The organism is Streptomyces sp. NPDC045026 (assembly GCF_056432625.1).
In genome coordinates this window covers 111,205-226,547 of the sequence record NZ_JBWKIS010000012.1, presented here as the reverse complement: position 1 = coordinate 226,547, position 115,343 = coordinate 111,205, and the positions used below count along the sequence as shown (strand labels likewise).

At 70.5% G+C, this 115,343-nt stretch carries 88 protein-coding genes, 1 tRNA gene and 1 other RNA gene (2 of these 90 only partly in view); 64 read left to right on the top strand and 26 right to left on the bottom strand.

Annotated features, from left to right (window positions below; all coding sequences use genetic code 11):
* Positions 1-176, bottom strand: partial view of a GNAT family N-acetyltransferase gene (locus AC07EJ_RS25640; protein WP_389490773.1) — the beginning only. It extends 397 nt beyond the left edge of the window; only the first 176 of its 573 coding nucleotides appear in the window; the start codon lies at positions 174-176; the stop codon falls past the left edge of the window.
* 243 nt (positions 177-419) lie between these two features.
* Here AC07EJ_RS25640 and secA point away from each other — a divergent pair, with 243 nt between their 5' ends.
* Positions 420-3,224 carry a preprotein translocase subunit SecA gene (gene secA, locus AC07EJ_RS25635; RefSeq protein WP_389490771.1) on the top strand — a complete coding sequence of 935 codons (2,805 nt, stop codon included), beginning with the start codon at positions 420-422 and terminating at the stop codon, positions 3,222-3,224.
* Between the two features lie 219 nt (positions 3,225-3,443).
* Here secA and AC07EJ_RS25630 read toward each other — a convergent pair whose 3' ends face one another.
* The gene (locus tag AC07EJ_RS25630; protein ID WP_389490768.1) at positions 3,444-3,941 is read right to left on the bottom strand and encodes an Rv3235 family protein; all 498 of its coding nucleotides are present in this window, start codon (positions 3,939-3,941) and stop codon (positions 3,444-3,446) included.
* A 289-nt stretch (positions 3,942-4,230) separates the two neighbouring features.
* On the opposite strand from AC07EJ_RS25630, the gene AC07EJ_RS25625 reads away from it, so the two are divergent.
* From AC07EJ_RS25625 to AC07EJ_RS25615, 3 genes are all read left to right on the top strand, one after another.
* Positions 4,231-4,746: a DUF6912 family protein gene (locus tag AC07EJ_RS25625; RefSeq protein WP_389490766.1), complete on the top strand. Its 516-nt coding sequence runs from the start codon at positions 4,231-4,233 to the stop codon at positions 4,744-4,746.
* 46 nt (positions 4,747-4,792) lie between these two features.
* Positions 4,793-5,467, top strand: a complete 675-nt coding sequence (locus AC07EJ_RS25620) for an HAD family hydrolase (protein WP_389490763.1) — start codon at positions 4,793-4,795, stop codon at positions 5,465-5,467.
* A 102-nt stretch (positions 5,468-5,569) separates the two neighbouring features.
* Positions 5,570-5,932 carry a hypothetical protein gene (locus AC07EJ_RS25615; protein ID WP_478884994.1) on the top strand — a complete coding sequence of 121 codons (363 nt, stop codon included), beginning with the start codon at positions 5,570-5,572 and terminating at the stop codon, positions 5,930-5,932.
* A 296-nt stretch (positions 5,933-6,228) separates the two neighbouring features.
* Here the strand turns inward: AC07EJ_RS25615 and AC07EJ_RS25610 are convergent, their stop codons facing one another.
* Entirely contained in the window at positions 6,229-6,795 is a 567-nt protein-coding gene (locus AC07EJ_RS25610) for a DJ-1/PfpI family protein (RefSeq protein WP_116512662.1), read from the bottom strand.
* A gap of 479 nt (positions 6,796-7,274) precedes the next feature.
* Between AC07EJ_RS25610 and AC07EJ_RS25605 the strand changes: the two genes are divergently transcribed.
* The 5 genes from AC07EJ_RS25605 (at position 7,275) to AC07EJ_RS25585 (ending at position 16,334) form a co-directional block, all read left to right on the top strand.
* A complete protein-coding gene (locus AC07EJ_RS25605) occupies positions 7,275-12,206 on the top strand; it encodes an NAD-glutamate dehydrogenase (protein WP_478884993.1) in 4,932 nt (1,643 codons plus the stop codon).
* A gap of 268 nt (positions 12,207-12,474) precedes the next feature.
* Positions 12,475-13,578, top strand: a complete 1,104-nt coding sequence (gene manB / locus AC07EJ_RS25600) for a mannose-1-phosphate guanylyltransferase (protein WP_478884992.1) — start codon at positions 12,475-12,477, stop codon at positions 13,576-13,578.
* Between the two features lie 86 nt (positions 13,579-13,664).
* Positions 13,665-14,369 (top strand): polyprenol monophosphomannose synthase, encoded by a 705-nt coding sequence (locus AC07EJ_RS25595; RefSeq protein ID WP_389491497.1) that lies wholly within the window; start codon positions 13,665-13,667, stop codon positions 14,367-14,369.
* Entirely contained in the window at positions 14,366-14,836 is a 471-nt protein-coding gene (locus tag AC07EJ_RS25590) for a GtrA family protein (RefSeq protein WP_389491464.1), read from the top strand. Before AC07EJ_RS25595 ends, AC07EJ_RS25590 begins: the two co-directional genes overlap by 4 nt.
* Positions 14,820-16,334 (top strand): hypothetical protein, encoded by a 1,515-nt coding sequence (locus AC07EJ_RS25585; RefSeq protein ID WP_478884991.1) that lies wholly within the window; start codon positions 14,820-14,822, stop codon positions 16,332-16,334. Before AC07EJ_RS25590 ends, AC07EJ_RS25585 begins: the two co-directional genes overlap by 17 nt.
* A gap of 66 nt (positions 16,335-16,400) precedes the next feature.
* Here AC07EJ_RS25585 and AC07EJ_RS25580 read toward each other — a convergent pair whose 3' ends face one another.
* The 4 genes from AC07EJ_RS25580 to AC07EJ_RS25565 all read right to left on the bottom strand — a co-directional run bounded on the left by AC07EJ_RS25580 (position 16,401) and on the right by AC07EJ_RS25565 (position 22,131).
* Positions 16,401-18,092 carry a glycosyltransferase family 2 protein gene (locus tag AC07EJ_RS25580; protein WP_393582230.1) on the bottom strand — a complete coding sequence of 564 codons (1,692 nt, stop codon included), beginning with the start codon at positions 18,090-18,092 and terminating at the stop codon, positions 16,401-16,403.
* Complete coding sequence (locus AC07EJ_RS25575; RefSeq protein ID WP_389491473.1) at positions 18,089-20,299, bottom strand: bifunctional glycosyltransferase/CDP-glycerol:glycerophosphate glycerophosphotransferase; 2,211 nt, start codon at positions 20,297-20,299, stop codon at positions 18,089-18,091. The genes AC07EJ_RS25580 and AC07EJ_RS25575 overlap by 4 nt, the downstream gene beginning before the upstream one ends.
* An 85-nt stretch (positions 20,300-20,384) precedes the next feature.
* The gene (locus AC07EJ_RS25570) at positions 20,385-21,221 is read right to left on the bottom strand and encodes an ABC transporter ATP-binding protein (RefSeq protein WP_389491476.1); all 837 of its coding nucleotides are present in this window, start codon (positions 21,219-21,221) and stop codon (positions 20,385-20,387) included.
* A complete protein-coding gene (locus tag AC07EJ_RS25565; protein ID WP_389491479.1) occupies positions 21,214-22,131 on the bottom strand; it encodes an ABC transporter permease in 918 nt (305 codons plus the stop codon). Before AC07EJ_RS25565 ends, AC07EJ_RS25570 begins: the two co-directional genes overlap by 8 nt.
* 122 nt (positions 22,132-22,253) lie before the next feature.
* Between AC07EJ_RS25565 and AC07EJ_RS25560 the strand changes: the two genes are divergently transcribed.
* Entirely contained in the window at positions 22,254-22,913 is a 660-nt protein-coding gene (locus tag AC07EJ_RS25560; RefSeq protein ID WP_389491482.1) for a TetR/AcrR family transcriptional regulator, read from the top strand.
* 131 nt (positions 22,914-23,044) lie between these two features.
* Here AC07EJ_RS25560 and galE read toward each other — a convergent pair whose 3' ends face one another.
* The 4 genes from galE to AC07EJ_RS25540 all read right to left on the bottom strand — a co-directional run bounded on the left by galE (position 23,045) and on the right by AC07EJ_RS25540 (position 27,685).
* Positions 23,045-24,025, bottom strand: coding sequence for a UDP-glucose 4-epimerase GalE (gene galE / locus AC07EJ_RS25555; protein ID WP_478884990.1), 981 nt, complete (start codon positions 24,023-24,025; stop codon positions 23,045-23,047).
* A gap of 74 nt (positions 24,026-24,099) precedes the next feature.
* The gene (locus tag AC07EJ_RS25550; protein WP_478884989.1) at positions 24,100-25,713 is read right to left on the bottom strand and encodes a glycosyltransferase family 2 protein; all 1,614 of its coding nucleotides are present in this window, start codon (positions 25,711-25,713) and stop codon (positions 24,100-24,102) included.
* Positions 25,714-25,761: 48 nt separating this feature from the next.
* Positions 25,762-27,003 carry a glycosyltransferase 87 family protein gene (locus tag AC07EJ_RS25545; protein ID WP_389491489.1) on the bottom strand — a complete coding sequence of 414 codons (1,242 nt, stop codon included), beginning with the start codon at positions 27,001-27,003 and terminating at the stop codon, positions 25,762-25,764.
* 178 nt (positions 27,004-27,181) lie between these two features.
* Positions 27,182-27,685: a MarR family winged helix-turn-helix transcriptional regulator gene (locus AC07EJ_RS25540; RefSeq protein ID WP_389491492.1), complete on the bottom strand. Its 504-nt coding sequence runs from the start codon at positions 27,683-27,685 to the stop codon at positions 27,182-27,184.
* Between the two features lie 116 nt (positions 27,686-27,801).
* On the opposite strand from AC07EJ_RS25540, the gene AC07EJ_RS25535 reads away from it, so the two are divergent.
* From AC07EJ_RS25535 to AC07EJ_RS25495, 9 genes are all read left to right on the top strand, one after another.
* Complete coding sequence (locus AC07EJ_RS25535) at positions 27,802-28,215, top strand: organic hydroperoxide resistance protein (RefSeq protein ID WP_393582226.1); 414 nt, start codon at positions 27,802-27,804, stop codon at positions 28,213-28,215.
* A 194-nt stretch (positions 28,216-28,409) separates the two neighbouring features.
* A complete protein-coding gene (locus AC07EJ_RS25530; protein ID WP_389489195.1) occupies positions 28,410-30,011 on the top strand; it encodes a glycosyltransferase family 39 protein in 1,602 nt (533 codons plus the stop codon).
* The gene (locus AC07EJ_RS25525) at positions 30,008-31,801 is read left to right on the top strand and encodes a hypothetical protein (RefSeq protein ID WP_393582225.1); all 1,794 of its coding nucleotides are present in this window, start codon (positions 30,008-30,010) and stop codon (positions 31,799-31,801) included. The genes AC07EJ_RS25530 and AC07EJ_RS25525 overlap by 4 nt, the downstream gene beginning before the upstream one ends.
* Positions 31,798-32,937: an acyltransferase family protein gene (locus tag AC07EJ_RS25520; RefSeq protein WP_389489191.1), complete on the top strand. Its 1,140-nt coding sequence runs from the start codon at positions 31,798-31,800 to the stop codon at positions 32,935-32,937. Before AC07EJ_RS25525 ends, AC07EJ_RS25520 begins: the two co-directional genes overlap by 4 nt.
* A 64-nt stretch (positions 32,938-33,001) precedes the next feature.
* Positions 33,002-33,748 (top strand): methyltransferase domain-containing protein, encoded by a 747-nt coding sequence (locus AC07EJ_RS25515; protein WP_478884988.1) that lies wholly within the window; start codon positions 33,002-33,004, stop codon positions 33,746-33,748.
* Between the two features lie 33 nt (positions 33,749-33,781).
* On the top strand, positions 33,782-34,618 hold the full coding sequence (locus AC07EJ_RS25510) for a TylF/MycF/NovP-related O-methyltransferase (protein ID WP_389489187.1): 837 nt from the start codon (positions 33,782-33,784) through the stop codon (positions 34,616-34,618).
* A gap of 217 nt (positions 34,619-34,835) precedes the next feature.
* On the top strand, positions 34,836-38,345 hold the full coding sequence (locus AC07EJ_RS25505) for a CDP-glycerol glycerophosphotransferase family protein (protein WP_478884987.1): 3,510 nt from the start codon (positions 34,836-34,838) through the stop codon (positions 38,343-38,345).
* Positions 38,342-41,098 carry a bifunctional glycosyltransferase/CDP-glycerol:glycerophosphate glycerophosphotransferase gene (locus AC07EJ_RS25500; RefSeq protein WP_478884986.1) on the top strand — a complete coding sequence of 919 codons (2,757 nt, stop codon included), beginning with the start codon at positions 38,342-38,344 and terminating at the stop codon, positions 41,096-41,098. Before AC07EJ_RS25505 ends, AC07EJ_RS25500 begins: the two co-directional genes overlap by 4 nt.
* A gap of 2 nt (positions 41,099-41,100) precedes the next feature.
* Positions 41,101-42,273 (top strand): glycosyltransferase, encoded by a 1,173-nt coding sequence (locus AC07EJ_RS25495; protein WP_389489180.1) that lies wholly within the window; start codon positions 41,101-41,103, stop codon positions 42,271-42,273.
* A gap of 24 nt (positions 42,274-42,297) precedes the next feature.
* Here AC07EJ_RS25495 and AC07EJ_RS25490 read toward each other — a convergent pair whose 3' ends face one another.
* The 5 genes from AC07EJ_RS25490 to AC07EJ_RS25470 form a co-directional block, all read right to left on the bottom strand.
* A complete protein-coding gene (locus AC07EJ_RS25490; protein WP_478884985.1) occupies positions 42,298-44,523 on the bottom strand; it encodes a bifunctional glycosyltransferase/CDP-glycerol:glycerophosphate glycerophosphotransferase in 2,226 nt (741 codons plus the stop codon).
* A 150-nt stretch (positions 44,524-44,673) separates the two neighbouring features.
* Positions 44,674-45,555, bottom strand: coding sequence for a carbohydrate ABC transporter permease (locus tag AC07EJ_RS25485; RefSeq protein WP_478884984.1), 882 nt, complete (start codon positions 45,553-45,555; stop codon positions 44,674-44,676).
* Positions 45,552-46,910: a carbohydrate ABC transporter permease gene (locus AC07EJ_RS25480; RefSeq protein WP_389489173.1), complete on the bottom strand. Its 1,359-nt coding sequence runs from the start codon at positions 46,908-46,910 to the stop codon at positions 45,552-45,554. The genes AC07EJ_RS25485 and AC07EJ_RS25480 overlap by 4 nt, the downstream gene beginning before the upstream one ends.
* A gap of 9 nt (positions 46,911-46,919) precedes the next feature.
* Positions 46,920-48,323: an ABC transporter substrate-binding protein gene (locus AC07EJ_RS25475; protein ID WP_389489171.1), complete on the bottom strand. Its 1,404-nt coding sequence runs from the start codon at positions 48,321-48,323 to the stop codon at positions 46,920-46,922.
* 211 nt (positions 48,324-48,534) lie between these two features.
* Positions 48,535-51,885 carry an FHA domain-containing protein gene (locus AC07EJ_RS25470; protein WP_478884983.1) on the bottom strand — a complete coding sequence of 1,117 codons (3,351 nt, stop codon included), beginning with the start codon at positions 51,883-51,885 and terminating at the stop codon, positions 48,535-48,537.
* Positions 51,886-52,297: 412 nt separating this feature from the next.
* Here AC07EJ_RS25470 and AC07EJ_RS25465 point away from each other — a divergent pair, with 412 nt between their 5' ends.
* The 4 genes from AC07EJ_RS25465 to AC07EJ_RS25450 all read left to right on the top strand — a co-directional run bounded on the left by AC07EJ_RS25465 (position 52,298) and on the right by AC07EJ_RS25450 (position 57,522).
* A complete protein-coding gene (locus AC07EJ_RS25465; RefSeq protein ID WP_478884982.1) occupies positions 52,298-53,965 on the top strand; it encodes a serine/threonine-protein kinase in 1,668 nt (555 codons plus the stop codon).
* A 172-nt stretch (positions 53,966-54,137) separates the two neighbouring features.
* The gene (locus tag AC07EJ_RS25460) at positions 54,138-55,373 is read left to right on the top strand and encodes a serine/threonine-protein kinase (protein ID WP_389489165.1); all 1,236 of its coding nucleotides are present in this window, start codon (positions 54,138-54,140) and stop codon (positions 55,371-55,373) included.
* Positions 55,374-55,496: 123 nt separating this feature from the next.
* Positions 55,497-56,603, top strand: a complete 1,107-nt coding sequence (prfB, locus tag AC07EJ_RS25455; protein WP_362906330.1) for a peptide chain release factor 2 — start codon at positions 55,497-55,499, stop codon at positions 56,601-56,603.
* 289 nt (positions 56,604-56,892) lie between these two features.
* Entirely contained in the window at positions 56,893-57,522 is a 630-nt protein-coding gene (locus AC07EJ_RS25450; protein ID WP_389489162.1) for an LPXTG cell wall anchor domain-containing protein, read from the top strand.
* 128 nt (positions 57,523-57,650) lie between these two features.
* Here the strand turns inward: AC07EJ_RS25450 and AC07EJ_RS25445 are convergent, their stop codons facing one another.
* Positions 57,651-57,842 carry a hypothetical protein gene (locus AC07EJ_RS25445; protein ID WP_389489160.1) on the bottom strand — a complete coding sequence of 64 codons (192 nt, stop codon included), beginning with the start codon at positions 57,840-57,842 and terminating at the stop codon, positions 57,651-57,653.
* Positions 57,843-58,133: 291 nt separating this feature from the next.
* On the opposite strand from AC07EJ_RS25445, the gene ftsE reads away from it, so the two are divergent.
* The 7 genes from ftsE to dacB all read left to right on the top strand — a co-directional run bounded on the left by ftsE (position 58,134) and on the right by dacB (position 64,847).
* On the top strand, positions 58,134-58,823 hold the full coding sequence (gene ftsE, locus AC07EJ_RS25440) for a cell division ATP-binding protein FtsE (protein ID WP_116512695.1): 690 nt from the start codon (positions 58,134-58,136) through the stop codon (positions 58,821-58,823).
* 44 nt (positions 58,824-58,867) lie between these two features.
* On the top strand, positions 58,868-59,785 hold the full coding sequence (ftsX, locus tag AC07EJ_RS25435) for a permease-like cell division protein FtsX (protein ID WP_389489157.1): 918 nt from the start codon (positions 58,868-58,870) through the stop codon (positions 59,783-59,785).
* A 78-nt stretch (positions 59,786-59,863) separates the two neighbouring features.
* Positions 59,864-61,018 carry a S41 family peptidase gene (locus AC07EJ_RS25430; RefSeq protein ID WP_389489155.1) on the top strand — a complete coding sequence of 385 codons (1,155 nt, stop codon included), beginning with the start codon at positions 59,864-59,866 and terminating at the stop codon, positions 61,016-61,018.
* Positions 61,019-61,048: 30 nt separating this feature from the next.
* Positions 61,049-61,588, top strand: a complete 540-nt coding sequence (gene smpB, locus AC07EJ_RS25425; protein WP_362906320.1) for an SsrA-binding protein SmpB — start codon at positions 61,049-61,051, stop codon at positions 61,586-61,588.
* Between the two features lie 106 nt (positions 61,589-61,694).
* Positions 61,695-62,082: a transfer-messenger RNA gene (ssrA, locus tag AC07EJ_RS25420) on the top strand.
* Positions 62,083-62,186: 104 nt separating this feature from the next.
* Positions 62,187-63,182 (top strand): extracellular catalytic domain type 1 short-chain-length polyhydroxyalkanoate depolymerase, encoded by a 996-nt coding sequence (locus tag AC07EJ_RS25415; protein WP_478884981.1) that lies wholly within the window; start codon positions 62,187-62,189, stop codon positions 63,180-63,182.
* Positions 63,183-63,227: 45 nt separating this feature from the next.
* Positions 63,228-64,847, top strand: coding sequence for a D-alanyl-D-alanine carboxypeptidase/D-alanyl-D-alanine endopeptidase (gene dacB, locus AC07EJ_RS25410; RefSeq protein WP_478884980.1), 1,620 nt, complete (start codon positions 63,228-63,230; stop codon positions 64,845-64,847).
* A 5-nt stretch (positions 64,848-64,852) separates the two neighbouring features.
* Here dacB and AC07EJ_RS25405 read toward each other — a convergent pair whose 3' ends face one another.
* Entirely contained in the window at positions 64,853-66,100 is a 1,248-nt protein-coding gene (locus AC07EJ_RS25405) for an MFS transporter (RefSeq protein WP_389489147.1), read from the bottom strand.
* A 182-nt stretch (positions 66,101-66,282) separates the two neighbouring features.
* Between AC07EJ_RS25405 and AC07EJ_RS25400 the strand changes: the two genes are divergently transcribed.
* The 13 genes from AC07EJ_RS25400 to AC07EJ_RS25340 all read left to right on the top strand — a co-directional run bounded on the left by AC07EJ_RS25400 (position 66,283) and on the right by AC07EJ_RS25340 (position 82,682).
* Positions 66,283-67,287, top strand: a complete 1,005-nt coding sequence (locus tag AC07EJ_RS25400) for a LysR family transcriptional regulator (RefSeq protein ID WP_389489144.1) — start codon at positions 66,283-66,285, stop codon at positions 67,285-67,287.
* 245 nt (positions 67,288-67,532) lie between these two features.
* On the top strand, positions 67,533-68,222 hold the full coding sequence (locus tag AC07EJ_RS25395; RefSeq protein ID WP_389489142.1) for a hypothetical protein: 690 nt from the start codon (positions 67,533-67,535) through the stop codon (positions 68,220-68,222).
* Positions 68,223-70,415 carry a bifunctional polysaccharide deacetylase/glycosyltransferase family 2 protein gene (locus AC07EJ_RS25390; RefSeq protein WP_478884979.1) on the top strand — a complete coding sequence of 731 codons (2,193 nt, stop codon included), beginning with the start codon at positions 68,223-68,225 and terminating at the stop codon, positions 70,413-70,415.
* Positions 70,412-71,707, top strand: a complete 1,296-nt coding sequence (locus tag AC07EJ_RS25385; protein WP_389489137.1) for an acyltransferase family protein — start codon at positions 70,412-70,414, stop codon at positions 71,705-71,707. Before AC07EJ_RS25390 ends, AC07EJ_RS25385 begins: the two co-directional genes overlap by 4 nt.
* 85 nt (positions 71,708-71,792) lie before the next feature.
* The gene (locus AC07EJ_RS25380; protein ID WP_478884978.1) at positions 71,793-72,791 is read left to right on the top strand and encodes a hypothetical protein; all 999 of its coding nucleotides are present in this window, start codon (positions 71,793-71,795) and stop codon (positions 72,789-72,791) included.
* A gap of 164 nt (positions 72,792-72,955) precedes the next feature.
* Positions 72,956-74,308 carry a nitrate/nitrite transporter gene (locus AC07EJ_RS25375; RefSeq protein WP_389489131.1) on the top strand — a complete coding sequence of 451 codons (1,353 nt, stop codon included), beginning with the start codon at positions 72,956-72,958 and terminating at the stop codon, positions 74,306-74,308.
* A 97-nt stretch (positions 74,309-74,405) separates the two neighbouring features.
* Entirely contained in the window at positions 74,406-75,566 is a 1,161-nt protein-coding gene (locus AC07EJ_RS25370; RefSeq protein WP_389489129.1) for a uroporphyrinogen-III synthase, read from the top strand.
* A 93-nt stretch (positions 75,567-75,659) separates the two neighbouring features.
* A complete protein-coding gene (locus AC07EJ_RS25365) occupies positions 75,660-76,271 on the top strand; it encodes a CGNR zinc finger domain-containing protein (RefSeq protein ID WP_478884977.1) in 612 nt (203 codons plus the stop codon).
* Positions 76,272-76,439: 168 nt separating this feature from the next.
* Positions 76,440-77,015 carry a sigma-70 family RNA polymerase sigma factor gene (locus tag AC07EJ_RS25360; protein ID WP_100593923.1) on the top strand — a complete coding sequence of 192 codons (576 nt, stop codon included), beginning with the start codon at positions 76,440-76,442 and terminating at the stop codon, positions 77,013-77,015.
* A complete protein-coding gene (locus tag AC07EJ_RS25355) occupies positions 77,012-77,812 on the top strand; it encodes an anti-sigma factor family protein (RefSeq protein ID WP_389489125.1) in 801 nt (266 codons plus the stop codon). The genes AC07EJ_RS25360 and AC07EJ_RS25355 overlap by 4 nt, the downstream gene beginning before the upstream one ends.
* A gap of 81 nt (positions 77,813-77,893) precedes the next feature.
* Positions 77,894-80,293 carry a HelD family protein gene (locus AC07EJ_RS25350; RefSeq protein ID WP_478884976.1) on the top strand — a complete coding sequence of 800 codons (2,400 nt, stop codon included), beginning with the start codon at positions 77,894-77,896 and terminating at the stop codon, positions 80,291-80,293.
* A 376-nt stretch (positions 80,294-80,669) separates the two neighbouring features.
* Entirely contained in the window at positions 80,670-82,103 is a 1,434-nt protein-coding gene (locus AC07EJ_RS25345; RefSeq protein ID WP_389489121.1) for an NAD-dependent malic enzyme, read from the top strand.
* Positions 82,104-82,400: 297 nt separating this feature from the next.
* On the top strand, positions 82,401-82,682 hold the full coding sequence (locus AC07EJ_RS25340) for an HU family DNA-binding protein (protein ID WP_030680681.1): 282 nt from the start codon (positions 82,401-82,403) through the stop codon (positions 82,680-82,682).
* Positions 82,683-82,772: 90 nt separating this feature from the next.
* Here AC07EJ_RS25340 and murA read toward each other — a convergent pair whose 3' ends face one another.
* Positions 82,773-84,113 carry a UDP-N-acetylglucosamine 1-carboxyvinyltransferase gene (gene murA / locus AC07EJ_RS25335; RefSeq protein ID WP_100593927.1) on the bottom strand — a complete coding sequence of 447 codons (1,341 nt, stop codon included), beginning with the start codon at positions 84,111-84,113 and terminating at the stop codon, positions 82,773-82,775.
* Positions 84,114-84,438: 325 nt separating this feature from the next.
* Between murA and AC07EJ_RS25330 the strand changes: the two genes are divergently transcribed.
* The 13 genes from AC07EJ_RS25330 to AC07EJ_RS25270 all read left to right on the top strand — a co-directional run bounded on the left by AC07EJ_RS25330 (position 84,439) and on the right by AC07EJ_RS25270 (position 100,724).
* Positions 84,439-84,999 carry a YqgE/AlgH family protein gene (locus AC07EJ_RS25330; protein WP_389488074.1) on the top strand — a complete coding sequence of 187 codons (561 nt, stop codon included), beginning with the start codon at positions 84,439-84,441 and terminating at the stop codon, positions 84,997-84,999.
* A gap of 100 nt (positions 85,000-85,099) precedes the next feature.
* Positions 85,100-85,384: a DUF3039 domain-containing protein gene (locus AC07EJ_RS25325; protein ID WP_362906294.1), complete on the top strand. Its 285-nt coding sequence runs from the start codon at positions 85,100-85,102 to the stop codon at positions 85,382-85,384.
* 256 nt (positions 85,385-85,640) lie between these two features.
* The gene (locus tag AC07EJ_RS25320) at positions 85,641-86,933 is read left to right on the top strand and encodes an extracellular solute-binding protein (RefSeq protein WP_478884975.1); all 1,293 of its coding nucleotides are present in this window, start codon (positions 85,641-85,643) and stop codon (positions 86,931-86,933) included.
* Positions 86,934-86,937: 4 nt separating this feature from the next.
* The gene (locus tag AC07EJ_RS25315; protein ID WP_389488079.1) at positions 86,938-87,840 is read left to right on the top strand and encodes a carbohydrate ABC transporter permease; all 903 of its coding nucleotides are present in this window, start codon (positions 86,938-86,940) and stop codon (positions 87,838-87,840) included.
* Positions 87,841-87,872: 32 nt separating this feature from the next.
* The gene (locus AC07EJ_RS25310; RefSeq protein ID WP_389488176.1) at positions 87,873-88,730 is read left to right on the top strand and encodes a carbohydrate ABC transporter permease; all 858 of its coding nucleotides are present in this window, start codon (positions 87,873-87,875) and stop codon (positions 88,728-88,730) included.
* Between the two features lie 5 nt (positions 88,731-88,735).
* Positions 88,736-90,394: a beta-N-acetylhexosaminidase gene (locus AC07EJ_RS25305; RefSeq protein ID WP_478884974.1), complete on the top strand. Its 1,659-nt coding sequence runs from the start codon at positions 88,736-88,738 to the stop codon at positions 90,392-90,394.
* Positions 90,395-90,711: 317 nt separating this feature from the next.
* Entirely contained in the window at positions 90,712-91,596 is an 885-nt protein-coding gene (locus AC07EJ_RS25300; protein WP_389488083.1) for an FAD binding domain-containing protein, read from the top strand.
* The gene (locus AC07EJ_RS25295) at positions 91,593-93,353 is read left to right on the top strand and encodes a (2Fe-2S)-binding protein (RefSeq protein WP_478884973.1); all 1,761 of its coding nucleotides are present in this window, start codon (positions 91,593-91,595) and stop codon (positions 93,351-93,353) included. The genes AC07EJ_RS25300 and AC07EJ_RS25295 overlap by 4 nt, the downstream gene beginning before the upstream one ends.
* A complete protein-coding gene (locus tag AC07EJ_RS25290) occupies positions 93,350-95,677 on the top strand; it encodes a xanthine dehydrogenase family protein molybdopterin-binding subunit (RefSeq protein ID WP_393582203.1) in 2,328 nt (775 codons plus the stop codon). The genes AC07EJ_RS25295 and AC07EJ_RS25290 overlap by 4 nt, the downstream gene beginning before the upstream one ends.
* A 254-nt stretch (positions 95,678-95,931) precedes the next feature.
* The gene (locus tag AC07EJ_RS25285) at positions 95,932-96,480 is read left to right on the top strand and encodes a hypothetical protein (RefSeq protein ID WP_393582202.1); all 549 of its coding nucleotides are present in this window, start codon (positions 95,932-95,934) and stop codon (positions 96,478-96,480) included.
* A gap of 53 nt (positions 96,481-96,533) precedes the next feature.
* Positions 96,534-98,132: a DNA polymerase III subunit gamma/tau domain-containing protein gene (locus AC07EJ_RS25280; protein WP_478884972.1), complete on the top strand. Its 1,599-nt coding sequence runs from the start codon at positions 96,534-96,536 to the stop codon at positions 98,130-98,132.
* Positions 98,133-98,136: 4 nt separating this feature from the next.
* A complete protein-coding gene (gene mycP, locus AC07EJ_RS25275) occupies positions 98,137-99,498 on the top strand; it encodes a type VII secretion-associated serine protease mycosin (protein ID WP_393582200.1) in 1,362 nt (453 codons plus the stop codon).
* Positions 99,499-100,064: 566 nt separating this feature from the next.
* Positions 100,065-100,724, top strand: coding sequence for a hypothetical protein (locus AC07EJ_RS25270; RefSeq protein ID WP_393582199.1), 660 nt, complete (start codon positions 100,065-100,067; stop codon positions 100,722-100,724).
* Here AC07EJ_RS25270 and AC07EJ_RS25265 read toward each other — a convergent pair.
* Complete coding sequence (locus tag AC07EJ_RS25265) at positions 100,696-101,058, bottom strand: hypothetical protein (RefSeq protein ID WP_393582198.1); 363 nt, start codon at positions 101,056-101,058, stop codon at positions 100,696-100,698. The genes AC07EJ_RS25270 and AC07EJ_RS25265 overlap by 29 nt on opposite strands.
* A gap of 449 nt (positions 101,059-101,507) precedes the next feature.
* On the opposite strand from AC07EJ_RS25265, the gene AC07EJ_RS25260 reads away from it, so the two are divergent.
* The 4 genes from AC07EJ_RS25260 (at position 101,508) to AC07EJ_RS25245 (ending at position 105,202) form a co-directional block, all read left to right on the top strand.
* A complete protein-coding gene (locus AC07EJ_RS25260) occupies positions 101,508-101,693 on the top strand; it encodes a hypothetical protein (RefSeq protein ID WP_393582197.1) in 186 nt (61 codons plus the stop codon).
* 72 nt (positions 101,694-101,765) lie between these two features.
* Entirely contained in the window at positions 101,766-102,236 is a 471-nt protein-coding gene (locus AC07EJ_RS25255; protein WP_393582196.1) for a hypothetical protein, read from the top strand.
* Positions 102,237-102,262: 26 nt separating this feature from the next.
* Positions 102,263-104,518, top strand: a complete 2,256-nt coding sequence (locus AC07EJ_RS25250) for a hypothetical protein (protein WP_478884971.1) — start codon at positions 102,263-102,265, stop codon at positions 104,516-104,518.
* Positions 104,519-105,202 carry a hypothetical protein gene (locus AC07EJ_RS25245; protein ID WP_393582194.1) on the top strand — a complete coding sequence of 228 codons (684 nt, stop codon included), beginning with the start codon at positions 104,519-104,521 and terminating at the stop codon, positions 105,200-105,202.
* Positions 105,203-106,865: 1,663 nt separating this feature from the next.
* Here AC07EJ_RS25245 and AC07EJ_RS25240 read toward each other — a convergent pair.
* Positions 106,866-107,270 (bottom strand): ATP-binding protein, encoded by a 405-nt coding sequence (locus tag AC07EJ_RS25240; protein WP_393582193.1) that lies wholly within the window; start codon positions 107,268-107,270, stop codon positions 106,866-106,868.
* Positions 107,271-107,394: 124 nt separating this feature from the next.
* Here AC07EJ_RS25240 and AC07EJ_RS25235 point away from each other — a divergent pair, with 124 nt between their 5' ends.
* Together AC07EJ_RS25235 and AC07EJ_RS25230 are read left to right on the top strand one after the other, a co-directional pair.
* On the top strand, positions 107,395-108,270 hold the full coding sequence (locus AC07EJ_RS25235) for a helix-turn-helix domain-containing protein (RefSeq protein ID WP_393582192.1): 876 nt from the start codon (positions 107,395-107,397) through the stop codon (positions 108,268-108,270).
* On the top strand, positions 108,267-108,467 hold the full coding sequence (locus tag AC07EJ_RS25230; protein WP_393582191.1) for a DUF397 domain-containing protein: 201 nt from the start codon (positions 108,267-108,269) through the stop codon (positions 108,465-108,467). The genes AC07EJ_RS25235 and AC07EJ_RS25230 overlap by 4 nt, the downstream gene beginning before the upstream one ends.
* 70 nt (positions 108,468-108,537) lie before the next feature.
* Here AC07EJ_RS25230 and AC07EJ_RS25225 read toward each other — a convergent pair whose 3' ends face one another.
* Positions 108,538-108,744, bottom strand: coding sequence for a hypothetical protein (locus tag AC07EJ_RS25225; protein ID WP_478884970.1), 207 nt, complete (start codon positions 108,742-108,744; stop codon positions 108,538-108,540).
* Between the two features lie 315 nt (positions 108,745-109,059).
* On the opposite strand from AC07EJ_RS25225, the gene AC07EJ_RS25220 reads away from it, so the two are divergent.
* Entirely contained in the window at positions 109,060-109,767 is a 708-nt protein-coding gene (locus tag AC07EJ_RS25220) for a TetR/AcrR family transcriptional regulator C-terminal ligand-binding domain-containing protein (protein ID WP_478884969.1), read from the top strand.
* A 669-nt stretch (positions 109,768-110,436) separates the two neighbouring features.
* On the opposite strand, the gene AC07EJ_RS25215 is transcribed toward AC07EJ_RS25220, so the two are convergent.
* The 4 genes from AC07EJ_RS25215 to AC07EJ_RS25200 all read right to left on the bottom strand — a co-directional run bounded on the left by AC07EJ_RS25215 (position 110,437) and on the right by AC07EJ_RS25200 (position 113,896).
* Positions 110,437-110,979, bottom strand: a complete 543-nt coding sequence (locus AC07EJ_RS25215) for a hypothetical protein (protein WP_393582188.1) — start codon at positions 110,977-110,979, stop codon at positions 110,437-110,439.
* Positions 110,976-113,045 (bottom strand): hypothetical protein, encoded by a 2,070-nt coding sequence (locus AC07EJ_RS25210; protein WP_478884968.1) that lies wholly within the window; start codon positions 113,043-113,045, stop codon positions 110,976-110,978. Before AC07EJ_RS25210 ends, AC07EJ_RS25215 begins: the two co-directional genes overlap by 4 nt.
* A 162-nt stretch (positions 113,046-113,207) precedes the next feature.
* A complete protein-coding gene (locus tag AC07EJ_RS25205; protein ID WP_478884967.1) occupies positions 113,208-113,564 on the bottom strand; it encodes a hypothetical protein in 357 nt (118 codons plus the stop codon).
* A gap of 260 nt (positions 113,565-113,824) precedes the next feature.
* A tRNA-Cys gene (locus AC07EJ_RS25200) sits at positions 113,825-113,896 on the bottom strand.
* Between the two features lie 191 nt (positions 113,897-114,087).
* Here AC07EJ_RS25200 and AC07EJ_RS25195 point away from each other — a divergent pair.
* A protein-coding gene (locus tag AC07EJ_RS25195; RefSeq protein ID WP_478884966.1) for an MFS transporter crosses the window boundary here: on the top strand, positions 114,088-115,343 show its 5' portion. Its footprint extends 268 nt past the window's final position; only the first 1,256 of its 1,524 coding nucleotides appear in the window; it begins with the start codon at positions 114,088-114,090; the stop codon falls past the right edge of the window.

Below are 115,343 nucleotides of genomic sequence, written 5' to 3'. Positions count from 1 at the left end.
CCGTCCGGGACCATGCGGCCGACGAAGTGCTCGGCGTCCACGCGTGCGTAGGGCGATGGGACCGTGGTCCAGCGCTGGATGTCGGGGTCCTGGGCCGCGAGATACACCTCGTCGGTGTCCTCGGCGGTGAACGTGCGCAGCTGCAGGCGGTCGGTGGTGAGTACGACGGGTTCCATCGGCTGATTCTGCTGGGAGGGCGACAATGACGCCAGCAGAATTCGCGGAGTGAGGGCGCTGTTACCTTTCGCAGTCGGGGTGTACAGCTTCGTGCGGCACCTTGAGCGGTCCTCGTGCGTTGTCCTTGTGGCTGTGGTTACGGCAGACCTCCCGGTGCGCCGGGGTCCTCGCATACGATGGCCGTTGCTTTATACCGTCACACCCGACCGTGCCAGGCCCGACCGGCAAGGAGACCAACCCCCGTGTCCGTCCTCTCGAAGATCATGCGTGCAGGCGAAGGTAAGATCCTGCGCAAGCTGCACCGCATCGCGGACCAGGTCAACTCCATCGAAGAGGATTTCGTCAGCCTCTCCGACGCCGAGCTGCGGGCCCTCACCGACGAGTACAAGGAGAGGTTCGCCGACGGCGAGAGCCTCGACGACCTGCTCCCCGAGGCCTTCGCCACCGTCCGCGAGGCGGCCAGGCGCGTGCTCGGCCAGCGTCCCTACGATGTGCAGCTGATGGGCGGCGCCGCCCTCCACCTCGGCTACGTGGCCGAGATGAAGACCGGTGAGGGCAAGACCCTCGTCGGCACGCTCCCGACGTACTTGAACGCGCTGTCCGGCAAGGGCGTCCACCTGATCACGGTGAACGACTACCTGGCCGAGCGCGACTCCGAGATGATGGGCCGCGTTCACAAGTTCCTCGGCCTGGACGTGGGCTGCATCCTGGCGAACATGACGCCGGCGCAGCGCCGCGAGCAGTACGCCTGCGACATCACGTACGGCACGAACAACGAGTTCGGCTTCGACTACCTCCGCGACAACATGGCGTGGTCCCAGGACGAGCTCGTCCAGCGCGGCCACAACTTCGCGGTGGTCGACGAGGTCGACTCGATCCTCGTCGACGAGGCCCGTACGCCGCTGATCATCTCCGGCCCCGCCGACCAGGCCACGAAGTGGTACGGCGACTTCGCGAAGCTGGTCACCCGCCTGAAGAAGGGCGAGGCCGGTAACCCGCTGAAGGGCATCGAGGAGACCGGCGACTACGAGGTCGACGAGAAGAAGCGCACCGTCGCCATCCACGAGCCCGGCGTCGCCAAGGTCGAGGACTGGCTGGGCATCGACAACCTCTACGAGTCGGTGAACACCCCGCTCGTCGGTTACCTGAACAACGCCATCAAGGCGAAGGAACTGTTCAAGAAGGACAAGGACTACGTCGTCATCGACGGCGAAGTCATGATCGTCGACGAGCACACCGGCCGTATCCTCGCCGGCCGCCGTTACAACGAGGGCATGCACCAGGCGATCGAGGCGAAGGAAGGGGTGGACATCAAGGACGAGAACCAGACGCTCGCCACGATCACCCTGCAGAACTTCTTCCGTCTCTACGACAAGCTCTCCGGCATGACCGGTACGGCCATGACCGAGGCGGCCGAGTTCCACCAGATCTACAAGCTGGGCGTCGTCCCGATCCCGACGAACAAGCCGATGGTCCGCAAGGACCAGGCCGACCTGATCTACCGCACCGAGGTCGCGAAGTTCGACGCGGTCGTCGACGACATCGCCGAGAAGCACGAGCACGGCCAGCCGATCCTCGTCGGTACGACCTCCGTCGAGAAGTCCGAGTACCTCTCGCAGCAGCTGTCCAAGCGCGGTGTGCAGCACGAGGTGCTGAACGCGAAGCAGCACGACCGTGAGGCGACGATCGTCGCTCAGGCCGGCCGTAAGGGCGCCGTCACGGTCGCCACGAACATGGCGGGTCGAGGCACCGACATCAAGCTCGGCGGCAACCCGGACGACCTCGCCGAGGCGGAGCTGCGTCAGCGCGGCCTCGACCCGGTCGAGCACGTCGAGGAGTGGGCGGCCGCGCTGCCGGCCGCTCTGGAGCGGGCCGAGCTGGCGGTGAAGGCCGAGTTCGAGGAGGTCAAGGAGCTCGGCGGGCTCTACGTCCTCGGCACGGAGCGGCACGAGTCGCGCCGTATCGACAACCAGCTGCGCGGCCGTTCCGGCCGTCAGGGAGACCCGGGCGAGTCCCGCTTCTACCTGTCGCTCGGTGACGATCTGATGCGCCTGTTCAAGGCTCAGATGGTCGAGCGCGTCATGTCGATGGCGAACGTCCCGGACGATGTGCCGATCGAGAACAAGATGGTCACGCGCGCCATCGCGTCGGCGCAGTCGCAGGTCGAGCAGCAGAACTTCGAGACCCGGAAGAACGTCCTCAAGTACGACGAGGTCCTCAACCGGCAGCGTGAGGTCATCTACGGCGAGCGGCGCCGGGTCCTGGAGGGCGAGGACCTGCACGAGCAGATCCAGCACTTCATGGACGACACGATCGACGAGTACATCGGCGCCGAGACCGCCGAGGGCTTCGCCGAGGAGTGGGACCTGGACCGGCTGTGGGGCGCCTTCAAGCAGCTCTACCCGGTGAAGGTTACCGTCGACGAGCTGGAGGAGGCCGCGGGTGACCGCGCGGGTCTGACGGCCGAGTTCATCGGCGAGTCCGTGAAGGACGACATCCACGCGCAGTACGCGACGCGTGAGGAGCAGCTCGGCTCCGAGATCATGCGTGAGCTGGAGCGCCGCGTGGTCCTCTCCGTCCTGGACCGCAAGTGGCGTGAGCACCTCTACGAGATGGACTATCTCCAGGAGGGCATCGGCCTGCGCGCCATGGCGCAGAAGGACCCGCTGGTCGAGTACCAGCGCGAGGGCTTCGACATGTTCACCGCCATGATGGAGGGCATCAAGGAGGAGTCCGTCGGCTACCTGTTCAACCTGGAGGTCCAGGTCGAGCAGCAGGTTGAGGAGGTCCCGGTGCAGGACGCGGTGCCGTCCCTCGACAAGCAGGACGCGGTGCCGGCCGGTGTCGGCCGTCCCGAGATCCGCGCCAAGGGTCTCGACGCCCCGCAGCGTCCGGACCGCCTGCACTTCCAGGCGCCGAACGCCGAGGGCGGCGTGGACGAGATCGACTACGTGACGGAGGACGGCCCGGCGCGCTCCGAGGCCGACGGCCTCACGCGCGCGGAGCGTCGTAAGCAGCAGAAGGGCGGGCGTCGCCGCAAGAAGTAGTGCGCGGCGCGCTCTGACAGAGCGTGAGTGAAGGGGCCGGACATCATCGGGTGTCCGGCCTCTTCGTGTCCGGCCTCTTCGTGTCCGGCCTCTTCGTGTCAGGCTCCTTTGTGTCCGGCCCCTTCCGTCGTGCCGGGCGTCAGCCGGTCCTGTCGGGCTTCACCGGTCCTGTGGCGCGTCACCGGTCCTGTCGGGCGTCACCGACCGGTCTCGTCGGCGTCACCGGTCCTGTCGTGTGAGCGCGGGGCTGCCGCCCATTTCGAGGGCCGTGCAGAGCCAGCGGTGGTCGTCGCCCTGGTGTAGGCGGAAGGCGAGGGCGTGCAGCCGGGGGCCCGCGCTGATCCGGGCGAAGACTTCGTAGACGCCGGGTTGGGGCTGGTAGTGGCCGATGCCGCGGACGACGGGCTGCCGTCCCCGGTCGCTGAGGGGCTGGTTCTCGGCGAGCCGGATCAGGGCGTCGTAGAGGGATCCGGCGAAGTGGCGGGACGCCCAGTGGACGGGGCGCTGGCCGCTGAGCATCAGCAGGAGGCGCTCGGTGAACAGCTCGGCGGGGTGCGGTGGCAGCTGGGGCGGGACGCGCACGGGCCGTGCGCCGGGGCGCCTCGTGTCGTGCCTGCCGGGCGGGCGGCCGCCGGGCGGGCGGGTCGTCCTGGGGCGGCGCCGCGGCTGGTCCATCACCTTGCGCAGCGGCGGCTCATGGGCGGTGGGCTCGTGCATGTCTGGGTCCCCGTTCGGCTTCCGACCGATGGATACCGGTCGGTAACTTCGCTTGGGGATCTTGTACGTGGGCCGCGGCGCCGGCCACAAGTCCGACGGGGCCCGGCGAGTGGGCTCGGAAAGATCACCTATCCGGGTGGCGGGACCGCGGACGAGGCGTGTGCGGACAGGGCTCGGCAGGGTGACGGAGCGGTCCGGTGTGGACGTCTGGACAGGGGGTGACCGGCACCCCGAAGGGGGACTCCCGCACGTATCCTGAAGGCCCTCTCGCCGACGAAAGTGGCCAGCCATGCGCGTGTACGTCCCCCTGTCCCTGCCCCGTCTCGCCGAGGCGCACAAGGCGGGCGAACTGGGACCCGGACCGCTCACCGCGTACGCCGTGACGCCCGCGCTGCGCGAGTGGTACGTCTCCGACGACATCGAGGAGCTGGAGTACGCGGCCCTCAACCGCGCGGCCGTGGCGTCGCTGCGGCTGATCGCCGGGGAGCCGGACGCGCCCCGCAAGCGGGTCGTGGTCGCGCTCGACGTGCCGGACGGCGCCGCCGTGGCCGACCCGGACCGCGGGCTCGACCCGGGAGCGCTCGGCGAGGTGCGGATCGCGGACGCGGTCCCGCTGGCCAAGGCGGCGGCGGTGCACGTCGACTCGGCCGACGCCGAGAAGGACGTGACGGCGGCGGCCGCGGTGCTCGGGGCGGCGGACCAGGGCGACGACGACGCGCAGTTCGTCGTCGACGGCGCCGAGGACCACGAGCTCCTCTGGTTCGCGACGCAGGAGATCCCGAACCTGCTGGGCCTGAGCGGCTGACCTGCGCGAACGCACGATTGTCGGTCCCTGCGGGTACGTTCTTGGCATGGGGAAGCATGCAGCCGGAGCACACATCGTCTGGGACTGGAACGGGACGTTGTTCCACGACAACGACGCCGTCATCAGCGCGACGAACGCCGCCTTCGAGGAGATCGGACTCGAGCCGATCACCCTGGAGCGGTACAGAGAGCTGTACTGCGTGCCGATTCCCCGCTTCTACCAGCGGCTGATGGGGCGGCTGCCCACCGAGGCCGAGTGGGAGCGCATGGACGTCGCCTTCCAGCGGCACTACACGCTCCACCGCACCGCCTGCGGGCTCGCCGACGGCGCGGAGCTGCTGCTGGCCGGCTGGGGCTCCGCGGGCCGCAGCCAGTCGATCCTCAGCATGTACGGGCATGACGAACTCGTCCCGCTGGTACGGGAGTTCGGCATCGAGTCGCACTTCCTGCGGATCGACGGGCGCACCGGCCCCTCCGGCGGCAGCAAGGCCGAGTACATGGTCCGCCACCTCGGCGCGCTGGCCGGTTCGGGCGTGGCGCCGGGGCGCACGGTGGTCATCGGGGACGCGGCCGACGACGCGGTGGCGGCCCTGCGCGCGGGCGCCCAGGCCGTGCTCTACACCGGCGGATCGCACAGCAGAGCCAGCCTCGAAGGCGTGGGGGCGCCGATCGTGGACAGCCTCGCCGAGGCGGTGGGGCTGGCGGAACGCCTGGCGGAGTGAGCGAATGCGCTCACGCTCCACTGCCGGCTACGCACGCTGTGGTGGGGTCGTCGACGAACCGGAAGGCGCATATCCGGGCGAGCGGGGCGGGGGCGCGGCACCATGGGATTCGGCTTCGAGTGGAGGCGCGGGGGACAACTCCCGGCCGACGTCACGACATTCGCCGGCCGGGCGGATGAACTGGCGCAGGTGCGGGGGCGTTCGGGCAGGCGCGGCTCGTCACACTCGTGGGCCCCCGGCGGGGTCGGCTGGAGCCGTACGGCGCTGCGCGCCGCGGCCGGGCTCGGGGAGCAATTCCCCGACGGCATCTGGCTGGTGGAGCTCTCCGCGCTGCGCGACCCCGAGCTGATCCCGGCGACACTCGCCGCGGTTCTCGAACTGCCCGAGCAGGCGGTGGAGCACATCCTGGCCAAGCTGGGGGTTGCGTCCCGCACGGAGATCGCGGCGGTCGCGGGAAAGCCGTAGCCCGCACCCCAGTCCCGGCCCCTCTCCGACCAGTACCGGCGCCGCCGGTAGGTATACCGATCAAGGTCCGGGCGCCGAAATGCGTATACGGCTCCGCGCCGATACCGATGCCCGGGGCCTCCTCCGCACGTCAGGCTGGGGGTGTGCCGTTCCCCGGGTGGTCGGGCGCGGCGGAGCGCCGGGCGGCAATCTGGTCAACTCCCTCGGCTGTCGTGGCAGCGGGGCTCCGTCGTGCGGCCCAGGAGCGCCATGCGTGGTGGCTGCCCTCGTCGGCGGGGCAGCCGCCCATCATCGCCTCAGGTCACCGGCGCCTTCGCCCGCAGCACCGTGAGGAACTCCCGCATCCACCCCGAGTGGTCCGGCCAGGCACGGGACGACACCAGCGTCCCGTCGACCACCACTTCCGCGTCGCGGAAGGCGGCGCCCGCCGCCTGCATGTCGGGCTCCAGCGCCGGATAGGCCGTGACGTTGCGCCCGCGCAGCCCGTCGACCGCCGCCGTGAGCAGCGGACCGTGGCAGATCTGGGCCACGGGCTTGTCGGCGTCGAAAAAAGACTTCAGGATCTTGCGCAGTTCCGGGTCGTTGCGCAGATACTCGGGGGCGCGGCCGCCCGGGATCACGACAGCGACGTACTGTTCCGGCTCGACCTCGGCGAACGCGAGATCGGCGGGCCAGGTGTAGCCGGGCTTCTCCGTGTACGTGTCGAACCCCGGCTCGAAGTCGTGGACGACGAACTGCAGCTTCTTGCGCTCCGGGGCCGCGATGTGGACGTCGTAGCCCTCCTCGCGCAGGCGCTGATAGGGGTACAGGACTTCCAGTGACTCGGCGGCGTCGCCGGTCACCAGGAGGATCTTGGGTGCCATGGCTGTGCGCTCCCCTCGGAGCCTTCGGACCGGGGTGTCTCTCCCTCAACGTGGACCCGGCCGGACGGTTAGGCAACCCCCCGAGGCATCCATCCGTGTCGCTGTCCCTGTGCAGAGTGTCAAAGTTCGACTGCTGTATTTGTACACATACGGCTCATGACGACTCCCGGGGGAGGGGAGATAGCCTTGTCCCGTGATCAGCGCGATATCTCGCGGGGGCATCGTCGCCCCCTGCCCGCGCCGGGAGCACACGGAGATCTACATCCGTGCCCGGTGCTCCGCTGACCATTCCCTCCGGGACGGAACATGGATGCCGTCCGGACTCCGGGCAGGAAATACGCCAAAAATGGCGGATAACCGCCCGCTCATCTCTCATCCCGGCATACCGTCGACATCGACCGGAGACCCCGCGTCGTGGCGTTGTGCCGCATCACTTTCTTCAACGTCACGCAACGGCGCGCGACAGGAGCCAGAGGACAATGCAGACCAAGCTGGACGAAGCCAAGGCCGAGCTGCTCGCACGGGCCGCCCGGGTAGCTGAGAACAGCCCGGCTGGGGGCCAACTCCCGGCCGGGACGAATGGCGAGGGGGCTCCGGACCAGGAGTCCGTGCTCGCGTTCCTCCAGCGCTACTACCTGCACACCGCTCCCGAGGACCTGGCCGACCGTGACCCGGTCGACGTCTTCGGAGCAGCCGTCTCCCACTACCGGCTCGCGGAGGTCCGCCCGCAGGGCACCGCGAACGTCAGAGTCCACACGCCGACCGTCGAGGAGAACGGCTGGACCTGCAGCCACTCCGTCGTCGAGGTCGTCACCGACGACATGCCGTTCCTGGTCGACTCGGTCACCAACGAGCTGTCCCGCCAGGGCCGCGGCATCCACGTCGTGATCCACCCGCAGGTCACCGTGCGCCGCGACCTGACCGGCAAGCTCCTGGAGGTCCTGCCCGCAGGCACCGCCGCCGACGGCCACGACACGCTCACCGAGTCGTGGATCCACGTGGAGACCGACCGGGAGACCGGCCGCGCCGACCTGAAGCAGATCACCTCCGACCTGCTGCGTGTCCTGTCCGACGTCCGTGAGGCCGTCGAGGACTGGGAGAAGATGCGGGACTCGGCGCTGCGCATCGCCGACGACCTGCCCAGCGAGCCCACCGCCGACGACCTGCGCACCCAGGACGTCGAGGAGGCCCGGGAGCTGCTGCGCTGGCTGTCCGCCGACCACTTCACGTTCCTCGGCTATCGCGAGTACGAGCTGCGCGAGGACGACTCGCTGTCGGCGGTCCCCGGCACCGGACTCGGCATCCTGCGCTCCGACCCGCAGCACGGCGGCGACGACCACCACCCGGTGAGCCCGTCCTTCAGCCGGCTGCCCGCCGACGCGCGCGCCAAGGCCCGCGAGCACAAGATCCTCGTGCTGACCAAGGCCAACAGCCGCGCCACCGTGCACCGCCCGTCGTACCTCGACTACGTCGGCGTGAAGAAGTTCGACGCCGAGGGCAACGTCATCGGCGAGCGCCGCTTCCTCGGCCTCTTCTCGAGCGCCGCGTACACGGAGAGCGTCCGGCGTGTCCCGGTCGTGCGCCGCAAGGTGCAGGAAGTGCTGCGGGGCGCCGGATTCTCGCCCAACAGCCACGACGGCCGCGACCTGCTCCAGATCCTGGAGACGTACCCGCGCGACGAGCTGTTCCAGACCCCGGCCGACGAGCTGCGCGCCATCGTCACCAGCGTCCTCTACCTCCAGGAGCGCCGCCGGCTGCGGCTCTACCTGCGCCAGGACGAGTACGGCCGCTACTACTCGGCCCTCGTCTACCTGCCGCGCGACCGCTACACCACCGGTGTCCGGCTGCGGATCATCGACATCCTCAAGGAAGAGCTCAACGGCACCAGCGTCGACTTCACGGCCTGGAACACCGAGTCGATCCTGTCCCGGCTGCACTTCGTCATCCGCGTCGAGCCGGGCACCGAGCTGCCCGTGCTGACCGAGGCCGACACCGAGCGCATCGAGGCGCGGCTCGTCGACGCCGCCCGCTCCTGGGCCGACGGCTTCGGCGAGGCGCTGAACGCGGAGTGCGGCGAGGAGCGCGCGGCCGAGCTGGGCCGCCGCTACTCCGGCGCCTTCCCCGAGGGCTACAAGGCCGACCACTCGCCGCGCGCGGCGGTCGCCGACCTGGTCCACCTCGAGGCGCTCAAGCGCGGCGAGACGGACTTCGCGCTCTCGCTGTACGAGCCGGTGGGCGCGGCCCCCGGCGAGCGCCGCTTCAAGATCTACCGCACCGGTGCCCCGGTCTCCCTGTCGTCCGTCCTGCCGGTCCTCAACCGGCTCGGCGTCGAGGTCATCGACGAGCGCCCCTACGAGCTGCGCTGCTCGGACCGCACCACCGCGTGGATCTACGACTTCGGTCTGCGCCTGCCGAAGTCGCCGGGCGGCAACGGCGACTACCTCGGTGACGACGGCCGCGAGCGCTTCCAGGAGGCCTTCACGGCGACCTGGACCGGTGCCGCCGAGAACGACGGCTTCAACTCCCTCGTCCTGAGCGCCGGTCTGAACTGGCGGCAGGCGATGGTGCTGCGCGCGTACGCCAAGTACCTGCGCCAGGCCGGTGCGACGTTCAGCCAGGACTACATGGAGGACACCCTCCGTAACAACGTCCACACCACCCGCCTCCTGGTGAGCCTCTTCGAGGCGCGCATGTCGCCGGAGCGCCAGCGGGCCGGGACCGAGCTGATCGACGGGCTCCTGGAGGAGCTCGACGGCGCGCTCGACCAGGTCGCGAGCCTGGACGAGGACCGGATCCTGCGGTCCTTCCTGACCGTCATCAAGGCGACGCTGCGGACGAACTTCTTCCAGAAGTCCGACGACGGCAAGCCGCACGCGTACGTCTCCATGAAGTTCGACCCGCAGGCCATCCCCGACCTGCCGGCGCCGCGCCCCGCCTACGAGATCTGGGTGTACTCGCCGCGTGTCGAGGGCGTGCACCTGCGCTTCGGCAAGGTCGCGCGCGGTGGTCTGCGCTGGTCCGACCGGCGCGAGGACTTCCGTACCGAGGTCCTCGGCCTGGTCAAGGCGCAGATGGTGAAGAACACCGTCATCGTGCCGGTCGGCGCCAAGGGCGGCTTCGTCGCGAAGAACCTGCCGGACCCCGGCGTCGACCGTGACGCGTGGCTGGCCGAGGGTGTCGCGTCGTACAAGACCTTCATCTCGGCGCTGCTCGACATCACCGACAACCTGGTGGCCGGCGAGGTCGTGCCCCCGGCGGACGTCGTGCGGCACGACGAGGACGACACGTACCTCGTGGTCGCGGCCGACAAGGGCACGGCGACGTTCTCCGACATCGCCAACGCGGTCGCCGAGTCGTACAACTTCTGGCTCGGTGACGCCTTCGCGTCCGGCGGTTCGGCGGGCTACGACCACAAGGGCATGGGCATCACCGCCCGCGGCGCCTGGGAGTCCGTGAAGCGGCACTTCCGGGAGCTGGGCACCGACACCCAGACCGAGGACTTCACGGTCGTCGGCGTCGGCGACATGTCCGGTGACGTGTTCGGCAACGGCATGCTGCTGTCCGAGCACATCCGCCTGGTCGCCGCGTTCGACCACCGGCACATCTTCATCGACCCGCGGCCCGACGCGGCCACCTCGTACGCCGAGCGCCGCCGGCTGTTCGACCTGCCGCGCTCCTCGTGGGCCGACTACAACAAGGAGCTGATCTCCGCGGGCGGCGGGATCTTCCCGCGCTCCGCCAAGGCGATCCAGCTCAACGCGCACATCCGCGAGGCTCTCGGCATCGAGTCGGGCGCCGCGAAGATGACGCCGGCCGACCTGATGAAGGCGATCCTGCACGCCCCGGTCGACCTGTTGTGGAACGGCGGCATCGGCACGTACGTGAAGTCGTCCGCCGAGTCGAACGCGGACGTCGGCGACAAGGCCAACGACGCGATCCGCGTGAACGGCCAGGACGTGCGGGCCAAGGTGATCGGCGAGGGCGGCAACCTCGGCGCGACCCAGCTCGGCCGTATCGAGTTCGCGCGCAGCGGCGGCAAGGTCAACACCGACGCCATCGACAACAGCGCGGGCGTGGACACCTCCGACCACGAGGTGAACATCAAGATCCTGCTCAACACGCTCGTCACCGACGGCGACATGACCGTCAAGCAGCGCAACAAGCTGCTCGCCGAGATGACCGACGAGGTCGGCGCGCTGGTGCTGCGCAACAACTACGCGCAGAACACGGCCCTGGCCAACGCGGGCGCCCAGGCGCCCGACCTGCTCCACGCCCACCAGCGCTTCATGCGCCGGCTGGTGCGCGACGGGAACCTCGACCGGGCCCTGGAGTTCCTGCCCGCAGACCGGCAGATCAAGGAACTGCTGAACTCCGGTCGCGGGCTCAGCCAGCCCGAGCTGGCCGTCCTCCTCGCGTACACGAAGATCACGGCCGCGCACGAGCTGATCCAGACGTCGCTGCCGGACGACCCGTACCTGCGGACGCTCCTGCACGCCTACTTCCCGCAGGCGCTGCGCGAGCGGTTCTCCGAAGCGGTCGACGGGCACGCGCTGCGCCGCGAGATCATCACCACGGTGCTGGTCAACGACACGGTGAACACCGGCGGTTCGACGTTCCTGCACCGGCTGCGCGAGGAGACCGGGGCGTCGCTGGAGGAGATTGTGCGGGCGCAGCTCGCCGCGCGGGAGATCTTCGGCCTCGGCGAGGTCTGGGACGCGGTCGAGTCGCTCGACAATGTCGTCGCCGCGGACGTCCAGACCCGGATCAGGCTGCACTCGCGCCGCCTGGTCGAGCGCGGTACGCGCTGGCTGCTCAACAACCGGCCGCAGCCGCTCCAGCTCGCCGAGACCATCGACTTCTTCCGCGAGGGCGTCGCCGAGGTGTGGTCGGCCATGCCGAAGATGCTGCGCGGCGCGGACGCCGAGTGGTACCAGTCGATCCTGGACGAGCTGACCGCCACGGGCGTGCCGGAGGAGCTGGCCCAGCGGGTCGCCGGGTTCTCCTCGGCCTTCCCGACGCTCGACATCGTGGCGATCGCCGACCGCACCGGCAAGGACCCCCTGGCCGTCGCCGAGGTGTACTACGACCTCGCGGACCGGCTGTCCATCACCCAGCTGATGGACCGGATCATCGAGCTGCCGCGGGCCGACCGCTGGCAGTCGATGGCCCGTGCCTCGATCCGCGAGGACCTGTACGCGGCGCACGCGGCTCTGACGGCCGATGTGCTGTCCGTCGGGAACGGCGTGTCGACGCCGGAGCAGCGTTTCGACGCGTGGCAGGAGAAGAACGCGCCGATCCTGGGCCGGGCGAGGGCGACCCTGGAGGAGATCCAGGGCTCGGACGCCTTCGACCTGGCGAACCTGTCGGTCGCGATGCGCACGATGAGGACGCTGCTGCGCACGCACTCGTAGGGTCCGCGTCATCGAACGGGGGCGCCCCGCACCGGAACTCCGGTGCGGGGCGCCCCCGTTTCACCGCCCGGACTCTTTCCGTTCTCTTCCCTTTCTCCGGTCGGCCTCTTGACCGGGTCTGGCCTGATGGACCGCGCGCCCAATCGGTTGTTCCTTCAGGCGCGTCGGCTCCACGAGGTTCGTCATGAGCCGTCAATTCGGGCATTACGTCTAAAGTGGACCTGATTGTCAGATCGGCGGCACGGAGCGGAGAGGTCGGGAAGGGTCCATGACGGAAGCGATTCTGCTGGTCGGCGGGCTGGGCACCCGGCTGCGGCCGCTCACGGTCAACACCCCCAAGCCCATGGTGCCCGCGGCCGGAGTCCCCTTCCTGGCCCATCAGATCGCGCGGCTCGCCGCCGCGGGCGTGCGCCACATCGTCCTCGCCACCTGCTACCTCGCCGACGTCTTCGAGCCGTACTTCGGCGACGGATCGGCGTTCGGGGTCCACCTCGAGTACGCCGTCGAGTACGAGCCGCTGGGGACCGCAGGCGCGATCCGGCACGCGGCAGTCCGCCTGATCTCCGCTCCCGAGGAACCCGTCCTCGTCTGCAACGGCGACATCCTCACCGGCCTCGACATCCGCGCCCTCATCGACCGGCACCGCGAGCGCGAAGCCGACGTCACCCTCCACCTCGCCCGCGTCGACGACCCCCGGCCCTTCGGGCTCGTCCCGACCGACGCCGACGGCAGCGTGCTGGCCTTCACCGAGAAGCCGCAGACGCCCGAGGAGATCGTCACGGACCAGATCAACGCGGGCTCCTACGTGTTCCGCAGGTCCGTCATCGACACCATCCCCGCCTGGCGGACCGTCTCCGTCGAGCGCGAGACGTTCCCCGACCTGCTCGCCGCGGGCGCCTATGTGCACGGCCTGGTCGAGGACTCCTACTGGCTCGACCTCGGCCGGCCCGAAGCCTTCGTGCAGGCCTCCGCCGACCTCGTGCGCGGGGTCATCCACTCACCCGCCGTGCCCGGTGTGCGCGGCGACTCCCTCGTACTGCCCGGCGCCAAGGTCGCCGCCGACGCCTGGCTCGCCGACGGGACCGTCGTCGGGGCGGGCGCTCGGGTAGGTTCAGGGGCCGTCGTCCACGGTTCCGTGCTGCACGAGGGCGTGACCGTGGGCGCCGGTGCCTATGTCAGGAAGAGCCTGGTTGGCGCCGGTGCGCGGATCGGGCGGCGCTCCGTCCTGCACGGCAGCGTCATCGGTGACGGCGCCTGGGTCGGCGCCCACAACGAACTGCGGAACGGAACCCGGGTGTGGTGCGGCGCCGTACTGCCCGACCGGGCCGTCCGCTTCTCCTCGCTCGCCGGAGAAGGGCTGACCGAACAGTGAACGCGAACTCCCCCGACCTCGGGGCCACCCCTGCCGCCGCCAGGCCACTGCCCGACGACTGGGCCCGCACCCCCCTCACCGTCGTCATGCCGACGTACAACGAGGCGGGCAGTCTGCCCGGCATGGCCGACGCCCTCATGGCGCTCCCGCTCCCGGGCCTGCGCCTCCTCGTCGTCGACGACTCCAGCCCCGACGGCACCGGCGACATCGCCGAGCAGTACGCCGAACGGCACGGGCACGACCGGATGAGCGTCCTGCACCGCGCCGGGAAGGAGGGCCTCGGCCGGGCGTACGCGGCCGGCATGGCGCGGGCCGTCGCCGACGGCGCGCGCTACGTCCTCCAGATGGACGCCGACGGCAGCCACCCCGCCGACAAGGTCCCCGCCCTCCTCGGCACCGCCCTGGCCACCGGCGCCGGCGTCACCATCGGAAGCCGCTACGTCCAGGGCGGCACGCTGTCCGAGGCGTGGGGCGTGCACCGCAGGCTCCTGTCCCGCTGGGCCAACGCCTACGCGGGCACCATCCTCGGCACCCGCGTCCGCGACATCACCGGCGGCTTCAACCTGTGGCGCGAGGACGCCCTGCGCGCCATCGACCTGGCGTCCGTGGACAGCGCGGGCTACAGCTTCCAGGTCGAGATGAAGTTCCGCGCGGTGCGCCGCGGCTTCGGCGTCATGGAGGTCCCGATCCACTTCGAGGACCGCACGGTCGGCGAGTCCAAGATGAACCTGATGGTGCAGCTCGAATCGGTCGGCATGCCGTGGAAGTTGCGGGCGAGGGCGCGCCGATGACGGTCCAGACCGCGGCGCGTGAGGCGCCGCCCGTCGTCGTTCCCGTCCGGGCGCGCGTGCGCCGCCTGTCCATGGAGGTCGCCAAGTTCGGTGTCGTCGGCGGCAGCGGCGTCGCCGTCAACTTCCTCGTCTTCAACCTCCTGCTGCACGGCATCGGCCGGGCCCCCATGACCGCGACGGTCCTGGCCAGCTGCGTCGCCATGGCCACCAACTACCTGGGCTTCCGCTTCTTCGCCTACCGGGACCGCGCCTCGCGCACCCGCCGCCAGATCGCGCTGTTCTTCGGCTTCAGCGCGCTCGGTGTCCTCATGGAGAGCGTCCTGTTCTACGCCGGATACAACGGCGCCTCGATGACCGGACCCCTCGCGTCGAACGTCGCCAAGGCGCTGTCCATCGTCCTGGCCTCGGCGTTCCGCTTCCTCGTCTACCGGACGTGGGTCTTCCAGCACGATGCGCGCCGCGAGTAGCGCGGCCCTCAGGGCCGCCGCCCCGCTGGTCCTCCTGCTGCTCCTCGCCCTGCTCGTGGCGGTCGCGATCCGGCTGCCCTGGGCGGGCGACCTGGGCATCCACGCGGCCACCGTCGAGCGCCTGCGCCACGATCTCCTCGACCCGGGCAACCCGCTGGTCGACGAGAAGACACCGAGCCCGTACTACTCGCCGTGGACGGTGTTCCTCGGCGTCCTCGCCGACGTCACCGGCCTCGGCACCTTCACCGTCCTGCGCATCGCCGCGCTGATCTCGCTGGCTCTGCTCGTGACCGGCGTGTGGCGGTTCACCGGCACCTTCACCGGCACGTCCCTGGGCCGCACCCGGCGCACGGCGGTCACCGTGCTCGTCCTCCTGTGCCTGCTCCTCCTGTGGGGCACGAGCCCGTTCAACTGGAGCGGGTTCCTCGGCCTCAACTCCCTTGCCCTGACCGTCTCCTACCCCAGCACGTTCGCGCTCGGGGTGTCGTTCCACTTCTGGGCGCTGCTGCGCGGGGCGCTCGCACGCGGCTCGGGCCTGCCCGCGTTCCTCGCCCTCGGCCTGCTCTGGTCCGTGATCCTGCTGAGCCATCAGTTCACCGGCGTCGTCGCGTCGTTCGGCGCCCTGGCGATGATGGCCGGGGCGCGGCCCTGGCCCGCACGCGCGGTGTGGACACGGCTCGCGGCCGGGCTCGCCCTCGGCGCGGTGGTGCTCGCCGCGTGGCCGTACTACTCGTTCTTCTCGCTCTTCCAGGCGCAGGGCCTGGAGGAGATCCACCGCGCCCTGTACGGGAATCTGCTCGGCCGGTACTGGCTCCTGCTGCCCGGCGTGTTCGCCCTCGCCCTGCGCCTGCGCAGGGATCGCCGCGATCCGCTGGTGGTCTTCTTCGCGCTCGGGGTGCTGATGTTCGCGGCGGGCGGGGTGAGCGGCCACTACTCGTGGGGCAGGGTCCTGCCGGCCGCCGTGATCCCCACGCAGGTCGCGGCGGGCCTCGAAGTGTTCGGGCAGGGGCGCAGGGCGGTACGTACGGCGTTCGGGGCGGTGCTCGGCGCGGCGCTCCTCGCGGGAGCGTGGACCCAGTCGGGCGTGCTCGGCTACGTCCTGCCGCGCGAGTTCCTGCCCCCGCCGATCGCCGACCGCTACCACCCGCCGTGGCGCGGCTACCAGTGGGTGACGCCCTGGGCGAAGTACGGGGACGTGGTCCTCGCCACGATGTTCCCGGCGCGGCAGATCCCCGGGTACGGGCCCTACACCGTCGCCCCCGGCTACCCGGACTTCTTCCTGCCCGACGAGGACGCCCGCGCCCGTGCCGTGGACAGCTACTTCGCACCCGGCACCACGCGGGCTCAGCGCCTCGACGTCCTGCGCCGCTACGAGGTGCGCTGGATCGTGAGCCACCGCGACGACGCCGGCCTCGCCGCCACCGACCCGGCACTGCACAAGGTCACGACGGGCCCGGGAGGCCAGACCCTGTACGAGGTCGTCGGCGACCGGGGCTAGGGCCTCTCGTTCGGATCAGGCCGGGCTCGCGGGGGCCGGCGCGGCCTGTGCGGCCTGGTTCAAGGGTTACCGCAGCGCGCTCTTCACCAGCCGTACCGCGTTCCCTACCCGCCCGTCCGACGCCGTGGCCAGCCTGCGCGCCACCGGGTGCGTCACCAGGGCCGTGAGCCCCGCCGGCTGCCAGCGAATCTGGAGGCGGCCCGCGCCCCGGCCCTCCGGCTCCAGCGTCACCCGGTGCGGGGCGGCGCCCGAGTGGTAGCCGACGCGGGCGGTGAGCGCGGGGAAGTCCAGCGGCGCGAGCAGGATCGAAGTGTTGCGCAGCCCGTGGTCCTGGAGCTGGAGCATCGGATGCCGTACGCCGTCGAAGCCGTGCAACGGGAGCGGGGCCGCCGCCAGGTCGAGTCGCACCCGGCCCTCGAAGACGCCGGGCCGCACCGGGTCGAGCCGCAGCCGCGTCGTCATACGGCGCCGCCCCGGAGCCACGAGCAGGGTCGCGACCTGCGGGCCGACGGCGAGGCGCAGACCGGGGTCGTACGTGCGGACCGACAGGTCGACGGCAGCGCCGGGGCCGCGCTCGATCCGCGTGATCTCGTGGCGGAAGTGGGCGCCGGGGAACGGGCGCGAGTACAACTCCTGGTCGGACAGGTCGAGTTCGGCGCGCGCCTCGGCCGAATAGGGGACCATGGATCCCCAGTAGACGGCACCGGACGCGGCCAGGGCCGTCTCGCGCGGGCCCACCACGTGGCCGAGCCCGCGTGCGGCGAGCCGGGCGTCGGCGAGGCGGCCGTCGCGCACCAGCTGCAGGACGACCCGCTCCGGGCGCGGCAGCCGGGCGTACGCGTTCGGGGACAGCCCCACCAGATACGGATTCATGATCTCGGCGAACCCGGCCAGCCACGCGTCGTCCCGGTGGGGCAGGTCGCCCGCGTACATGCGGAAGTCGTGCTTGAGGAACTTGTAGTCCTTGTCCTCGCGCACCCCGGTGTGGCCGCCCGCCGTGAGGAACTCGTCGATGAGTTCCTGGACGTGGACGCGGTCGCGGACGTTGCTGAGCTTGTGCCGCTGGTTCGAGATCGACGCGGCGTCCGCGTCGACGAACGGCGCGATGTACCAGCGGTAGACCGGCTCGGGGATGACCGTGAAGGACTTCGCCAGGCAGTACGCCTGCGCCGAGAACAGCTGGTCCTCGTAGTGGATGCCCTCGGGGAAGCGGAGCTGGGTGCGGTCGAGGAACTCCCGCTTGTACATCTTGCTCGTCGACAAGTGCTCGAAGAACAGGCCGGGTTCGGCGTCGATCCCGTCGACCGTGCGGCGCTCCGCGACCAGGTGCGGCATCCACGTCGAGGTGCGGCCCGTGTCGACGCGGACCCGTTCGACCGCGCCCATCGCGAAGTCGATCTCCCGGTCCCGGTGCGCCGCGAGCAACAACTCCACCGAGTCCGGCGGGAGTTCGTCGTCGCTGTCGAGGAACATCAGATACGGGGCGCGGGCGATGTCGAGCGCGCGGTTGCGGGGCGCGCTGCACCCGCCGCTGTTGGCGGGCAGCCGCAGGTAGCGCACCCGCGGGTCCGCTGCGGCGAGGCGGCGGGCCACCTCGGGGGTGGCGTCCGTCGAGTGGTCGTCGCTGATGACGACCTCGATGTTGCCGTGCGTCTGGTCCAGGACCGAGGCAACCGCGCGCGGCAGCCGCCCGGCGTCGTTGTAGACGATGACGGTGACCGTGACGTCGGGTGCGATCGTCCTCGTGGGCGTGGTCATCGGCGGGCCGCCTCCTCGGGGCTGGGCGCGGGGGTGCGTTCGTCGACGGGGATCACCGGGGGCAGCGACGCCTCGTGCTCGCCGAGGAAGACGCGGCGCACGACCCGCTCGGCGGCGTGGCCGTCGTCGAACTCGCAGAACCGGCGGCGGAACGCGGCCCGCGCCTTCGCCGACGCCTCGTCGCGCCACGCGCCCGAGGTGAAGGTCTCCGTCAGCTCCTCCTGCGTACGGGCGACGGGCCCGGGTGCCTCGGCGATCAGGTCGAAGTAGACCCCGCGGGTCTTCGCGTACATCTCCCAGTCGTCCGCGTAGATCACGATCGGGCGGTCCAGGCCGGCGTAGTCGAACATGATCGACGAGTAGTCCGTGACGAGGGCGTCCGCGGCGAGGCAGAGGTCCTCGACCGGGTCGTACGTGGACACGTCGATGACCCGGCCGCTGCGGCGCAGGTCCGTGAGCGGCGAGGCCGCCGCGCCGTAGAAGTAGTGGCCGCGCACGAGGAGGACGGTGTCGTCGCCCAGGCGTTCGGCGAGCGCGGCGAGGTCGAGGCGAGGGGTCCAGGAGGCCTCGTAGTCGCGGTGCGTCGGCGCGTACAGGAGGGCCCGCCGGCCCGGCGCGATGCCGAGGCGCTCGCGGACGGCGCGGATGTCGGCGGCCGTGGCGCGGTAGAAGACGTCGTTGCGCGGATAGCCGTACTCCAGCGGGACGCAGTGCGTGGGGTAGGCGCGGTCCCACGTCCGTGTGGAGTGGCTGTTCGACGAGATGCTGTAGTCCCACTTGTCGACGCGGGCGAGGAGCTGGCGGAAGTTGAGGCCCTTGGACGCGGCGGGGTACTCCATCTGGTCGAGGCCCATGCGCTTGAGAGGCGTGCCGTGGTGGGTCATGACGTGGACGGCTTCGGGGCGCTTGACCACGCCGTTGGGGAAGTTGACGTTGTTGACGAAGTACGTGGCGCGGGCCATGACCTCCCAGTAGCGGCGGGAGCCGGGCACGACGTGGTCGGTGCCGGGCGGCAGGAGCGGCACGTCGGCCGACCGGACCACCCACACCTGATGGATGCGCGGGGCGAGTTCGGCGAGTTTCGCGGCGATCGCGGCCGGGTTGCAGGAGACCCCGCGGTCCCAGTAGGAGGAGAACACGGCCAGGTCGGGGTCCACGGGCCGGCGCAGCTCCCGCTGGTAGCGGTGGGCGCGGACCTTTGCGCCGACCCGCCGCTTGCGCTCCCTGACCGCGGACTTCAGGTCGCGGCGCTTGTGGTTGACGCTCTGGAAGGCGCGGTACCGGGAGTACGCGTCCTCTTCGAGCAGGCGGCGCCGGATGCCTTCGAGCCCCGCGGGCCTGCGGTAGCCCTCCGGGCGCCATGCGACGGCCGCGCGGGAGGCCCGGCGGAAGAACTCGCGGCCCACCGGCTCCGGCATCGCGGCGCGGGCCACGATCCGCATGCACTCGGTCGCCATCACGTCGTAGAGGACCGCGCGGGGACCGGTCGGCGTGCCGTGGTCGGCCATCAGGCGCTGGAGGTCCTCGTAGCGGCCGACGGTCGCGTAGTGCTCCTCCTCGGTGAGCGGCGGCAGGCTCGCGGGGCGCAGCCTGCGCTCGTCGAGGACCACCTGCTGCAGAGCCGTGACGCGGTCGGCGAGGACGAGGGCGGCGCGGGCCGCGAACCCCTCGTCGGTGGCGGCCAGCTGGTCGCGGTGCTCCTGCCAGAACGCGGCGCGCAGGGCGCGGTTGCCGAGCAGCGGGGTGACCCTCAGCAGGTCGGGGCAGTCCGCGAGAGCCAGGTCGCGCCCGCCCGCCCTGGCGAGCGGACGGGCGTCGGGACCCGGGACGCCGGAGGTGTTCCAGGTCGAGCGGACATGGTCGGCCAGGACCACGTCCACGCGGTCCGCGCCGTCCGGGAGGGCCGCGATCCGTTCCTGCAGCGCCCGCAGCGCGCCGGGGGGCACGCGGTCCTTGGCGTGTACGAACAGCAGCCACGCGCCGGAGGCCCGTTCGCCGCCGGCCGCGCGGGCGTCCTCGTCGGAGGTGGCGCGCGGCAGGGCCAGAACGGTGACGCGGCCCGGCACGTCGGCGGTCGGCGCCGGGTCGTCCACGGCGGCGACGACCAGCTCCGCCCCCTCGGGCAGCTGGCCGTTCACGCTGTCCAGGCAGTCTGCGAGATGCCCCTGCACGTCCTGGCCGTACACGATGACGCTGAGTTCCTGCACGGTCGCCGTCCCTTCTTCTCCTGGCGCACCATAGTGTCACCAATCGGATAAAAGGGATAAAGGGAGCGGGCCGCCCGCACCGGCCTCAGGCGGAAACGGCGACCTTGGCCTTCTTCGGATCCGCCTTGGCGTCGTTCGGATTGGTGAACGCCTCGTACGCCTTGAGGACCTCGTCCGTCGGCCCGTCCATGCGCAGCTCGCCGCGTTCCAGCCACAGGACCCGGTCGCAGGTGTCGCGGATCGACTTGTTGTTGTGGCTGACGAGGAAGACCGTGCCGGCCTCCTTGCGCAGCTCGCGGATGCGGGACTCGGAGCGCTTCTGGAAGGACCGGTCGCCGGTGGCCAGGGCCTCGTCGATCAGCAGTACGTCATGGTCCTTGGCGGCGGCGATCGAGAACCGGAGCCGGGCTGCCATGCCGGAGGAGTACGTCCGCATGGGCAGCGTGATGAAGTCGCCCTTCTCGTTGATGCCGGAGAAGCCGACGATGTCGTCGTAGCGCTCGCGGACCTCCTCGCGGCTCATGCCCATGGCGAGGCCGCCGAGATGGACGTTGCGCTCGCCCGTGAGGTCGTTCATCAGCGCCGCGTTCACGCCGAGCAGGGACGGCTGGCCATGCGTGAAGATCCGGCCGTTCTCCGTCGGCAGCAGGCCCGCGACCGCCTTGAGCAGCGTCGACTTGCCCGACCCGTTCGTGCCGATCAGGCCGATCGCCTCGCCCTTGTAGGCGGTGAACGACACCTTCTTCACCGCGTGCACCTTGCGCACGCCGGCCCGCGCCTCGGCCTTCTTCCGGCCCCCGATGATGCGGCCGAGCGCGGCGGTCGCGGTGCCGCGGCCCGCTCGGGTGCCGTTCACGCGGTACACGATGTCGACGTCGTCGACGATGACGGTGGGGATCCGCTCCCCGGAGGTGTCAGCCACGGCCGTACGTCTCCTCTGCCTTCCAGAAGTAGATGAACCCGCCCACGCCCGCGACCAGCGCCCACCCGGTCGCGATCGCCCACACGTGGGGCGGCAGCTGGCTGTGGTGGAAGCTGTCGATCAGGGCGAAGCGCATCAGGTCGATGTAGACGGCGGCCGGGTTCGCGGACAGCAGTACGTGCACGACGTGCGGCAGGTGCTGGTTCTTGAGCACCTTGTCGATGCTCCACATCACGCCGGACGTGTACATCCACGTACGCAGCAGGAACGGCATCAGCTGCGCGATGTCCGGCGTCCGCGCGCCCATCCTCGCCATCACGAGGGCCACGCCGGTGTTGAACACGAACTGCAGCAGCAGGGCCGGCAGGACCAGGAACCACGAGAGGGCCGGCGGAACGCCGAAGCAGAGCAGGATCACCACGAGCGCGCACATCGAGAACAGCAGCTGCTGGAGCTGCTGGAGCGCGAACGACACCGGCAGCGCGGCGCGGGGGAAGTGCAGCGCCCGTACGAGACCGAGGTTGCCGGAGATCGCGCGGGTGCCCGCCATGATCGAGCTCTGCGTGAACGTCCACACGAACACGCCCGTGACCAGGAACGGCACATAGTCCGGCACGTTGTGCTTCGTGTTCATCAGCACGCCGAAGATGAAGTAGTAGACCGCCGCGTTCAGGAGCGGGGTCGCCACCTGCCACACCTGGCCGAGCTTCGCCTGGCTGTACTGCGCGGTGAGCTTGGCCGTCGCGAACGCGGTGATGAAGTGGCGCCGCTGCCAGAGCTGGCCCACGTACGCCGAGAGGGTCGGGCGCGCGCCGCTGACCGAGAGGCCGTACCGCGCGGCGAGGACCGCGGGATCCTCCGCCGGCGCGGTGGCCGTCGGCGGGGGAGGTGTGTCGAGTGCCTGACTCACATCCGCTGCTTTCGCTCAAGGGGTCGGAGACGTCGGAACGGGTCCGTATCGTCGTGACGTGAGCGTAGGGCGTCCCGACGTCGGAACGCAACCGTTTCGTCGTGCCGCCCTATGCTGTACGGATGACCAACGCCGACTCCTCCCCCGAGCTCTCGGCTTCGCTCGAGCAGGGGGGACCCCCATCGCCGACGCCACGTCGAAGAGCCCCCGCAGGCGCAGCAGTCCTCCGTGAGGATGTGACGGAAGCCATCCGCTCCGCCGTCTTTGAAGAGCTCGCCGCCGTGGGCTACGCCCGTATGTCCATCGAGGGGATCGCGCGCCGCGCGGGCGTCGGCAAGACAGCCGTCTACCGCCGCTGGCGCTCCAAACTGCACCTGGTCCTGGACCTGGTCTCCGCCATAGCGGTCCAGGGCCTGCCGGCCCCGGACACGGGTTCCCTGGAGGGCGACCTGCGCCTTCTCTACGAGGTCACATCACGCGCCCTGAAGCACCCGGTCGCGGGCCAGATCATCCCCGACCTCCAGGCCGAGGCGGCCCGCAACCCGGAAATCGCGGAGGCCATGCAGAAGGCGCTGCGCGAAGGCCAGCACGGGGTGGCGAACGGCATCGTGCGCAGCGCCGCCGCGCGCGGGGAGGTCAGGGCGGACCTCGACGAGGACCTCGCCCTCGACCTGATCTCGGGCCCGCTGTACTGGCGCGCCGTGGTGGTGCGGACGCCGCTGCCCAAGGGGTACCTGGGGAAACTGGCTTCGGCTACGGCGGCGGGGTTGAGGGCGTTGTAGCCGTGGCGGGGGCCATCGGGGTTCGTTCTGGCGCAGATCTGCCAATGGTCCCCGGCCGGGACGGTACCGATTCCGGACCGGTCGACCGCCCGGGGGAGCCGCTCCCGCGTCGGCCCGAGCCGAACGGGGACTCACCTCACGGCGGTCCCGTGGACCTGGACCCAGCCCTGCCACGCCGACTCGACCATGTCGCGTACGTCGCGCTTCGCCGTCCAGCCGAGTTCCGTCGCGATGCGGTCCGCGGAGGCGACGACGCGGGCCGGGTCGCCGGGACGGCGCGGGGTGACGACCGGGTCGGTGCCGTGGCCCGTCGTCGCGTTGATCAGGTCGACCAGCTCCAGGACCGAGACGCCTTCGCCGCGGCCGATGTTGAGGGTGAGGTCGGTGCCGGGAGCCGCGCCCGAGAGGCGGCGGGCGGCGGCCACGTGGGCCTCGGCGAGGTCGGCGACGTGGATGTAGTCGCGTACGCAGGTCCCGTCCGGTGTCGGGTAGTCCGCGCCGAAGATCCGCGGGGCCTCGCCGGCGGTGAGCTTCTCGAAGACCATCGGTACGACGTTGAAGACGCCGGTGTCGGCCAGTTCGGGGGTGGCCGCGCCCGCCACGTTGAAGTAGCGCAGGGATGCCGTGGCGAGGCCGTGCGCCCGGCCCGCCGCGCGGACCAGCCACTCGCCGGCGAGTTTCGTCTCGCCGTACGGGCTCATCGGCAGGCACGGGGTGTCCTCGGTGACCAGGTCGACGTCGGGCATGCCGTACACCGCGGCGGACGAGGAGAAGACGAAGGACGGGACCCCGCCCGCGGTGACCGCAGACAGGAGGACGCGCAGGCCCTCGACGTTCTCGCGGTAGTAGTGCAGCGGCAGCTCCACCGACTCGCCGACCTGCTTCTTCGCGGCGAGGTGGACGACGCCGGTGACGCCGTGCTCGGCGATGGCGCGGGCCACGGCTTCCTCGTCCAGGGTCGAGGCGACGACCAGGGGCACGCCGTCCGGGACGCGTTCGGCGACGCCGGTGGACAGGTCGTCGTAGACCACGGTCCGCTCGCCCGCTTCTTGCATGGCGCGGACGACGTGCGCCCCGATGTATCCGGCACCGCCGGTGATCAGCCAGGTCATGTCGGTCCAGGGTCCCCTCGGTCGAGTCGGTGCGTGTCGTGCGTGTGCGGTCGGCGGGAATTTGAAGACAGGCCCTAGTGAAGCAGGCGGCTGAGGCGACCGCGTGCCACCGCCACGGCTCCGCGTACGCCCGGCGCGAGGCGCACGGCGAGGGCGCCGGAGTGCGTCGCGTACGGATGCGCGAGCAGGATGCCGTGGCGCAGGCTCGGCAGGGCGGTGCGGCGCAGGAGGCCGGGGCCGGTGACGGCGTGGGCGCTCGCGTCGCGGCCCGTGCCGTCCGCGAAGTTCACATGGAGGCGCAGGTCCCAGGTGCCGGTGGCGAGCGCCGACAGGTCGAGGGACGCCCCGGCCTCCCAGGTCCCGGCGTCGGACCCGGGCACGAAGGTCACCGTGCGGCGCCGGGCGGGGCGGTGGCGCAGGCGGTCGGTGACCTCGATGTCGACGGTGGTGGGGCCCGCCTCGGCGACGCGCCCGTACAGGTCGTACAGGCGCAGCCGCAGCCGTGAACCACGCGCGCGTGGCCGCAGTTCCGCCTCTATGGCGATGGGGAGCAGCTCCATGGGGCGTACGAGGAGGTGTTCCAGGGTCACCTGGGGGAGGTCGTCGGACCAGATGGGCATGCCGTCCGCGGCGCGTGCGTAGGGCGGGCGCAGGCGGGCGGGGCGGGCCGCGACCTCCTTGAGGCGGGGCAGGTCGCGCGGGTGGCCGGAGGCGAGGATCACGCGCGCGACGACGCGGCCGGGGGCGGGCGCCGCGTCGATGTCGGCGGTGTCGAACGTGGCGAGGTAGGCGCGGGTGCGGTCCCACCACTCGGCGCGGTACTCGGGGCTGCGCAGGTCGAGCTCGCGGGCGTACATGCGCAGGCTGTGGTCGAGGAACCGGGTGCGGGCGGCGCGCGCCAGGCGCTTGTGCGAGGCGGTCATGAGGATGTCGGCGGACTGGCGGTGGGCCTCGATGCGGGCGGTCCAGTTGTCGAGTCCGGCCCGGTCCAGGGAGAGCGACAGGCGCTCGGCGTCGCGGCGGACGTGCCAGACGTAGACCGTGTCGGGGACGAGCGCGATGCGCGGTCCGGCGGCGAGCACGCGCGCGGTGAAGACGAAGTCCTCGTAGACGAAGTGGCCGTCGGGGAAGCGGATCCCGTGCTCGCGGAGGAAGTCCGTGCGGTAGAGCTTGTTGACGCAGAGGGTGTCGTGGACGATGCGGGGGCGGCGCTCCGGGTGGGGGATCACGGCGGCCTCGGCGTACAGGTCGGGCTGCCACGGGATGTCGCGGCCCGAGGGGAGCTCGCGGCGCACGCACAGACCGGCGGCGACCTCGGTGCCGTGCGCGAGAGCCGCGCCGAGCAGGGCGTCGACGGCGCCGGGCGGCAGCACGTCGTCGCTGTCCAGAAACATGACGAACGGCGCCGACGCGCTGTCGACGCCGTCGTTGCGCGGGGTGCCGCAGCCGCCGCTGTTCGTGGCGCGGCGCACCACCTTCAGGCGTGGCTCGGCGTTGGCCGTGCGCTGGAGCAGCTCGCCGCTGCCGTCCGTCGAGCAGTCGTCGACGGCGATCACCTCGCGGACGGCGGGGCCCTGCGCGAGGGCGGAGCGTACGGCGTCGGTGACCCGTGCGGCGTCGTTGTAGCCGATGACGACGACGGAAACCTGTGACTGCTGGGGCTTGGGCTGGGGCTGCGCTGCTTCCACAGAAGGAAATCCTAGGCCTTTGCGTCAATTGTCCGGAAAGTAAATTTCCTACGCCTTCGTTCCCTTCCAGAGGGAGCGGTACGAGAGGACGGCCCCGGTCAGGAGCAGGCCGTTGCGCGCCAGCATTAGCAGCGAGCCCGTCCATGTGGCGGCCTCGACGTCGCGGTACAGGACCGGGTACGCGAGTGCGCTCAGGCCGGCCGCCACCACGACGAGTACGGCGACGGGGCGCTGGGTGGTGCGGCGCGAGGTGAGGCAGACCGCGGCGAGCCCGAGCAGCCAGATCAGGTACTGCGGGCTGATCACGCGGCTGGTGACGGTGAAGAGCAGGACGGCGCAGAGGGCCGCGTCGAACGGTGTCGCGGGGCTCCAGCTCTGCGCCCGCAGCCGCCAGAGCATCAGCAGCGCCGCCGCGACGGCGGTGAGCACCAGGGACGCGGCGGCCACCACGTCCACGTACGGGCCGACGTACTCCATCGCCCCGAACCGGAAGCGGACCTGCCCGGACCAGCCCGCCTTGCGCGCGAAGGACAGGACCGTGCCGCCCAGTGACTCGATCTGCACGCCCCGCCCGCCCTGCTGGCGCAGGAACGAGAACGGCGAGCGGAAGGCGACCGCGAGGACCAGCAGGAGCGCGGCTGCGGACGTGAGCGCCGCCGTCCACGCCTCCCGGCTCGTGCGTCCCCGGGGTGTGCCGAGCAGGGCGAGCGCGGGCCACACCTTCACCAGCGCGCCGCACGCCGCGAGCACGCCGCCCGTGCGCGGGAACCGCCCCATGAGCAGCAGCGCGAACACGGCGAGTGCGGTGACCTCGATGTCGTAGCGGGCCAGCGGGATGTGCAGCAGGAGCGGCAGCCCGGCCACCCACAGCCAGGCACCGCCCGCGCTGCGTCTCGGCCGCGCGCCGGCCCGGGCGAGGGCGAGCGTGACCAGGGCGTCCGTGGTGAGCGTCAGGGCGACGAAGGCCTGGAAGTAGGTGAGGCCGGGGATCAGGCCGGGCAGGAGGAGGACGGGGCCCGCGCCGGGCGGGTACTGCCACATCGCGTCACCGGCAGGGAAGGAGCCGACGGCGAGGGTGGCGTACCAGCGGGCGTACAGCGTGTGCACCTCGTGCGCGACGCCTCCGACGCCGAGCGGGGTGTGCTCGTCCGTGACGAGCAGGGCGAGCATCGCGGCGCGGGTGGCCAGCCAGATCAGGGGGAGTGCCGCCCGTGCGAGGGGCCCGGGGCGGACCCAGGTCGCATGGACGGGCGCTGCGGTGGTGGGCGGCGGCTGAGTCTCGAGCGTCACCTGCGCGAGCGTACGAGCGTATGCCCGCGTATGCCCGCATATGCGGTGATAATCAGCCGAATAGGGCTTCCGTGTCGGGCGAAGGCGAGGGTGAGGGCGGGGGCGGGGGCGGGGGCGAGGACGTCAGGCGTCCGGCGCGGGTGGTGCGGGTGGCCGGTTACGCGTCGAGTGCCGCGCCTTACGCGTCGAGCGCCGCGCCGTCGGGCGTCGTGCCGTCCAGCGCAGCCCCGTCCAGCGCCGTCGTCAGGCGGTCCAGGCGGGCGCGCATGTCCTCGATCTCCGCCAGGTCGAACCCCGTCGCGGCCGCGATCCGGCGCGGCACCAGCGCCGCGCGCCCGCGCAGCTCGGCGCCCGCGCCGGTCGGCCGGACGTTCACCGAGCGCTCGTCGCGGGCGCTGCGCTCCCGCTGGACGAGGCCGGCCGCCTCCAGGCGCTTGAGCAGCGGCGACAGCGTGCCTGAGTCGAGCCGCAGCCGCTCCCCGAGCCGCTTCACGGGCAGCTCGCCGTCCTCCCAGAGCACGAGCATGACCAGGTACTGGGGGTAGGTCAGGCCCAGGTCCTTGAGGAGTGTGCGGTAGACGCCGCCGAAGGCGCGCGAGGCGGCGTTCAGGGAGAAGCAGATCTGCCGGTCGAGCCGCAGGAATTCCTCGTCGCCGGTCGTCTCGGTCGTCTCGGTGGTCATGGGTCCAGGGTAACTGGGAACCTCTGTGCGTCATTGAGTTGTGCACAACTGAATTGCGTGCTCTACTTGTATCCGTCAGCGCAGCACGCACTTCACCGCATGAGGGATGGATTTTCATGGACGCGATCTACACCGCCGTAGCCACCGCCACCCACGGCCGTGACGGCCGTGCCGTCAGCTCCGACGGCCGCCTCGACCTCCAGCTGGGCATCCCCACGGAGATGGGCGGCAGTGGCCAGGGCACCAACCCTGAGCAGCTCTTCGCCGCCGGGTACTCCGCCTGTTTCGCCAGCGCGCTCGGCCTCGTCGGCCGTGCCGCGAAGGTCGACATCAGTGACGCCGCGGTGACCGCCGAGGTCGGCATCGGCAAGCAGGGCGAAGGTTTCGGTCTCGCGGTCACGCTGCGCGTGGAGCTGCCGGAGTCGGTCGACGCCGAGACCGGCCGCAAGCTGGTCGAGCAGGCCCACCAGGTCTGCCCCTACTCGAACGCGACCCGCGGCAACATCGACGTCGACCTCGTCGTCGAGTAGCCGTATCGAGCGGTCGAGTCGAGTGGTCGTATCGCTCGGCCGTATCGAGCAGTCGCATCGGGGCGCTCCCCGGCGGCCGGGCGCCCCCGGCCGCCGGGGAGCGCCCCGTTTCTCGTTCCCGTCCCGCACCGCAGGCATGACCCACGACGGCAAGGCTGCGTCAGAAATAGGGTCAATTGGGACAGGATCGGCGCGTGCGCATCTCTTCGGACGGTCCGCGCGGCCGCACCCTCAGGGCCCTTCCCTCTGCCGCTCCCGTCGTGACCGCGGTCCTGCTGCCGGGCGTGGTGATGCTGGGCCTCGGACTCTGGGGGCTCGACCGCGGCACGATATGGCGGGACGAGGCCGCGACGATGCTCGTCGCCACTCGCTCCCTGCCTCAGATCCACCATCTCCTCGGCAACGTCGACGCGGTCCACGGCCTCTACTACGTACTGATCCACTTCGTGCTCGGCGGGCGGACCGACGCCTATCTGATGCGGGTGCCGTCCGTACTCGGCGCGACCGCGGCGGCCTGTCTCGTCGCCGCGCTCGGCATCCGCCTGGCCAGGCCCCGCGTCGGCCTGTGGGCCGGACTCCTCTACGCCGCCTCGCCGTTCACCATCTACTACGCCCAGGAGGGCCGCTCGTACGCGATCGTCGCGGCGGGCGCGGCGGCGGCGACGCTCCTGTTCGTCCACTGCGTACGGCATCCGTCGTGGCCCGCCTGGGCCGGGTACGCCGCGCTCGTGACGGTGACCGCGTGGCTCCACGAGTTCGCCGTGCTCGTCCTCGCCGCGCACGCCGTCACCCTCCTCGTCTCGCGCGCGGCCCCCGTGCTGTGGCGGGGCTGGTCGGCCGCCGCCGCTGCCGCCGTCCTGCTGGTGCTGCCCCTCGCCGGCGAGGCGCGGGAGCAGAGCTTCCAGGTGGCGTGGATCCGCAGGCCGGGCTGGGCGGACGCGGAGGCGCTGCTGCGGCTCGCCGCCGGCCACCCCGGCGCCGTCTTCGACACCACGCTCCTGCTCGCCGCGGCCGCCGTGCTCGCCCCCGCGGTCCGCCGGGGGACGTGCGGACTCGCGGCGGTCGCGCTGCCGCTGGCGGTGGTGCCGCCCGCGTTGCTGCTCACCGTGTCGCAGTGGCAGCCGCTGTACGCGCCGCGCTACGCGTTCTTCGCGTTCGCCGGGCTGCCCCTGCTGGTCGCGGCCGGCGCCGACGCGGTCCTGCGGCGCCTGCCGGAGCGGGTGCGGCCCTCCCGGTACGTCCAGGTGACCGCCGGAGCCGCCCTGGTCGCGGTGGCGTTCTGGGCGCAGTTCCCGGCGCAGCTGCGCGAGCGGTCGCCCGAGAGCCGCGGGGACGACTTCGGGGCCGTGGCGCGGATGGCCGAGCGGGACCTGCGGCCCGGCGACGCGCTGCTCTACCTGCCGAAGACCGGCCGACGCCTGACGGGGACGTACCCGCGCGCGGTCGCGGGCGTGCGCGACGTGGCCCTGAAGTCGACGGGTGCCCGCTCCGGAACCCTCTACGGCGTGGACGCGGGCCCCGCCGAAATCCGCGCCCGGATGGCGTGCCTGACCCGCGTCTGGGTCCTCTTCGACGCGGAGGCGGGCCGCCCCGGCTGGCGCACCCGCGACCCCGCCGAACGCGCCGAACTCGTGCTCCTGGAACGGGACTTCACGCCCCTCGCCGAGTCGAGACGCCACAGCGGGCTGCTCCGCCTGTACGAACGCGTCGGCCGCCCGGCCCCCACCTGCGCGGCCGCCGCGGGGCCTGCCGCGGCGACCGTCACTCCCACCGAGCCCACGCCGGAGTCCCCATGAACGCCTCGCTCCTCGCCCTGCTCGACAACCGCCGCGCCGACCGGGCGCCGAACGTGCCCGCCGCCCGCGCCGCACCCGCCGGACCCGCGTCCCGCATCCGCCGGTGGGCCGACCTCGCCGCCGTTCTCGCGGCCACGGCGCTGATCGCGGTCAGAGCCGCCGGACTCGGGCGCTGGATCGTCGACGACGCCGCCGTCACCTTCGCCTACGCGCGCAGCGTCGACGAGGGCCTCGGCCTGGTCCAACTCCCGGGCGCCGCCCCGGTGGAGGGGTACTCCAACCCGTCCTGGCTCGCCCTGATGGCCCTGGGCCGCAGACTCGGACTCTTCGACCACGGCGCCTTGCTGGGCGTCAGCGACCTGGTCCTCTACCCGAAGGCACTCGCCCTGCTGTGCACGGCAGGCACCCTCGGGTGCATCGCGTGGGCGGCCCGCGCCGTGGTGCCCGGCCGTGCCTGGGCGGTGACGCTCCTGGCGGGCACGGTCCTCGCCACGAACCTGTCCTACGTGGCCTGGTCCTTCTCGGGCCTGGAGAACCCGCTGTACGGGCTGACGGCCGCGGCGATGGCGGCGGTGCTGGTGCGGGGGGTCACCGGGAACGGTCCGGCCGGCCCGCGCACGACGGCGACGGCCGGCGAGGGAGTCACCCGCGACGGTCTCACCGCCCCGCGCACCGCCCTGGCCGCCGCCGCGCTCGCTCTGCTCGCCGCGCTGACCCGCCCCGACGGCGCCGTACTCGCGGCCGCCTACCCGCTCGTCCTGGTCCTCTTCCTGCGCCGCCGCGACCTGGCCCGGTCGGTTCGCGCGCTGGCCCTGCACGCCGCCGCCGTCGCCGTGCCCTACGGCGCGTTCCTCCTGTGGCGGCACGCCGTCTTCGGGCTGTGGGTGCCGAACACGGCGGTCGCCAAGGCGCAGCAGACCCCGCGACTCGCCCAACTCGCCCAGTCGAGCGACCTGTTGACGTACGCGGGCTGGGCCTTCGCGCTGATCGGCGCACTGTGCGCCGGTGCTGTGCTCGCCCGGCCCGGCAAGGGGCGCCGGGCCCTGGTGGCGCTGCTCGTGCCACTGCTCCTGGCGCTGCTCGCGTACGGGGTGCTCGGCCGGGACTGGATGGCCCTGTACCGGTTCGCGACCCCGGTGTGGGTGCTCGCGGCGGCCGTCGCCGCCCTGTCGGCCGTGGTGCTGTGGAAGTCGGAAGGAGCCCGCGGCAGGGCCGTCCTCGTCACGGCGCTGACCGGCGCGCTCGTCCTCGCACACGCCGGACAGGCCGGCCGCGAGGCCGCGTTCAAGGCCCACCCGACGCTCTCGATGTGCTTCGTCGCCGAACGCTACGGACAGGTCTTCAACACCTACGCCCAGCGTCTCGGCCTGCGCCACGCCACCGTCGCCCTGCCCGACCTCGGCGGCACGCTGCTCACCACGCGGCTGCGCGTACTGGACCTGGCGGGCCTGACAGACCGCCGTGTCGCGGACGCGTACGCCGCCGGCGACACGCGGGCCCTGCGCGACCACGTCCTGCGCGCCGAGCGCCCCGAACTCCTGCACGTCCACGCGGCCTGGGTGAACAAGCCGGGCCTGACCCTCGCACGCCTCGCGGAGGCCGGCTACGTCCCGCTGTACCGGCAGGGGAACGGCGGTGACTTCGTCCGGGCCGACGCCGTCCACGACCCCGCCCGCATCACCGCCGTGCGTGCCTGGGCGAAACCCCGCCTCGACCGGCTGATCGCCGCGCAGGACCACACCGGCGGCTGCGGCGCCACCCTCACCCCGGGGCAAGGAGCCGCCCTGTGACCACCACGTTTCTCCCCGCGCCCGCCCGCTCCCGCCCCGCGAAGGAGCGGGCGCCGCGGCTCGACTCGCTGACCGGGATGCGCTTCATCGCAGCCCTCGCCGTCTTCGTGCACCACACCACAGGCCTCGCCCCGGGCAGCGGTCTGGCGCAGGCGCCGGTGCTCTTCCCGTACTCGACGATGGGCGTCAACGGCGTCGGGTTCTTCTTCGTGCTGTCCGGGTTCCTGCTGGCCTGGGGGCACCGCCCCGGCACACCCCGCGGCCTCTTCTACTGGCGTCGCGTGGGCCGCATCTGGCCCGGCCATCTCGCCGCCACGATCCCGTGCATCTGGGTGTTCTACCTCTGGGGCGGTGTGCCGACGGACGCGTTCAGCTTCGTCACGTCGCTGCTGCTCGTGCAGACCTGGTTCCCCGGCGTCGTGCCGATGTTCCCGGGCAACGGCGTGGCCTGGACGCTCAGTGTCGAGGTGTTCTTCTACCTCCTGTTCCCCTGGGTGATCGGCCCCGCCCTGCGGCTGCGCACCCGCACCCTCGCGCTCCTCGCGGCGTCCGGTCTGGCCGCCATGTGGGCCGTCAACTGGTGGGCCGCCGACCATCTTTCGCCCTTCGCCCGCGAATGGGTCATGCGCCACCCGGTGACGCGCCTGCCCGAGTTCGCGGTCGGCCTCGTGTGCGCGATCGCCCTGCGCCGCGGCCACCGGATCGCCCTGCGCCCGACCGTACTGCTCGCCGGTTTCGCCGCGTACACGGCCGCGTACTGCCACCGGGCCGACTGGCTCTCCCCGCAGGCGGTGGGCCAACTGGAGTGGACCGTGCGGCCGTTCGTCGCCGTGTTCGCGGCGCTCTTCATCGTCGCGTACGCCCAGCGCGAGCTGTCCGGACGCCGGGGGGTGCTCTGTTCGCGCCCCATGGTGCTGCTCGGCGCGTGGTCGTACGCGTTCTATCTGCTGCACCAGACGCTGAACCGGTACGTGCAGGACACCTGGGGCCGGATGCGGCCCGACAACTCCGCGCTGTTCGCGCTGTGCGGACTCGCCGTCGCGGTCGTCGCGCTGTCCTGGGCGCTGTTCACGTACGTCGAGGAACCGGCCAGGAAGTGGTGGTCCCGGCACACGCCGCGCCGTCTCGCACGGTGACCCGACGGGGTCAGGCGCGTTGAAGAGCCATCACGTCGCCCCAACCCCCTTGACGGAGGCCGCCATGCATCAGTCCGCGTACGAACATATGGAGCTCTGTGTCCGGAGCTACCTGCCGCGCGGGCGGCGGCTGCGGGTGGTCGACCTCGGCGCGCGGGTCTCGGACGGGCAGGTGCGCACCCACAAGTCGCTCCTGGAGGGGTACGACACCGAGTACGTCGGCGTCGACGTGCTGGAGGGGCGCAACGTGGACGCGGTGATGGCGAAGCCGTACCGCATCCCCGTCCGTTCGAACAGCGCAGACTTCCTCATCTCGGGCCAGGCCTTCGAGCACATCCCGTTCTTCTGGGCGTCGATGCTGGAGATCGCCCGGGTCCTCAAGCCGGAGGGCACGGCGTTCATCACGGCCCCCTCGCGCGGCCATGTGCACGACGCGCAGGACTGCTGGCGCTACTACCCGGACGGGATGCGCGCCCTGGCCGCGTACACGCGCCTCGAACTGCGGGAGGTGTACACCGACTTCCCGCCGATGAAGGGCATCCGGCACGCCTACGCCGGCATCGACGCCAAGCACGCCTACTGGGGCGACACCGTCGGCGTCTTCCGCAAGCCGGCCAAGTACCCGCGCCTGACCATGGCGTTCGTGCGCTCCACGACGCGCTGGTGGGCCAATCGCGTCGGCGGTGTCGACGGAGTGCCGCTGCCCACGCCGCTGGCCGGGCGGGAGCGGTGCGGCCGGCCGGCGGCGGTGGTTCCCCGCCCCGCGGGCGTATCAAATGCAGAGAAACGCCTACTGGTTGACGAAAGGTGACATGCGGAATATCACGGACGTAGGGTGCCGCGCATGGCATGGCGAAGCGCAGTGAATGGCGTCATCAAGCAGCTCACCGGGTACCAGCTGACCCGCGTACCGGTGCCCGCTCCCCGGCAGGCCGCCCGCGCGCCCGAGCCGTCGGCCCCGGCATCCAGGCCGAAGCCCGCGCAGCCGCCGAAACCCAAGGGCCTGGTCTTCCCCGAGGACTACGACGACGAGGCGAAGGACATCATCCGCGCGGTCAAGCCGTACACGATGACGTCCCCGGAGCGCCTCAACGCCTTCATCCTCGCCACCCGCCACATCGTGAAGCACGACATCCCCGGCGACATCGTCGAGTGCGGTGTGTGGCGAGGCGGTTCGATGCAGGCCTGCGCCAAGACCCTCCTCTCGCAGGGCGACACGGAGCGCGGCCTCTACCTCTTCGACACGTACGAGGGCATGACGCCGCCCACCGACGAGGACCTCAGGCGCGACGGCAAGTCCGCCGGGGAGCTGCTCGCCGCCCAGGGCAAGGACCGCCCGATCTGGGCCGTCGCCACCCTGGACGACGTCAAGTCCGGCTTCCAGGCCGTGCCTTACCCCGAGGAGCGCGTCCACTTCGTGCGGGGCAAGGTCGAGGACACCGTCCCCCAGCAGGCCCCGGAGCAGATCTCGATCCTGCGCCTCGACACCGACTGGTACGCCTCCACCAAGCACGAACTCGACCATCTCTACGACCGGTTGGTGCCCGGCGGCGTCCTCCTCATCGACGACTACGGCTACTGGCAGGGCTCGCGGCAGGCCGTCGACGAGTTCCTGGAGAAGACCGGCGAGCGGCTCCTGCTCCTGCGCATGGACGAGGGGCGCATCGCCGTCAAGCCCTGACCCGGCCCGCAGCCCCCCGGCCCGCAGCCCCCGACCCGACCCCACCGATCCCGCGCAGCGCGGCCGCCCGCCGGCCCGCTGCGCGGGATCGCTGCGTGATCACCCGAACGGCTCAGGCGTGGTGACCCGGATCCACAGGGCCGGTTGTTAACCAGTAGGTCCCTCGCGGGTCGCGCAGCCGTGCCCGTCAGTTCTCCGGAAGGAATGTGCGCAGCGCATGACACCACGACTCACCGTCGTCGTCCCCATCTACAACGTCGAGGCGTACCTCGACGCCTGCCTGGCGTCGCTGGCCGCGCAGACCATGCCCGACCTCGAAGTCGTGATGGTCGACGACGGCTCCACCGACGGGAGTCCGCAGATCGCCCGCGCCATGGCCGCACGCGACCGGCGCTTCCGTTACGTCGGGCAGGAGAACGCGGGCCTCGGAGCGGCGCGCAACGCGGGTGCGGCCCTGGCCACGGGCGCGCACCTCGCCTTCGTGGACAGCGACGACGTGGTGCCGCACGACGCCTACGCGCGCATGCTCGACGCCCTGGAGGAGTCGGGCTCCGACTTCGCCACCGGCAATGTGCACCGGCTGCGCGTCGACGGGAGCACCGAGCAGTCCGCCATGTTCCGCAAGGTGATGGGCACGGACCGCGCCGCCACCCACGTCACCCGGTACTGGGACCTGCTCGGGGACCGCATCGCCTGCAACAAGGTGTTCCGTAAGGACTTCTGGGACCGTCATGCGTTCGCGTTCCCCGTGGGTGTGCTGTTCGAGGACACCCCGGTCATGGTGCCCGCGCACTTCCTCGCCCGCAGCGTCGACGTCCTGTCCGGGCCCGTCTATCTGTGGCGCGACCGCGACGGCTCCATCACCAACCGCCGGACCAGGCCGCGCGCCGTCGCCGACCGCACCGCCGCCGTCCGCTCGGCCAGCGGATTCCTCGGGGACAAGGCGCGCGAGAGCGCCGGCACCCCGGAGGCCGCCGCCTGGGTGAAGGGCAAGCGGCGCTACGACGCGACGGTGCTCGCGGGGGACCTCTGGCTGTTCATGGAGGCGCTGCCGCTCGGCGACGCCGAGTACCACGAGGCGTTCCTCGACCACGCCAACTCCTTCGCGGACACTGTCGACCCGGAGGTCCTCGCCGGGCTTCCGCTGGCCCTGCGCGTCAAGTGGCAGCTCATCCGGGAGCGCCGCCTGACCGAGCTGCTCGCGTTCATGACGTACGAGAAGAGCAACGGCACGACGTTCGTGGCGCGCGGGCCGCGCAGGCGCAGGGCGCAGTTCCCGCCCGTCACCGGGCCCCTGCCGCGCGCCGTGACCGCGCTCCGCAAGGCCGATCTTCCGCTGAAGTCGCACATCACCGAGGCGTCCTGGGACGAGGCCGGGCGGCTGCGGCTCAAGGGGTTCGCCTACGTGCGCAATCTGCCCGCGGGCCGGGCCGGGGCGCGCGCCAAGTTCGCCTGGCTGCGGGCGGGCAAGCGCCGCGTGGTGCCCCTGAAGGTGCGCACCGTCCGCTCCCGAGAGGCCACCTACCGCTCCAAGCAGGGGCTGCACAGCTACGACAGGTCCGGGTTCGAGACGGTCATCGACGCGGCGCGGCTCGTCACCAAGCGGCCGCACACCACTTGGAACGTCGAGATGGCCGCCTTCGGAGGCGGTCTTCTGCGTACCGGGCCCGTGCGGATGGGCGGGTTCGCCGCACTGCCCGTGCGCTATCTGGGCGACTTCCTGCGGATCGCGCCCCGGCTCAGCGCGGGCCGGCTCCGGCTGCGGGCCGAGCGCGTGCAGGCGCGGCTCGCGCGGCACGAGGAGTCCGGCGGCACCCTCAGGCTGGAGGGTGAGCTCGCCCCCGGGGCGCCCGCCGACCTCAAGGCGCTGCGGGTCGAGAACTGGCACACCAAGGAGGCGTACGACCTCCCTGTCGAGCGCTCGGGCCGCGCCTTCACCGCAGAGCTGCGCCTGGAACTGATCGCGGGCACCGCGACCGACGCCTCCGGCTCGCCCCGCAAGACCGACCCGTGGGGCATCGGCCTCGTGCGCGGGGACGACGAGTGGTCGGCCCTCGCGGTCCGCCCGGACATCCCGCCGGGACGCCACCCGCTCGGCGCCGGGCGCGAACTGCTCGTCCTCGCCAACGCCGCCGGGAACGTGGAGCTGCGCAACCAGACCGTACGGCCGCTCGTCGACACCCTGACCTGGGAGGACGACGGGCGGCTCGCCGTCGCGGGCAGCTTCCCCGACGCGTCCGGCACGGCGTGGGAGCTGCTGCTCCAGCACAGCGGCCACGACGAGGAGGCCGTCGTTCCGGTCGAGGTGTCCGGCGGGCGGTTCGGCGCGGCGCTGTGTCCGGACGCGGTCGCGGGCCCCGCCGGAGTCCTGCCGCTCGCCGAGGGCCGCTGGTACCTCTTCCTGCGTGAGCCGGGCGAGAGCGACCCCGGCCGGTACCGCCAGGTCCATGTGGCGCCCGCCCGGCACGAGACCCTGCCCCTCGTACGGGCCCTGGGCGGCCGGGACTTCACCGTGGGGCGCCGCTACTACGACCGCCTCGTCATCGAGCCGGGATCCGCCCTCGCCGTCACGGAGCGCGGCGGCGCCCAGCAGGCCGCGCTGCGCACCCGTTACGCGTCCCTGCGCGTCGAGCCCCGCACCGACACGGTCCTGTACTCCAGCTTCGACGGCCGGCAGTTCTCGGACTCGCCGCGCGCCGTGCACGAGGAGCTCATCGCCCGCGGTGAACCCCTGGAGCACCTGTGGGTGGTGCGCGACCAGCAGGTCACGGTGCCCGCGAGCTGCCGGCCCGTGGCCCTGTGGAGCACCGAGTGGTACGAGGCGCTGGCCCGCAGCCGCTACGTCGTCACCAACACGCAGCTGCCCGACTGGTTCGAGCGTGCCGAGGACCAGTACGTCGTACAGACCTGGCACGGCACCCCGCTCAAGCGCATCGGCCGCGACCTGGCGGACAGCCCGTCCGGCGACCGGCGTTACATCGCGACGCTGCCGGAACGCGCCGCGCAGTGGAACCTGCTCGTCTCCCCGAACCGTTTCTCCACCCCCGTCCTGCGGGGCGCGTTCGGCTACCACGGCGAGGTCCTGGAGTCCGGTTACCCGCGCAACGACCTGCTGCACGCGGTGGACCGCGCCAAGGTCGCCGCCGCGGTCCGCGAACGCCTAGGCATCCCCGAGGGAAGGCGCGTCGTCCTCTACGCCCCCACCTGGCGCGAGAACCAGCCGCGCAGGGGCGGCCGTTACGGGCTCGACCTCCGCCTCGACCTGGCGGCGGCCGAGCGCGCGCTCGGCGACGACCACGTCCTTCTCGTGCGCCGCCACTACCTGGTGGGCGGCACCGTCCCGGGCACCGCGTCCGGCTTCGTGCGCGACGTCACCCGTCACCCGGACGTGGGTGAACTCCTCCTGATCAGTGACGTGTTGGTGACCGACTACTCCTCGCTGATGTTCGACTTCGCGCAGACCGGCCGGCCGATGCTCTTCCACACCTACGACCTCGACCACTACCGGGACACGCTCCGGGGCTTCTACTTCGACTTCGTCGCGCAGGCGCCGGGGCCGCTGCTCACCACCGGCGAGGAGGTCGTCGAGGCGCTGCGCGACCCGGCCGCCGCCACCGCCGGGCACGAGGACGCCTACCGCCGCTTTTGCGAGGTGTTCTGCGACCTGGACGACGGACGCGCCGCCGCGCACGTCGCCGACGCCATGCTGCCGGGAGGTCGCCGATGAGCACCCCGGAGTCGTACGACATCAGCTGCGTCGTCGTCTGCGGCACGGACGCCGCCGCCCTGCGCGCCACCGTACGGTCCGTGCTCGACCAGAGTCTGGCCGCCACCGAGGCCGTCCTCGTCACGGCCGGGGCGGACGAGGAGGCCATGTCACTCGCGGCCGGCGACCCGCAGCGGATCCGGCTGGTCCACGCCGGCGCCGAGCGCCCCGCGTGCGTCCTGCGCGACCTGGGACTCGCCGCCGCCCGCGGCCGGTACGTCATGGTCGCCGCCCCGGGGGAGCGGCTCGAACGGCACGCCTGCCGTAACCTCTTCGAGGCGGGCCGCCGCACGGACGCCGACCTGGTCGCGGGCCGCCGGGACAAGGCGCCCGCCTGGCACAGGGAACTGCACGCCAGGTCCCGGGTCGTCGAGGACGTCGCGGACGCGCCCGAACTCGTCACGCGGGACAGCCTCAGCGCCGGGTTCTGCGTGCGGCGCGGCGCACTCGGCGCGCTGTCCGGCGCCGGGCGGGCCCCCTTCGGCGTGCGGGCCGCGTTCGCCGCCCGGCGCATCGCGCTCGTCCCGAACCTGATCACCACCGGATGCGCCCCGGCCGATCCGCTGAGGGACCTGCCGGACGCCGCGCAGGCCCAGCGGGACACGCTCGAACTCCTGGGTGCAGGAAGTGAGTTGGGCCTCCTGCGGGCGCAGGCCTTTCTCGCCGACCAGGTGATCCCCTGCGTCCGAGCCTTCCTGCCGCTCGGCCCCGAGGCGCGACGCGCGGCTGCGGACACCCTCGCCGCAAGCCTGGACGGCCTCGTCGCCCCGGACGCGCTGCGTGCGCTGCCGCCCGTCGAGCGCATCGGCGTACGGCTTCTCGCCGACGGTGACGCGGACGGCGTGCAGGCCGCCGCGTACGCCCTGGACCGGCCCGGCACCGTCGTCTCCCCGCTCGTCAGGACGGGCGCCGGGCGGGTCCGCTGGAGCGCGGAGCACGCCGACGACGACACGTTCGACCTCACCGAACTCGGCCACCAGTACCGGCAGTTCACCGAACTGCGCCTCCTGAACCGCGTCACCCACTGCCTGCGCCAGGGCGCGGTGATCGCCGTCGAGGGGCGCCTGGTCGTGCCGTTCGGCCTCCTCGACCACCGGCCCGCGCTCACCGCCCGCCTCGACCTCTCGGTGCGCGGCGGCCGCGCGCACACGCTCTCCGTGCCGGTGAGAGACGTACGCCAGGAGGACGGGGGCGTCGTGTGGCGGGCGGAGCTGCCCCTCACCGGCGCGCTGCGCCCGCGCGGCATCGGTGACCGCGTGTGGGACCCGCGGCTCGTCCTCACCGTGGACGGCGTTCCGGTCACCACCGGCCTGCTCGCCGACAAGGCGGCCGTCCCCACCCGCGCCACCGCCCTGCCGGCCCGCCCCCTCCTGACCCGCCTCACCGCCGACACCTGGCAGCCCTACGTCACCGCCGGGCACCACCTGGCCGTCTGCCTGCTGCCCCGCCGCCGCGCGGCCCGCACTGCGCAGTCCGCCCTGCACTACGTCACCCACTTCCGACCCGCCCGGAAGCTGAAGCCCGTACTGCGCGCCCTGGGCAAGAAGCGCGAGGCGCTGCACTCCCAGCGCGTCAAGCTGCGCGTCTACCGGCGGGCCCTGTCCTGGCTGCCCGTCAGTAAGGGCCTCGTCGTCTTCGAGAGCCACATGGGCAAGTGCTACGGGGACAGTCCGCGCGCCGTGCACGAGGAGCTCCTGGCCCGCGGCGCCCGGGTGCGCTGCGTCTGGTCGTACGCCACGTCGAGCGCCGGGTTCCCGGCCGGGTCCCGGCTCGTGCGCCGCTGGTCCTGGCGGTATCTGTGGGCCCTGGCCCGCGCCGAGTGGTGGGTCGACAACCAGGGCTTCCCGCACGCCCTCGACAAGCCGCGCCACACCACGTATCTGCAGACGTGGCACGGATCCGCGTACAAGCGCATGGGTTTCGACGAGGCGCGGCTCAGGACGCGCAACGCCCCCGAGCGCGAGAAGCTGCGGCGCGCGGTCGGCCGGTTCGACCACTTCATGGTCCGCTCGGAGAACGACGTACGGACCCTCGCCCGCGCCTACGGAATCCCCGAGGAGCGGCTGCTGCGCGCCGGCTACCCGCGCAACGACCGCCTCGTGGAGGCCCGCGGACGCGACGAGCGCGAGGGCCGCTTCCCGCGCCCGGCGCTCGCGACGGAACTCGGCATCCCGGACCACCGCACGGTGGTCCTGTACGCACCCACGTTCCGCGGCGACCCGAAGAAGGGGCGGAGCGTCCAACTGCCGCTTGACGTGAGGGAGTTCGCCAGACGTTTCGGTGACACGCACGTCCTGCTCGTGCGCGCCCACTACCTGGAGGCGGCGAGCCTGCCCGTCACCCCGCCCGGCACGGTCGTCGACGTGTCCGGCCACCACGACGTGAGTGAACTCCTCGTCCTGGCCGACGTGTTGATCACCGACTACTCGTCGATCATGTTCGACTACGCCCTCCTCGACCGGCCCCTGGTCCACTTCGCACCGGACCTCGACGCCTACGCGGCCGACCGCGGCACCTACTTCGACCTGCGCACGCGCGCCGCCGGACCCGTCGTCGAGACGCAGGAGGAGCTGCTGCGGACCCTCGACGGGATCAAGAAGGCGGACGGCGACTGGCAGGCCGCCCGCCGTGCGTTCGCCGCCGACTTCGGCTCGTACGACGACGGCGGCGCGGCCCGCGCGGCAGCCGACCTCATCCAAGGGAAGAAGGGCTGAGCATGACCGCATCGACCACCCCGGCCGTCCGGCGCACGGGCCGCGACCTCTTCCTCGTCGCCAACACCGTCGACGAACTGGGCGGCGTCACCGCCTGGACCCACCAGATGGCCCGCCTCTTCCAGCGCGCGGGCCACCGCGTGCACGTCATCGGCGTCCACGAGGCGGAGCTCAAGCTGACCCTCCCCGCCGGCCTCGGCTACGACGTGACCAGCCTCTACCGGGCCCACCCCCCGACCCCGCGCCCTGTGCGCGGTCTCGCCCGCCTCAGCCCCGCCGCGCACCGCCGCGAAGCCGCACGCCTCGCGGACCGCGCTCGCGCCGTCGCCCGTCTCTCGGGGCTCTTCCGCGCCGCCCGACCCGGCGCCGTCGCCGTCGTCACCCAGGTGTGGCCCATGGAGTGGCTGCGCGAGGCGGACACCGCGGGCCTGCGGATCATCGGCATGAGCCACGAGTCGTACGCCTATACGCGGGCCTGCCACCGCTACCGCTCCGTCAAGCGGAACTACCCGTCCACCGACCGCTGGCTCGCCCTCACCCAGGAGGACGCCGACGACTGGATCGCCGACGGGATGCACAACGTCGGCGCCATGCCGAACGCCCTCGCCCACCTCCCCGAGATCCCCTCGCAGCGCACCGCGAAGGTCGTGTGCAGCATCGGCCGCCTCGCCGACCAGAAGGGCATCGACATGCTCGTCGACACCTGGGCCGAGGTCGCCCCGAGCCGGCCCGGCTGGACCCTGCGGATCTACGGCGCCGGAGCCGACGAGCCGGACCTGCGCCGCCAGTGCACCGAGCTGGGCCTCGACGGCTCGGTGGAGTGGATGGGCCGCACGGACGACGTGGCGGGGGCGCTCGCCGGCAGCTCCGTGTTCGTCCAGTCGTCGCGCGGCGAGGGTTTCCCTCTCGCGCTGATGGAGGCCATGGCGAGCGCCGTGCCGTGCGCGGCCTTCGACTGCGCGCCCGGCGTGCGGGAGATCGTGCGCGACGGCGAGGACGGGCTCCTCGCACCCCCCGGCGACACCGCCGCCCTCGCCGACCGCCTCCTGCGCCTCACCGGCAACCCGCGACTGCGGGACGCCATGGGGGAGCGGGCCAGGGTCAATGTGCAGCGGTTCTCCGAGGAGCGCGTACTGGAACGCTGGGAGGAGCTGTTCGACCTGCTGGAGCGGTGAGGCCCGGCCCCGCGCCTTCCGTGCTCAGGCGCGCGGGCCGACCCGCTCACCCGCGGGCTCCGGGCGCGGCCCGGCGAGCGGCACCTCGCGCACGGACCGCGCCGCCGCCTTCTCGTACTCGCCGAGCACGACGTGCCGCACGACCCGCTCGGCCGCCCGCCCGTCGTCGTACGGGCAGAACCGCTCGCGGAACGCGCCCCGCAGCTGCGCCGAGCGCGAGCCGCGCCAGTGCCCGCTCGCGAAGATGTCGATCAGCTCGTCCTCGCTGCGGGCGACGGCGCCGGGCGGGGACGCGCGCAGATCGAAGTACGTGCCGCGCGACGCCTCGTACGCCTCCCAGTCGTCGGCGTGGATCACGATGGGCCGGTCGAGGTTGGCGTAGTCGAACATCAGGGACGAGTAGTCGGTGACGAGCGCGTCTGCCGCCAGGCACAGCGTCTCGACGCTCGGATGGCCGCAGACGTCGATGACGCGGCCGGTGCTGCGCACGAGGGGCGCACGGTGCAGCGGGTGGGTGCGGGCCAGGACGACGAAGTCCGGGCCCAGCCGGCGCAGCACCCGCTCCAGGTCGAGGGCGCAGCGCTGGGTGCGGCGGTAGTCGCGGTGGGTGGGCGCGTACAGGATCGCCGTCGCGCCCTTCGGGATGCCGAGGCTCTCGCGGATGTGGGCCACGTCCCGCGAACTCGCCCGGTGGAAGGCGTCGTTGCGCGGATATCCGTACTCCAGCGTCGTGTACGCGGACGGGTAGACGCGCTCCCACACGAGGGTGGAGTGCCGGTTGGCGGACAGGACGTAGTCCCAGGTGTCGACGGAGCGCAGGAGCCGGTCGAAGTCCTGGCCGCGGGCCGCAGCCGGGTGCTCCTGGAGGTCGAGGCCCATCTTCTTCAGGGGCGTGCCGTGCTGGGTCTGGATCAGCACCTGGCCGGGGCGCTTGACCAGCCTGCGGTCGAAGTTGACGTTGTTGACCAGGTACTTGGAGCGGGCCAGGGCCGTCCAGTAGGCGGCGGTTCCGGGGCGCAGGGCGCGGGTGCCGGACGGCAGGGTGTGGTGGTGCTCGGGCAGCGCGATCCACGATGTGGCGACGTGCGGCGCGTGCGCGCGGAACGCGGCTTCCAGGGCACCCGGATTGCAGCCGTAGCCGCGCCCCCAGTAGCTGGAGAAGACGGCCCGGTCCGCGCGCACCGGGAGCCGCAGCTGGACGCGGTAGTGCGCCTGGAGGGCGGCCGACCGGGCCGCGCGCCGCAGCCGGCCCGCAAGTCCCCGGACCCGCCGCACGACGCGCATCGCCGCGGCCAGCGACCGGTACGTGCGGTGCGAGCCGAGCCGCACCAGGCCGTGCCGGAGCCGGTCGCGGGCGGCGACGGGCACACCGGGCACGCGGTAACGCCGGTAGTGCGCGCGGGCCTTGCGCAGGAAGTCGGGGCGGGTGCCGCGCGGGAGCCGGTCCGGATGCGTGAACACCGTGGCGAAGTGCTCGACCATCCGCCGGAACAGCAACGGGCTCCAGACAGCCGCGAGTTCGGGGTGGGCGTCGAGGAACGCGAAGACACGGTCGTACTGATCGAAGACGTCGAAGTGCTCGGGGGACGTGGTGCCCAGGATGTTGCCCCGGCGGCGCTGGCGGTAGTGGACGCAGACCCGGTCGAGGGTGACGATCGTCCGCGCCGACATCAGGACCGGATAGGTCCAGGGCGTGTCCTCGTAATAGCCGGGCGGGAAGGCGAAGCCCTGCTCCTCGACGAAGGCGCGCCGGTACGCCTTGTTCCAGACGACCATGAGGAGTTGGAGGATCTCGGGCCGGTCGGCGAGCGTGAACGGCGCCGGTCCGTCCTGCGTGAGACGGTCCGCGTACTGGTTGCGCACGGCCTCGCCCGTCCAGTACGTACGGGCGTAGTCGTAGACCAGGACGTCGGGGCCGCCGGTCTCCTCGATGCGGTCCGTGATCGCCTGGAGCGCGCCCGGCGTGAGGGTGTCGTCGCTGTCGAGGAAGAGGACGTAGTCGCCGGTGGCGTGTTCGAGACCTGCGTTGCGGGCGCGCCCGAGACCCACGTTCTCCCGCAGATGGACCGCCCGCACCCGCTTGTCCCGCGCCGCGAACTCGTCGGCGATCGCCCCGCTCGCGTCCGGCGAGCAGTCGTCGACCGCGATCACCTCGAGATCGGAACACGACTGTTCCAGGACGGATTCGAGGCACGCGTGCAGGTAGGCCTGCACCTTGTACACGGGGACGATGACACTGAACCGGGGCAAGGCGCATCCATGGGTCGGCACGGGCATACTGCCCGGCAACGGCCGGTGGAGTGATCCGGTTACGCCAGATGTGGCATACGAGGGACCCCTCGGTAGCCGAAGAGGGGCGAACCGTGACCGGTCCGCCCCTCAATTCGCTTGCGAATGCGGCTATTTCACCGCTCCTGCCATCACACCGGACACGAACTGCCGCTGGAAGGCGAAGAACACGGCCAGCGGGATCACCATGGAGATGAAGGCGCCGGGCGCCAGGATCTCGATGTTCCCGCTGAACTGCCGTACCTGCTGCTGGAGCGCGACCGTCAGCGGCTGCGAGCCGGAGTCGGAGAAGATCAGCGCGACCAGCATGTCGTTCCACACCCACAGGAACTGGAAGATGCCGAGCGACGCGATGGCGGGGCCGCCGAGCGGCAGGACCACCGTCGCGAAGAGCCGCGCCTCTCCCGCGCCGTCGAGCCGCGCGGCCTCCAGGAGTTCGCGGGGGATCTCCGCGAAGAAGTTGCGCAGCAGGAAGATCGCGAAGGGCAGCCCGAAGCCGACGTGGAACAGGATGACGCCGATGATGCTGCCGAAGATGCCGATCTTCCCGAAGAGTTCGGACAGCGGGATCAGTGCCACCTGCACCGGCACCACGAGCAGCCCGACGACCGCCATGAACCAGCCGTCGCGGCCCTTGAAGTCCATGCAGGCGAAGGCGTATCCGGCCATCGACCCGATGATGACGACGAGGAGCGTCGTCGGGACCGTGATCCAGATCGTGTTGAACAGGGCGTGGGTGATCTCGTCCTTCTCCAGGAGCGACTGATAGCTCTTGGTCGTCAGCTGGGCCGGGGTGGTGAAGACCTTCCACCAGCCCGACGCGGCGATGTCCGCCGGATCGCGGAACGAGGAGACCAGCAGCCCGAAGGTCGGCACCAGCCAGAACAGGCCGACCACGAGCAGGAAGGCGCGCAGCGCCCCGCCCGCCGCGCCGCTCGCGATCCGGGCGGCGAGCGAACGCTTGGCGCGCACGGACGTGTCGAGTGCGGTCACCGCTGACGCTCCTTCCGCAGCCGGCGGATGTTGACCCACATCACCGGGAGGACGAGCAGCAGGAGCAGCACGCCGATGGCGCTGCCCGCGCCGAAGTTCCCCTGGCCGCCGAACGCGGACAGGAACAGCTGGAGGGCCAGGACGTTGGCGTCGTCCTGGGACGGCTGTGGCGCGATGATGTAGATCAGGTCGAAGATCTTCATCACGTTGATCATCAGCGTGACCAGGACGACGGTGAGGACCGGGGCGAGCAGCGGCACGGTGACCTTGCGGAACACCTGCCACTCGTTCGCCCCGTCGACGCGCGCCGCCTCCAGGAGGTTACGGTCGATGCCCGCGAGCCCGGCCGCGATCAGAACCATCGCGAAGCCCGCCCACATCCAGGCGTACGCGCCGATGATCGAAGGCGTCACCAGGGCCGGCCCGAGCCACTCGACGCCGTTGTAGGCGGTCGCGAAGTTCGAGCCCGGGAGCCGGAGTTGGGCCCCGTCGGCCGACTTGGGCAGGGTGAAGGTGCCGTCGTCGCCGCTGGTGGTGGACGCGACGACCTTGCCGCCCTTCACCGCCTCCACCTTGACGCCCTTCAGGGCCTTCTCGCCCGCGTCGACGGCGCCCTTCGTGCCGCCTCCGCCGAGCTTGAAGTCCAGCCAGACCGTCCCGGTGACCTTGTCGCCCGCGGCGCTCGCCGGCTTGGCGTTCTGCGGACTGCCGGGCACCTTGTCGGGCGCGATGCCGACCAGCGGCAGGAACGCCGGGGTGCCGGCCTGCGCGGTCTGCTTCGTCGTGAACGAACCGCCGCCGGTCGCCTTGAGATCGCCGCCGATGGCGGGGCGCGCCTTCGGATAGACGGAGGCGTCGGTGAACGCGTCGTGCACGGACGTCACGATCGCGTTGGCCGCGCCCTGGTTCGGGTCCTGCTCGTAGACCAGGCGGAAGATGATGCCCGCCGCCAGCATCGAGATCGCCATCGGCATGAAAACGATCAGCTTGAACGCCGTGCCCCAGCGCACCCGTTCGGTCAGCACGGCGAAGATCAGGCCGAGCGCCGTGCACAGGGCCGGCGCCACGGCCACCCAGATCGCCGTGTTCCTGACCGCGATCAGCGTCTGGTCGTCGCGGAAGATGTCGACGTAGTTGTCGACGCCGACGAAGTGGGAGCCGCCGGAGTCGTAGAGGCTGCGCCAGACCGAGTACCCGATCGGGTAGACCACGAGCGCGCCGAGCAGGACGAGTGCGGGCAGCAGGAACAGCCCCGCCACCCACGGCCTGGTCCCGATCACGCTCTTGCGCGGTGCTGCGGACGGCGCCGGCGGCAGTGCCCCGGCGCCTCCCGCCTTCGCCACGGAGGACGACATACCGCGCCGTCAGCCGTTCTTGTACGCCTTGGCGGCGTCGGCCTCGAGTTGGCGCTGGGTCCCCGCGACGTCCTTCGGGTTCTTCAGGAAGTCCTGGAGGGCCTTCCACTCGCCGACACCCTGCGTGCCGCCGAACGCCGCGGGCGCCTGGTCGGACATGTCGAAGCGGAAGTCGTCGCCCGCCGCGAGCAGCGCCTTCGCGATGTCCCGGGTGACCGCGTCCTTGTACTTGGCGGTGTCCATCTCCTTGTTGGGGGAGATGAAGCCGCCCTGCGCCGCCCAGATCTCGGCCGCGTCGGTCGAGGAGAGGAACGTGACGAGCGCCTGGGCGCCCTTGCCGCCCTTGAGCGCCACGGCCACGTCGCCGCCGCTGACCACGGGGGCCTTGGCGCCGACCGCCGGGAACGGGAACACCTTGGCGTCCGTGCCGACCTTGGCCTTGGTGTCCGCGTTGATGTTGGCGGTCACGAAGTCGCCCTCGTAGACCATCGCCGCGGGGGTGTCACCGGAGAACGTCTGCGTGACCGACTTCGGGAACTCCGTGCCGAGCGCGCCCTTGCGGCCGCCCGCGATCAGATCGTCCTTGCCCCACAGCTGGGCGAGCGTGGTCAGCGCCTCCTTCACGGAGGGGTCCGTCCACTTGATCTTGTGGGCGGCGAGCTGGTCGTACTTCTCCGGGCCCGCCTGGGAGAGATAGATGTTCTCGAACCAGTCGGTGAGCGTCCAGCCGTCCGCGCCGCCGATGGAGACGGCGGGGGAGCCCGCGTCGGACAGGGTCTGCGCCGTGGACAGGAACTCGTCCCACGTCTTCGGGGTCTTGGAGATCCCGGCCGCCTCGAACGCGGCTGTGTTGTACCAGACCAGCGACTTGTTGGCGGCCTTCACGTAGACGCCGTACTGCTTGCCCTTGTACGCCCCGAGGTTCTTCCAGCCGGCCGAGAAGTTCTTGTCGACCTGTGCCTGCGCCTCGCTGCCGAGTGGCTTGATCCAGCCCTTGTCGGCGAACTGGTGCAGCACGCCGACCTGCGGCAGGAACGCCACGTCCGGCGGCTTGCCGCCCTCGATCTTCGTACTGAGGAACGTGGCGGTGTTGTTGCCCGTCGGCACGAAGTTGACCTTGGCGCCGGTGCGCTTCTCGAACTCCTTGAGGACCTTGGTGAAGTTCTCCTGCTCCGGCCCGGTCCAGACGGCCGCGACCTCCAGGGTCTGGCCGTCGAGCTTGGGCAGCTTGACGGAAGAGGCGCTGCCCGTTTCGCCGCCGCCCGTGTCGTTGCTGTCCTTCTTGTCCCCGCCGCCGCCACAGGCGGTCAGCGTCAGCGCGAGGGCGCCCGCGGTCAGAGCTGCCGCTGCGGCTTTCGCGGCCCCGGACGTCCTCGACGCCCTTGAAGTCGTGCGTGTACGAATGCTGCGCATCGCTGCCCCGTTCTCGTCCCGAACGCTGAACGTACGTCCCGAACGCTGAACGTACGTGTGTGCGCTGTCCCGTGGGGACTGGTTCTACGCCCGGCCAGGGAGAACAGGCAAGGGCGCCTGCGGTGTCAGCTCCAAGATCGTGACGGGGTCGTGATGTCGACCCCGAACCTGGGGAGTTGGGGAATTTCGGGCCGTCCCGCCGGAGGCCCCGTCACAGCAGCGACGGCACCTCCCGCGCGGCGACGGAACGGGCGGCCCGCTCCAGCGCGCTGGCCAGCAGGGCGAGGTCGGTCGGCCCGTTCCCCAGCTCCCGCACGGGGCGCCGGGTCGGAGGGTCACCCATCCGGGTCCAGTCGATCGGCACCACCGTGGGCCGCTGGGTGGCCGTACGGGGGATGCGCCCGGTGACGCGGCCCGCCTGGAACACCAGCTCGCGTCCGTCGGCGCCGGAGAGCCGGCCGCGGCCGGGCGCCGGGTCGTCGGGGCCTGCCGACGGGGCGTCGAGCGCGACCCGCAGCGTCACGCCCCACGCCGGCTCGGCACCGGACGCGCGGGCCGTGACCAGATGCACCCCGAGGCGCTCGCCGTCCCGGACGACGGCCTCCAGGGCCCGTACGACGGAACCCGCGGCGGGCCGCCCCGGGGAGCCGAGCGGTGGCGAGAGCAGCGCGTCCAGGTCGTCCACGAGGACCACGAGCCGGGGCAGGGGCGGGGCCGGATCGGCCTCCTTGCGGGCGGCGGCGGGCCGCAGGCGCATGGTCGAACTGGGCGGCGCCTCCAGGTCCCCGGCGCCCTGGTCGGTCGCCCGGGGCGGGGCGGGGCGCTGGGCGACCATCCGGCCGGACACCTCGCGCTGGGTGTGCCACTCGGCGAAGTGCTGGCGCCCGAGCAGCTCGGCGCGGCGCTTCAGCTCGGCGGCGAGCGACTGGGCGAACTCCCGCATGCGCACGGGGTCGTTGGCCGCCAGATGGGTCGTGACGTGCGGCAGGTCCGTGCAGACGCGCAGCCCGTCCCCCCGGTCGGCGCCCCCGGTGCCGTCCCGGCCGTCGACGAGGACGAGCCCGAGCCGGTCAGGACGCTCGGCCGCCGCGAGCGAGGCGGCGATCGCGCGCAGCAGCTCCGTACGGCCGCTGCCCGCCGGGCCCTCGATCAGCAGATGGGGGCCCTCGGCGGCCAGGTCCACGACGACCGGGCCGCGCGGCCCGGCGCCGAGCACGGCCCAGGCGCGCCCGCCGAGCGCCTCCGCGTCGTCCCCGGCGGCGGCCCAGCGGGCCATCAGGGAGGCGGGCGTGGCCCGAGCGAGCCCCAACTCGTCGAGGAGGCGGGCGATTTGGGGCAGGGGGGCGGAGACCCTGGGGTGCGGCTCGCTCGGGCCGCTGTCGGTGCGCAAGGGGGCGAGGGCCCGCGCGAAGCGCTCGGCCCAGGCCGCCGACACCGCGTCGATCGCGGCGACCGTGCCGTGCCCGACGACCTGGCCGTGGGACGTGCGCAGCAGCCGCAGCGCCGTCGCCACGTCCCCGCTGAGCAGCGCGACGGCGCCGCACGACTTGAACGCGGGCGACACGGCGCACGCCATCTCGTAGGTCTGGGTCACGGGAGAGGCGGGCGAGGACGCGGGGGCCTCGGCGAGACAGATGACATGGATCCCGGCCCGGCCCCCTTCCGTCGCGAGGCGCACGGTGGCCTCGCGCAGCCCGGCCGATCCCGGGTCCCCGTCGACGACGAGCACGGTCAGCGGGCCGGTCCAGCGGTGCCCGGCGTCGGGGCCAGGGGGCGGCCAGGTCTCCTCGGTGGAGGGATGCCCAGTGGGGTGTTCCGTCCCGCGCCCGTCCCGGTCCGTGGCGGGCCCGAAAGCGCCGGGGCCGTCCGTCGGCGCCTCGCCCGGCCGGCCTCCCGCGCCCTCGTGCCCGTACGGTCCGTACGGCCCGGATGCGGCCATGCCGCCACCGCGCTCCCCGGCGTCGGCCGCCTCACCCGAACGGGACCTCGGCACCAGGGGCCCGGAGCCGGCCCGCTGCTGCCCCGCGCGGGCGGCGCCGGGCCCGGCGCCCGAGCGGCGCGACGCGTCCGCGATGTGGTCGTCGAGGCGGCGCACGAGCTCACCGGTGCGGGCCACCGCCTGCTCGCGGTCGTACGCGAGGAGGAGACGGCAGTCCTGGCCGTGTGCGGGACGCAGATGGGGGAGCCAGCCGAGCCAGGACCACTCCGCCGCGCGGTCCTGGACGCTGCGCGACCGGTCCGTGCTGACCAGGACGATCTCCAGCACGTCGGGCGAGTGCAGGGCCGCGAGCTGCGCGACGACGGAGCGGGCCACGCCCGACAGCCGCGCCCGCGGCCCGGCGAGCCCGAGGGCGCCGGCCTCCCGCAGCCCCACCGTCACCGGCACGCCCGGCAGCAGGCCCGTGCGGTCCGGAGCCGTCCGGTCGTCCGTGCCGAGCCGCACCGCCAGCGCCTCGGGGTGTTCGGGACCGCGCTCCCAGAGCCGGGGCCCCGGGCCGAGCGCGGTGAGCAGCAGCGCGGCCGCGTCGGGCCAGGACTCGGAAGATCCCCCGGAGGAGGCGGGGGCGAAGGTCTCTGGGACGTGCGCCCCCGGCCCGTCGTCGTAGCCGCCGGTGTCGTACGGGGACACGTCCTCGCCGGTGCGTCCGCCGGCCAGGCGCCGCGCCCAGGCGCCGAGCCCACCGCGCCTGCGCTGCTCGCGTGGCACGGGCGTCCCGCGGGCGGGGGTGACGGTCGGCGTGCTCTCGACGTCGGGCGGCCCGCCCTGCTCGGGCACGACGGGGCCGGCACCGGCGGCGAGCGCGGCGGGCCCGTACGCGTGCCGGGTCTCGCCCGCGAGACCGGGCCGGGAGGAGGGGTCTTCGAAAGCGCCCGCGTCCGGGGCCGTCACCCGTACGTGGCCCTCGCCGTCGGGCGCCGTCCGCAGCACGGGCCCCGAGAAACCTGAGAATCCGGTGAAACCTGAGGAACCCGCGGCGCCCTCGGGGGCCAGCCGCAGCGTGGACTCGCCGAGGCGCAGGAGGGCGCCCGGGGCGAGCCGGGTGGGCCGCTCCGTGACGGGGCTGCCGTCCACCGTCGTCCCGTTCGTCGAGCCCAGGTCCGTGACCGTCACCCGGCCGTCCGTGCCGAGTGTCACAGCGCAGTGCATCCGGGACACGTCGGGGTCGTCGAGCGCGACGTCGGCGTCCGCGGAGCGGCCCACGCGGATCTCGCCGCCGTGCAGCAGGTGCACACCGCCCGCGTCGGGCCCGGCGACCACCTGGAGCTGCGCCGCCGCACCCTCGATCTCGGGCCCCGGCTCGGCGGGAACGCCCAGGGACAGCACGGCCCCGTCGGTCAGCGGCGGCTCGCCCAGCGTGCAGCGCTGCCCGTCGAGGCGCTCGGGTCCCGCGTAGAGAATCGCCGTGCCCTCGCCGCCCGCGACGGCCGTCACCAGGGCGGAGGCCACCGCGGCGAGCGCGGTGCCCGCCGGGGCGGTCACCAGCACGTCGCACGACATCGCGCGGCCTTGCGGGTCGGGGCGCGTCCCCAGGGGGTCTACGACGGTCAGCCGGATCTGCATCGCGTCAGCGGTCCCTTCTGCGCGGGCGCCCGGGAAGGGGCTGCACAGCGGTCACCTCACCGCAGATCCCCCACCGCACAACGGGCACGTAGGCCAGTACGAGAGGCATCCTCGCACTTGCCACCGACAACACGCCCGTCGGCCACCCGTAAGTGATCTTGATTGGTCGGCTCTGCCCGCAAAAGTGCCTGCATGATGCCGCTTGGGACCGCTCACACGCCCGCCGGCGGCAACCAACCGACCGCCCCGGGCGTCTTCCCGTCGAACACGGCCGCGGCGGGCGGGGAGTCGCGGAAGCCGCGGAAGATCAACAGACGGTGGGTTGTTCGACGGCACTACAGTGGGTCGGAACACCCAAGGACGAGCAAGACCAAGCAGTACGCCAGTACGCAGCAAGCAGGGAGCGCATGACGTGCGGCCGGTAGGCAGTAAGTACCTGCTCGAGGAGCCGCTCGGACGCGGCGCCACGGGCACCGTCTGGCGGGCCCGCCAGCGAGAGACCGCGGGGGCCGAGGCGGCCGTCGCCGGGCAGCCCGGCGAGACCGTGGCGATCAAGGTCCTCAAGGAGGAGCTCGCCAACGACGCGGATGTGGTGATGCGCTTTCTGCGCGAGCGCTCCGTGCTGCTCCGCCTGACGCACCCCAACATCGTGCGCACCCGCGACCTGGTCGTCGAGGGCGAGCTCCTCGCCCTCGTCATGGACCTGGTCGAGGGCCCCGACCTGCACCGCTACCTCCGCGAGAACGGCCCCTTCTCCCCGGTCGCCGCGTCCCTGCTGACCGCCCAGGTCGCGGACGCGCTCGCGGCGAGCCACGCGGACGGCGTCGTGCACCGCGACCTGAAGCCGGCGAACGTCCTGCTGAAGCAGGACGGCGGTGAGATGCACCCGATGCTCACCGACTTCGGCATCGCCCGCCTCGCCGACTCCCCGGGCCTGACCCGCACCCACGAGTTCGTCGGCACGCCCGCGTACGTCGCGCCGGAGTCCGCCGAGGGCCGCCCGCAGACCAGCGCGGTGGACATCTACGGCGCCGGAATCCTGCTGTACGAGCTGGTCACCGGCCGGCCCCCGTTCTCCGGCGGCTCCGCGCTCGAGGTCCTGCACCAGCACCTGAGCGCCGAACCGCGCCGCCCGTCCACCGTGCCCGACCCGCTGTGGACGGTCATAGAGCGGTGCCTGCGCAAGAACCCCGACGAGCGCCCCAGCGCCGAGAACCTCGCCCGCGGCCTGCGCGCCGTCGCCGAGGGCATCGGCGTGCACGCGAACTCCGCGCAGATCGCGGCCGCCGAGGGCGTCGGCGCCCTCCTCATGCCGGACCCGGCGCCCGCGCAGGTGCCCGGCGCGGCCGACCCGACGCAGGTCCTGCCCAGCACCTCCGGGAACGCCGGCTCGTACGACCCGAACGCGGCGACGAGCGTCATGCAGTCCACCGGCACCGGCGACGCCGACCCCACCTCGGTCCTGCCGAGCCGGGGCGCGCCCGACCCGACGGCCGTCATGCCCCCCGTCCCGCCGCACCAGCCGGGCGCGAACCCGGACGACCCGCACCCCTGGCAGAACCAGATGCGGGCGGCCCGCGACCGCAACGAGCAGACGCAGGTCCAGTACCTGGACCCGAACGACGACCCGCTGCGCCGCCGCCCCCAGCGCCCGCAGGGACGCCAGCAGCAGCCCCAGCAGCCCCCCCAGCAGCAGTACGCGCCCCAGCAGCCCCGTCGGCAGCAGCCGCACCCCCAGCAGCAGCAGTACGCGCCGCAGCCTCAGCAGCAGCAGTACGCGCCGCCGCAGCAGCCCCGCCAGCCGCAGCCTCAGGCGCCGCAGCGCGAGCCGCGGCAGCCGAGGCAGCGCAGTGCGAACCGGATGAAGATCCCGGGGCTCGGCTGTCTCAAGGGCTGCCTCTTCATGATCGTCATGCTGTTCGTGGTGAGCTGGCTCGTCTGGGAGTTCACCCCGCTCCAGGACTGGATCGGCACGGGCAAGTCCTACTGGGGCCAGCTCTCGTCCTGGTACGACACGGTCTCCGGCTGGATCGGCGACCTTGGCGGCGGGGGTTCCGGTGGCGAAGGTTCCGCCAACTAGCGGGGATTGCGGCACCTGTTGGGTTCCGGCACCTGAAAAACGCCTCACGAGCCCGCTTCGGCCGTGAGGTTGGAGATTTGTCGACTTCCAGAGGGTGATTTCCCCCGTGGATGTGATGGTTGGCGTCCGAGCCGCGTAGCTTGGGCGCCAACACGCGTCTGTAGGAGCAGTCTTGGCACGGAAGATCGGCAGCCGGTACACCGCGAACCAGATCCTGGGACGCGGCAGCGCCGGCACGGTGTGGCTGGGCGAGGGACCCGAGGGGCCCGTCGCCATCAAGCTGTTGCGTGAGGACCTGGCCTCCGACCAGGAGCTCGTCGGCCGCTTCGTCCAGGAGCGCACGGCCCTGCTCAGCCTGGACCACCCGCGCGTGGTCGGCGTCCGTGACCTCGTGGTCGACGGGAACGACCTGGCCCTGGTCATGGACCTCGTACGCGGCACCGACCTGCGCACCCGCCTCGACCGCGAACGGCGGCTGGCCCCCGAGGCCGCGGTCGCCATCGTCGCCGACATCGCGGACGGCCTCGCCGCCGCGCACGCCGCCGGGATCGTGCACCGCGACGTGAAGCCGGAGAACGTCCTCCTGGACATGCAGGGCCCCCTCGGCCCCGGCGGCTCCCACCCGGCCCTCCTGACCGACTTCGGCGTCGCCAAGCTCATCGACTCCCCGCGCCGCACCCGCGCCACGAAGATCATCGGCACCCCGGACTACCTCGCCCCCGAACTCATCGAGGGCCTCCCGCCGCGCGCCGCCGTCGACATCTACGCCCTGGCGACGGTCCTGTACGAGCTGCTCGCCGGCTTTACGCCCTTCGGCGGCGGCCACCCCGGCGCGATCCTGCGCCGGCACGTCACGGAGACGGTCGTCCCGCTCCCCGGCATCCCCGACGAGCTGTGGCAGCTCCTCGTCCAGTGCCTGGCCAAGGCACCCGCGTCCCGCCTGCGCGCCTCCGAGCTGGGGGACCGCCTGCGCGAGCAGCTGCCCCAGCTCGCCGGGATGGCGCCCCTCGACGTGGACGAGCCGGACACCGAGCCCGACCCGGAGCCGCAGGCCGCCCCGGCCGCACCCGAGGCGCCCGCCGCCCGCCGCGGCGCCGTCCCCCTCGTTCCCGGCGCGACCCCGGCCGACTCGAACCGGGACACCCACACGTCGATGCGCGTACCGGCCCCCGATGAGCTGGCCGGCGGCGCCCGCGGCACCGCCCGCGCCCCGCGCGCGGCCGGCGCGCCCCGCCCCGGGTCCGCCCGCCACCGCGCCTCCGCCCGGCGCCGCCGGATCACGCTCGGCGTGGCCGGAGCCGTCCTGGTGGTGGCGGCCGGCATCGGCACGTGGGCGGCCGTGGGCGGCGACGACGCGGACGCGACCCCGGGCAAGAACCCCGGGCAGTCGGCGCCGGCGTCCCCCTGAGCGTTCCGCCCGGCCCCCGGTTCGCGCGCTGGTTCAGGCCGCGCAGGCCCGTCCCGCCCGGTCCGGACCCCGTCCCGCGGCCACCAGGACCAGAGCACTTGCCCCAGCCGTTACGCTGGTGTCGTGGCAGTCGTCGACGTTTCCGAAGAGCTCAAGTCCCTCTCCTCGACCATGGAGTCGATCGAGGCCGTCCTGGACCTCGACAAGTTGAGGGCAGATATCGCCGTGCTCGAGGAGCAGGCGGCCGCACCGTCCCTGTGGGACGACCCCGACGCGGCACAGAAGATCACCAGCAAGCTGAGCCACCTCCAGGCCGAGGTGCGCAAGGCGGAGGCCCTGCGCGGCAGGATCGACGATCTGAGCGTGCTCTTCGAGATGGCCGAGGAGGAGGACGACCCGGACACCCGTGCCGAGGCCGAGTCCGAGCTGACCTCCGTCAAGAAGGCGCTGGACGAGATGGAGGTCCGCACCCTCCTGTCCGGTGAGTACGACTCCCGTGAGGCGCTGGTCAACATCCGCGCCGAGGCGGGCGGCGTCGACGCCGCGGACTTCGCCGAGCAGCTCCAGCGCATGTACCTGCGCTGGGCCGAGCGCCACGGCTACAAGACCGAGGTCTACGAGACGTCGTACGCGGAAGAGGCCGGCATCAAGTCGACCACCTTCGCCGTGCAGATCCCGTACGCGTACGGGACGCTCTCGGTCGAGCAGGGCACGCACCGCCTGGTCCGCATCTCGCCCTTCGACAACCAGGGCCGTCGCCAGACGTCCTTCGCGGGCGTCGAGGTGCTCCCGGTCGTCGAGACGACCGACCACGTCGAGATCGACGAGTCCGAGCTGCGCGTCGACGTCTACCGCTCCTCGGGCCCCGGCGGCCAGGGCGTGAACACGACGGACTCCGCGGTCCGCCTGACGCACCTGCCCACCGGCATCGTCGTCTCCTGTCAGAACGAGCGCTCGCAGATCCAGAACAAGGCGACCGCGATGAACGTCCTCCAGGCGAAGCTCCTCGAGCGCCAGCGTCAGGAGGAGCGGGCCAAGATGGACGCCCTCAAGGGCGACGGCGGCAGCTCGTGGGGCAACCAGATGCGTTCGTACGTCCTGCACCCGTACCAGATGGTCAAGGACCTCCGTACGGAATTCGAGGTCGGTAACCCGCAGTCGGTGCTCGACGGCGAGATCGACGGTTTCCTCGAAGCGGGAATTCGCTGGCGCAAGCAGCAGGAGAAGTAACCGCAGGTCTTTTCCACCTTTGTCGACAAGGCAACTGCCGCCCACCGGGCGGCAGTTGCCTTTTACGTCACAGTCACATGTACTTACGACGCTCAACTCCCCAGATTTCGGGCATCGCGTACGCAACGACCTTGACGCTGACATGAAAAGTGGGAAGGCTGACGCGCGGCATGCGTATCAGTGGGACGCGTGTGCACCGGGGGAGGGCCCAGCATTCGCCGACACCCCCGGACGGCCCCCGTCCCGCGCGCTGCTCCATCAACCATTAGCTACTGGGGGTAGCAGGCAGATGACCAAGAAGACGCGCATCCGTGTCGCGCGGATAGCAGCCGGTGCGGTGATCGCGGCCGGTGCATCGCTGACGGCCGCGGGCGCCGCTTCGGCCCTCGACATCGGCGTCAACCTTCCGGGCGCCGGCGTGAACGTGCACGCGGGCGAGGACGGTGTCGCAGCCGGTGTGAGCCTCGGCGGCGACGAGGACCCGACGGACCCGCCCACCGAGGTCCCGACGGACCCGCCGACGGTTCCGCCGACCGAGGAGCCGACGGTTCCGCCGACCTCGGAGCCCACGGACCCGACCGAGGAGCCCACCGAGCCCACCGAGGACCCGACCGCACCGACCGAGGACCCGACCTCGCCGGGTGACAACGGTGGCGGCCACAACGGCGGCGGGAACGGCAACACCGACCCCGACGGCGGCAACAACCCGGTCGAGCAGGGCCAGGGCAAGGACGGCCTGCAGGACACCGGCTCCGTGCCGGCCGCCAAGCCGGCCCAGCAGGGCAAGGGCGGCGAGCTGGCCGAGACCGGCGCCGCCGAGACCACGTTCCTGCTGATCGGCGCCGCGACGATGATCGCCGGCGGCATCGGCTTCCGCCTGCTGCCCCGCCTCGTCGGCGGCGGCCGCACGGTTGCCTAGGCAGCCGTAGGCACGTACGTCACGTACGGCACGTACGTCCGTACGTAACGCGAGAAGGGCCCGGAGCGTTGCTCCGGGCCCTTCTCGGTGTCTTGGACGGATCGGATCGATCGGACGCTTCAGGCGGGTCAGACGGTCTGGTGCGCGAGGAGCGCCACCGCCGCGATGAGCACAGCCACCAGAGCTATCAGAGCCATCGGGTGAAGACCCGCGAACGGGCCCTCCTGCTGAAGCCGCTCGCGGTTCGCCCGGCACACGGGGCAGCGGCCCTCGCTCACGGGCGCCGCGCAGTTCGCGCACACCAGTCGGTCATAGGTCATGCGCTCTTCCTCCTCCCGCGCGGCGGAGCCGCCACAGCATCATTCTCTCCGCACAACGCTCCGGGGAACGCAACCGTTCCCCCTACCACTGTGCCAGCTTCCGGGGATTTCGGCGCGCCTCCCCGGATGCTGCCCCTTTGGACCCGTTCCGTTCCCGCCAGAACCCGTCCGCGACCAGGCAATCATCGGGACAAAACACTCAACCCAGGACGCGGACTGCGCCGCGGAGCCGGGTTCGCGTATGGTCACGCTCACCTACCCCCGACGCCCACGATGCACCGAGGCGCACCCGTGATCCGATTCGACAACGTCTCCAAGGCCTACCCCAAGCAGACCCGGCCCGCCCTCAGGGATGTGTCCCTCGAGGTCGAGCGCGGTGAATTCGTCTTCCTTGTGGGATCTTCCGGCTCCGGAAAGTCCACCTTCCTGCGGCTGGTCCTGCGCGAGGAGCGCACCAGCCACGGCCAGGTGCACGTCCTGGGCAAGGACCTGGCACGACTGTCCAACTGGAAGGTGCCGCAGATGCGCCGCCAGCTCGGCACGGTCTTCCAGGACTTCCGGCTCCTGCCCAACAAGACCGTCGGCGAGAACGTCGCCTTCGCGCAGGAAGTCATCGGCAAGTCCCGCGGCGAGATCCGCAAGTCCGTGCCCCAGGTGCTCGACCTCGTCGGTCTTGGTGGCAAGGAGGACCGGATGCCCGGCGAGCTCTCCGGCGGTGAGCAGCAGCGTGTGGCCATCGCCCGCGCCTTCGTGAACCGCCCCAAGCTCCTGATCGCCGACGAGCCGACCGGCAACCTCGACCCGCAGACCTCGGTCGGCATCATGAAGCTGCTCGACCGGATCAACCGCACCGGGACGACCGTCGTGATGGCCACCCACGATCAGCAGATCGTGGACCAGATGCGCAAGCGCGTCATCGAGCTGGAGAAGGGCCGTCTCGTCCGCGACCAGTCGCGCGGCGTCTACGGCTACCAGCACTGAGCCCCGTGAGCACCAGAGCACTGAGAAAGGCCTGAGCAGACGCCATGCGCGCCCAATTCGTCCTGTCGGAGATCGGCGTCGGTCTCCGCCGAAATCTCACGATGACCTTCGCGGTCATCGTCTCGGTCGCCCTCTCGCTCGCCCTGTTCGGCGGCTCGCTGCTCATGCGTGACCAGGTGAGCACGATGAAGGGCTACTGGTACGACAAGGTCAACGTCTCGATCTTCCTGTGCAACAAGGGCGACGCCGAGTCGGACCCGAAGTGCGCCAAGGGAGCCGTCACTGCCGAGCAGAAGCAGCAGATCGTCTCCGACCTGAACAAGATGCCGGTCGTCGAGAAGGTCTCCCACGAGTCGGCGGACCAGGCGTACAAGCACTACAAGGAGCAGTTCGGCGACTCCCCGCTGGCGAGCTCACTGACGCCCGACCAGCTCCAGGAGTCGTACCGGATCAAGCTCAAGGACCCGGAGAAGTACCAGGTAGTCGCGACCGCCTTCGACGGGCGTGACGGGGTGCAGTCCGTGCAGGACCAGAAGGGCATCCTGGACAACCTCTTCGGACTCCTCAACGGCATGAACTGGGCGGCGCTCGCTGTGATGGCGCTGATGCTGATCGTCGCGCTGATGCTGATCGTCAACACGGTGCGCGTCTCGGCGTTCAGCCGCCGCAGAGAGACCGGCATCATGCGCCTGGTCGGCGCGTCCAGCTTCTACATCCAGATGCCGTTCATCATGGAGGCCGCCGTCGCCGGAGTCATCGGCGGTGTCGTCGCCTGCGGCATGCTCCTCGTGGGCCGTTACTTCATGATCGACCACGGTCTGGCGCTCTCCGAGAAGCTGAACCTGATCAACTTCATCGGCTGGGACGCTGTCCTGGCCAAGCTGCCGCTCGTCCTCGCAATTGGCCTGCTGATGCCCGCGATCGCCGCTTTCTTCGCGTTGCGCAAGTACCTGAAGGTGTGACAAGACTCCCCTGAGTTACCGAGCGCCGTGCGGTTCAACGAGCCGTACGGCGCTTCGCGTTGTCCTAGACTCACCGTCATGTCGGGCCCCGAGCTGTTCTCCCGGCCCCGCCGCTTCGGCCGCGGGGCGGCCCTGACATTGGTCTTCGCGAGCGCCCTCGCGACCGGCGTCGCGACGGGTTCGTGGAGCGCCGAGGGCAGCAAGTCCGAGGAGCGTCCCGTCGGTTCGGCCACGGGCGCCGGACACGAGGACGTGGCGGACGCGGCCGCCGAGGCGATGGCCGACGGCAAGTCCCCGACGCAGGCTGCCGAGGAGGTCGTCAGCCGCAGTGGCGACCGCTGGGGCGCGGTCTACTCGCAGGGCGAGTACAAGGAGTTCGAGCAGGAACTCGACGGCCAGTACACGGGCGTCGGCCTCTGGGCCAAGCGCACCGCCGACGGCCGTATCGAGGTCTCCAAGGTCGGTTCCGGGTCCCCCGCGGCGCACGCGGGCGTGCGCCGCGGCGACCGGCTCCGCACCGTCGACGGCCGGCCCGTCACCGGCCGCCCCGTCACCGAGGTCGTCTCCCTGTTGCGCGGCGAGCACGCAGGGACGGCGGTCCGGCTCGGCCTGGCGCGCGGCACGCGCGCGTGGACCGAGACCCTGCGCCGGGCCAACCTCGCCACGGAGACCGTCACAGTCTCCCGCCTCCCCGGTGGCACCGTCCTGATCAAGGTCGCCGCCTTCACCAAGGGCTCGGGCGAGCGCGTACGGTCCGCCGTGCGCGACGCCCCCCACGGCGACGGCGTCCTCCTCGACCTGCGGGGCAACTCGGGCGGCCTGGTCACGGAGGCGGTCACCGCGGCGTCGGCGTTCTTCGACGGCGGGCTCGTGGCGACGTACGACGTGCGCGGACGCCAGCGCGCCCTGCACGCCGAGCGCGGCGGCGACACCTCCAGACCGGTGGTCGCGCTCGTCGACAGCGGCACGATGAGCGCGGCCGAGCTGCTCACCGGGGCCCTCCAGGACCGCGGCCGCGCGGTCGTCGTGGGCTCGAAGACCTTCGGCAAGGGCTCGGTCCAGATGCCGAGCCGGCTCCCCGACGGCTCCGTCGCCGAGCTGACCGTCGGCCACTACCGCACCCCCACCGGCCGCGGCGTCGACGGCCGGGGCATCACCCCCGACCTCGAGGCCGACGAGGGCGCCCGACAGCGGGCCGAGACAGTATTGAGTGGCCTCGGGGACCCCTCGTAGTGCGAAAATGGCCGCACTATGTCTAAGGGAATGTTCGTACCGAAGGAGTCCCAGCCCAAGCAGGGCAAGGGGAAGGCGTCCGACCAGAAGGACGGCAAGCGCAAGATCGTCGCGCAGAACAAGAAGGCGCGGCACGACTACTTGATCATGGACACCTACGAGGCCGGCATCGTGCTGTCCGGCACCGAGGTCAAGTCGCTGCGCCAGGGGCGGACCTCCCTGGCCGACGCCTTCGTCCAGATCGACGGGGGCGAGGCGTGGCTGCACAACGCCCACATCCCCGAGTACAGCCAGGGCACCTGGACCAACCACGCCGTGCGCCGCAAGCGCAAGCTGCTCCTGCACCGCGACGAGATCGACAAGCTGGAGTCGAAGTCCCAGGAGTCGGGTCACACGATCGTGACCCTCGCGATCTACTTCAAGGACGGTCGCGCCAAGGCCGAGATCGCGCTCGCCAAGGGCAAGAAGGAGTACGACAAGCGGCAGACGCTGCGCGAGCAGCAGGACCGGAGGGACTCGGACCGCGCGATCGCGGCGGCCAAACGGAGGCAGCGGGCGCGCGAGCGCTGAGCCCGTCAGGAATGCGCTGGCATCGGCGTGCGTTGGTCACGTACGATGGCACTGTTCCTCACCACAGGGACACCGGATCGAAAGATCCACCTTGATAAAAAAACATGGGGATGATCGGTTTCGACAGCGGATGTCGAAGCAGGTGAAGCGTGTCGAGGAAGCGGCAATGATCTCGTAAACCATATGTCGCAACCAATAATCGCCAATTCCAAGAGCGATTCCCAGTCCTTCGCCCTCGCTGCCTAATAACAGCGACTGAAGGACCCTAAAAGGGTGTCAGCCCGGGAGTGTTCCCGACCCGGATCCTGGCATAATCTAGGGGACTAAACCATCGAGCCCGGTCACGGGGTTCGATGGGAAATCAAACAGTGACTGGGCCCGTCGGCGACTTGTTCGCGTGATCACCGGGGCCGAGAAAATCGAAGCGAACTGCACACGGAGAAGCCCTGCTGCTGCACCGTTGGACGCGGGTTCGATTCCCGCCATCTCCACAAACCCCATGTGAGACGAAGGCCCGGCTGGCACACAGCCGGGCCTTTGTCGTTGTGTGGCCCGGCTCCATACCGGGGCCCCCGGGCCGCCTCTACGGTCCCTCCCCATGACACCGACCAGAGCCGCAACACCCCCACGTCTCGCGTTCGTGGCCCTCCTGGCCGCCCTCCTGTCCGTCTTCCTGCCAGCGCCCCGCGCCGACGCCGCCGCTGCCGCCGGAGCGATTCAGGAAGTCACCGGCTTCGGGACCAACCCCGGCGCCCTCAAGATGTACCGCTACGTGCCCGACGGGCTGCCCGCCGGGCGGCCCGTCGTCGTCGCCCTGCACGGGTGCACACAGAACGCCTCCGGCTACGGCACCGGCAGCGGCTGGACCGAGCTCGCCGACCGGTGGGGATTCTCCGTCGTGCTGCCGCAGCAGCAGACCGGGAACAACGCGTCCTCCTGCTTCAACTGGTTCCAGGCCGGCGACATCGAACGCGGCCAGGGCGAGGCCGCGTCCGTCGCGCAGATGGTCGACCGCCAGCTCACCGACGCCTCCGGTGATCCCACGAAGGTCTACGTCACCGGGCTGAGCGCGGGCGGCGCCATGACTTCCGTGATGATGGCCGCGTACCCCGAGAAGTTCGCCGCCGGAGGCGTCGTCGCCGGGCTGCCGTACGGGTGCGCGCAGGCCGCCGGGTCGCCGTACGTGTGCATGTACGTGGGTGCCACGCAGACCGCAGCACAGTGGGGTGACCGGGTGCGGGCCGCGCGGCCCGGGTACGCCGGGCCCTGGCCGCGGCTCACCGTCTTCCAGGGCAGCGCCGACTACACCGTCAAGCCCGTGAACATGACCGACCTGATGAAGCAGTGGACCGATGTCCAGGGGGCCGATCAGGCCGCCGACGTCAGCGACACCGTGGGCGGGTATCCGCATCAGGTCTTCCGCCGGGCGGACGGGAGCGCCGCCGTGGAGACGTACAGCATTACGGGGATGGGGCACGGGCAGCCTGTCGATCCCGGGAGCGGGGCCGCGCAGTGCGGGACCGCGGGGGCCTACATTCTCGATGTGAACCTGTGCGCGGCCTACGCGATGGGCCACTCGTGGGGGCTCGGCTGAACGCACCCTGTCCGCGGGTGCCGCGATCGGGGATGCTTCTGAGGCATGAGTAGACCCGACGGACCTGTGAGACGACTTCTCAATCCGCTTGCACGTCAACGGCGTTACCTCGTCTGGCCCGCCCTCGTCGCTCTCGCGGCGGGCCTGACCTGGGGCTCACCGGCCGGTGCCGACGGCGACAGCACCGGCCTCCCCGAGGCCATCGACACCATCCTCGGAGACCCGTCCATGGAGGGCGGCGCGGCGAGCGTCGTCGTCGCCGACGCCGGGAGCGGCGACATCCTTTACGAGCACAACCCCACCGGGCGCCTGATGCCCGCGTCCAACACCAAGCTCCTCACCTCGACAGCCGCGACGGAACTCCTCGGTACCGGTTACCGGTTCACCACCGACGTGCTCGGTGACGGGCGCCGGCGGGGGAGCGTCCTCGACGGCGATCTGTATCTGCGCGGCACCGGCGACCCGACCGCCCTCGCCAAGGACTACGACGAACTGGCCGCCAAAGTCGCGGCGTCGGGCGTGAGGTCGGTCAGCGGTCGCCTCGTCGCCGACGACACCGCGTTCGACGGCCAACGGATCGGCCGCTCCTGGGCCGCCGACGACGAGTCCTCGTACTACTCGGCGCAGATCTCCGCCCTGAGCGTCGCGCCCGACACCGACTACGACACCGGAACGGTCATCGTCGAGGCCTCGCCGGGAGCGAAGGCCGGGGACAAGCCGAAGATCACCGTCACGCCGAAAACGCACTACGTCGACATCGACGTGCGGGCCACGACCGTCGCGGCCGGCGGTGACGACAGTCTCACCGTCGAGCGGCAGCACGGCACGAACACCGTCACCGTCAGCGGCACCGTCCCGGCCGGCGGGGACACCACCAAGGAGTGGGTCACCGTCTGGGAGCCCACCGGTTACGCGGCCTCCGTCTTCCGTGACGCGCTCGCCGCGCACGGCGTGAAGGTGTCGGGCGGCACGAAGCTCGGGCGCGCCACCCCGAAGGGCGCCGTACGGCTCGCCACACACGACTCCATGCCCCTGAAGGACCTGCTGATCCCCTTCATGAAGCTGAGCAACAACATGCACGCCGAGATCCTCACCAAGGCCATGGGTGCGAAGGCGACCGGCCGCCCGGGGAACTGGGACGACGGGCTCGCGGCGATCGGCGGCTATCTGAAGGGCATCGGTGTCGACACCGGGCGGCTGCGCCAGGTCGACGGGTCCGGGCTCTCGCGGATGGACGACGTTCCGGCGGGCCAGATCGCGAAGCTGCTGCTCGCGGTGCGCGCCGAACCGTGGTTCGGCGACTGGTACAAGGCGCTGCCGGTGGCCTGCGACCCGGACCGGTTCGTCGGCGGCACCCTGCGCTCGCGGATGTGCAAGACCCCGGCCGCGCTCAACGCCCGTGGCAAGACCGGGTCCCTGACCGGCGCCTCCGCGCTCTCCGGCTACGTCAAGGACGCCGGCGGACGCGAGCTCGTGTACAGCATCGTCCAGAACAACTACCTCGTCGACTCGGTGAAGCCCCTTGAGGACGCGATCGTGGTGACGCTCGCGAAGTCGGATGCGGACGCGGCGGTGGCGGTCGAGCCGCGCACCCTGCGCTCCGTGCCGGTCTCCGAGCGCAACGGCGACCTGGAGTGCTCGTGGCGCAAGCCGGCCGTCTGCTGAGGTGACTACCGGCGGCCGCGCGCGTAGCCGGCGAGCGCGAGCACGAAGGCGCAGGCCGACGCGGTGACCGGGACGGCGTAGCCCGCGGTGGGGCCGAGGCGCTCCACCGCGGAGCCGCCCGCCGCCGCGCCACAGGCAATGCCCCCCAGCAGGCCGGTCACGGCGAGGGTCATGCCCTCGTTCAGCTGGCCTTCGGGGGTGCGGGCCTGGACCAGCGTCATTCCCGTGACCATCGTCGGGGCCGTCGCCATACCGGCCACGAGGAGAGCGCAGGCGAGCACAAGGAGGGAGCCGGTGAACGCGGCCGCGAGCAGAGGGAGGGCCAGCAGGACCGTCATCGCGGCGACGCACAGCGGATGGCGGCGCGCGGCGGGACCGGCGGGCTTCACCGCCCCGTAGACAAGCCCCGCGACGCACGAACCGGCCGCCTGGAGTGCGAGGACCGCGCCGGCCGCCGCCTTGTGGCCCGCCTCGTCCGCGAATGCGATCGTGACCACCTCCATCGAACCGAACACGGCGCCGGTGGCGAGGAACGACGCGAGGAGAACGGGCATCCCGCGCGCGTGGAGGGGCGATTTCGTGGCCGTGCGCCCATGAGTGGGCGGTTCCGTGGCGCGCTGCGCGGCGAAGACGAGCACGCCCGTGAGGAGCAGGACCGCGCCGATCAGGGTGCCCGCCTCCGGGAAGAGCGACCCGCACAGGAAGGCGGCGAGGACCGGGCCGAGCAGGTAGCAGAGCTCGTCCGCGGCCTGCTCGAAGGAGTTCGCGGTGTGCAGGGCGGTGGGGTCGCCCTTGAGGAGATGGGCCCAGCGAGCGCGTGACATGCCGCCAGTGTTCGGCGTGGTGGCCGTCGCGGCGTAGGCGGCGAAGAGGGTCCAACCGGGCGCTTCGTAGTGCACGCAGAGGAGGAGCGCGAGCGATCCGCAGACCGCGATCGCCGTGGCTGGTACGGCGATCCTGGCCTGTCCGTAACGGTCCACGAGACGTGCCGTCCACGGGGCGACGACCGCGGTCGCGGCCATCCCGGTCGCGGTGACGGCCCCGGCGAGTGCGTACGAGCCGCGCGCCCCGGCGATCATGATGACGGCGCTGACGCTGAACATGCCCATGGGGAGTCGGGCGACGAGGTTCCCGAGTGTGAAGGCGAGGGCGCCGGGGGTGGACAGGAGCCGGACGTACGGGGAGCGGCTGGGCTGTGGCGGGGCGGTCGAGGTCGGGGGAGCGGTGGCGGGCTCGGATATCGCGTCGGGCATGTGATCAGCGTCGTCGCCGGCCGCGCGCCCGGTCCAACACCTTCTCCGTACCGATTCACGCGCCCGCGTTGTAAGTTCGCCGGATGCCCGACCAGCCAGCAGCGCCCGGCATGCCAGCCGCGCCCGACCAGCCAGCAGCGCCCGGCATGCCAGCCGCGCCTGACCAGCCAGCCGCGCCCGGCATGCCGGCCGCTCTCGGCACGCCGGCCCCCGCCCATCTGGAGCCCCGGCTGCTGCGCGGCTTCCTCGCCGTCGCCGAGGAGCTGCACTTCACCCGTGCCGCCGCCCGGCTCTACGTCGCACAGCAGGCCCTCAGCCGGGACATCCGCCGGCTCGAACGCGAGCTCGGTGTCGAGCTGTTCACGCGGAGCACCCGTCAGGTCGCCCTGACCGCCGACGGGGCGCGGCTGCTGCCATACGCGCGGCGGGTCCTCGTCGCGCAGGACGAGCTGCTCGCCGCCTTCGCGCGCCGCCCGGCCACAGGGGCGGCGCGGCCGCTGCTCGTCGACGTGAACAGTCCGGGCCTCGTCTTCGAACGCATCCTGGAGCGAGCCCGCGAGCTGGCCCCCGAGTGCGAGCTGATGGCCCGCTACGAGAGCGGCCTGACCGGCGCCGCCACCGAGATGACCGCGGGGCGCCTGGACGCGTCGTTCGGGCGGTACGCGGGGCTCGACGCGGCGGTGCGGGCGCGCCTTTCGCAACAGCCCGTGCGGTACGAGCCGATGACGGTGGTCCTGCCCGAGGACCATCCCCTCGCCGCCCTGGACGCCGTGCCCCTCGCGCGGCTCGCGGGCGAGACGGTGTACGCGGGCGCGGGCAATCCCCGTACACCGGAGTGGACCGACCTGGCCGGGCGGCTCTTCGAGGGGCGCGGCATAGCGGTCGCGCCGCCCGCGCCGCTCGCCGTGGGCGTCGAGGAGTTCCGGCGGATCATGGCCAAGACGGGGACGCCGGTGCTCGCCGCGGGGGACTTTCCGGCCATGCCCGGATCCGTCGTGAGGCCCCTGACCGACCCCGTGCCCCTGTCGCCGGTGTCGCTGGTGTGGCCGACGGGGCTCGTGCACCCGGGGATCGACGCGCTCCGTGCGGCGGCGGCCACGCTCGCGGAGGAGAACGACTGGCTACGTAAGCCCCCAGGTACCTGGATACCGGCCATAGATGCACTCATCATGATGAGTCGGGACTGAGGAGTGGACGCGGCTGTCACTCGCGTGCGCTACATTCGTCCTCCGAGCGCAATGTGATAAGGGGGCGCTCGGATCGGGTGGGGGCCCGGTCCGGACGACGAGTGCTCGGTACGTCGTGCGCGCACCCATGTTCATGTCCTTGGGGGGATGTGCGTACGGTGGAACACTGGCGAGAAAATGCCCGTTCCGGGCAAACTCACGATCCTAATGAAGTAACGGTCCAACTCGACGGCGCAGGCCGCCAGTTGGACGAACTCATCGCTGCGCGGCGCGAGGGCGCGGGCGCGGCCGACAAGGAAGTCCCGGTCTTCGTCGACGACTCGGGCCGGCGTAACCGCAGGTACCGCCGCTTCGGCGCGATCGTCGGAATGATCTGCGCGGTCTACGCCGTGGTCATCGTGGCGACGCTGCTCTCCGGAAACTCGAACGCGCCCTGGCTGCCCATCACGGGCCAGAACGACGACAAGCCCGCGGGCAAGGTGGACACGCCGCCGCTGCCCGCCGACCCGGCGGCCCGGCCGTCCTCGTCGACGGGCGCCACGGCCACTCCCAGCGCCTCCGGCACGGGAGCGGCGTCCAGCGAGCCGGGCGCCGGCTCGTCGACCGGGCCCGACAGCAGCGCGAGCGCGAAGCCGGGCGACAAACCCGGCAAGTCGCCCGACCCGAAGCCGTCCGGCGGCGCCGGGAAGCCTGACCCCGGTCACTCGCCCGACCCGGGCCCCGGACCCTCGGAGGAGCCCAGCTCACCCGGTCCCGGCGAGCAGTCCCCGTCGGACAGCGGGCCGCCCGTCGAGCCGTCGGAGACCCCGGTCCAGGGCGGCACCGAGACCGTCGCGGCGCCGCCTGTCGAGTCACCCGTCGCGTCGCCCGTCGACCCGAGTCAGAGTCCGGCCGGACCGCCAACGGCCTCGTCCCCGGAAAGCGGCATCCTGTAAATGTCCTCCCGCCCACGCAGCAACCGCAGGGCGCCGCGTCGCCGCCGCCTGCCCATGCGCTATCTGCTGCCGTCGCTGCTCCTGGTCGCCCTGCTCGCGATGCTCATGCTCCGCGGGTACGTGCACAGCGAGATCCTCGCCGACCACCGCATCCAGCCGCCCGCCGCCACTGATCACGTCCCCGAGAAGATCCTCGAGGGCGGACCCGTCATCGACACGCGCGGCGGGCGCGAGACCAGCATGAGCGTGCCCGACCACCGGCTCGTCCTCACCTTCGACGACGGCCCTGACCCCGAGTGGACCCCGAAGGTCCTCGACGTCCTGAAGGAACACCACGCGCACGGCGTCTTCTTCGTCACCGGCACCATGGCCTCCCGCTACCCGGACCTGGTCAAACGCATGGTCGACGAGGGTCACGAGGTCGGCCTGCACACCTTCAACCACCCCGACCTCTCGTACCAGTCCAAGAGCCGCATCGACTGGGAACTCACGCAGAACCAGACGGCGCTCGCGGGCGCCGCAGGCATCCGCACCTCGCTCTTCCGGCCGCCGTACTCCTCGTTCGCCGACGCCATGGACGACAAGTCCTGGCCGGTCGCCAAGTACATCGGCAGCCGCGGGTACCTGACCGTCGTCAACAACACCGACAGTGAGGACTGGAAGCGCCCCGGCGTCGACGAGATCATCCGCCGTGCCACGCCCAAGGGCGGCAAGGGCGCGATCGTCCTCATGCACGACTCCGGTGGCGACCGTTCGCAGACCGTCGCCGCCCTCGAACGCTTCCTGCCCCAACTCCAGGGCCAGGGCTACGACTTCGTCAACCTCACCGAGGCGCTCGACAAGCCCGGCGCGCACACCACCAGCGCCCATACGCCCGTCCACGGCCTGGAGCTGGCGAAGGGCAAGGCCTGGATCTACGCCGTCGAGGCGTCGGACAACGTGACGGACGTCCTCGTCGTCGGACTCGCGGTCATTGGCGTCCTCGTCTTCACCCGCTTCGGCCTGATGCTCCTCCTGTCCGGGGCGCACGCCCGGCGCGTGCGGCGCCGCGGATTCTCCTGGGGGCCGCCCGTCACCGAACCGGTGTCGGTCCTGGTCCCGGCGTTCAACGAGGCCAAGTGCATCGAGAACACGGTGCGTTCACTCATGTCGAGCGAGCACCCCATCGAGATCATCGTCATCGACGACGGCTCGACCGACGGCACGGCCCGCATCGTCGAGGACCTGCGCCTGCCGGGCGTCCGGGTGGTCCGCCAGCACAACGCGGGCAAGCCGGCCGCACTCAACAGAGGCCTGGCCAACGCCCGGTTCGACCTGATCGTGATGATGGACGGCGACACGGTCTTCGAGCCGGCGACCGTACGCGAACTGGTCCAGCCGTTCGGCGACCACCGCGTCGGCGCGGTCGCGGGCAACGCGAAGGTCGGCAACAAGGACTCCCTGATCGGGGCCTGGCAGCACATCGAGTACGTGATGGGCTTCAACCTCGACCGGCGCATGTACGACATGCTGCGCTGCATGCCCACGATCCCCGGGGCCGTGGGCGCCTTCCGCCGCAGCGCCCTGGAGCGCATCGGCGGCATGAGCGACGACACGCTCGCCGAGGACACCGACGTCACGATGGCCCTGCACCGGGACGGCTGGCGCGTGGTCTACGCCGAGAAGGCCCGCGCCTGGACCGAGGCCCCGGAGTCGGTCCAGCAGCTCTGGTCCCAGCGCTACCGGTGGTCGTACGGCACGATGCAGGCGATCTGGAAGCACCGCCGCTCTGTGATCGAGTCGGGCCCCTCCGGGCGCTTCGGCCGCATCGGGCTGCCCTTCGTCGCCCTCTTCATGGTCCTCGCGCCGCTCCTGGCGCCCCTCATCGACGTCTTCCTGCTCTACGGCCTCGTCTTCGGCCCGACGGAGAAGACGATCGTCGCCTGGCTCGGCGTCCTCGCCATCCAGGCCGTCTGCGCGGCGTACGCCTTCCGGCTCGACCGCGAACGCATGACCCATCTCATCTCGCTCCCGCTCCAGCAACTCCTCTATCGGCAGCTGATGTACGTCGTGCTGCTCCAGTCCTGGATCACCGCGCTCACCGGCGGCCGGCTGCGCTGGCAGAAGCTGCGGCGTACCGGAGCGGTGGAAGCGCCGGGGGCGATTCCGCGCCAGCGGGCGTCGCACGGCAACGATCGGAGGCCCGTCGCATGACGTATCCCACTCCCGCCACCGGCGGCCAGAGCGGGTTCCGGCAGACGCGGCCCATGCCGCAAGTGCCGTTCCCACAGGTGCCGTTCACGCCGGAACGGGCGCCCGCGCCCGTGTCCGCGCCACCGGCCCCGCCCACGCAGGCGGCCGCGCCCAAGAAGCCGGGCCGCGACCGCTATCTCGATCTGCTGCGCTCCATCGCGCTGGTCCGTGTCGTCGCCTACCACCTCTTCGGGTGGGCCTGGCTGACGGTCCTCTTCCCGTCCATGGGCGTGATGTTCGCGCTCGCCGGATCGCTGATGGCACGCTCCCTGAGCCGTCCCGCGATCGGCGTGATCAAGGGCCGTATCCGCCGGCTCCTGCCGCCCATGTGGGCTTTCAGCGTCGTCGTCCTCGCCCTGCTCTTCCTGGGCGGCTGGAACCCCGGCAAGGACCCGGACAGCGGCGGGACCTGGGGCTGGATCAGTCTGGTCAACTACTTCGTGCCCGTCGGTGCGCCGTCGTTCCCCTGGCACCTCGGCGACAAGGCGGGCCTCCTGGAGGACACCTGGCCGTCGCAGGCCGCGGGCCCGCTCTGGTACCTGCGGGCCTACCTGTGGTTCGTCCTCGCCTCGCCGCTGCTGCTTTGGGCGTTCCGCAAGGTGCCGTGGGCGACGCTGCTCGCGCCGCTCGCGCTGACGGCCGTCGTCGGTACGGGCATCGTCACCATCCCCGGCGAGACGGGGAACGCGGTCACCGACTTCGCGGTCTACGGCGGCTGCTGGGTCCTCGGCATCGCCCACCACGAGGGTGTCCTGGCCAAGGTGCCGCGCTATCTCGCGGTGTCCTGCTCGGCGATCGTGATGGCGTTCGGACTGTGGTGGGCCTCGGGCCATCTCGGGCCGGACGGCTGGGACTTGAACGACATCCCGCTGGCACAGGCGGCCTGGTCCTTCGGCTTCGTCGTCATCCTGCTCCAGTATTCGCCGTCCTGGCAGGAGCTGCCGGGCCGGCTCGCCAAGTGGGACAAGCTCATCACGCTGTCCAACAACCGCGCGGTCACCATCTATCTCTGGCACAACATGCTGATCATGGCGACGGTGCCGATCATCGACCTCGCGTACAACCTGCCGTTCATGGAGGACGCGAGATGGAGCGGCGCCCTCGACTCGACGTACATGCTCTGGATGTTCGTGCTGACCTGGCCGCTGATCGCGCTCGCGGTCCTCGGGACGGGCTGGATCGAGGACCTGGCCGCCAAGCGGCGTCCGAGGCTGTGGCCGAACGGCGTCAAGAAGCGGGCACATAGTCGCTAGACGGGGTTGTGCGGCCGGTGGGGGTGGGGGAGGTTGGGGCGTGAGCGACCAGTGACCGCAGGACCACGAGGGGACCCGGACCGACATGACTCAGCCTCCCGGCCAGCCGCCGCAGGACGGATCCGGACACCACCCGGCGTACGGGCCGCCGCCCACCCCGCCGCAGGCGCCGTCCGGCGGCGGGCAGGACAACCCGTACGCCGGGGCGCCGACCCCGCCGCCGGCTCCGCCGCAGACACCGGCACCGGCACCGGCATCTCAGGGCCAGCCCGGCTACGGTGACCAGCCCGCCTACGGCGATCAGTCCGGCTACGGCGGTGACCAGCCCGGTTACGGCGCCCAGCCTCCCTACGGCCAGCCCCCGCAGGGTCAGCCCCCGCAGGGTCAGCCCCCGCAGGGTCAGCCCCCGCAGGGTCAGCCCCCGCAGGGTCAGCCCCCGCAGGGTCAGCCCCCGTACGGCCAGCCCCCGTACGGCGGGCCCTACGGTGCTGGTGGTTATCCGCCGCCTCCGCCCCCACAGGGCGGCAACAAGCGGCGGACGGCCGTCATCGTCGGGTCCGCGGTCGTCGCGCTCGTCGTGATCGTCGGCGGGATCTTCCTCGCCACGAAGAGCGGCGGCGACGACGACAAACCGCAGGCGAAGGAGTCCGTGTCGGCGGAGCCCAGCACGTCGGACGAGCCCTCCGACGAGCCCACGACCGAGGACCCCGCGACCGAGGATCCCGTCGAGGAGCCGAGTGATCCCGCGGGGACGGCGGAGGAGCGGCCCGCCGGGTCCACCGGCTATCAGGGCCAGTGGCAGGACGAGCAGGCCAGGACCCTCACGGTCGGCGACAAGGTCGCGTCCGGCACGGCCAAGGGCAAGTACAGCGTCTCCTACATCGACGCGGGCGGTAAGGGCATCTGCACCGGCATCGGGGAGAACCGCAGCGGCGGGGCCTTCCGGATCGCCGTCAAGTGCATGGGCAAGGACACCGGCGACGAGGTCTTCGGCGCGAACCTGACGCAGGCCGACGACGTGGTCACGCTGAAGTGGGACAAGGGCGGCTCGGCGAGCCTCAAGTGGGCGGGCACCACGACCTGACCCAGGTCCGCTACCTGAACCACGCCGGGGAGCGAAGCTCACCGCCGGGCCCCGCGCCCGGTGAGAGCAACGTTCCCCGGCGGTCACGGTGCGGCACAGCGCGGTAATCCCGCCTCCCTACGTTCGGGGTCATCAGCCCAGAACCGTGACCCTGGAGGCGTGTGATGGCAGCCCGGAGTTGGATCCACAGGTGGGATCCGGAGGACGAGACGTTCTGGTCGCAGGAAGGCGGCGAGAAGGTCGCGCGGCGCAATCTCGCGTTCTCCGTCCTGTCCGAGCACATCGGGTTCTCGATCTGGACCCTGTGGTCCGTGATGGTGCTCTTCATGGGGCCCGAGTACGGCATCGACCCGGCCGGCAAGTTCTTCCTGGTCTCGATGGCCACGCTGGTCGGGGCGATCGCACGGGTGCCCTACACGTTCGCTGTCGCCCGCTTCGGCGGCCGGAACTGGACGATCTTCGCGGCTGGCCTGCTGGTGATCCCGACGGCCGCCGCGTTCGTCGTGATGGAGCCGGGGACCTCGTACACGACGTTCATGGTGTGCGCGCTGCTCACCGGTGTCGGCGGCGGCAACTTCGCCTCGTCGATGACGAACATCAACTCCTTCTTCCCGCTGCGGAAGAAGGGCTGGGCGCTCGGCCTGAACGCGGGCGGCGGCAACATCGGCGTCCCCGTCGTGCAGCTGGCGGGGCTCGCCGTGATCGGCGCGAGCGGCGGCCCGCGCGTGCTGCTCGGGATCTACCTCCCGCTCATTGTGGTGTCGGCGGTCTGCGCCGCGCTGTTCATGGACAACCTCGCGACCGTGAAGAGCGACACCGGCGCGGCCGGGGAGGCCGTGCGCGACCCGCACACGTGGATCATGTCGTTCCTGTACGTCGGAACGTTCGGGTCGTTCATCGGCTACAGCTTCGCGTTCGGTCTCGTCCTGCAGACGCAGTTCGGCAGGACGCCGCTCCAGGCCGCGTCGATCACGTTCATCGGGCCGCTGCTCGGCTCCCTGATCCGGCCCGTGGGCGGCCGGCTCGCCGACCGGTTCGGCGGCGCCCGCATCACGCTGTGGAACTTCGTCGCGATGGCCGCCGCCACCGCCGTGGTCGTCCTCGCGTCGACGCAGAAGTCGCTGGCACTGTTCACCACGGCGTTCATCGCCCTGTTCGTGCTCACCGGGCTCGGCAACGGGTCGACGTACAAGATGATCCCCGGCATCTTCCGGGCCAAGGCCGCCGCCAAGGGGCTCGCGGGGGAGGAGGCGGCGGCGTACGGGCGGCGCCTGTCCGGGGCGTCGATGGGGCTGATCGGCGCGGTGGGCGCGCTCGGCGGGCTCGGCATCAACCTCGCCTTCCGCCAGTCCTTCCAGACGGCCGGCACCGGCACGGCGGCCTTCGTCGGGTTCCTCGTCTTCTACGCGGTGTGCTTCGCCCTCACCTGGGCCGTATACCTTCGCCGGCCGGCCGCCGTGGAGGCTCCCGTCGAGGCCACGGAGACGGAGCCCCGGCTCAGCTACGCCGAGGTGTGACGTAACACCGCTGACATCATGGGGAACCGAGCCCGTCACGGGATGTTGACAGGCTCGGTCGACCCCGGCAGAACCACCCGAGCGGGACGAGAGCCACATGTACGACGCACAGCAGGGCCCCCCGGCGGGGCAGCACGGCCCCCTGGCGGGCTTCACCGTCGGCGTGACCGCGGCCCGCCGCGCCGACGAACTGGGCGCGCTCCTCCAGCGGCGCGGCGCCGCCGTCCTGCACGCGCCCGCGCTGCGCATCGTCCCGCTCGCCGACGACAGCGAGCTCCTCGCGGCGACCAAGGAAATCGTCGACCACGCGCCCGACATCGTCGTAGCGACCACCGCCATCGGGTTCCGCGGCTGGATCGAGGCCGCCGACGGCTGGGGTCTCGGTGAGGCGCTCGTCGCCCGGCTGGGCGGCGTGGAACTGCTCGCCCGCGGGCCCAAGGTCAAGGGCGCCGTCCGGGCCGCCGGGCTCACCGAGGAGTGGTCCCCGTCGTCCGAGTCGATGGCCGAGGTGCTCGAACGGCTCCTCGACGAAGGCGTCGACGGCCGCCGGGTCGCCGTCCAGCTGCACGGCGAGCCGCTGCCGGGCTTCGTGGAGGCGCTGCGCGAGGCGGGCGCCGACGTCGTGGGTGTGCCCGTGTACCGGTGGATGCCGCCGGAGGACATCGGGCCCGTCGACCGGCTGCTCGACGCGACCCTCACGCGGGGCGTCGACGCGCTGACGTTCACCAGCGCGCCCGCGGCCGCGTCCCTGCTCTCCCGGGCCGAACTGCGGGGCCAGCTCCCGGAGTTGCTCGCCGCCCTGCGCCACGACGTCCTGCCCGCCTGCGTCGGCCCCGTGACCGCGCTGCCGCTCCAGGCCCACGGCGTCGACACGGTGCAGCCGGAACGCTTCCGCCTCGGGCCGCTCGTCCAGCTCCTGTGCGCCGAACTCCCGGCCAGGGCCCGTACGTTGCCGGTCGCGGGCCACCGCGTGGAGATCCGCGGCCAGGCCGTCCTGGTCGACGGCGACCTGCACCCGGTGCCGCCCGCCGGGATGTCGCTCCTGCGCTCCCTCGCGCGCCGCCCCGGCTGGGTGGTCCCCCGCGCCGAACTCCTGCGCGCGCTGCCCGGCGCGGGCAGCGACGAACACGCGGTGGAAACGGCGATGGCCAGACTCCGCACAGCCCTCGGCGCCCCCAAACTGATCCAGACGGTGGTCAAACGCGGCTACCGCCTGGCCCTGGACCCGGCAGCGGACTCCAAGTACGCGACGGACTGAACCTTCTTGCGTGAACCCTTCGTCCGTGAACCCTTCGTGAGGGGCCCGGCACCGGGGGTTCCGGCGGTGCGTGCGGGCGGGCACTGTAGGGGCATGGCATCGCCATCGTCCTCGCCGTCGTCCCCGCCGTCGTCCACGGCCTCGTACGAGCTGCGCTTCGACTCGGGGCGCAGTTCGCTGGATCTCCTGGCCACGGCGCATCCCGGCGAACGGCTCGACTCGGTGGGGCGGTTGCGGGACTGGCTGGTCGGCTCGGGGCTCGTGCCCGCGGACACGCCGCTGCGGGACGCCGACGACGCCTGGCTCGCCGCCGTGCGCGAACTGCGCGGCCACATCGGCCAGTTGGTGCGCGGCGAGCTCGACGGCAGGCCCGCGTCCGCCGCCCTGGAGCGGGTCAACGCGATCGCCCGCGCGGCGCCGCCCGCACCCCGCGCCACCCGCCGCACCGACGGCACCCTCGCCAGGGCCCTGCATGCCGACCCCGGCTGCCGCGAGCTGCTCGCGGCCGTCGCGCGTGACGCCGTGGAGCTCCTTACGGACCCGGTCGCCCGCTCCTGCCTGCGCCGCTGCGAGGGCGACAGCTGCCCGATCATCTATCTCGACACGTCCCGGGGGCGGCGCCGCCGCTGGTGCTCCAGCGAGGTGTGCGGCAACCGGGAGCGGGTCGCGAGACACCGGCGCAGAGCGGCGCTCTCGCGGGCCTGAGGAGAGCGTGAGGAGGGCCTGAGGAGCCCCCGGAGACCTCTCTGAACCCTCTTTTGACATGTCCCGGCAGATCGTTTGAACACTTCGCGGCCCGCTTACGTATTGGGGTGCGTTCAGCCGAGCGGTGACCCAGCCGGAACGCTCAACCAGGGGACAGCGGAGGTAGGCGTGCGCAAGGATTCCGCCGTGGCCGATGAACGCCCTCCGAGGGCACGACATCGCGCGCCGCAGCCTCCCGAGCCCGACGAGGAGCTGATGCGCGCGCTCTACCGCGAGCACGCGGGTCCGCTTCTGGCCTATGTGCTCAGGCTGGTGGCGGGAGACCGGCAGCGTGCCGAAGATGTCGTACAGGAAACGCTCATCCGTGCCTGGAAGAACGCCGGTCAGCTCAACCGAGCGACCGGTTCGGTACGCCCCTGGCTGGTGACGGTCGCCCGGCGCATCGTCATCGACGGCCACCGCAGCCGGCAGGCCCGGCCGCAGGAGGTCGATCCGTCGCCGCTGGAGGTCATCCCCGCGGAGGACGAGATCGACAAGGCGCTGTGGCTGATGACCCTTTCGGACGCGCTCGAGGACCTGACGCCCGCCCACCGCGAGGTACTGGTGGAGACGTACTTCAAGGGGCGTACGGTCAACGAGGCGGCCGAGACGCTCGGTATACCCAGCGGAACGGTGCGCTCTCGGGTGTTCTACGCGCTGCGTTCCATGAAGCTGGCGCTGGAGGAGCGGGGGGTGACGGCATGAGTGCCTCGTACGACGACTACGGACCGCATGGGTCCGGTGACGCGCACGAGACGGTCGGCGCCTACGTGCTCGGTGTCCTCGACGACGCCGAGGCGAGTGCCTTCGAGGCGCATCTGGCGGGCTGCGAGCTGTGCGCGCGCCAGCTGGAGGAGTTCGCCGGCATGGAGCCGATGCTCGCCGCCCTCGCGGACATCCCCGAGCCGCAGGGCACCCCCGGCAGACAACGCCTCGGCGCGCAGCTCGGCGCCCGTCCGAGCGACCAGCTCGCCGACCGGCTCTTCGCCGAGGTGGCGCAGAAGCGGGCACGCAAGCGCCGGCGCGGGATGTACCTGGTGGCAGCCGCCGCCGCGCTGATCGTCGGCGGCCCGCTGACGGTGCTGGCCGTGAACGGCGGCGGTACGGACAACGTGGCCGGGCCGCCCCATTCCACCAGCCCCGCCAAGGACGCCTTCTTCCACGGCATGTCCGACAAGGTCGCGGCGACCGACGCGACCACGAAGGTCACCGCCACCATCGGCATGGAGAAGAAGGCCTGGGGCACCCACACCGTCCTGGAGCTGAAGAACGTCAAGGGCCCGCTCACCTGCTCGCTGGTCGCGGTCGGCAAAAACGGCCAGCGCGAGACGGTCACCACCTGGGCGGTCCCGAAGTGGGGTTACGGCATTCCCAACAGCAAGCACGAGGAGTCGAAGTACCCCTTGTACGTGCACGGGGGCGCCGCGTTCGAGCGCAACGCGATCGACCACTTCGAGGTCGAGACGCTCGACGGCAAACGCCTCGTGGAGGTCGACGCGTAGCCCCGGCGGCCGGATGCGTAGCCTCCCGGGCCTCCCTTCGCGTACCTTTGACGGCTGCCCAGCACGTCAGAAGGGGGCCCGGTGGCCGCTCAGGCTCATCAGCAAACCGCGCTCGACCAGGACCGCGATTCCGTACGGGATCGCGAGATCGGCGTCGAACAGGAACACCTCGATCAGGTGTACCGCCGTCTCGAGGAAAAGATCCACGAGGCCGAGTTCCTGATGAACGACGCGGCCAAGCGGGGGCAGGTCGGTACCCCCGGCGCCCTCGCCGAGCGCGACGCCCAGGTGTTCCGCGCGGGGATCCACCTCAACCGTCTCAACAACGAGTTCGAGGACTTCCTCTTCGGCCGGATCGACCTGCTGCCCGGCAAGGACGGCAAGAAGGGCCCCGACGGCGCGTACACGGCCGTGGAGCCCGCCGAGGGGGCCGTACGCGAGGACGCGGACGGGCAGCGGACCGCCGACATCGCCGAGACGCTCCACATCGGCCGGATCGGCGTCCTGGACGCCGACTACTCGCCCCTGGTCATCGACTGGCGCGCGCCGGCCGCGGCGCCCTTCTACCGCTCGACACCGGTCGATCCGGGACGGGTCGTACGCCGCCGGGTCATCCGCTCCAAGGGCCGCAAGGTGCTCGGCGTCGAGGACGACCTGATGCGCCCCGAGCTGACCGCGCACCTCGACGGCGAGCAGCTGCCCGTCATCGGCGACGGCGCCCTGATGGCCGCCCTCGGCCAGGCCCGCAGCCACACCATGCGCGACATCGTGGCCTCCATCCAGGCCGAGCAGGACCTGGTGATCCGGGCGCCCGCCGCCTCGGTGACGTACGTGGAGGGCGGCCCCGGCACCGGCAAGACGGCCGTCGCCCTGCACCGCGCCGCGTATCTGCTCTACCAGGACCGCCGTCGCTACGCGGGCGGCATCCTGATCGTGTCCCCGACCCCGCTCCTCGTCGCCTATACCGAGGGCGTACTGCCCTCGCTCGGCGAGGAGGGCCAGGTCGCGATCCGCGCGGTCGGCTCCCTGGCCGACGACGTCTCCGGCGCGGAGGCCACGGTCTACGACTCCCCGGCGGTGGCCCGCGTCAAGGGCTCCTCGCGGATGCTGCGTGTCCTGCGCAAGGCCGCGCGCGGCGCGCTCGAAGCGGGCACGTCCGCGAAGGAACCGTCTCAGGGCACGGGCCAGCTGGCCTTCGGCGAGGAGCCCGACGACGACGCGGCGGCCCCCGCCGTGCAGCCCACGCGCCTGCGCGTCGTCGCCTTCGGCCGCCGCCTCGAACTGGAGGCCGCCGAACTGGCGAGGATCCGGCAGAACGCGCTGAGCGGCACTGCCCCCGTCAACCTCCTGCGCCCGCGCGCCCGCAAGCTCCTGCTGGACGCCCTGTGGTCGCAGTCCGGCGCGGGCACCCGCCACAGCGACCCGGAGCTGGCCGCGGAGCTGCGTTCGTCGTTCGACGACGACATCACCTCCGAGGACGACTTCATCCGTTTCCTCGACGCGTGGTGGCCCGAACTGACCCCGCGCGGGGTCCTCGCCGCGATGGGTGACGAGCGCCGCCTCGGCCGCTGGGCGCGCCGGATCCTCAACCCCGGCGAGGTCCGCAAGGTCGCCCGCTCGCTGCGCCGCGACGCCCTGTCGGTGCACGACGTGGCGCTCCTCGACGAGCTGAACGCGATCCTCGGCTCCCCGTTGCGCCCGAAGAAGAAGCGCGAGTACGACCCCCTGGACCAGCTCACCGGCCTCGAGGAGCTGATGCCCGAGCGCCACGAGACCCAGCGCGAGCGCGCCGAGCGCCTGGCCCAGGAGCGCACGGAGTACGCGCACGTCATCGTCGACGAGGCGCAGGACCTCACGCCCATGCAGTGGCGGATGGTCGGCCGCCGCGGCCGGCACGCGACCTGGACGGTGGTCGGCGACCCCGCCCAGTCGTCCTGGTCGGACCCCGACGAGGCGGCCGAGGCCCGCGACGAGGCCCTCGGCTCCCGCCCGCGCCGCCGCTTCACGCTCACCGTGAACTACCGCAACCCGGCCGAGATCGCCGAGCTCGCCGCCAAGGTCCTCGCGCTCGCCATGCCGGGCTCCGAGTCCCCGTCGGCGGTCCGCTCGACGGGGGTGCGCCCGCGGTTCGCGGTCGTGCGGGACGGCCTCGGGCACACCGTCCGCGAGGAGGCGGCGCGCCTGCTCGACCAGGTCGACGGCACGGTCGGCGTAGTCGTGGCGATGAACCGGCGCGAGGAGGCGGCGCGCTGGCTGGCCGGGCTCGGTGACCGCGTGGTGGCGCTCGGCAGCCTGGAGGCCAAGGGCCTGGAGTACGACGCGACGGTCGTCGTGTCGCCCGCGGAGATCGCCGAAGAGTCCCCGGCGGGCCTGCGCGTCCTGTACGTGGCGCTGACCCGCGCCACGCAGCAGCTCACGGTCGTCTCGGGCAGCCGCGACGAACCGGACGCGGACGGGGTGCCGGACCTGCTGCGTGAATGAGTTCGAGGGATGGGAATTGCCTTACGGGGATCCTTTGTTACCTTGGACGTGGCACCGGCTCGATCCAAGCCCCCGGGCCCAACCTTCGTCGCTTCGAGCGACCACTTGCCGCGAGGCGAGCATGGCGGGTCGGTGTCATTAACGTAGGAAGAGGTCCACGTCACCTGGTGACGTGGACCTCTTTCTGTTTTCCGTCACTTCTCGTATGGTGGAAACAACTTTCCGAAAGTGAGCGTCCTGGGTGCGTCCCGGGTGCTGTCCGGGCGGTGAACAAAACGTTCGCAATCCGGGGCGGCTACCACGTACTCAGCGGTAGGTGCGACGATCGGACGGAAAAACAGCAGCAGCCACACGGTGAAAGCAGAGGAAGTCGGCCATGGCAACGGCGCCCAGCGTCTCCTACTCGATGACGGTCCGCCTTGAGGTGCCCGCCAGCGGAACAGCGGTATCCCAACTCACGACGGCCGTGGAGTCCCACGGAGGCTCGGTGACCGGTCTCGACGTGACGGCGTCCGGCCACGAGAAACTCCGCATCGACGTCACGATCGCCGCGAGCTCCACCTCGCACGCCGACGAGATCGTCCAGGGCCTGAACGGCATCGAGGGTGTCGTCCTCGGCAAGGTCTCCGACCGTACGTTCCTGATGCACCTCGGCGGCAAGATCGAGATGCAGTCGAAGCATCCCATTCGCAACCGTGACGACCTGTCCATGATCTACACGCCCGGTGTGGCCCGCGTGTGCATGGCGATCGCCGAGAACCCCGAGGACGCCCGGCGTCTGACGATCAAGCGAAACACCGTTGCAGTCGTGACGGACGGCTCCGCCGTACTCGGCCTCGGCAACATCGGCCCGATGGCCGCCATGCCGGTCATGGAGGGCAAGGCGGCCCTCTTCAAGCGCTTCGCCGACATCGACGCCTGGCCGATCTGCCTGGACACCCAGGACACCGACGCGATCGTCGAGATCGTCAAGGCCATCGCCCCCGGCTTCGCGGGCATCAACCTCGAGGACATCTCCGCCCCGCGCTGCTTCGAGATCGAGGCCCGCCTGCGCGAGGCCCTCGACATCCCCGTCTTCCACGACGACCAGCACGGCACGGCCATCGTCGTCCTCGCCGCCCTGACGAACGCCCTGCGTGTCGCAGGCAAGGCCATCGGCGACATCCGCGTCGTCATGTCCGGTGCGGGTGCGGCCGGTACGGCGATCCTCAAGCTTCTGATCGCGGCCGGCGTCAAGAACGCGGTCGTCGCCGACATCCACGGTGTCGTGCACGCGGACCGGGCGGACCTCGTCGACGCGAAGGCCGATTCGCCGCTGCGCTGGATCGCCGACAACACCAACCCCGAGGGCCTCACGGGCACGCTCAAGGAGGCCGTGCGCGGCGCCGACGTGTTCATCGGGGTCTCCGCTCCGAACGTGCTCGACGGCGACGATGTGGCGGCCATGGCCGAGGGTGCCATCGTGTTCGCGCTCGCGAACCCCGACCCCGAGGTCGACCCCGCAATCGCCCGTCAGACGGCGGCAGTTGTGGCCACGGGCCGCTCGGACTTCCCGAACCAGATCAACAACGTCCTCGTGTTCCCGGGCGTCTTCCGTGGCCTCCTCGACGCCCAGTCGCGTACGGTCAACACGGAGATGATGCTGGCCGCCGCGGCCGCCCTGGCAGACGTGGTGAGCGAGGACGAGCTCAACCCGAACTACATCATTCCGAGCGTCTTCAACGACAAGGTCGCGGGCGCCGTCGCCGGAGCGGTGCGTAACGCCGCGAAGGCCGCCGGCGGCGCTGTGACAGGCGCCACGGCCTCCTGAGGCCCGGCGCGTCGCGGAATGCGGGGCCCCTGGCCGCCCTCTAGGGTGGCCGGGAAGCACGGCCCCGACCCCGCCCCATTCCGGGACGGCGACGCATTTCGGGTGCCTCCTGAGGGCGCCGGATTGGCTTTCCCGCCGCTGGTGGGGGCAGGATGCGTCTTCGGGCGCGAGGGTCTGAAGACGGACCCGGGTCCGGGGCCTGACCGAGGACCCTGGCAGCATCGGCTTCGCTGTGCCCAACATGCGGCTCCGCCGCGTGGCACGCCTCAACGGCAAGAAGAACACGGGAGTACAAACATGAACCGCAGTGAGCTGGTGGCCGCGCTGGCCGACCGCGCCGAGGTGACCCGCAAGGACGCCGACGCCGTGCTGGCCGCGTTCGCCGAGACCGTCGGCGAGATCGTTGCCAAGGGCGACGAGAAGGTCACCATCCCCGGCTTCCTGACCTTCGAGCGCACGCACCGTGCCGCTCGCACCGCCCGCAACCCGCAGACCGGCGAGCCGATCAACATCCCGGCCGGTTTCAGCGTGAAGGTGTCCGCGGGCTCCAAGCTCAAGGAAGCCGCCAAGGGCAAGTAAGCCAGGCAACAGAAGGGGCGGCCACCCGAACCGGGTGGCCGCCCCTTCTGTGTTGCCGCAGTGCTTCAAGAGGGCGTCAGCAGGCTGTGGCTAGCCCAGTGCCTTGCCGGGCAGCTCGACCTTCGCGCCCAGTTCCACGAGCTTCTCCATGAAGTTCTCGTAGCCGCGGTTGATCAGGTCGATGCCGTGGACCCGGCTCGTGCCCTGAGCGGCCAGGGCGGCGATCAGATACGAGAAGCCGCCGCGCAGGTCGGGGATGACCAGATCGGCGCCCTGGAGCTTCGTGGGGCCCGACACGACCGCGGAGTGCAGGAAGTTGCGCTGGCCGAAGCGGCAGTCGGAGCCGCCCAGGCACTCGCGGTAGAGCTGGATGTGCGCGCCCATCTGGTTCAGCGCGGACGTGAAGCCCAGACGGGACTCGTAGACCGTCTCGTGGACGATGGACAGGCCCGAGGCCTGCGTCAGGGCCACGACGAGCGGCTGCTGCCAGTCGGTCTGGAAGCCGGGGTGGACGTCCGTCTCCAGGGCGATCGACTTCAGCGAGCCGCCCGGGTGCCAGAAGCGGATGCCCTCGTCATCGATCTCGAAGGCGCCGCCGACCTTCCGGTACGTGTTCAGGAACGTCATCATCGAGCGCTGCTGGGCGCCGCGGACGTAGATGTTGCCCTCGGTCGCCAGCGCGGCCGACGCCCACGACGCGGCCTCCAGACGGTCCGAGAGGGCGCGGTGCGTGTAGCCGCCGAGCTTGTCGACACCCGTGACCCGGATGGTCCGGTCGGTGTCCATGGCGATGATCGCGCCCATCTTCTGCAGCACGCAGATGAGGTCCTCGATCTCGGGCTCCACGGCCGCGTTCGAGAGCTCGGTCACGCCCTCGGCCAGGACGGCCGTCAGGAGCACCTGCTCGGTCGCGCCGACCGACGGGTACGGCAGCCGGATCTTCGTGCCGCGCAGCCGCTGCGGGGCCTCCAGGTACTGGCCGTCCGCCCGCTTCTCGATGGTCGCGCCGAACTGGCGGAGCACCTCGAAGTGGAAGTCGATCGGCCGGCCGCCGATGTCGCAGCCGCCGAGACCGGGGATGAACGCGTGGCCGAGCCGGTGCAGGAGCGGCCCGCACAGCAGGATCGGAATGCGCGAGGAGCCGGCGTGCGCGTCGATGTCGGCGACGTTGGCGCTCTCCACGTGCGACGGGTCCATGATCAGCTCGCCAGGTTCCTCACCTGGGCGGACCGTCACGCCGTGCAGCTGGAGGAGGCCGCGTACGACCCGGACGTCGCGGATGTCCGGGACGTTGCGCAGTCGGCTCGGCTCGCTGCCGAGCAGCGCGGCGACCATGGCCTTGGGCACGAGGTTCTTCGCGCCGCGGACACGGATCTCGCCCTCCAGCGGGGTTCCGCCGTGGACAAGCAGTACATCGTCGGTGACGGTCATGAATCTCGCGTTCCGATGAGATGGACAGGACAGATGGTCAGGACCGCAGGGCGGAGCCGTCGGGCGAGGCCTTTCGGGCCGGGCCGCTGGGCGGGCCAAGGCATAAGCGTAAGGGCCGCCTACCCCCCTTCCGTAAGCCCAAGGGCACCGGGGGCACGTCATGACTTCGCTACAACACGAAAAGTCCCGAAACGGGCGCGGAGGGTCACCTCCCGGGGCGGCTCGCGGCGCACGCGCGGGGCGCGTGAGGCGTCCCTGAGCTGGGCGCACCCCGGAAGGGTCATTGACTCCCCGCTCGGCGGCAAGATGCGGGATCATGTCTGGCATGACCGAGGTGTCCTCGCTCACAGGGCGGCTGCTCGTGGCCACACCCGCCCTCGCGGACCCGAATTTCGACCGGGCGGTCGTGCTGCTCCTCGACCACGACGAGGAGGGCTCGCTCGGCGTCGTCCTCAACCGGCCCACACCGGTCGGCGTCGGGGACATCCTGGAGGGCTGGGGCGAGCTCGCCGGGGATCCGGGCGTCGTCTTCCAGGGCGGCCCGGTCTCGCTCGACTCGGCGCTCGGCGTCGCGGTGATCCCGGGCGGCGAAGGGCCCCTCGGCTGGCGCCGGGTCCACGGCGCGATCGGCCTGGTCGACCTGGAGGCCCCTCCGGAGCTGCTCGCCGCCGCGCTCGGCTCGCTGCGGATCTTCGCGGGGTACGCGGGCTGGGGCCCGCGCCAGTTGGAGTCCGAGCTGACCGACGGCGCCTGGTACGTCGTCGAGTCGGAGCCGGGTGACGTCTCGTCGACGGACCCCGAGGGGCTGTGGCGGGCGGTGCTGCGGCGCCAGCGCAGCGACCTGGCGATAGTGGCGACGTACCCGGACGATCCGTCGCTCAACTGACGCCGTCGGCCGGTGCAGTGACCGGCGGGATCCGGGCGTGCGGGCCCTTCGTCCCGAGGCCGCTGACCCTTCCCCCGGCGCTTAAGTACCCTTGGCTTCTATGAGCACTCTTGAGCCCGAGCGCGGGACAGGTACGGGGACCCTCGTAGAGCCGACGCCGCAGACGTCGCACGGTGACGGCGACCACGAGCGCTACGCCCACTATGTCCAGAAGGACAAGATCATGGCGAGCGCCCTCGAGGGGACGCCGGTCGTCGCGCTCTGCGGCAAGGTCTGGGTGCCGGGCCGGGACCCGAAGAAGTACCCCGTGTGTCCCATGTGCAAGGAGATCTACGAGTCCATGGGCGCCGGCGGCGACAAGGACAAGGGCGGCAAGGACAAGTAGTAGTAAAGGCAGGGAGCAAGAGGGCGAGAGGGCGAGAAGCGGCGGCCCGCGCCGCTGCTGAAGGCCCGCGAGGCTCCTGAGACTCCTGAGGCCGTTGCGAAAGGCCCCCGAGGTGCGCATCTGTCGCGCCATGGGGGCCTTTGTGCTGCCTGCGCGACCGTTGCGCTCAGTGGTCTGGACCTCCTAGCCTCCTCTGTGTTGTGCACAGCAAAACCGCCATTGCGTATGTTGCAACGACACTTCGGAGGCTGCCCCCATGAAGCTCCCCGTCCGAATGGCCGCACCCCTGGCCGCACTTGCCCTCGCCGCCGCCTGCGCCCCCGGGACGTCGGACACCGGCTCCGCCAAGGACGACAAGAGCGGGACCCTGCGCGTCTGGCTCTTCCAAGAGGTCAACAACCAGCCGAAGCAGAAGGTCGTCGACGCGGCCGTCGCTGCCTTCGAGAAGTCCCACGACGGCGCCGACGTCAAGATCGAGTACATACCCGTCGAGACCCGCGCCGAGAAGATCAAGGCCGCCTTCAACGACCCGAAGAGCGCGCCCGACGTCATCGAGTACGGCAACACCGACACCGCCGGATACGTCAAGGACGGCGGCCTCGCCGACGTGACCGCCGAGTTCGGCGCCTGGTCCGAGGCCAAGGACACCGACCCGACGGCCAAGGAGTCCGTGACCGTCGACGGAAAGATCTACGGCGCCCCCTACTTCGTCGGCGTCCGCGCCCTCTACTACCGCACCGACATCTTCAAGGACCTCAAGCTCGACGTCCCGGCGACACAGGCCCAACTCGCCGCCACGGCACGGAAGATCCACCAGGCGAAGCCCGACCTGTACGGCCTCGCGGTCGGCGGCGCCTACACGTACGGCGCCATGCCCTTCATCTGGTCCCAGGGCGGTGAACTCGCCGAGAAGAAGGGCGGATCGTACGAGTCGGCCATCGACAGCCCGGCCGCGCGCAAGGGCATCGAGGCCTACACGTCCCTCTTCGGCGGCGACAACTGTCCGGCGGCCAAGTGCGCCGGCATGGGCGGCAACGACACCGTCACCGCCTTCGCCTCCGGCAAGGCCGGCATGGCCATCGGCGGCGACTTCAGCCACCAGGCCATGGAGGACGGCAAGGTCAAGGGCAAGTACGCCGTCGTGCCGCTGCCCGGCGCGGACAAGGGCGACATCGCCCCGGCCTTCGCGGGCGGCAACAACATCGGCGTACTCAGGAGCACCTCGCACCGTACGCTCGCCGTGGACCTCATGAAGAGCCTCGCCTCGAAGAAGACGCAGGGCGAACTCTTCGACGCGATGGGATTCCTGCCCACGTACACGGACGTCCGCGAGAGCGTCGCGAAGAAGGAGCCCTTCGTCGCGCCCTTCATCAAGACCCTCGGCGCCGGCGCCAAGTTCGTGCCCGCATCGCCCGCCTGGGGCCAGATAGACGCCTCGCTCGTCCTGCCGACCATGTTCCAGGAGATCGTCAGCGGACGTGAGGACGTGGCGACGGCCTCGCGGGACGCGGCGAAGAAGATGGACACCGCCTTCCGCGCCGCGGGCTGATCGAGTGGCCACCCACACCACGACCGCCCGCCGCACCGGCGCCTGGACCCCCTGGCTGTATCTCGCCCCTGCCCTGCTCCTCCTCGGCGGGCTCCTCGTCTACCCCGTCTACCAACTCGGCCTGATCTCGTTCCTCGAATACACCCAGGCCCAGGTCAGCGGCGGCGAACCGACCACCTTCCAGGGGCTCGGGAACTACGCGACGCTCTTCGCCGACGAACAGTTCTGGCAGGTCCTGCTCGCCACGGTCCTGTTCGCCGCCGCGTGCGTCGTCTCCACCCTCGCCGTCGGCTGCGCCCTCGCCGTCCTGCTCACCCGCGTACGCGCCCTGCCCCGGCTCGCCCTGATGCTCGCCGCGCTCGGCGCCTGGGCGACCCCCGCCGTCACCGGATCCACGGTCTGGATGTTCCTCTTCGACCCCGACTTCGGCCCGGTCAACCGGGTGTTCGGGCTCGGCGACTTCTCGTGGACGTACGGCCGCTACAGCGCCTTCGCGCTCGTCCTGCTCGAAGTGGTGTGGTGCTCCTTCCCGTTCGTGATGGTCACCGTGTACGCGGGCATCAGGGCGGTCCCGGCGGAGATCGTCGAGGCGGCGGCCCTCGACGGGGCCTCGCAGTGGCGGATCTGGCGCTCGGTGCTCGCACCGATGCTGCGGCCGATCCTCCTCGTCGTCACCGTCCAGTCGGTCATCTGGGACTTCAAGGTGTTCACCCAGATCTACGTCATGACGAACGGGGGCGGCATCGCGGGCCAGAACCTCGTCCTCAACGTGTACGCGTACCAAAAAGCCTTCGCGTCCAGCCAGTACAGCCTCGGCTCGGCGATCGGCGTCGTCATGCTGCTGATCCTGCTCGCCGTCACGCTCGGCTACCTGCGGATCCTGCGCCGCAGAGGGGAGGAGCTGTGAGCTCCGTACGTGCTGCGAGTCCCGTACGCGCCGTGAGTTCCGTACGGGTACGCGTACGGCTCCGGGTGCGGCGGCCGTGGCGGCTCGCCGCCGAGGCGTCCGCTCTCCTGATCGCCCTCGTCGTCGCCTTCCCCCTCTACTGGATGGTGCTCGGCGCCTTCAAGCCCGCCGGCGAGATCGAGTCGGCCGAGCCGAGACCCTGGACGCTCGCGCCGTCCCTCGACTCCTTCCGGCGCGTCTTCCAACAGCAGGAATTCGGCCGGTACTTCCTCAACAGCCTGATCGTCGCGGGCACCGTCGTCGTGCTCTCCGCCCTCGTCGCATTCCTCGCGGCGACCGCGGTGACAAGGTTCCGCTTCAGGTTCCGCACGACGCTTCTCATCATGTTCCTGGTCGCGCAGATGGTGCCCGTCGAGGCCCTCACCATTCCGCTCTTCTTCCTCATGCGGGATTTCGGGCAGCTCAACACACTCGGCTCACTGATCCTGCCGCACCTCGCGTTCTCCCTGCCCTTCGCCGTGTGGATGCTCCGTGGCTTTGTGAAGGCCGTTCCTGAAGCACTTGAGGAAGCCGCGTACATCGACGGCGCGAGCCGCACCAGGTTCCTCTGGCAGATCCTTTTCCCGCTGGTCTTTCCCGGCCTCGTGGCGACCAGCGTCTTCTCCTTCATCTCCACCTGGAACGACTTCCTGTTCGCGAAGTCCTTCATCATCAGCGACACCTCGCAGTCGACCCTGCCCATGGCCCTGCTCGTCTTCTTCAAACCCGACGAGAACGACTGGGGCGGCATCATGGCGGCGTCGACGGTAATGACCATTCCGGTACTGGTCTTCTTCGTACTCGTACAGCGGCGCCTGGTGTCCGGGCTCGGCGGCGCGGTTAAGGACTGACGTCAGTGACTTCGGCAGATCTCATTCCCGCACCCCGCCGGACGGCGCCCGGTGACGGCCTCCACGAACTCGGCGACACCACCACGATCGCCGCCGGCGCGGGTACCGAGGGCGTCACCCGCTGGCTGCGCTCGACCGTCGGCGCCGCCACGGGCCTCGCCCTGCGCGACGCGGACACCGGCCTTGAACTGCGCGACGGCGACACCCGTATCGAACTGCGCGTCGATCCCGAACTCGGCCAGGAACTCGGCCCGGAGGCCTACCGGATGACCGTCGACCGGCGGGCCGTCCGCATCGAAGGCGGCAGCGCCGCCGGCGTCTTCTGGGGAGCCCAGACATTCCGTCAGCTCCTCGGCCCCGACGCGTTCCGGCGCGCGCCCCTCGAACCGGGCCGCAGGTGGACCGTCCCCACCGGCACCGTCGAGGACGCACCCCGCTTCCCCTGGCGCGGCCTGATGCTGGACGTCTCACGCCACTTCATGCCCAAGGACGGAGTCCTGCGCTATCTCGACCTGCTCGCCGCGCACAAACTGAACGTCTTCCACTTCCACCTGACCGACGACCAGGGATGGCGCGTCGAGATCAAGCGCCACCCCAGGCTCACCGAGCAAGGCGCCTGGCGCGCACGCACGAAATTCGGCCACCGCGCCTCACCACTGTGGGACGACCGTCCGCACGGCGGCTTCTACACGCAGGACGACATCCGCGAGATCGTCGCGTACGCCGCCGAACGGCATATCCGCGTCGTCCCCGAGATCGATGTCCCCGGCCACTCCCAGGCGGCCATCGCGGCCTATCCGGAACTCGGCAACACGGACGTCGTCGACACCGCCTCCCTCACCGTCTGGGACAACTGGGGAGTAACCCCGAACGTACTCGCGCCGACCGACCACACCCTGCGCTTCTACGAGGGCGTGTTCGAGGAACTCCTCGGCCTCTTCCCGGCCGATGTCTCGCCGTTCATTCACATCGGCGGCGACGAGTGCCCCAAGGACCAGTGGAAGCAGTCACCCGCCGCGCAGGCCCGCATCGCCGAACTCGGCCTGAAGGACGAGGACGAGCTCCAGTCCTGGTTCATCCGGCACTTCGACACCTGGCTCACCGAACGCGGCCGCCGCCCCATCGGCTGGGACGAGATCCTGGAGGGCGGCCTGGCGCCCGGCGCCGCCGTGTCGTCCTGGCGCGGCTACCAGGGCGGCATCACCGCCGCCCGTGCCGGACACGACGTCGTCATGTGCCCCGAACAGCAGGTGTACCTGGACCACCGTCAGGCGCCGGGCGACGACGAACCGATGCCCATCGGCTACGTCCGCACCCTGGAGGACGTCTACCGCTTCGAGCCCGTCCCCCCGCAGCTCACTGAGGCGGAGGCGCGGCACGTCCTCGGCACCCAGGCCAACGTGTGGACCGAGGTGATGGAGAGCCAGGACCGCGTCGACTACCAGGTGTTCCCGCGCCTGGCCGCCCTCGCCGAGGTCGCCTGGAGCGCCCTGCCCGCACCCGCCGAACGCGACTACGCGGACTTCCGGCGCCGAATGACCGCCCACTACGCCCGGCTTGACGCCCTCGGCGTCAGCTACCGCCCGCCCACAGGCCCCCTTCCGTGGCAGCAGCGACCGGGTGTGCTCGGACGCCCGATCGAGGGGGCGCCCCCGAACGTGTGAGGTGCCCGCCGTACGCGTGCCCCGGGGCCCCGGCCCTGGGACCGTGGGACCGCACGAGAAAGCCTTACAAAAATCACCGAAGAGTGGCAATGCGCACCGACCGGTGACCAGGGGCGAAAACGACCCATCTCCCTGGTCCTCGGGGCGAAAGCCTCCTAGCGGACCCCCTCGCCGGGCCCCCGGGAAGATGTGCCAGAGTTGCCACGTCCGGCCTGTCAGCACGTACCGTACGGCGGAACAGGCGTAACGGCGCGAACGACGGTTCACAGGCCGAAGCCGCCGGGCGAAGTGCCGGACATCGGGAAGGGGCAGCCGGTTTGACCACGCACGCAACGCAGGCCGTGACGCTCCCGGGCTCGCTGGACGAGGCCGTGGCAGCACTCGCCGCCATGCCCGCCGCGGTCCCGGTCGCGGGCGGCACCGATCTGATGGCCTCGGTCAACGCCGGACTGCTGCGCCCCGCCGCCCTCGTCGGCCTCGGCCGCATCAGCGAGATCCGCGGCTGGCAGTACCAGGACGGTCACGCTCTGCTCGGCGCCGGCCTCACCCACGCCCGCATCGGACGCCCCGACTTCGCCGCCCTGATCCCCGCCCTCGCGGCCGCGGCCCGCGCCGCCGGGCCGCCCCAGATCCGTAACGCGGGCACCCTCGGCGGCAACATCGCCTCCGCCTCGGCGACGGGCGACACCCTGCCCGTCCTGGCCGCCCTCGAAGCGACCCTCGTCATCGCGGGCCCCGGTGGCGCGCGGCGCGAGGTCCCCGTCTCCCACCTGCTCGCGGGCATGGAGATGCTCAGCCCCGGCGAGCTCATCGGCTTCGTGCGCGTGCCGCTCCTGCACGCCCCGCAGACCTTCCTCAAGGCCACGGGGCGTACCGGCCCGGGACGCGCCCTCGCGTCCGTCGCGCTCGTCCTCGACCCGGCCAGGCGCGGCGTGCGGTGCGCGGTCGGTGCCATCGCGCCCATGCCGCTGCGGCCCCTGGAGGCCGAGCAGTGGGTGGCCTCGCTCATCGACTGGGACGGCGAGCGGATGCTCGTACCCGAGGCGCTGACCGCGTTCGGCGAGTACGTCGCCGCGGCCTGCATCCCCGACGCCGCCCCGGGCCCGGACGGCACCCAGGAGCAACTGCCGCCCGCCGTACTGCACCTGCGGCGCACGGTCGCCGCGCTGGCCCGACGTGCACTTGGGAGGGCGCTGTCGTGACTGACGAGCACAACCACGGTAGCCACGGTGGTCACCAGGGTGGCGGCTGGGAGCCGCTGCCCCAGGGCGACTACGACGCGGACGCCACCGCCTTCGTGCAGCTCCCCGAGGGCGGCCTCCCCGATGTGCCGCTGGCCGCGCCGGGGCACGGCTACGTACCGCCGCAGATCACCATCGCGCCCGGCGGCCCCGCGGCCACGGACCCGGCGGCGACGGGCGTGTGGGTACTGCCGCCCGACGTGACGGGTGCGCAGGCGGCGCCCACGGGCGCGGGGACCGGCGAGGTGCACTGGCCTGAACCGGCCGAGCACGGCGAACACGCAGGGCATGCCGAACCGGCCGCTCCGGAGGCGATGCCCTCGTACGGCAACGGGCTCGGGCATGGCGGCGGCCACGGGGCCGGGGTGACCGGGCAGTGGGACTTTTCCGACGCGCAGGCGGGGCAGGTGCCGCCCGCCCACGGGCATCCGGTGGCCGAACCGGCGGGGCAGGCCGGGCAGACCGGGCAGTGGTCGATCCCGGTCATCGCCGAGGGGGATCTTCCGGACGAGTCGGGCGAGTTCACCACGTCGTCCATCGCCGCGCAGTGGGGCCGGACGCCTCCGGCGACGCTGCCGGGTGGCGCGGTGGCGCCCTGGGCGGCGGAGGAGTGGGCACGGGAGCCTTCGCAGGACGTCACTGAGGTTCCGGGGGTCCGGGAGGTCCCGGAGGTCCAGGAGGGCGAGGCGTTCGAGCCTGAGGTCGCGCCGGAGGCGGCGTGGGGGGACGTACGCGGTGAACACGGCGTACGCGGTGAACACGGCGTACGCGGTGAACACGGCGTACGCGGTGAACATGGCGTACCCGCCGAGCACGACGTAAGCGGTGAGCACGACGTAAGCGGTGAGCACGGCGCAGGCGGTGAGCACGGCGCACGTGGCGAGCACGAGCCGGTCCTGGTGCCGGCCGCCGAGCCTTCTGACGTGCGTGAGGGCCGTGAGGTCCCTGACGTCCGCGACGTCCGTGACCGTGACGTCCGCGAGGCTCCTGAGCTCGACGAGGCCCCCGACGTTCCCGAGGCCCCCGAGCTCGCAGCCCCCGCCCCTGAGGCCGTCGACACCGACGAGCCCGCCCCCGACGCCGTGGTCGCCCCCCTCCACGACGACCACCCCCTCGCCTCCTACGTCCTGCGGGTCAACGGCACCGACCGCCCCGTTACCGGCGCCTGGATCGGCGAGTCCCTGCTCTACGTCCTGCGCGAGCGCCTCGGCCTCGCCGGGGCCAAGGACGGCTGCTCGCAGGGCGAGTGCGGCGCCTGCAACGTGCAGGTCGACGGCCGCCTCGTAGCCTCCTGCCTGGTGCCCGGCGCCACCGCCGCCGGCAGCGAAGTGCGCACCGTCGAGGGCCTGGCCGCCGACGGGCAGCCCTCCGACGTGCAGCGCGCCCTCGCCGGCCGTTGCGCCGTCCAGTGCGGCTTCTGCGTGCCGGGCATGGCGATGACCGTGCACGACCTCCTGGAGGGCAACCCGGCTCCCACCGAGCTGGAGACCCGCCAGGCCCTGTGCGGCAACCTGTGCCGCTGTTCCGGATACCGCGGGATCCTGGACGCCGTACAGCAGGTCGTCACCGAACGCGAGGCGTCCGCGGCGAGCGCGACCACTGCGACGGACTCGACAGGCTCCACCGCCTACGCGGGTGACGCCGGGGGCGAGGCCCGCATTCCGCACCAGGCGGGCCCCAGCGCGACCGAAGGTATTCAGGACGGAGGTCTGACGTGAGTGACGAAGCAGCAGCCATCGCGCCGCCGGCCCCCGTGGCCGAGCCGCTGCCGCACGGCCTCGGGGCCTCCCTGCCGCCCGCCGAGGCGCGCGCCAAGACGGAGGGCACCTTCCCGTACGCCGCCGACCTGTGGGCCGAGGGCCTCCTGTGGGCGGCCGTCCTGCGCTCCCCGCACCCGCACGCGCGCATCCTGTCCATCGACACCACCCACGCGCGCGAGATGCCCGGCGTACGCGCCGTCATCACGCACGAGGACGTCCCCGGAGCGCCCCTTTCCGGCCACCGCGCCGCGGACCGCCCGGTCTTCGCCTCCGACGTCGTACGCCACCACGGCGAGGCCATCGCGGCCGTCGCCGCCGACCACCCGGACACCGCGCGCATGGCGGCCGCGGCCGTCATCGTCGAGTACGAGCTGCTCGAACCCGTCACCGACCCCGAGCAGTCCTTCGCCGCCGAGCCGTTGCACCCCGACGGCAACCTGATCCGCCACATCCCCCTGCGCCACGGCGACCAGGACGCGGTCGGCGAAATCGTCGTCGAGGGCCAGTACCGCATCGGCCGCCAGGACCCGGCCCCCATCGGCGCCGAGGCCGGCCTCGCCGTCCCGCGGCCCGACGGGGGAGTGGAGCTCTACATCGCCTCCACCGACCCGCACGGCGACCGCGACCTCGCCGCCGCCCGCTACGGCCTCGAACCCGAGCGCGTGAAGGTCGTCGTCACGGGCGTGCCCGGCGCGACCGGCGACCGCGAGGACCAGAGCTTCCAACTCCCGCTCGGACTACTCGCGTTGAGGACCGGCTGCCCGGTCAAACTCACCGCTACGCGCGAGGAGTCCTTCCTCGGCCACACCCACCGCCACCCCACCCTCCTGCGCTACCGCCACCACGCGGACGCCGAGGGCAAGCTGGTCAAGGTCGAGGCGCAGATCCTCCTCGACGCGGGCGCGTACGCGGACACGTCCTCGGAGGCGCTCGCCGCCGCGGTCTCCTTCGCCTGCGGCCCGTACGTCGTCCCGCACGCCTTCATCGAGGGCTGGGCGGTCCGTACGAACAACCCGCCCTCCGGCCACGTACGCGGAGAAGGCGCCCTCCAGGTCTGCGCCGCGTACGAGGCACAGATGGACAAGCTGGCGAAGAAGCTCGGCATCGACCCGGCGGAACTGCGCCTGCGCAACGTCATGGCGACGGGCGACATCCTCCCCACGGGCCAGACGGTGACGTGCCCGGCCCCCGTGGCCGAACTCCTGTCCGCCGTAAGGGACTTCCCGCTCCCGGAGCTGCCCAGGGACACCCCCGAGGACGAGTGGCTGCTGCCCGGCGGCCCCGAGGGCGCGGGCGAACCCGGCGCGGTGCGCCGCGGTGTCGGCTACGGCATCGGCATGGTGCACATGCTCGGCGCGGAAGGCACCGACGAGGTGTCGACGGCGACGGTGAAGGTCCACGACGGCGTCGCGACGGTCATCTGCGCCGCAGTCGAGACGGGCCAGGGTTTCTCTACTCTGGCGAGGCAGATCGTCCAGGACACCCTCGGCATCGACGAGGTCCAGGTCGCGCCGGTCGACACGGACCAGCCCCCGGCCGGCCCCGGCTGCCGGGGCCGCCACACCTGGGTCTCGGGCGGAGCGGTGGAGCGGGCGGCGAAAATGGTCCGCACGCAACTCCTCCAGCCCCTCGCCCACAAATTCGGCATGTCCACGGAGCTGCTCCAGATCGCGGACGGCAAGATCACGTCGTACGACGGAGTCCTGTCGACGACGGTCACCGAGGCGATGGACGGCAAGGAACTGTGGGCCACGGCCCAGTGCCGCCCGCACCCCACGGAACCCCTCGACGCGGACGGCCAGGGCGACGCCTTCGTGGGCCTCGCGTTCTGCGCGATCCGCGCGGTGGTGGACGTGGACATCGAACTCGGTTCGGTACGGGTCGTGGAACTCGCAGTGGCCCAGGACGTGGGCCGCGTGCTCAACCCCGCCCAGCTGACGGCCCGCATCGAAGCGGGCGTCACTCAGGGCGTGGGCGCGGCCCTCACGGAGAACCTCCGCACCCCGCGCGGCCTGGTCCGCCACCCCGACTTCACGGGCTACGCACTCCCCACGTCCCTGGACGCCCCCGACATCCGCATCGTGAAACTGGTCGAGGAACGGGACGTGGTGGCCCCCTTCGGAGCGAAGGCGGCGAGCGCGGTCCCGGTGGTCGCGTCCCCGGCAGCGGTCGCCTCAGCGGTCCGCGCAGCCACAGGCCGCCCGGTCAACCGCCTCCCGATCCGCCCGCAGGCGGCGGTGGTGACGAACGCGTCCGCTCCGGCGATGGCGTCAACGGAGTAACCCTGCCTGCTCGTTGCAACTTGTGACACGACGTGTCGTTGTGTGACGCGATGTGGATGGTCTCTGCACCGGGCGGCGTGTGAACTGACAGTGCGTTTGGCTAGAGTTGTTGTCGAGACTTCGTAGACGAGGGCGCCGGCCGATGACCTTCGGCGGGCGACGCGACATGACGAGCGGTCTGGACGACGCCGGCTGCCGCCGCTCGACGAGCGGTCTGTACGGGACACGGGGACGCGGGGAACGGGGAGGACGCGATGGCAGAGGCAGCGGACAACGGCGGCGGGAGCGGCGGGTCGCCGGGGGGCTTCTTCGACGTACTCGGAGCGGTGGGGGCGGCGCAGGCGGCGGTGGGGGAGGTCGTCACCGAGCTGGAGTCGTTCACCAAGTTCCAGCAGCGGGTTGATCAGTTGATCAAAGACCTGAAGGGGTCACCGGCAGGCCCTCAGAAGGTCGCTGAGGAGCCCCTCGCACGGCACCAGTTCGGCGGCGGGCCGGACTCGTGGCGCGAGGCCAACGGCGTCTTCGACTCGTACCAGACGGTCATCAAGGAACTGGAGAGCCTCTCCAAGCTGCTCTCGGACTCCATAGAGGGCATGGGCATTGCTGTCATGGCCTCGCACAAGGGGTACGCGAACATCGACGTGGACATCCGTGATCGGATGTCGGCCATCAGCGCAGAGGCGAAGGAGCACTACGGGGGACCGTACATTCCCAAGCTTCCGAAGAAGACTGACACGGGCGGCGGCGACCAGGACAAGCCGGATCACGCCCCCACGGACGGCGACACGGGCGGGGCGATCTGATGGCATTGGCACCAATCGGCGGGGGCGCCGAGGGCGCTACGTCTTTCGATGGCATGAGCCACGAGGAAATGCTCAAGTGGCTGGATCAGGCGAACAGCGGCACCGTGCAGGCTGCTGCAGAAAAGCTCAAGGCCGCTGCCAAGGAAATCCACAAGATTGCCGAAGATCTCAAGATCCGCCCCCAGTGGGTGACTTGGAAGGGCGACGGTGCCGACGCTTTCCGCGTCTGGAGCGGCGACCTGGCCAACGCGACCGTGAGCCTCGGCGATTTCAGCGAGGACTCCGCGAAGTGGCTCTCACACGCCTCCGATGCGATCTCGACAGCCCAGGCTTCGATCCCACGGGACAAGGCCGGCGCGGAGGCGAACCTGGCGGCGGCCAAGTCGGCGCACAACGACCCTGACGCAGGAGCGATTTCCAGCAAATCCTCGAGCGAGTTGGCGGCTCTGGCGGCGAACAAGGAGAAGGTCCGCCAGGAGGCTGCAGGAGAAATGCGCAAGCTGGCGGGGGCCTACCAGGTTTCCGCTACGCAGATGAATGGGCTTAAACGACCGCGGTTCCCTCCGCCGCCGGAGGCGATTGCGCCGGTTGATGAAAGCAGAGATGTGGCTCGTCCCGGTGCCGGCAGCGGGGAAACGCCTGGTCCAACAGGGGGTGCGGCAGCCATCCCCGCACAGGGGCAACCCGCACACTCGGTCCGTTCTCATGCAGAGACACCAGATGCATCCGCCTCCGCAGTGTCACCTGAGCGCAGGACACCGACGGTCGTCGAGAGTCCCACGCACATGGGCATCGACTCTGTGGGCACGCTCCCCGAAGCGTCGCCGCCTGTGGCATCTCCGGCTCCCTCACAGCCCGGACCGAGTGTGACGGGACCAAACAACACACCACCACCGCTCACCGGGCCCATCCCGCCGGCCTACGGAAACAGCCGGGGCCCGCTCGCCGGACCCACTGCACGTGGGATCTCGCCCATGGGTAATGCCAAGGGAACTGTGAGGCCCGGGGGCCCGCCGGTGGAGAACGCCACGGGTCGGCCGTCGACGCCCGGCGGACGTGGCCCGATGATGCCTGGCCAGAACGCCACCTCTACGGGCCGGTCGGGCGCTCCCGGCCGTTTGCCGACCAACAACGGCGTGTCAGGGGGCCGTCCCCAACCTGTAACGGGACAGCCTGCCAAGGGAATTCCTCGCGGCAGGGTGATGGGTACTGAGGGCGTATCCAACAACCGGAGCGCCACAGGCCAAGGGCAGACGGGCGCCAGGCCGACCACTATGGGCGCCAACGGCAACCCGCGGGGTGCGTCCTCGGGACGACGGGCAGTCGGCGCGACTGGCGAGAACGGCGGCATCGTTGGCGGTCGTCCGCAACAGCAGGGCCGTGCGAACAACCGCTCCTTCAGTTCGGGCGGGTCAGGACTGGTACGCGGCCAAGGGCCCGCTGCTGGTGCCTCGCCGGAGGAATCGCACCATACAGGCCAGGCGGGCCGCGCCGGGGCGACGCCTCAAGGGGTTGGCCCCGATGGGCGCCGCGACGAAGAGCAGGGTTCGCGGCCCGACTACCTCGTCGAGGACGAGGAGACCTGGCAGCCGGACATCCGGCGCAATGTGCCGCCGGTCGTCGACGGCACATCAGAGAACAGCGAGAGGTAGTCGCATGCCCACCAGCGCGAGTCGGTACGGTCGCCGAGCTGTCTCCTCGGCAGCCCTCGGTCTGCTCCTGGTGGGCGTCGCTGCCACGCCTGCACCGGCGGAATCCACGCGATCCAAGCAGTGGTTCCTCGATGCCATGCAGGCTGAGGCCATGTGGAAGACGAGCACCGGCAAGGGCGTCACGGTGGCCGTGATCGACACCGGCGTGGATCCGAACAACGCGGACCTTAACGGCCGCGTGCTGAAGGGCAAGGACTTCGCCCCCTCAAGCCGTGCTGGGGATGAGCACACCGACTACAACGGCCACGGCACTGGTATGGCGGGCCTGATCGCTGGAACGGGCGCATACAGTGGCGGAAATGGAGCATTTGGCCTCGCACCGGACGCCAAGATTCTCCCCGTCCGAATGCCTGGCCCCGGGGACATCAGTCCGTTCGAGGTGAACGCCAGACTGAGTCAGGCCATCCGCTATGCGGCGGACGCTGGTGCCCAGGTCATTAACATCTCACTGACTGCCGGTAATGACTCGCAACAAGTGACGTCGGCGGTCAAGTACGCCCTCGGCAAGGGCTCACTGATCTTCGCGGGAGTCGGTAACAGTGGGGATAAGGGCAACCCAGTTCAGTACCCAGCAGCCACACCTGGGGTGGTGGGGGTAGGGGCTGTCGGAAAGGACCTCCACAAAACGGAGTTCTCCGAGTACGGCCAGCAGGTGGACATCTCGGCCCCAGGTGACGAAATGATCCATGCCTGCGGAGGCAAGACAGGGCTCTGCGAAAGCCACGGCACCAGTGACGCCACTGCCATCGCCTCCGCCAGCGCGGCCCTGATCTGGTCCAAGCACCCCGCCTGGACGAACAATCAGGTCCTCCGGGTCATCCTCAACACCATCGGCGCTCCCACAGACGGTGAGAAGCGCAACGACTCCATCGGCTACGGAATCGTCCGCCCGCGAATTGCCCTGAAGACCCCGGGCAACCCGGGCCCGGCCGACAAGTACCCGCTCCCGGACTACCCCGTCGCAGCGTCCAAGTCGCCGTCGGCCAAGCCGTCCAAGGGCGCGCAGGCCCCGGGCGGCACCAACTCCGCCGCGCCGGCCGCCGCGTCCAAGGGCGACCAAAGCAACACCCCGCTCTGGATCGGCGTCGGCGTAGGCGTGCTCGTCGTGGCCGGCGCCGCGACCGCAGTTGCGGTCACCCGCAGCCGGCGCCGCGCGGCGGCCTCGCAGGCCTCGCCGCCGCCGTACCCTCCAGCCCAGCCGCCCTACCAGGGGCAGCCCTACGGGGCGCCGCAGTTCACGAACCCACAGCCGTACGTGACGCCTCCGTCGAACGACAACCAGCACAGCCCTCATCAGGGTCCCTGACAGGGCCACCCGGGGACGTCCCGCACGACACTTTGCGGGCGGACGCCGGGGTAGCCGCGGCCAGGGATCCGCTGCTGGTGCCTCGCCGGAGGAATCGCACCCTACGGGCCAGGCGGAACGGGCCGGAGCGGCGCCCTAGGACGCCCCCTGTTGGACGCCGCGACGCAGAGCAGGGTTCGCGGCGCGACAGGCGTCGGAGTCGGGGCGGTGGCGCTGGTTCCGGAAACGATTCCGGGTGCGCTGGCGGGAGCCATTGCGGGCGGCTTCTTGAGGGAAGTTCCCGGCATGGCTGTCGACCGCATCTTTGACGTTCGAGAATTAGATACAGCTACAGACGAAGCCCCTTACCCGACAGGTCAGGAACTCGACAGGACGCAGGACTTCGTTAACAGCAGGCTCAATTGTCGGCGGACGATGGGCTGAGGCGACATCATGTGGTCTTGCCGAAAGATGGCACTAGCGATCTAGTTCGGAACGCGGTCAACCATAGCTAGAGCGAACGCGAAAGAGTCATGGAAGATGCAGAGAAGCGCTCTACAGTATAAATGGTCAGGAATTTATCCGTCGTGAGGAAGAGTGCGCGGGATTTCGGGATCGGTGCGGTGTGTGTCTGCGGGCTGACAATTGGCGGCCTGTTTGGGTACCAGCAAATATTCACCCAGGGGCTAGACCGGCTTCCGGATAGGGTGTGCGATGGTGCTGTCGACCGGGAGACCGTGGCCCACGTTCTGCCCGATGCCCGTTCGGCGAGTGAAGACGGCGGCGCGACGGGAACTGGCGACAATTTCTTGGTCGGTTGCCGCGTGGACACAACTGGCGACTCGCTCGTTTCCGGGGAGGTCAAGGTCCAAGACGTCTCTGCGAAGAGCTGGAGTGACTTCTACAAGGGCTACGGTGGCTCAGAAGAAGGCAAAGCGCTACACGTCGCTACCAATGAGGTCCGGGCGCTCTCGAAAACCCGCATCGCCTCTGTATATGTGCCTTGCGTCCCACGTGGTGTGAAGGCATCCAATGCGAGGCAGTCCTATGCCTTGATAGGCGAAGTAAGGGTAGTTGGGGAGAGCCGAGTCAAGGGGGCGGTACTGCGCCAGGAACTTACGGACTTCGCGTACCAGCTCACGCAGCACGCCTACAAGACTGCTGAGTGCCAGAAGGACCTGGGATTCCCCGAAGAACTTCCCGGCTACCCTCCGAGTCTCACCGCCAGCGAACCCCTATCCCCTTGATCCCGATCTCTCCGCGCCGGCGCACTGCCCGGATGTCGTGGGCGGCGTGCCGGGCGGTGTCGGCGGCGAGCGCCGCCGCGCTGGTGCGTACGGCACGGTCCTCCATGTCCGTCCCGCTGCCGCCCACGCCGGCCGAGACCGACAGAGGCTCGTCACCGCCCGAACTGACACGGCAGTTGACGAAGACGTGGGCGCCGGTGCCATTCAGGTACCCGATCGTCAGCGGCGCATGGCCGGACTTGGGGGCATCGCGCTCGGCGTCGGCGCGGGTGTAGTCGCTATCCTGGAGCGGGCGGTACTCGATGTCGACCTTCGCCCCTCCGCCGGTCAGCAAGCACTGCCCAAGTGCCCAGCCAAACAGAGGGAACTGGCCGTGCTCGACGGAGGCGAACTTGGTGCGTTCCGCTCTTGGAACTTCTCGCCGTGTTCAGACATGAGGTCGCCCTTCACTGCCGTGTCGGGCAGCGACTTCTCGCACACCTTCCCCGAGACTGTCACGGCGGGATGCTCGTCGGGCAACAGCAGCCAGACGCTGGCCCCGGCCCCGAGGACCAGCAGCATGCCCACCACGACGGCGGTGACCTTCCACAGCCGGCAGCCCGGCGACAGGCCGTCTAGCGTTGCGTGGGCTATTTTCGCCAGGACCTCATCCTGTGGACCTGCACCTGGTGTGCGTACGAGAGAACGATCCCTGCTGCTTCAAGAGCCCTGCGAGCTTGATGGTTATGGGTGTTGGTGAAGAGCACGCATCCCACAAGGGTTCAACTTCGAATCATCTATCGCATGCGGCTCCAGACGATGGCGCCTACCACCGTTCCAGCCAATCTGCCGCTTATCATGATCGGCATGGCGGGGGCTGATGTTTCTGAAGATTCGCACAGCTTCTATGCAATTGAATTGCGAATAAAGGCGCTCAACTCGAATCACGGGCAATATGGGACATTTCTTAATCGGTTGCAATGCTTGTGAGTGAGTGTGGTGGCTCGCTAGATTGACATGGAGTGTGACTGGTCCTAGTACTCGGCACGGGGGAGCGTCCAGGTGGCATGGGAAGAGTGGGAGCAGCTCAAGGCGCAGGCTACTGAACGGAGTTCGGCCCGTATGCGCCTGAATCAACTGGCGGACGTGGGCGGAAGCGGCGAGCAAGGCCTGATGGTCTATCAAGATGAGCTGGGGGCTGTGGGGCATGAGGCTCACGAGCTTCATGGTGATCTTCATGCGCAGGCCGACATTGACGGCATGGGTGCAGACAAGCAGGGCAACGGAACCACGACGCGGGCTGCGGTCGAACTCAAGAGGCAGAATTTTGCGATGGGTGGAGCCCTGTCGCAGGCCGTCAAGACGTGGAGCAGCCAGGTGGACTCGCTGCTGCAAGCCTGCGCCCATATCTCGAACCATCTGAACTACTCCAAGAAGTCTTATGCTCACGACGACGCGATGATCGCGGCATCGGTCAGGCACGCTGATGGTTCGGCCATGTCTGTGTCGGAGCTCAACAAGTACTTCAAGTAGCGGGGGCTGCTGTGTCAGGTGTCACGATGACGGACCTAGCAGAAGTTGACCTCGGCAAGCTGGAGGCCAGCGTCGCCGACTGGAAGACGGTCGTCGGCAGACTGAAGGATCTGGCGGACAGGGCCGAGAGGGGCCTGCAGGCCAAGGCGGAATCCGCCCGATGGACCGGAGTGAACTCGGACGTCACGCGAGCCTTCGTGGGGAAGACGGCCAAGGAGTTCAGGGATGCGCATGCCGAGGCGGACAGCATCTTCAAGGTTCTTGACGACGCCCACAGTGAACTTGTGGGTATTCAGAATAAGTTGAAGACGGCTATTGGGAGCGAAGCGACGGAGCTTGGCGTCAAGGTCGAAGACTACGGAAATGAAGACGGCGCCCCGACGATCCATGTCTTCTTCCCGCATGATCGCACGACGGATGACAGCCACACTCAGGACGAGCTCGACAAGGCCCACGGCCTGGCGACCCGCATCGCCAACCTCGTAGCTCACGCCCAAGAGATCGACGCCTCTGTCGCTCGGGCGCTGCAGAAGAGTTACGGCAAGGACAAACACGACTTCGGGCATGAGACGTACACGTCCCTGGACGACGCCGAGCAGCAGCGAGCCACCGAACTGGCCAAGCTCGGCCCGAAGATGAGCGACAAGCAGTTCACCGAGTTCAACTCCATCATGAAGTGGAACGCGAAGGACGCGGACTTCACCACCGCCTTCTACAAGTCCCTGGGCGGGCCTGAGAAGACCCTTGAGTTCTACGGGCGCATGTCCCTAGACGGCACCAACGGGGACGACAAGAGCCGGCTGGCCTTGACCAAGGATCTCCAACACAACATGGGGACTGCGCTTGCCACCGCGACTGACTCCCACAACAAGCCGCATCTGTCCGACAGTTGGAGAACCCAGTTCATGCGTCTGGGCGCCAGGTCGATAGAGATCGAACCAGGGGCGATGTACCCGCCCCGTGGCTACCAGATCCTCGGTGGGCTCCTGCGGTACGGAGACTACGACCCAAAGTTCATCAATCCCATCGCGGAACACATTGTTCAACTGCACCATAAAGACCCTGACTTCTTTATGAGGGACATTCCGGAAAGTAGGAGTGATCTGGACTACGGTTTCAATCCATCCGGAAAGGACGGTGCGGGGTATGACCCGTTGGGTAGCGTTCTGGAGGGCCTCGGTCACAGCCCCGCAGCGGCAGAGCAGTTCTTTTCGGATTCGTATACGCCTACGGTCTACAACGAGGACGGCACCGTCGCCCACGGAAAGTCTCTTGGCTACACGTACTTCGACGAGCTGACGAAGAAGGACTTCAAGTGGCCGGTCGACTCGCTGGAAGGGCCGGCCGTCGCTGGTGAAGACGACGCGAAGCGGATCCACGGGTATGGACAGGACGCATTGGGGCACGCGCTTGAGGCTGCAACGACAGGCGTTCCCTACGGAAGTGATGGTCCGACTCCGCCGCACTCCGAGAAGGGTGCGGCGATCTTCCACAATATCGTCGAACGATATGGAACCAGTCCAACCGATCTCAATGACTCCCCGATGCGAGATAGTCTGGGAAACATTACCGCCGACTACATGCGGGACGTCCAGGCCGGTTACAAGGGAGATCCGTCCACAATCGCCACGCATGGCGCGAGTGCACATCTTGAATCAGCTGGCCCAAACAACACCGACGGGATCTCCCCCAACGCTCTCAAGAACTTCCTGGCTGCAGTCGGTAAGGATCCTGATGCGAATGGCGCCATCCTTGCCTCACAGCAGGCTGTCACCACGGAGCTGGTGAATGGAGCGATCAAGGAGGGTCATAGTTATGGTTATCTTTCCGATAATGTCGGCAATGAGACCCAGCCGGGAGCGCGTATAGCCGGAATAATGGCGCAATCCCGCGGTGACGCGATCTACGACGATCAGATCGACGACGATGCGAAATTCAATGAAGGGTTGGGTACAGCGGACAAATGGGCCGGGCGCATCATCGGGATGGGGGTGGGCAAGATTCCCGTTGCGGGTGACGTCGTGGGTTGGGTCACCGAAGATGTCCAGGAGTCCGTGGTGTCGAATTACACCAGGGATTCAACTGTCAAGGCCAGTATGGACAAGGATGCCTACATCGAAGGGCAGCAGGCGTCGTCCGGGCAGGCCATTTATGACGCCACGAAGCGTGGTGCTCTCGAGGCGGGGTACTCCGCAGATCAGGCTGACACGCTTGCCGAGCACGCCAAGAACGAGGCCCTCGCCAGCTACGGGCTTGGGATGCAAGGGGCGGGAAGGAAGTAGATGAATGCGGTTCCGAAGGTCCGGCGATTCCGTAAGCCGTGGTTGCTATCCGGACTCTCGGTGCTGGTCGTCCTTGTGGCAATGTTGGTCTGGTCCCCCTGGTCTTCCGGCGAAAAAAGAGTGGCAATTCCGGACAAGGTCTGCCAGAAATCCTTGTCGAGTAAGTACGTTGGACCGCTCTTGCCGGTGAGTGGGGAAGAATTCAAGGAGGTGCCGATAACTACCGGATTCGCACTTCCAGTAAAACCCTATGTTCATGGAGGCGGAGGGAGTTGCGATCTGTCCGCGGGCGGACAAGGGATCTCAATTGAGCACAACCTGTTCCTCGATGGATACGCGGACAAGAAAATTAAGGAGGCTTCAAATAGCCCTGGGTCCAGGGGAATAAGGTTCGGTGACGCCAAGGGGTATGTGGGGCAGTTCGAGCGGGACTCGAAGTATCTTAAGAGTGCCTCGCATGTTACGAGTGCCTCTCTTTACCTGGCCTGTCCGAAGCCGGGGATCCATGACAGCAAATACGTACTCAACGTAACTGTCGTAGCGTCGGGATCCCGTGCCGATGCAACCACGCGCCAGAACGTGGTCTCCCTGATTTCGGAAGCCACGCGCATCGTTGCCCGGGACTTGCTCGGCTGCAAGGGCGCGGACAATTTGCCGAATGGCTCTGCGAAGGTCGAGCGGTGAGGGTCCTCCATCCGCGAGGGTCCGCCCACCAAGTTCCGTCGACAGTTCGCTGACTGACATCAACGGCAAGGGGATGAGTAGGGCCGACTGAGGCGCGGGTGACTGCCGTTGGCTTCACGCGTAGTGCGGGACATCTAGTGCGGGGCGGATGTCGGTCATCACGACGCTGGTGCCCGTTCGAGGATCGGAGGTCACGATGACGTCCGGGCGGCGCAGGACCTACTTGGGCTCCTCCTCCACGTCTGGGACTCCGGTGTGCGCCACCAGGTTGTTTGGTTTGGCGTGGCCTGCTTCGGACGTTTCCTGATGCGGAGCGCTGACAGTTCATGGGGCCGTCGGGGGTCGCAGCGTCGTCCCGTTGACCCCTTCCTTTGCGATCTCCAACTTGCCGGGAAGCGCGTCGTCCAGCCTGGGGAGCAGGGAGCAGCCCCCGCATCGCCAAGTAGGCGTCAGGGTTCCGTTGTTCGTCAGGCTTTGGTTACGCGGCTTCCGGCTGGCAGGCGCGGCACGTGGCGCATTTACCTGGTCCGGGGGAGCGGAATGCGCGGTCGCAGCCGTCGCAGTTTTGGAGTGGGGCCGGGCGGGGTGGGGATGGCGTCGTTGGCAAGCGGGACGGCAGGGGTGGTGGGAGGAGTTCTGACAGGCGGTGGGACAGGAGGGCTGCCGGGCTGCGGAGGGGTTCCGGTGGGAGGCCGGTTGTGAGGGTTCGGCGGATTGCCTCCGGTGTGATGCCGCGGTCCATCCATGTCGTCACCGCGGGTGCCAGGCGGTGTACGTCGCGAGTTGCGAGCAGGAGGCGGGGGTCGTCGCGGCGTAGGTCCGCGAGGAGTGACACGGCCGGGTCGGAGGAGGTGGAGGGCGTTGAGTGCGTTGAGTGCGTTGAGTGCTCGGGGTGCGCGGGCGGTGGTGTTGAGGGGGTGATTGGCCGATCTGGGCGCGGGGGAGTTGCCGGAGTGTGGGGTTCCCGCGAGGGCTTTGGCCCTGAACTGCCGTTCATCGCCGGTGGGTTGTTGTACGACGTCGTGCGCGTGATCACTCGGCCTGACGGTAGGCGTTCGCGGGTTCGGGTCAGGTAGCCGTGTGCTTCCAGTTCGCGTAACGCCGCTGCGATGCGTACCTCGCCCTCCGGGAAGCGGGCTGTCAGGGTTTTGATCGTGACGCTGGCTCCTCGTGGGAGCGACTGGATGTGCGCCGCCAGGCCGATCGCCGTGAGGGAGAGTCGGCGGTGCTGGACCAGGTGGTTGCCGACGATCGTGTAGCGGTCGGCATGGCGGCGGTTGATGTGGTGGATTCCGCCGGCGGGGGTTGCCCCTGAGGGAACATCCGGCTCGGCGCACGAGGGCGCGTTAAGCTGCTCAACAGCCATCGGGAAGGGTTTGCTTCCTTGGTGGTTAGGCCCTCGCCTTGGGATGCCAGTCCCGGCGGGGGCCGAAGTGTTTGTGGGGTTGTTTCGCTGAGACTGGTGTGTGAAGCAGCCTGTGCGCAAGTTGAGTTGGGCGTGATCACTCTTGTGGGTGAGGGCGGGGTGGGGCAGCCTCGCGGCGGGGGTTTGGGGGAGGTTGGGGAGGGTGCTCTCCCGAGATCCTTGGCTTTTGATCGCGGGGCGGTCCGGGGGTCGGATCACCGCGTCGTGAGTTCCTCGATGCGGACAGAATCGGCAGAATCACTTCGATACATCTAATTCCGCCCAGACTGATTTGGTGGGCGTCGGACCGAGGGTTGTGCCCCAGCGGTCCGCCAGGGCGTTGATGAGGAGCAGGCCTCGGCCTGACTCGGCGTCCAGGGGCGGGTGTTGGGAGAGGGGTGGTGGCGTGGCGTCACCCCGTGTGTCCGTCACCTCGATACGTAGCGTGTTCGTCGGTGTGAGTTTGAGCGTCAGGCGGAAGTCCCGGCTCGGTACGCGGCCGTGAGTGATCGCGTTGTTTGCCAGTTCGGCCGCGAGTTGTTCCGCTGCCTCGAATGGCCTTTCCCAGTCGAGGAGTTGTTGGACTGTCAGGCGACGAGCGAGGCGGGCGCCTCTCGGCGTTGCGGACAGGCGGATTGTGAAGGTGAGTTCGGTGGCGTTCATGTCACTCAGCGTGGCCAGGCAGTCGTAGCCTGAACAGTGATCGCGGTGGTACTTACGGTGACTGTCCAGGGTCTGTACCGGCTTGTCCCGACTGTCCCCGTGACCTGTTGGGGAGGGCGAAGGCATGGCTGTGGACGGTGAGCATGCGTGTGAGGACGAGCAGGCTGATGAACCCGGGTGGGACGTCACCCCCGAGGGCGAAGTCGGGGCCGTTGTCGAAGCTGTCGGGCGGCAGTTGAAGCTGTGGCGAGAGGCTTCCGGGATGCGGCCTGCCGAGTTCGGGGCCGCCGTCGGGTACGGCGAGAACCTGGTCTACAAGGTGGAGCGCGGAGCGCGGATTCCGCGACCGGAGTTCCTCGACAAGGCTGACCAAGTCCTGGGTGCCGGCGGGAAGATCGCCGCGATGAAGGCGGACGTTGCCGAGGCCAGATATCCCAAGAGGAGGCTTCGTGAACTGGCCAAGCTGGAGGCGCAAGCAGCGGAGGTCGGGGCCTACGGCAACCACAACCTGCACGGGTTGTTGCAGACGGAGGAGTATGCGCGGGCCTTGTTCGAGATGCGGCGGCCCGCGTATCCAGAGGACGAGGTGGAGCGAGCGGTGGCTGCCCGGATGGCCCGGAGGTCGATCTTCGAGCGATCGCCGGCCCCTGCGCTCGTCTTCGTTCAGGAAGAGGTGACGCTGCGGCGGCCCATTGGAGGCAGAATGGTGCTGCGTCAGCAACTCGAACGCCTGTTGGAGGTCGGTAAGTTGCGGAACGTCGAGATCCAGGTGATGCCGACGGACTGCGGCGATCACGCCGGGATGGGTGGCCGGATTCAGGTGCTGAAATTCGAGGACGGTTCGGCTGTGGGGCACGACGAATCCCAGTTCGGTGGTCGGCCGGTATCCGATCCGCGGGAGATCAGAGTCCTTGAGCTGCGCTACGGCACCATTCGGGCCCAGGCGTTCACCCCTCGGGAGTCGCTGGCCTTCATCGAGCAAGTGCTGGGAGAGACATGATGCGCAATCCCTCCGGTGGGGATGCGGCCGGGCTGAGCTGGTTCAAGAGCAGCTACAGCGACAGCAGTGACAGCAGCGAGTGTGTCGAGGTGGCGGTCACCCCTGCTGTCGTCCACGTCCGTGACTCCAAGGACGCCCGGCGGCCTCACTTCACTGTGGCGCCGGGCGCCTGGGCCGTGTTTGTCGCCTCCTGCTGATCCGGGGAGCGGCGAGGCCGGCCGCCAGTCCGGCTGCCGTCCCCGCCCTGTTTTCGTCGACGTCAGTCGGTCACGAGTGCACGTAGTGGTTGATCGAGCAGGCGCGTACGTAGTGGTTTTCCAGGCAGGCCTTCATGCCGTAGCCCCGGTCCTCGGGGAGGTTTCCTCCCTGGCAGTCCGCGCCCGGTGACGGCTTGCCCTTCGTGCTGACGGTGCGGCCCGTGGTGAGGATGCCCTTGACGAAGTAGCCGTCCGACCGGTCGTCGACGGCGCACATCTTCACGGGTCCTCCGGGACGCACTTGTCGTCTGAATTACCGCGGTGGGGCCCTCGCCTCGGGCATGGCACCGCTGCCGCGCGGCGATGGCCGGCGCGGCAGCGGTGGTGATGTCCCCCGTTGTTCGAGGTGCAGGCTTTCGGCCTGCACCTCGCGTACCCCCGTACTACCTAACGCGCGACGACACTCTAACGCTCGTCTTCGCGCATTAAGGTGCCCTCACGCTATCGCGCGACAGGGCTGACACGGCGTGCTGAAAGCGGAGGAATAGGTCGGACCGCACGTGAAGATCCGGTGCGCATTAGATTGGCGTCGATGACTGAGCGACCACAGCCCGGTGCCGCCCGCCCGGGCGGGCGCACGGCCCGCACCCGTGCGGCCGTCCTCCGTGCCGCCCTGGAGGAGCTCGACGAGACCGGGTTCGGCGGCCTCAGCCTCGACAAGCTCGCTGCGAGATCGGGCGTCCACGTCTCGACGATCAGGCGCCGCTGGCGCAGCGTCGAGGGCGTTGTCGTCGATCTGCTCGCCCAGCACAGCCGGACCATCCATACGCCGGACTCCGGTGACTTCCGGCAGGACCTGTACGAACTGGCCCAGGCCATCGCCGACTTCCATGCCATGCCGCGCAGCCGCAACCTCGTCGAGGCCGTCGTGGCCGCCGCCGCGTACGACCCGCGAATCGCGGAGGTCGTCCGCGGCGCCTTCGGCGCGCGTACCGAGGTGGTGACGCAGTTGGTGCGGCGCGCCGTCGACCGCGGCGAGGTCCCACCGGACACCGATCCCTACGAAGTCATCGCGGCCCTCAGCGCGCCCTTCTACTACCGGCTCCTCATCATGCGCAGTGCCATCGATGCCCGGCTGGTACTCACGAGCGCCGAGGCCGCGTATCGGGCGGCTTGTGGGGGTGTGTTCGGTGACGCGGTCGGTGACGCGGTCGGTGACGCGGTCGGGGGTGGGTTCGGTGGTGCGTCTGGTGGTGCGTCTGGTGGTGCGGCTGGTGGTGTGTCTGGTGGGGGTGAGTGACCGGCCTAGCGGTCAACTTCGGCCGAACCGGTGTGGCCGCGCATCGTCGTCCCCATGACTCGTTCATCGCGATGACCAGCGCAGACGTCGTGTGACGGTCGCGCAGCGGGCGTGCAGATCGAGCAAACGTCGGCCATCCACGCGACCGTTTCCGCCGACGGATGCCTACTGTTGAGTACGAGGGCCGCCCGACTTCCCCCCGTGGTTGGGCGGCCCTCATTCCGTTTGCGTCAGGCCGGTGGTCATCTGGTGGCCGCTTGGTGGAGTTGCAATGGTCCAGGCCTATGGTGAGGCGGCACTGCCGCGTCACGGGGGTGGCAGGAGTGGCCGGAGGGGCCCCGCGCTCTCGAATGCGGGGTCCCGTACGGCCGGGTCGGGCCGGGCCCGTGCCACCTTGTCTGGGCGGGTCGCCTGACAGCCCGTCTCCGTGGAGTCGTACGTTGGTGGTGCGAACTTCGCGTTGAGAGGACGGCAGCCGTGACGACGACAGGTGAGCCTTCAGGTCGCCAGAATCCGGCGGATGAGCCCGAGCCGCGCGCTTACGAGCCGGGACCTTCCGCCGGGAAACTGCTGCTCTTCGTGGCGGTGTTTGTTGCGTTTGCGGTGATTGTTGTGGGTGGGGGCGTGATTCTTACGGCTGGGGGATGACGGGCGCTGCCGCTTGGTCTTTCAGGGGTGGGTGCAGCCCACGGCTTTCATGGTTGCGGGCATGTAGGCGCGCATGAACTGCTCGATTTCGTTTCTCTGGTGGACGATCTTTTGATCGCGAGTGACTTTGAGGGCGAGGGTGAAGTGCCATTTTCCCCGGTCCTCGCATCGGGTCGTGGCGATCGCTCCGTTGTCTCCGAGCGTGGCGGATTCGGCCAAGTGGCTTACGCGTCTTGGCTCCCACAGTCCGGTGACAGAATTGTCGAGTGACGAGTAGTCCATAGGGTCGATGGTGTCGGTATGCCAGGCAAACCTGAATCGCAGCGCTTCGGATTTGTCGACAGAAATGATGCACACCGACGTCTCCTTCCCTCCCCGGCCGGCGGTGTGCCACTCGCTTAATTCCCCTGTGGGTTTGAGCAGGGGTGCAGTGAGCTTTTGTTCGACGGGCGTGTCGCAAATCGACCTTGGAATGCTGATGTCCTGCGCGGTACAGGCGGGCACGCAGAGCAGAGTGAAGGTCGCCAGCGCATATGCTCCGCCCACCCTGTTGCGAAGGCTCACTGGGTGGGCTCCCCTGATACGCCATGAGCGCGTTGGGACCCCGCGTCAGCGGCTTGGTCAACTACGTTCTGCGGATCGTACGGTGAGTCGCGAGTGTGATGGACCTTGCGCCACTCCTCTGCCAGAGCCATGAGCTGATCGTTTCGATTGCTGTAGTTGGCGATATTGGCGTCTGCTGCTTTGTTGTCGAGATTTCGCTGTTCGTCGGCCAGCCACTTCTCTGTCACGTAGTCAACTCCTGACTGCACCTCATCGCTGCCGACGGGGAGGTATCCAATGGCCTGATCGACGACCCACTTGTGTTTGAACTCTGCGGTCTTGGGGTCACCCGCAGCGGCGACCCTTGCCTGCTCCAGGAACCCCACTGTTCGTCCCGCACGCGTCAGTGAATCCAGCGGGCGCTTCTGATCGGGGTCGTGAATATCGCTCACAATTGCGTGATTGATCCCGCCGTTGAGCGCGGCGTACGACGCCTGGTCCTTGGATACCTGTTTCACGACCTCGTATAGCGTGTCCTGCTCGATGGCGGACCCCTTCATTTCGATTCGGCTCGCCGCCCCATGCACCGTATCCCCATGATTGACCAGGATCTTCGCCATAGGTTCCCTCAATGACGCCGGGAATTTGTCGCCCTCGTCTGCCAGGTATTTCAGCGACGACTTGAACACCTCATTGTTGTCCTTGGAGTGCTCGACGTACTTGGCGTTCGGGTCCGATGGGTCGAGGCCCGTTGTGCCCGCCTGGAGCGCTGCCGCGAAGCCCTTGTGGGTGTCCTTGTCCAGGGACGGGGTGTAGACCGTCGCCTTTGCCGCCTCGTCCGTGTGCAGCGTGACCTTCCAGTCGCGGTCGTGCATCAGGTACTTCATGCGGTCGTCGTCATTGAGGTAATGCGCCGCCGTCGCCGGCTCGTGGCTCATGACGCCGAGTACGCCGTCGACCGGGTCGTTGGCGAACCAGCCGTCCCGCTTCCCGCTGTATTCGCCCTTCAGGTCCCAGATGTCAGGGTTCTTCTTCTCGGCCCTGATCATGTCGTCGCCGAGGTCCTCGAGGAAGTCGCGCCCGTATCCGTCGCCGTGCTGCATCAGCGTGACCAGGGACTGGTATCCGCGGACCTTGTCCAGCCTCGCCGCCTGGACATCGGTCTCGTAGCGGGCGACGCCCGCCTTCCGCATTTCCGTCCGCCAGTTCTTGTACCACTTGGAGTCGGAGTTCTTGGTGGCTGTCGCGAGGGAGTTGGCGAGGCCTGTTTCGAGGGACGCGTAATCCGCGGCGTGCCGGGGGTCCGTTACGTGGGCGAGGTCGCTCAGGCTGTTGCTGAGGCGGATCGTGCCGTTCGCGCCGAGGCTGTCGAGGACGGTTCGGCTGAATACCGGATCGTGGCTGTTGTCGCGGAACGAGCGTTGCAGTTCCGCGAGTTGGTGCGGTGTGAGTCGTCCGCCGTCAGCCAGTTCGCGAGCGGATTCCGCTGCCGCGTCGGCCTCGTACCGTTCGATGTCGCCCTTGGCGCGGGAGTTGAATCCGTTGCCCGTGCCGTCGGTGAGGACGGAGTCGAAGACCGCCGCGCTCAGCGCGATCTCGACACCCGCATCGGCGTCCCCGACCGCGCGCACCGCCTTGTCGATGCGCACCTGCCAGGATGCGACCGCCCTGTGAACCTCGGCTCTGCTTCCGGGGTCGTGCATCGCAGAGCCCGACTCGCTCGCCGCCGCGCGCTCCTCGTCGTACGCCACCACCCCCCGGTCCGAGACCTTTATGCCGGCCTTGACTGCCTCCTGGCGTTCGGACGAGAGGCGGCCGCGCAACGTCGTGAACTGCGCGTGCGCGTCCCGGAGCAGCGAGGCGATCGCCTTTGCTTCTGTCTGGGCGTTCTGGAATTCGTGGAGCGTTACGTCGAAGCGCTTGCCGGCCGCGTCTGCGCTGAGGCCGGTCCAGGCCGCGGGGGACGGCGGGCCGGGCGTGATGCCGTGCACGTCCCGCTTGTAGTCCGCCTCCCGCTTTCCGAATTCCTTCGCCATGCCGTCCCAGCGGTCGGCCGCCGTGGTGAGCGTGGCGAGGTCGGTGGTCATGATCTCGTGGTACGTGGGCATGGGTCCGGCCCTCTCCTGTCCTGTCCTCGTGTGTCGGTCGGGGGCGGTCGGGTCGTACGGCAGTACGTGGCGGGTGGGTCGTACGGCAGTACGTAGTGGTCGGGACGTACGGCAGTACGTAGCGGTCGGGGCGTACGGCAGTCAGTAGCGGTCGAGTGAGGACGACGTCCGGGCGTGCGCCCCTACGCCGAAGTCCGTTCCCTGGAGGAGTGCCGTGGTGGCGCGCAGCGACACCTTCTCCGAACCCAGCCTGTTCATCAGGGACTTCACCTGATCCGCCCAGGCCTTGTGCGCCTTCTTCAGGGCCGATGACGTGTCCCATCCGTGCCCGTCCTTCGCGTCGAACGCCCGGACGGCGGCGCCCGTGTCCTCGTCCGCCCACTCGCCCGCGTGGCGCGTGTCAGGTTCGATGTGGTTCTCGATCGCCCGTGCCGCGGCGCGCTTCCGCGCCGGTGACGAAGCCAGATTCTGCTGCCCCTGAGCAGGTCCGATGACCATGATGCCGATGTCCTCCCCGTGTGTGCTCGCATCCCGCGCATCGCCCAACTGCCTTGCGGCGAGGCGGGATTCTGGGCAACGAGGGGCGGGGCGGGCTGGTCACCCCACGTCCGGGTGATCAGTGACGCGACCCGGTGGCGGGCGGGCGGAGGGGCGTCCGTCTCGGGTGACGTACTCCGTCCGGCTTGACGGGGAGCCGCGATGCAACACAGAAGGGCGCCCCGCCGAAACGGGGCGCCCTTCCACGAGCGTGCTGATCGAGGCCGTGACCGGAATCGAACCGGCGTGCTTCGCTTTGCAGGCGAATCCCTCAACCACTCGGGCACACGGCCAACTGAGTTCCGAACAAAGTTCGTTGAACTCGATGTCTCGACCGTACGGCCCCTGGTCCGCCGCGCCAAGAGAGGCGCGTGGGCCGCAATGTGACTGCCATACGGCGTTCATGGTCGTACGACCAAGGGACCAGGAGAACGGGGACCACCGACAGGGGTCAAGTGCTGTCGTGCCCCTTACTCTGAGCCGTATGGCCACCCTGGAACCGCGCGACGACGCCGATGTCCTAGCCACCCCGACCCTGACCCCGACCCCGACCGCCGTCACCCCGACCGCCGCCACCTCGCCCGCTCCGGCCACCCCGCCCGGCGTCGGCGTCCTCAGCCGTTCCTACCGGTCCCTGAGCATCGGCATCGTCTCCGTGGTCCTGCTGATCGCCTTCGAGGCCACCGCCGTCGGGACCGCCATGCCCGTCGCCGCGCGTGAGCTGGACGGGGTGTCGCTGTATGCGTTCGCGTTCTCCGGGTACTTCACGACGAGTCTGTTCGGGATGGTGTTCTCGGGGCAGTGGGCGGACCGGCGCGGTCCGCTCGGGCCGCTGGGGGCGGGGATCGCCGCGTTCGCGGTGGGGCTGCTGCTCGCCGGGACCGCCGGGTCGATGTGGATGTTCATCGCCGGGCGGGCCGTGCAGGGGCTCGGGGGCGGGCTCGTCATCGTGGCCTTGTACGTCGTCGTCAGCCGCGCCTATCCGGAACGGCTGCGGCCCGCGATCATGGCCGCGTTCGCTGCGAGCTGGGTCGTCCCGTCCGTCGTCGGGCCGCTCGCGTCCGGCGCCGTGACCGAGCACCTCGGGTGGCGGTGGGTGTTCATCGGGATCCCGGTGCTCGTCGTGTTCCCGCTGGCGCTCGCGCTGCCGCAGATCCGGCGGCGCGCGTCGGGACCCGCGGAGGACGCGGCGCGCGGAGCCGTCGACGGCCGTCGCATCCGGCTCGCCCTCGGGATCTCGCTCGGGGCCGGTCTGCTCCAGTACGCCGCCCAGGACCTGCGGTGGATCTCGCTCCTGCCCGGTGCGGCGGGCGTGGCACTGCTCGTGCCTGCCGTGCTCGGGCTGCTGCCCCGCGGGACGTACCGCGCCGCCCGCGGATTGCCCGCCGTGGTTCTCCTGCGCGGTGTCGCTGCCGGGTCCTTCATCGCGGCCGAGTCGTTCGTGCCGCTGATGCTCGTCACGCAGCGCGGGCTCTCGCCGATGATGGCCGGGCTCTCGCTCGCGGTGGGCGGGGCCACGTGGGCGTTCGGGTCGTTCCTGCAGTCGCGGCCGCGCTTCGAGCCGCATCGGGAGCGGCTGATGGCGGGCGGGATGGTGCTGGTGGCGGCGGCCGTCGCGACGGCGCCGAGCGTGCTGATCCAGGCCGTGCCGGTGTGGATCGTCGCCGTGGCGTGGGGCTTCGGGTGCCTGGGGATGGGACTGGTCATCTCGTCGACGAGCGTGCTGTTGCTGGAACTGTC

What these genes read in the sequence shown, in the direction of transcription:
- AC07EJ_RS25630 (WP_389490768.1), bottom strand. Translation starts at nt 3,941, where the DNA reads ATGCACGAGCCCACCGCCCATGAGCCGCCGCTGCGCAAGGTGATGGAC.
- AC07EJ_RS25625 (WP_389490766.1), top strand. Translation starts at nt 4,231, where the DNA reads ATGCGCGTGTACGTCCCCCTGTCCCTGCCCCGTCTCGCCGAGGCGCAC.
- AC07EJ_RS25620 (WP_389490763.1), top strand. Translation starts at nt 4,793, where the DNA reads ATGGGGAAGCATGCAGCCGGAGCACACATCGTCTGGGACTGGAACGGG.
- AC07EJ_RS25615 (WP_478884994.1), top strand. Translation starts at nt 5,570, where the DNA reads ATGGGATTCGGCTTCGAGTGGAGGCGCGGGGGACAACTCCCGGCCGAC.
- AC07EJ_RS25610 (WP_116512662.1), bottom strand. Translation starts at nt 6,795, where the DNA reads ATGGCACCCAAGATCCTCCTGGTGACCGGCGACGCCGCCGAGTCACTG.
- AC07EJ_RS25605 (WP_478884993.1), top strand. Translation starts at nt 7,275, where the DNA reads ATGCAGACCAAGCTGGACGAAGCCAAGGCCGAGCTGCTCGCACGGGCC.
- manB (WP_478884992.1), top strand. Translation starts at nt 12,475, where the DNA reads ATGACGGAAGCGATTCTGCTGGTCGGCGGGCTGGGCACCCGGCTGCGG.
- AC07EJ_RS25595 (WP_389491497.1), top strand. Translation starts at nt 13,665, where the DNA reads ATGCCGACGTACAACGAGGCGGGCAGTCTGCCCGGCATGGCCGACGCC.
- AC07EJ_RS25590 (WP_389491464.1), top strand. Translation starts at nt 14,366, where the DNA reads ATGACGGTCCAGACCGCGGCGCGTGAGGCGCCGCCCGTCGTCGTTCCC.
- AC07EJ_RS25585 (WP_478884991.1), top strand. Translation starts at nt 14,820, where the DNA reads ATGCGCGCCGCGAGTAGCGCGGCCCTCAGGGCCGCCGCCCCGCTGGTC.
- AC07EJ_RS25580 (WP_393582230.1), bottom strand. Translation starts at nt 18,092, where the DNA reads ATGACCACGCCCACGAGGACGATCGCACCCGACGTCACGGTCACCGTC.
- AC07EJ_RS25560 (WP_389491482.1), top strand. Translation starts at nt 22,254, where the DNA reads ATGACCAACGCCGACTCCTCCCCCGAGCTCTCGGCTTCGCTCGAGCAG.
- galE (WP_478884990.1), bottom strand. Translation starts at nt 24,025, where the DNA reads ATGACCTGGCTGATCACCGGCGGTGCCGGATACATCGGGGCGCACGTC.
- AC07EJ_RS25540 (WP_389491492.1), bottom strand. Translation starts at nt 27,685, where the DNA reads ATGACCACCGAGACGACCGAGACGACCGGCGACGAGGAATTCCTGCGG.
- AC07EJ_RS25535 (WP_393582226.1), top strand. Translation starts at nt 27,802, where the DNA reads ATGGACGCGATCTACACCGCCGTAGCCACCGCCACCCACGGCCGTGAC.
- AC07EJ_RS25525 (WP_393582225.1), top strand. Translation starts at nt 30,008, where the DNA reads ATGAACGCCTCGCTCCTCGCCCTGCTCGACAACCGCCGCGCCGACCGG.
- AC07EJ_RS25515 (WP_478884988.1), top strand. Translation starts at nt 33,002, where the DNA reads ATGCATCAGTCCGCGTACGAACATATGGAGCTCTGTGTCCGGAGCTAC.
- AC07EJ_RS25510 (WP_389489187.1), top strand. Translation starts at nt 33,782, where the DNA reads ATGGCATGGCGAAGCGCAGTGAATGGCGTCATCAAGCAGCTCACCGGG.
- AC07EJ_RS25505 (WP_478884987.1), top strand. Translation starts at nt 34,836, where the DNA reads ATGACACCACGACTCACCGTCGTCGTCCCCATCTACAACGTCGAGGCG.
- AC07EJ_RS25500 (WP_478884986.1), top strand. Translation starts at nt 38,342, where the DNA reads ATGAGCACCCCGGAGTCGTACGACATCAGCTGCGTCGTCGTCTGCGGC.
- AC07EJ_RS25495 (WP_389489180.1), top strand. Translation starts at nt 41,101, where the DNA reads ATGACCGCATCGACCACCCCGGCCGTCCGGCGCACGGGCCGCGACCTC.
- AC07EJ_RS25480 (WP_389489173.1), bottom strand. Translation starts at nt 46,910, where the DNA reads ATGTCGTCCTCCGTGGCGAAGGCGGGAGGCGCCGGGGCACTGCCGCCG.
- AC07EJ_RS25475 (WP_389489171.1), bottom strand. Translation starts at nt 48,323, where the DNA reads ATGCGCAGCATTCGTACACGCACGACTTCAAGGGCGTCGAGGACGTCC.
- AC07EJ_RS25470 (WP_478884983.1), bottom strand. Translation starts at nt 51,885, where the DNA reads ATGCAGATCCGGCTGACCGTCGTAGACCCCCTGGGGACGCGCCCCGAC.
- AC07EJ_RS25450 (WP_389489162.1), top strand. Translation starts at nt 56,893, where the DNA reads ATGACCAAGAAGACGCGCATCCGTGTCGCGCGGATAGCAGCCGGTGCG.
- AC07EJ_RS25445 (WP_389489160.1), bottom strand. Translation starts at nt 57,842, where the DNA reads ATGACCTATGACCGACTGGTGTGCGCGAACTGCGCGGCGCCCGTGAGC.
- ftsX (WP_389489157.1), top strand. Translation starts at nt 58,868, where the DNA reads ATGCGCGCCCAATTCGTCCTGTCGGAGATCGGCGTCGGTCTCCGCCGA.
- AC07EJ_RS25430 (WP_389489155.1), top strand. Translation starts at nt 59,864, where the DNA reads ATGTCGGGCCCCGAGCTGTTCTCCCGGCCCCGCCGCTTCGGCCGCGGG.
- smpB (WP_362906320.1), top strand. Translation starts at nt 61,049, where the DNA reads ATGTTCGTACCGAAGGAGTCCCAGCCCAAGCAGGGCAAGGGGAAGGCG.
- AC07EJ_RS25415 (WP_478884981.1), top strand. Translation starts at nt 62,187, where the DNA reads ATGACACCGACCAGAGCCGCAACACCCCCACGTCTCGCGTTCGTGGCC.
- dacB (WP_478884980.1), top strand. Translation starts at nt 63,228, where the DNA reads ATGAGTAGACCCGACGGACCTGTGAGACGACTTCTCAATCCGCTTGCA.
- AC07EJ_RS25405 (WP_389489147.1), bottom strand. Translation starts at nt 66,100, where the DNA reads ATGCCCGACGCGATATCCGAGCCCGCCACCGCTCCCCCGACCTCGACC.
- AC07EJ_RS25400 (WP_389489144.1), top strand. Translation starts at nt 66,283, where the DNA reads ATGCCGGCCGCTCTCGGCACGCCGGCCCCCGCCCATCTGGAGCCCCGG.
- AC07EJ_RS25390 (WP_478884979.1), top strand. Translation starts at nt 68,223, where the DNA reads ATGTCCTCCCGCCCACGCAGCAACCGCAGGGCGCCGCGTCGCCGCCGC.
- AC07EJ_RS25385 (WP_389489137.1), top strand. Translation starts at nt 70,412, where the DNA reads ATGACGTATCCCACTCCCGCCACCGGCGGCCAGAGCGGGTTCCGGCAG.
- AC07EJ_RS25380 (WP_478884978.1), top strand. Translation starts at nt 71,793, where the DNA reads ATGACTCAGCCTCCCGGCCAGCCGCCGCAGGACGGATCCGGACACCAC.
- AC07EJ_RS25375 (WP_389489131.1), top strand. Translation starts at nt 72,956, where the DNA reads ATGGCAGCCCGGAGTTGGATCCACAGGTGGGATCCGGAGGACGAGACG.
- AC07EJ_RS25370 (WP_389489129.1), top strand. Translation starts at nt 74,406, where the DNA reads ATGTACGACGCACAGCAGGGCCCCCCGGCGGGGCAGCACGGCCCCCTG.
- AC07EJ_RS25365 (WP_478884977.1), top strand. Translation starts at nt 75,660, where the DNA reads ATGGCATCGCCATCGTCCTCGCCGTCGTCCCCGCCGTCGTCCACGGCC.
- AC07EJ_RS25355 (WP_389489125.1), top strand. Translation starts at nt 77,012, where the DNA reads ATGAGTGCCTCGTACGACGACTACGGACCGCATGGGTCCGGTGACGCG.
- AC07EJ_RS25345 (WP_389489121.1), top strand. Translation starts at nt 80,670, where the DNA reads ATGGCAACGGCGCCCAGCGTCTCCTACTCGATGACGGTCCGCCTTGAG.
- AC07EJ_RS25340 (WP_030680681.1), top strand. Translation starts at nt 82,401, where the DNA reads ATGAACCGCAGTGAGCTGGTGGCCGCGCTGGCCGACCGCGCCGAGGTG.
- murA (WP_100593927.1), bottom strand. Translation starts at nt 84,113, where the DNA reads ATGACCGTCACCGACGATGTACTGCTTGTCCACGGCGGAACCCCGCTG.
- AC07EJ_RS25330 (WP_389488074.1), top strand. Translation starts at nt 84,439, where the DNA reads ATGACCGAGGTGTCCTCGCTCACAGGGCGGCTGCTCGTGGCCACACCC.
- AC07EJ_RS25325 (WP_362906294.1), top strand. Translation starts at nt 85,100, where the DNA reads ATGAGCACTCTTGAGCCCGAGCGCGGGACAGGTACGGGGACCCTCGTA.
- AC07EJ_RS25320 (WP_478884975.1), top strand. Translation starts at nt 85,641, where the DNA reads ATGAAGCTCCCCGTCCGAATGGCCGCACCCCTGGCCGCACTTGCCCTC.
- AC07EJ_RS25285 (WP_393582202.1), top strand. Translation starts at nt 95,932, where the DNA reads ATGGCAGAGGCAGCGGACAACGGCGGCGGGAGCGGCGGGTCGCCGGGG.
- AC07EJ_RS25280 (WP_478884972.1), top strand. Translation starts at nt 96,534, where the DNA reads ATGAGCCACGAGGAAATGCTCAAGTGGCTGGATCAGGCGAACAGCGGC.
- mycP (WP_393582200.1), top strand. Translation starts at nt 98,137, where the DNA reads ATGCCCACCAGCGCGAGTCGGTACGGTCGCCGAGCTGTCTCCTCGGCA.
- AC07EJ_RS25260 (WP_393582197.1), top strand. Translation starts at nt 101,508, where the DNA reads ATGCGGCTCCAGACGATGGCGCCTACCACCGTTCCAGCCAATCTGCCG.
- AC07EJ_RS25250 (WP_478884971.1), top strand. Translation starts at nt 102,263, where the DNA reads ATGACGGACCTAGCAGAAGTTGACCTCGGCAAGCTGGAGGCCAGCGTC.
- AC07EJ_RS25245 (WP_393582194.1), top strand. Translation starts at nt 104,519, where the DNA reads ATGAATGCGGTTCCGAAGGTCCGGCGATTCCGTAAGCCGTGGTTGCTA.
- AC07EJ_RS25240 (WP_393582193.1), bottom strand. Translation starts at nt 107,270, where the DNA reads ATGAACGCCACCGAACTCACCTTCACAATCCGCCTGTCCGCAACGCCG.
- AC07EJ_RS25235 (WP_393582192.1), top strand. Translation starts at nt 107,395, where the DNA reads ATGGCTGTGGACGGTGAGCATGCGTGTGAGGACGAGCAGGCTGATGAA.
- AC07EJ_RS25230 (WP_393582191.1), top strand. Translation starts at nt 108,267, where the DNA reads ATGATGCGCAATCCCTCCGGTGGGGATGCGGCCGGGCTGAGCTGGTTC.
- AC07EJ_RS25225 (WP_478884970.1), bottom strand. Translation starts at nt 108,744, where the DNA reads ATGTGCGCCGTCGACGACCGGTCGGACGGCTACTTCGTCAAGGGCATC.
- AC07EJ_RS25220 (WP_478884969.1), top strand. Translation starts at nt 109,060, where the DNA reads ATGACTGAGCGACCACAGCCCGGTGCCGCCCGCCCGGGCGGGCGCACG.
- AC07EJ_RS25210 (WP_478884968.1), bottom strand. Translation starts at nt 113,045, where the DNA reads ATGACCACCGACCTCGCCACGCTCACCACGGCGGCCGACCGCTGGGAC.
- AC07EJ_RS25205 (WP_478884967.1), bottom strand. Translation starts at nt 113,564, where the DNA reads ATGGTCATCGGACCTGCTCAGGGGCAGCAGAATCTGGCTTCGTCACCG.